We start from the raw sequence: 115,343 nt of genomic DNA, 5'->3' as shown, positions 1-115,343 counted from the left end.
GCATCGGTCACCCTCGCCCGCAGCGTGTTCGCCGTCGAACCGTCCGCCTCTGAACCATCCTTAATGACCACCAGATCCGCGATCTGCGCCGTCCTGACATCGGCGATAAATGTCACATCCCGGCTCTGACTGCTGCTGTTGATGGTTGCGGTGACTGTACTGATCCCCGCCGTCTGGCTGGTGACAGAGATCTCCACCGTACCGTCCGGCCCTGTGATGACCGTCGGAGACACCGTTGCGCCGTTGTCCGCCAACACGCTCACCGTCTGCCCGGCAAGCGCATTACCGAATGCATCGGTTACCCTCGCACGCAGCGTGTTCGCCGTCGAACCGTCCGCCTCTGAACCATCCTTAATAACCACCAGGTCCGCGATCTGCACCGTGCTGGCATCGGCGATAAATGTCACATCCCGGCTCTGACTGCTGCTGTTGATGGTTGCGGTGACTGTACTGATCCCCGCCGTCTGACTGGTGACACTGATCTCCACCGTGCCATCCGGCTGCGTGGTCACCGTCGGAGTGACCGTTGCACCGTTGCCCGCCGATACGCTGACCGTCTGTCCGGCAAGCGCATTACCGAACGCATCGGTGACCTTCACCCGCAGCGTGTTCGCCATTGCGCCGTCAGCCACTGAGTTATCCTGCGTCATCTCCAGACTCGCGATCTGCGCCGTTCTGACATCGGCGATAAACGTCACATCCCGGCTCAGGGTACTGCTGTTGATGGTTGCGGTGACTGTACTGATCCCCGCCGTCTGACTGGTGACACTGATTTCCACCGTGCCGTCCGGCTGCGTGGTGACCGTCGGAGCAGTCGTGGCACCGTTGCCTGCCGTCACGCTGACCGTCTGTCCGGCAAGCGCATTACCGAACGCATCGGTGACCTTCACCCGCAGCGTGTTCGCCATTGCGCCGTCAGCCACTGAGTTATCCTGCGTCACCTCCAGACTCGCGATCTGCGCCGTTCTGACATCGGCGATAAACGTCACATCCCGGCTCAGGGTACTGCTGTTGATGGTTGCGGTGACTGTACTGATCCCCGCCGTCTGACTGGTGACACTGATTTCCACCGTGCCGTCCGGCTGCGTGGTGACCGTCGGAGCAGTCGTGGCACCGTTGCCTGCCGTCACGCTGACCGTCTGTCCGGCAAGCGCATTGCCGAACGCATCGGTGACCCTCGCCCGCAGCATATTCGCCATTGCACCGTCTGCCACTGAGTCGTCCTTAATGACCACCAGGTCCGCGATCTGCGCCGTCCTGACATCGGCGATAAACGTCACATCCCGGCTCAGGGTACTGCTGTTGATGCTGGCGGTGACTGCACTGATTCCGGCGGTCTGACTGGTGACAAAGATCTCCGCCGTGCCGTCCGGCCCTGTGATGACCGTCGGAGCGACCGTTGCGCCGTTATCCGCCAACACGCTGACCGTCTGCCCGGCAAGCGTATTCCCGAACGTAATCGGTGACCCTCACCCGCAGCGTGTTCGCCGTCGAACCGTCTGCCACTGAGTTATCCCGGGTGACTACCAGATCAGCGATCTTCGCCGTCCTGACATCGGCGATAAACGTGACGTTCCGGCTCTGGCTGCTGCTGTTGATGCTGGCAGTGACTGTACTGGCTCCCGCCGTCTGGCTGGTGACACTGATCTCCACCGTGCCGTCCGGCCCTGTGATGACCGTCGGAGACAACGTTGCGCTGTTGTCTGCCGTCACGCTGACCGTCTGTCCGGCAAGCGCATTGCCGAACGCATCGGTCACCCTCGCCCGCAGCGTGTTCGCCGTCGCACCGTCCGCCTCTGAACCATCCTTAATGACCACCAGGTCCGCGATCTGCGCCGTGCTGGCATCGGCGATAAATGTCACATCCCGGCTCAGGCTGCTGCTGTTGATGCTGGCAGTGACCGCACTGATTCCGGCGGTCTGACTGGTGACAGAGATCTCCACCGTGCCATCCGGCCCTGTGGTGACCGTCGGAGCGACCGTTGCGCTGTTTCCTGCCGTCACGCTGACCGTCTGTCCATTCAGCGCATTCCCGAACGCATCGGTCACCCTCACCCGCAGCGTGTTCGCCGTCGCACCGTCTGCCACCGCGTTATCCTGGCTAACGACCAGCTCCGCTATCTTCGCCGTCCTGACATCAGCGATAAATGTCACGTTCTGGCTCAGGGTGCTGTTGTTGATGCTGACGGTGACCGCACTGATTCCCGCCGTCTGGCTGGTGACAGAGATCTCCACCGTACCGTCCGGCCCTGTGATGACCGTCGGAGACACCGTTGCGCCGTTGTCCGCCAACACGCTCACCGTCTGCCCGGCAAGCGCATTACCAAATGCATCGGTTACCCTCGCACGCAGCGTGTTCGCCGTCGAACCGTCCGCCACTGAGCCGTCCTTAATAACCGCCAGGTCCGCGATCTGCGCCGTCCTGACATCGGCGATAAACGTGACGTTCCGGCTCTGGCTGCTGCTGTTAATGCTGGCAGTGACCGCACTGATTCCGGCGGTCTGGCTGGTGACAGAGATCTCCACCGTGCCGTCCGGCTCTGTAATCACCGTCGGGGCAACCGTTGCACCGTTGCCTGCCGTCACGCTGACCGTCTGCCCGGCAAGCGTATTACCGAACGCATCGGTCACCCTCACCAGCAGCGTGTTCGCCGTCGAACCGTCTGCCACTGAGTTATCCTGCGTCACTTCCAGCACCGCAATCTGCGCCGTGCTGACATCGGCAATAAACTTCACGCTCTGGCTCTGGCTGCTGCTGTTGATGCTGGCGGTGACTGTACTGGTACCCGCCGTCTGACTGGTGACAGAGATCTCCACCGTGCCGTCCGGATGCGTGGTGACCGTCGAAGCAACCGTTGCGCTGTTGCCTGCCGTCACGCTGACCATCTGCCCGGCCAGCACATTACCGAACGCATCGGTGACCTTCACCCGCAGTGTGTTCGCCATTGCGCCGTCAGCCACGGCGTTATCCTGCGTCACCTCCAGACTCGCGATCTGCGCCGTCCTGACATCGGCGATAAATGTCACGTTCCTGCTCAGGCTGCTGTTGTTGATGGTTGCAGTGACTGTACTGATCCCCGCCGTCTGGCTGGTGACACTGCTCTCCACCGTCCCGTCTGGCCCTGTGATGACCGTCGGGGCAGTCGTTGCGCCGTTGCCTCCCAACACGCTCACCGTCTGCCCGGCAAGCGTATTACCGAACGCATCGGTGACCTTCACCCGCAGCGTGTTCGCCGTCGAACCGTCCGCCTCTGAACCATCCTTAATAACCACCAGATCCGCTATCTTCGCCGTCCTGACATCGGCGATAAATGTCACGTTCTGACTCAGGGTGCTGTTGTTGATGGTTGCAGTGACTGTACTGATCCCCGCCGTCTGGCTGGTGACAGAGATCTCCACCGTGCCGTCCGGCTGCGTGGTGACCGTCGGAGCAGTCGTGGCACCGTTGCCTGCCATCACGCTGACCGTCTGTCCGGCAAGCGCATTACCGAACGCATCGGTCACCCTCGCCCGCAGCGTGTTCGCCATTGCGCCGTCAGCCACGGCGTTATCCTGCGTCACCTCCAGACTCGCGATCTGCGCCGTCCTGACATCGGCGATAAACGTCACATCCCGGCTCTGGCTGCTGTTGTTGATGCTGGCGGTGACTGTACTGGTTCCTGCCGTCTGGCTGGTGACAGAGATCTCCACCGTGCCGTCCGGCTCTGTAATCACCGTCGGGGCAACCGTTGCGCCGTTGCCTGCCATCACGCTGACCGTCTGTCCGGCAAGTGCATTCCCGAACGCATCGGTCACCTTCACCTGCAGCGTGTTCGCCGTCGAACCGTCTGCCTCTGAACCATCCTTAATGACCACCAGATCAGCGATCTTCGCCGTGCTGACATCGGCGACAAACGTCACGTTCTGGCTCAGGCTGCTGTTGTTGATGCTGGCAGTGACTGTACTGGTTCCGGCGGTCTGACTGGTGACACTGATTTCCACCGTGCCGTCCGGCTGCGTAGTGACTGTCGGGGCAACCGTTGCGCCGTTATCCGCCAACACGCTGACCGTCTGCCCGCCCAACGTATTACCGAATGCATCGGTCACCCTCGCCCGCAGCGTGTTCGCCGTCGAACCGTCCGCCTCTGAACCATCCTTAATGACCACCAGATCAGCGATCTTCGCCGTGCTGACATCGGCGATAAATGTCACGTTCTGACTCTGACTACTGCTGTTGATGGTTGCAGTGACTGCACTGACTCCCGCCGTCTGGCTGGTGACACTGATTTCCACCGTGCCGTCCGGCTCGGTGATCACCGTCGGGGCAACCGTTGCGCCGTTGTCCGCCATCACGCTGACCGTCTGTCCATTCAGCGCATTCCCGAACGCATCGGTGACCTTCACCCGCAGCGTGTTCGCCATTGCGCCGTCAGCCACTGAGTTATCCCGGGTAACCTCCAGACTCGCGATCTTCGCCGTCCTGACATCGGCAACAAACGTCACGTTCTGGCTCAGGCTGCTGTTGTTGATGCTGGCAGTGACTGTACTGGTTCCGGCGGTCTGACTGGTGACACTGATTTCCACCGTGCCGTCCGGCTGCGTAGTGACTGTCGGGGCAACCGTTGCGCCGTTATCCGCCAACACGCTGACCGTCTGCCCGCCCAACGTATTACCGAATGCATCGGTCACCCTCGCCCGCAGCGTGTTCGCCATTGCACCGTCTGCCACTGAGTCGTCCTTAATGACCACCAGATCCGCGATCTTCGCCGTCCTGACATCGGCGATAAATGTCACGTTCTGACTCTGAGTACTGCTGTTGATGGTTGCAGTGACTGCACTGACTCCCGCCGTCTGGCTGGTGATACTGATCTCCACCGTGCCGTCCGGCTCTGTAGTGACCGTCGGAGTGACCGTTGCACCGTTATCCGCCAACACGCTGACCGTCTGCCCATTCAGCGCATTCCCGAACGCATCGGTCACCCTCACCTGCAGCGTATTCGCCGTCGAACCGTCAGCCACCGAGTTATCCCGGGTGACCACCAGATCCGCGATCTGCGCCGTCCTGATATCCGCAATAAATGTCACGTTCTGGCTCTGGCTGCTGTTGTTGACGCTGACGGTGACCACACTGGTTCCGGCGGTCTGGCTGGTGACACTGATCTCCACCGTGCCGTCCGGCTCTGTAATCACCGTCGGAGCGACAGTTGCACCGTTGCCTGCCAACACGCTGACCGTCTGCCCGGCAAGTGCATTCCCGAACGCATCGGTGACCTTCACCCGCAGCGTGTTCGCCGTCGAACCGTCCGCCTCTGAACCATCCTTAATGACCACCAGCTCAGCGACCTGCGCCGTGCTAACATCAGCAACAAAGTTCACCGTTTTACTATCGCTGCTTTGATTGATCTTAGCCTCAACAGTGCTGGCATCCGCTACGGTACTGCTCAGATCAACCTCTGCCATGCCATGCGCATCCGTCCTGATATCTGCGCTCTGCCCTGCATTGGCAAATACAGCCGCCCCCTTCGTCACCGTAAAGGTGACGGTCTGCTCCGGCAGCACATTGCCAAACTGATCTTCCACCCGGACATTCACCGTATGTCGATCGCTGCCATTCGCCAGCACATCCGGGTTACCCGTTGTCACTTGCATCGCGACAATTTGTGCGCTGGCGGCATCGCCACTAATACTGTAATCATTTGAAGACAAAGCGCTCGCCCAGCCGGACATCTGTAGCTGTGCTTTTAAACCGGTGCCAGGGAGTAAGGCGGTATACGTTGCGGTATAAATTCCTTTTTGATCTTCATTCCAGGCGATGCTTTCCGCTTTTGTATTTGGCAGCTGGATAGCCTGGTTGATAGCGTCTCGTTGCCCCCCGACCAGGTTTTCATAGCTATCCTTGAGTGTTACCGTAACTTTTATCGCGCCGCCCGCGGTGTAGGCCGTTTTGTCGGTAACGATGGAGGAATAAGCCAACACAGCTCCGCTTTCGCGTATGGCATACGCATAAGATTGCTGCGCGCTACTCCATGTCGATAGTTTCAGCGTGGCGTAATGGCGATCGCCAGCAATCTTCGCGGTTCGGGTGGTGGTGTAAACGCCATCAGACTCTTCGCTCCAGTTACCCGTTTCATTTTTATCTGTACCGCTCACCTCAACCACACCGCTACCCGCCAGCAGCGAAGCCATCCCTTTCACCAGGTTTTTCTGCTCATCCATAAGGGTAACTGACACTTTTATCTTGCCACCCGCGGTGTATGACACATCGTCTGTCTTGATGGTGGAAGTCAGCTGAGAGATATCGCCAGTAATAAAGCTCACTTCCACAGACTGACTACTGCCATTGGTCTCGGCCTTGATAAGACTATTTACCGCCTGGTCACTGGCAAGGTTAACGCTGGCAATCCCGTCTTTATCTGTCGTCACAATACCGCCATTTGGATCGGCAAAAACCGCCGCACCATTCACGACCGTGAAGGTAACATTTTGTCCCTGCAGTAAATTTTGATGCACATCCCTGACCGTCACAGCGACGGTATTGTGATCGCGTCTGGCAACTGCGTTATTCGCGGTGATCTGCATCGCAGCGATTTTGGCGGTATCTTTATCACCCACAATACTGAACGCATCCGAATGTTTGGTTTGCCAGCCGGGCATCGTCAGCTGGGCCGTTAATTTGTCGCCAATGAGATGGGCCGTATAGCTTGCTTTGTAAATTCCCTCACTTTCTTCCGTCCAGGCACTAACGGCATCTGCCTTCGTGTTGTCTACTTTAACGGCTTGTTTAAGAAGTTCTTTTCTTCCGGTAACCCCGTTGCCGTTATCATCTCTCAGGGTCACTTTAACGACTATCGGCTTACCCGCGACGTAATTATCCTGGTCTGTCTCAATCGTGGAGTCAGCGCGGGATGCTGTATTCGCCACGATAGCAATCAGCGCTGGCGTCTTAGCGATATCATCGCCGTTAAATTGCGGCATCAGCGATAACGCGCCAGACGTCTTCCCGGCGGTAACTATTTGGGTATAGGTTCCGTTACCGTTGTCTTTCCATTCGCTTAAGGCGAAATCCTGCAAACCTTTTGCCTGTGTTTTTAACGTCATACCGGGGATCGGCTTGCCGCTGGAATCTCGCGCGGTATAGGTCAGCGTTGAGGTTGATTTTCCATCAGCAAGCAGGATTTGCAGATCGACAGAAAGCGTTGAATCGGCGAGGCTTAGTGTGGGTTTTTCCACGACCACCATACTTTCTTCACGCCGGGAGAAATTTCCTTTCGAATCTTCCGCTGTAACCGCTATCGGGTAAGTGTTGTCGGTTTCAGGCATTGCCGTGAATCGGTAGGGAGGAATAGTGACCTGAATATCCTTGCCGGAAACTGCTACTTTTCCGCCCGCTGATTGCAGGGAGGCGGCTTCAATGTCATAACCTTTCAGCGCATATTTGGTTTGTAAGGAAGAAACCAGCGATTTAACCTCACCCGGCTTGCCTTTCAACGGATCGGTCAGCGTCAGCCGCACCAGCTCTTTCTTGCGATATTCAAGGACAATATTGTTATTACGATCGACCAGGTCATAGCGACTGCCCACAAGGCTGCGTCGTGCTGCAACTTCAGCCGGATCGAGCTGTTTTTGCAGTGAATGACCGGGTTGCAACGTCAACTCCATACCAATTCGGGTGTCGTTTTCTCCCTGTTTGCCCTGCCGTTGCTCGGCACTAAAGGAGATCAGGGGAACGGGGGTGTAACTCAAACCTGCGGTAATCGCGTGAGGATCATTTTGTCGCTCGTCTTTACCAAACAGCGCCACTTCATCGCCATAATATTGTTCATAGACCAGCTTGCCGCCCAGCTGTGGCCAGGCTGGCAACCAGCCTTCGGCGCGAAGATCCCAACCGTTCGCCGGACGTGCTTCATAGTCATTGTCGAGTTCCGGTGCACTACGCCAGTTACTGAGGCGCAGATAACCGTTGCCGCTCAGTTTCAGGTAATCGCGCCAGTATTCAACGCCCATCCCGGTTCGGGTGTGATAGCGGGTCAGGTCATGATCGATAAACATATTGACGCCAGACATCCAGCTCGGTGTGAAATAACGCCAGCCGATACCGTGGTTGGTTTGAGTGCGATCATCCGTACGATGAAGTGTGTGCTGGCTGAAGACCAGGTTATCCGGCGTTTCGTACCAGGGATGGAGAAATTCAAATGACGAGCTTTTAAGGCTGAAATCTTCATCCACACCAAGAGATACCCGGGCAGTTCCCCAACGGCTGAGCCAGTCCGTTGCCTGCGCAGAGGCAGAAGAAGCCACCCAGCCACGCGCCATACTCGCCGCCTGTTCGCTGTCCATATCGCGCGCTAAAAGTGTTCCGCTTTGCTGCGCCACTTCCGCGACCTGCATTTGCGGATCTTTGCCGTCGCGCTCCATCTGCATTGCTTTCAGGTTGCGCGCTTCAGGGCTGTTACTGTTAATGAGGGGCACATCTATTTCATCGCCCTGACGCACATTGTCAAAGCCCCGCGCAAAGGTACGGAACTGATTCAGGCGACGTAATTCATCAACGGTGATACCAAAGCGTGCCGCGACCGTTGGTGGCGATTCCAACGCACCCAGGGTATATGGAATAGTTTTAACGTTCGGCAGGATCAGTGACGCGGCAGTATCCGAATGCGCAGGGTTAATATGCGTAGGGGCAGCAGCCATAACAGGGAAAATAGTTTGTGTTATTAGGCAAATACCGGCGGTCAGACGACGTAAACGATCCCCCAATCCACATATGGTGTTATCGCCCCGACGATCGCCGTTCCCATGCGCTTTCCCTGCCATTTGTCATCCCTGTCGCTATGCGTTCAGATTAAATGACCTTTCTTTAACATGAGAGAAAATGATGATTCATGATTAGCAAATGATGAATACAGGCGGAATAATGGAAATAACAACAAGATAAGAACAATACCTGATCAAGGGGTATCAGGGGGAAGAACAAGAGAGCTTTCCCGCCAGAGCAATAACCCCTCCTGTAAATACGTTACTTCATTTTCACCTTTGCGGTGACCAATAACGCCGTCAGCAGCATCAATGTGCCGGACAACATCAACGGCGAAGTCAGACCAATATTATCCAGCGCATAACCACCGATTGCCGCGCCACAGGTATTAGCAAGCTGAATAACCGCCACCTGAATAGACCCGGCTTTTTCTGCCTGATCGGCCAGTGAGCGAGTGATCCACGTTGACCAGCCGACAGGAACCAATGCAAAAGTTAGCCCCCAGATAATCGCCACGCCGGTAGCAACGATTTTATCGCTTCCCCACAACGTCAGCACCAACGCACTCACAGCCAGTATTAACGGCGCGCCTGCTAAGGCCAGTTTTACCGAACGTTTAAGAATGAACGACGAAAGCGACGTACCAATAAAGCTGGCGATACCAAAACTCAACAGCACCAGCGTTAAGCCATCCACGCCGAATCCCGCCAGGTTCATATACACCGGGCGAATATACGTGAAGAAAGCAAACTGCCCGGCGAAAGACATGAAGATGGCGATCATCCCTGCCATCACACCCGGACGTTGTAATAAACGGAAAGTATTTTGTTTCTGATGCGAGGGTTCGCCTGGCAGCGAAGGCAATGATTTGATAATCCAGAAAATACACAGCACGCCCATCACCGCCGCCGCATTAAAGACATTGCGCCAACCGATAAGCTCGCCTAAAAAACTGCCCAACGGTGCGGCAATCACCAGCGCAATAGAAACTGCGCCGAAGATCACCGACAGCGCCTTCGGCACCGTACGCGGCGGCACCAGACGCATGGTCAGCGACGCCGACATCGCCCAGAACCCGCCCAGCGCCAGCCCCAGACAGGCACGACCAATTAAAAGCAAACTGAATGAGTTAGCAAAGGAAACCAGCAAGCAGGAGAGCGTCAGCAAAACGGCAAACAAAATAACAATGTAGCGGCGGTCAGTGGCCTGAATTGTCTGGGTAATAAACAAACTGGCAAACATTGCCACAAAGGCGGTCACGGTCACCGATTGCCCGGCAACCCCCTCCGAAATGCCTAAATCCTGGGCCATTGGCGTCAACAAACTGACGGGCAAAAACTCAACGATAATCAGACAGGCGACGCAAAACGCCACCGAGAAAACGGCTGACCAGTTCGGTCGGGTGATGACATCCGCGCCGCGGTTTTCGGCAATAAATTCACTCATGGTGTTACCCGTGGCATGTTTCAGGGGAAAAGCCGACCACTTTAACATTGAAATGTGTGACGCATTTAACGTTTTTGCAACTTTTACGGTGTTGTGGGAAAAGTTCGAGGCTGCTCGAAGAAATAAAAATCATAGGGCAAGGTGATATGTATTTTCGCGATTGTGTTGGGAACAAGGGATAAAGTATTGCACTTGGTGATATACTTTAATAACAGGACCTCAACGATATGCGCGTGTTTAAAACCAAATGGTTTGCAAGGGAAGCCAGGTCTCATGCAATAACAGATGAAGAGTTGTGCCGGGCCATTTTAGAAACGGAACAAGGTAAAGCTGATGCACTTGGCGGTGGCGTTTTTAAAAAGCGCCTTCACCAAAATCGTGAGCGTGCAATTATTCTGGCGAAAGGGGGAAGCAATTGGTTTTACACGTTTTTATATGCAAAACAGGATATGTCGAACATCAGTAGTCAGGAACTGGCTGGGTTTCGTGAAATTGCAAAGCATTATGCCTTCCTGACGAAAGCCCAACTAACAGCAATGATTAACACTAAAGAACTGACAGAGATCTGCTATGACTGCAAAAACTAAATTTAAAAGTCCTGCATTTGAGGCTATTCACAGCGCAGCGGCTGGATTGTCCAGCGTCAATGCTATTTCTGCTGAAACGATGCGTACTTTTGACAAAGCCTGCCTGACCAGCGTGCAAGACTTACAACCTGTTGAGATAAAAGCACTGCGGGAAAAATTAAAAGTGAGTCAGCCCGTCTTCGCTCACTATCTCAATACCAGCGTTTCAACTGTACAAAAATGGGAAAGTGGCGCTAAACGCCCCAATGGCATTTCATTAAAACTGCTCAGCATTGTGCAAAAACACGGGCTGGAGGTGCTGCTGTAAATAGAACGTAGATAATGCGTTCACCTACTGTCAGTTCCGATACCGGATGCGACGTACACGCCTTATCCACCCACCAGGTCAGGCGCGGTCTGTAGGCTGATAAGACGAAGCGATTTTAATGCAGCCAGTGAACGCCCTCGGCAGGCTGAAAGAACGCGTTATAGCGCATCTGAAAAGCATTAATATCCTGCATTTCAGGTTCGGTTTCGCGCAGAAAACCCAGCGCCAGCCTGACCTGAGCATCAGTAATCGGCGCGGCAAGGCGGGCTTTTTGTAAAATCCGATGCCATTGCAGCAGATTCTGTTCGCTACCATCGACAATGACAATTTGCCAGATGAGCAACACCTGCGCGGCGTTTTGCAGGTGCGACTCATCCGGACGATGCAAATAACGTAAAAATTCGTCACCGGCTGACTTTCCCATTTGATCGACCATCGACTCCACGGGTACGACATCGATATTCAGCCGATCGCTGAGACGGCGAATCGCTTTTCTGGCCCCGGATGTCAGCACCCGAAAACCAACCACAAACACTACCGCCAGCGTGGCGAGCATTATCCAGATCATGAGTTCTCCTGCGTAATCAGAACTCATGATATCTGGAAACCCTCGCCAGTTACTAATCCACCAGAATAATCTTCAGTGCAAACAGAGCTGCGACCACCACCACACACAGGTTCAGATCGCGCCAGCGCCCGGTGCACACTTTCATGATGCAGTACGACATAAAGCCGAGTGCAATCCCTTCGGTGATCGAGAAAGTAAAGGGCATCATCACCGTGGTAATAAATGCGGGCACCGATTCGGTAAAATCATCCCAGTTAACGCGCGCCAGGCTCGAAGTCATCAGCACGCCAACAAAGATTAACGCTCCGGCGGTTGCGTAAGGAGGAACCATCGCCACCAGCGGTGAGAAGAACATAACTAACAGGAACATAACGCCGACCACGACAGCCGTCAGCCCCGTGCGACCACCGACCGCCACACCAGAAGTACTTTCAATATAGGCGGTAACAGACGAGGTGCCGATAAACGCACCCGCCACCGAACTGACGCTATCAACATACAGCGCCTTATTCATATTGGGGAATTTACCGTTACTATCTATTAAGCCAGCTTTATCAGTTACACCAATTAATGTTCCTGATGAATCAAATAGGTTGATCAGCATAAAGGAGAAAATGATACCGGCGAGTTCAAGTGTTAACGCGCCGCTCAAATCTACTTCACCAATGACGCCGCTAATATCAGGCGGAATGGAATAGATGCCGCTAAAATGAACATCACCGAAAAATAAGCCACAGCAAGACGTCACCACAATAGAAACAAGCACCGCGGCATGAAAATGACGTGATGACAACACGGTTATAATAAAAAACCCTAAAATACCTAACAACACGCCGTGAGAACTTAAATCGCCAATCATCACCAGGGTGTCTTTATTGGCGACAATAACGCCAGTATTTTTTAATCCCATTAAGGCGATAAATAATCCGATTCCGCTGGTGATACCAATACGTAAACTTAATGGAATGTTGGAGATCATCCAGTACCGGATACGAAATAGCGTGAGCAAAAATAGCCCAATTGCGCCCCAGAATATCGCGCCCATCCCGGTCTGCCAGGAGATACCCATCGCCCCCACGACCACGAACGCAAAGAAGGCGTTCAGCCCCATTGCCGGAGCCAGCGCCACGGGTAAGTTAGCAAATATCCCCATCGCAATACTGCCGATACCGGCAATCAAACAGGTGGTAACAAACACCACTTTCGGGTCCATTTGTGCCGCGCCGAGGATTTGCGGATTCACAAAAACGATGTACACCATGGTTAAAAAAGTGGTCATCCCCGCAATCAATTCTGTGCGGACGGTGGTCCCATGCTGAGGTAGTTTAAATAATCGCGAAAGCGTCCCTGATTCATTACTCACGTAATCGGTATTGTCATTATTCATTTTTTTGCCCATTGGAGGAGATTTAATCCCTTGCTTTTGTAAAACAAATGACAACAACGGTTCAGTGATAATTATCACATTTCAATTGCACATTAATGGATATTCTTTAATAATCTCGCGACGTTTCTTTATGATAAATAATAATCAAATTGATAAAATCAAAATGAGAAAAATATGAATAATTCTATTAACCATAAATTTCATCACATTAGCCGGGCGGAATACCAGGAATTGTTAGCCGTTTCCCGTGGCGACGCTGTTGCCGATTATATTATTGATAATGTCTCTATTCTCGACCTGATCAATGGCGGAGAAATTTCCGGCCCAATTGTGATTAAAGGGCGTTACATTGCCGGTGTTGGCGCAGAATACACTGATGCTCCGGCTTTGCAGCGGATTGATGCCCACGGCGCAACGGCGGTGCCAGGGTTTATTGATGCTCACCTGCATATTGAATCCAGCATGATGACGCCGGTCACCTTTGAAACCGCCACCCTGCCGCGCGGCCTGACAACTGTTATTTGCGATCCTCATGAAATCGTCAACGTGATGGGCGAAGCCGGTTTCGCCTGGTTTGCCCGCTGTGCCGAACAGGCAAGGCAAAACCAGTACTTACAGGTCAGCTCTTGCGTACCCGCCCTGGAAGGCTGCGATGTTAACGGTGCCAGTTTTACCCTTGAACAGATGCTCGCCTGGCGGGACCATCCGCAGGTTACCGGCCTTGCAGAAATGATGGACTACCCTGGCGTAATTAGCGGGCAGAATGCGCTGCTCGATAAACTGGATGCATTTCGCCACCTGACGCTGGACGGTCACTGCCCGGGTTTGGGTGGTAAAGAACTTAACGCCTATATTGCTGCGGGTATTGAAAACTGCCACGAAAGTTATCAGCTGGAAGAAGGACGCCGGAAATTACAACTCGGCATGTCGTTGATGATCCGCGAAGGGTCCGCTGCCCGCAATCTCAACGCACTGGCACCGTTGATCAACGAATTTAACAGCCCGCAATGCATGCTCTGTACTGATGACCGTAACCCGTGGGAGATCGCCCATGAAGGACACATCGATGCCTTAATTCGCCGCCTGATCGAACAACACAATGTGCCGCTGCATGTGGCATATCGCGTCGCCAGCTGGTCGACGGCGCGCCACTTTGGTCTGAATCACCTGGGCTTACTGGCACCCGGCAAGCAGGCCGATATCGTCCTGTTGAGCGATGCGCGTAAGGTCACGGTGCAGCAGGTACTGGTGAAAGGCGAACCGATTGATGCGCAAACCTTACAAGCGGAAGAGTCGGCGAGACTGGCACAATCTGCTCCTCCGTATGGCAATACCATTGCCCGCCAGCCAGTTTCCGCCAGCGACTTTGCCCTGCAATTCACGCCCGGAAAACGCTATCGGGTAATTGACGTCATCCATAACGAATTGATTACCCACTCCCGCTCCAGCGTCTACAGCGAAAATGGTTTTGATCGCGATGATGTGTGCTTTATTGCCGTACTTGAGCGTTACGGGCAACGGCTGGCTCCGGCCTGTGGTTTGCTCGGCGGCTTTGGCCTGAATGAAGGTGCGCTGGCTGCGACGGTCAGCCATGACAGCCATAATATTGTGGTGATCGGTCGCAGTGCCGAAGAGATGGCGCTGGCGGTCAATCAGGTGATTCAGGATGGCGGCGGGTTGTGCGTGGTACGTAACTGCCAGGTCCAAAGCCATCTGCCGTTACCCATTGCCGGGCTGATGAGCACCGACACGGCGCAGTCGCTGGCGGAACAAATTGACGCCTTGAAAGCTGCCGCCCGTGAATGCGGTCCGTTACCCGATGAGCCGTTTATTCAGATGGCGTTTCTTTCTCTGCCAGTGATCCCCGCGCTGAAACTAACCAGTCAGGGGCTATTTGATGGCGAGAAGTTTGCCTTCACCACGCTGGAAGTCACTGAATAATAAAAAAAAGCCCGGCGTCATGCCGGGCAAAAGTCACCAGTTACGTTTATGCCACTGTCAACTGCTGAATTTTTTTCTCGCGGCGGATTTTGCGTTCTTCCATCACCGCCACTATCGCCATCAGGCAGATACAACCAATCGCGGCGATATCAAGTGCGGCGAAGGTGCCTGCCCAGCCGGTAAGGCCGAATACCGGCGTCCCATCGGCAATCATTCCCAGACCTAACTTGGCAAAGCTGTCACCAATCAGGTAAGCGAAGGTGCCTTTAATACCATCGGCAGCGCCAATCGCTTTTTTAGGTACAAAGCCAACAGCAGCCACACCAATCAACAATTGCGGGCCAAAGACCAGGAAACCCAACGCAAAGAGAGAAGCCAGGTAGATATATTCGTTGCTGGCGTGTTGATACACACCGAGCGTGGCGATAATCAGCGCCAGCGCGATACAGGCCACCAGGCCACGGCGACCGTTCGCCAGGTCAGAGAGCCAGCCCCACAGCAGCGTACCGACCAGCGCACCAGCTTCAAACAGCGTAAAGCCCTGAATCGCCACCGCTTTAGAGAGTTTCAGTTCCTGGAACGCATACACGGTTGACCACTGGTCGATACCAATACGCACCACATAGAGGAAAATGTTGGCGAAGCACAGCAGCCAGATCACTTTGTTTTTCAGCACATACTCAACAAAGATCTGCCACTTGGTCATATCGGTAGATTCTGTCTCTTTATCCTCTTCACTGATCTCCTCGCCAAACAGCTCTTCAGCTTTACCGAGGCCATAAGATTCCGGGGAGTCGCTGCCGTAACGCAGGCCGATAAAACCAACAATCAGCGCGATAATCGACGGGAAGATAAACATGCCGATAACATGACCATCGAACAGGTAATTTGCGCCGAACAGTGCCACACCAGCTGCGCCCGCGCCACCAAGGTTGTGAGAAATGTTCCAGAAACCGAGGAATGTCCCGCGTTTACGACGCGGCGTCCATTTGGTGATGGTGGAGTAACTGCACGAACCGCCGGTACTCTGGAAAAAGCCGCTTAAGGCGTAGAAGGCAATCATCAGGAACAGGCTAACCGAGCCGCTGCCCATACTGGCGCTGAAGCCCAGCATACAAATGGCAGACAGGATCAGCATGAACGGCAGGAATTGTTTGGTGTTTTTGCCGTCGGCGTAGTAGGAAACCAACGTTTTACCCACGCCATAAGTGATGGAGAAACCCAGGCCGATCATCCCCAGCTGCGTCATGCTCAACCCGTAGGTCGAAATCATATCGTTCTGCGCGATGTTAAAGTTCTTGCGAATCAGGTACATCGTCAGGTAGCCGATAAAGACCACCAGGTAGGATTGCATGAACGGTTTGAACCACATTTTGCGCCGCACTTCGAGCGGAAGGTCCAGGGTCGGCTTGCGAACCTGGTTTAAGAAAGCCAGCATGGGTTACTCCTGATTTCCCTTCATACTTCAAGCCGCAGGTGCCTTAGCTGCACGCATTCCTCCCGGTCACATAGTTCACTATGCTCCCGGGACTCACGCGTTTGCTGCGTTCCTGCAACTTGAATTATTTTGGGAAAGAATTAATGAATGATGGCATTGTAAAAATCAGCAGCAAATCAGGCCTGAGATAGCGTCCAGGCAAAACCTGGAAAATTTCTTAGTTTTGCCGGATATGAAGTGAAAAGGTGAGATGCATCACGCTTCGCGCGGTGTCTGGGCGTTCAAAAAGGGCAGTAACAGCAGTGCGGAAATCCCGGCGGCAATGGCGATAACCACAAAAAATCCGCTCCAGTGCCAGGTATCGAGCACTTTCGCCAGCGGCCAACCAGCAAGCGACGCCCCCAGATAAGCAAACAAGCCGACAAATCCCGTCGCCGCCCCTGCCGCCTCTTTGTGGGAACATTCTGCCGCCGCCATGCCGATTAACATCTGCGGGCCAAAGACAAAAAAACCAATGGTGAAGAAGCAAGTTGCCTGCATCACGTAGCTGGCAAATGGCATCAGCCACAGCGAGCCGACTGAAAGCAAAATTCCGGCAGCGAAAATCAAATTCATCGGCCCGCGGTTGCCGTTAAACAGTTTGTCCGAGCCCCAACCCGCTACCAGCGCACCGATAAATCCGCCCAGTTCAAACATCGTCACTGCCGTATTCGCCGTGACCAGATCGACGCCCAGCGTCTCGGACATATACAAATTGCCCCAGTCGTTGATCGCCGCCCGAACCACATAGACCAGCACATAGCAAAACGAAAGCAGCCAGATATACGGATTCAACAACACATACTTGGTGAGGATCTCTTTACGCGTCAGCCCTGCCCCTTCTTGTTGTTGAGCAATCTCCAGCGCATCGTGCCGCCATTCACCAACCGCAGGTAAACCTAACGCCTGCGGGCGATCGCGCAGCCGCCAGCAGAGAAAAATCCCCACGACGATCGCCATACAACCCGCAATCATCATCCCGGCACGCCAGCCGTAATGCAGCGCAGCTGCTGCCATCACAATGGGAATGAGCGCACCACCAACGTTATGCGCCGTGTTCCATAATGCCCACCAACCACCGCGCTCGGTACGAGAATACCAGGCCGTTAACAGACGTGCACACACCGGTGAACCCCAGCCCTGGAAAAAGGCGTTCAGCACCCAGAGTACGGCAAACGCCCATAGCGACGTCGAGAAGCCAAACAGAATGTTGATGATGCCCGTCGCGATAAGCCCTATCCCCATAAAATAACGGGCATTTGAGCGATCGCTGACAATGCCGGAGACAAACTTCGACACGCCGTAGGTAATGTAAAACAGGGTCGCTAACAGGCCGATATCGCTACGGCTGAGCACGCCGTTAGCAAGGATTTCTGGTACGGCGGCGTTAAAACTTTTCCGCGTGAAGTAAAACAGCGCGTAACCCAGCCAGATGGTCAGCAGAATATGCCGACGCCAGTAGCGATAGCGTGCATCAATTTCATGTTTATCAGTCATTAATGGCGCATCGGCAGGCGCTTTCAGAAACGGCAACATCATCGAACCTTAAACATAACGTTGAGGTAGAGAAACGCTGACACGCGTGCCGTGCAGACAGGAAATGTGTAATGTGCCACCCAGCGCCGTTACGCGCTCGCGCATTCCGGTGAGGCCAAAACCTTGTTGCCCGGAACCCGGCGGCAAACCGCTGCCATCGTCTTCAATCACCAGCATCAACCGTTCATCCTGCTGCCAGCCTTGCAGGGTGACCGCGCTGGCATCGGCATGTTTCACAATGTTGTTCAGCCCTTCCTGGCAGACGCGAAACAGCGTCACTCGCTGGTTTTCACTTAACGCTGATTCATCGATTCGCCATTCGAGATGGCTGACAATGCCGCGCCCTTCCAGCTCCATTTCCCGCATCAGTGAGCGGATGGCCTGCTCCAGGGTGAGATCATCCAACTGGCGCGGACGTAACCGACCTAACAAACGGCGCACCGCATCGTAAACGCCCAGCGACAGTTGTTCGATGAGCTGCCCGCTCTGCTTCACACTGGCGTTATCTGCCGCAAGTCGCTGGACAATGCCCGCTTGAGTACGAATAGCAGTGATGGTCTGACCGATATCATCGTGCAGCTCACGCGCCACGTCGCGGCGCACGCTCTCTTCAGTTTCCAGCAACCGTTCAGCCAGATGCTGATTGCGCGCCAGTTCTTTTTGCAGCGACTGGTTAAGTTCACGCAACCGCTGGATACCTGCGCCCAGTAACAACCCTGTCAGACTTTGCACCAGCAGTGAGAGCAATAAATCCACCGGATGATCGCGCCAGGTTTGACTGGCGATCAGCGCGATGGCGTTCATCAACGTCGCAATCAGCGCCCCTTGCCAGCCATAGTGCCAGGCCAGCGCGATAATCGGCAGCGCCAGGCAGAATGGCGTAAAGCGCGACAGTTCGTCCGGCAATCCCAACTGGAGCCAGAGACTGATAACAAACAGCAGCAAGTACCAGACCAGATGCCGCCCGCGCCAGTTGATCGGTTGAGAAACTAACGACGGCCCGAGCGGCAGCCAGGTGTTATTGGCGAGATAGTGCCAGAACACCAGACATATCGGGGCCAGCGTCAAGCCGCCAGTTAAAGTCAGCAACAGCGCATTCCACGACTCTTTGCCGTGCCAAAGCCAGGGCAGCGACTGCAACAACGCCGCCGCCGTCAGGGCCGCACCCTGTAACAGCAAGGTGCGCCAGTCACGTTGATGGCGATAGCGCGAGATCAGCGCCACGGGCAGTAACGTCAGTAAACTACCGATCATCAATAAGGAAAAATGGGTTAAACCGACCGCCTGCGTTAGCCAGTAAATCAGCAGCCATTCCGCGCCCAGCAGCACCGGCCAGTATCCGCGCGGGCATTGCAGCATTAGCCCCAGACGCAGGCCAAACGGAAATAACAGCACCGCCATATCAGGGCGCTCAACCAAGTGCAGGCTGATGCTCCACAGGCAAAACCATGCGGCAGAGAAGATAAAAAAGCAGGCAATAACGGTAATTAAGCGGGAGAACAACGTCTTCATCACCAGCCATCAAACATGCGGCGCGCCAGTTCAACGTCGTTACTGACGCCCAGTTTTTCCATCAGGTTGGCGCGATGGACGTGTACCGTTTTCGGTGACAAGCCCAGTTCGGCAGCAATCTCTTTCACCGCCATTCCTTGCGCCAGTTTTTCCGCCACCTGGCGTTCACGTTTGGTTAGCGGGTCCTGGCGACCGGATGCCAGTTTAATGGCAATATCCGGCGTCAGATAACAGCCGCCCGTGGCAACCGTATGCACCGCAGCAATGAGTTCATCCGGGCTACAGCGTTTGGAGAGAAAGCTGCGCGCCCCCGCGTTAAGCGCCTGCTCAACCAGTGCCGGACTGTCATGAACGGAGAGCATAATTGTCGCCATGCCTTTCGGCAGCTGGCTTAGCAGCTCCAGACCGGAGATATCAGGCATGGAGATATCGCAAATACACACCTGCACACCGCGCCCCGGCAACCCCGCCAGCGCCTCGCGCCCCGAACCAAACTCGGCAACTACTTGCAAATCAGGTTCCAGCCCCAGCAACTGCGCAAAGCCGGAGCGGACGATGAGGTGATCGTCTATAAGGGCAACGGTGATCATAATTGGGTCCTGGCGGATAAAAAACGCGCATACCTTAACGATAAGCGCGATGTTGTTCAAGTTGGATATGGGGTATGTATTGGCTTAATGATGTTGGGCTTATCGTCAAAACGCTTACCTGAAAGGTAAGCGTTTGGTACGTATTATTGAGAAAAAGCGAATTATTTGTAGGTTGCGATTGCAATATTGCCTGAAAAATTTCTCCTCCTGTTGCGGAAATCGTTTTCAGGTAACAAAGAGTCATCCAGAAACCTATAATCTTCAGCGGAACGCTCATTAAGAGAGTCATCCACTGAGTCGTTATGAATATAATCCTCACCGTATGTTCGATAAATGAAATTAGCAATATTAAAATCGTTACCAGCTTCATTTATTTCGGCTTTTACAATATAATGAGTTTGTGTAAATGTATGCAGAGAAAAGTCAGCAAAAAGCAAATTTGTTCTTCCCAGCAAAACACAAAGCCCTGGGTTACTATCAAGCCCGGAAGAAATAGAATTACTTGCCTGTATTGCATTAATATCCCCCCTATCAAGCGCGACAGGAAATGCCTGTGAACAAGCATAATACAGGTTACCTATTCCTGAAATACTGGAGAGGCAAGAAATAATATTTTCTCTGGTTTTTTTCTCAACACCATCTTTCTGTAGAGAGTTTCTCACAACACTACATTCATCTGGCGTAAATACAATTTTACTAAAAAGATTTTCGAAATCTTTATATTTCCTAACACCTCCATGACCAGACAAAGCCATGGTTTTACTCCTCAGAAATTCATGGATTGTGCTATTTATTTTAACTCCACAACATGAAATAATTGAGCTACCCTCTCCAACGTGTCTTGATGCATCAGCAAGAAGTGCACTAAACTCTCCCTCCTGAACATCTAGTTTTTTTATGTCTGATTTATAACTACAATCATCTGGAATTAATTTATCTGGTGTTAATTGAGTTTGTTCATTTAACGCTTTTTTTAATTGGCGCTCAGCATCAGTAACTCCAAAGCTGCGTTTATTTTCAGAATTATTATTAACAACTTCTAGCTTGAGAGCATTTGCAGCAACTGTTACATTTGAGAGTTGATACTTTTCCAATACATCGTGCTCTGATAATAACCCTATAAACTCTTTCACATTTCGACCACTAAAATCCCTGTCTCTACTCTCTTTTTTCAAACTGTTGCCTTTTAACTCACGATACACATCAGTGACTTTAAATTTATCACTGCCGGTCTGCTCAATTTTTATATAGCTATCCATGCCTGTGGTAGCGATCCATGTTTTATAATTCGCATTCGCTGATTCAGGCGTAACATGAAAATAAGAAACCAATTTATCACTAATATCATGTCGATAGATATGTAAGGAATCTAAGATGTATAACAATAAACTTCGGAAAATTTCACGAAAAGAGGCATTTTTAGATAATGTTCTACAATTATCGAGCAGGCCACTTTGTGCCATCGCATCAAATGCTTTAATATTACCCTCGATACTATCTCTTAGACTCTGGCTCAGGCCCTGACTCTGAAACTGGCTATTATCATTCTCTGTTTCCGTTGGATATGTATAACTCGTCACACTAACCATAGTAACCTCGCAATATGACACTTTGCATATTTTGACATTTTAGAAGCATCAATGGTTAGCATGATAAATATGTCAATGCTAACCGCTATATTTTAGTGTCGTTAATTTTTAACGATTTTCCCAATGCAATTGCATCACCAAAACAATTTACTCACTATCAAAAATCGCTCATTTTTTCAAAAAGACTGTTTACGCACAGACGGTTAAGAATACGCGCTCACCTTAATGACAAACGCGCTTTATGAAGAAAAAATCATAAATCAGCTGTTGTTGCGGTAGCGTAAAATGTAAAAGCGACTTTATCGATTTTAGAGTTTTGTTCGTCGACCATACCGGTAGTAAAATAACGAGCACACTGAAGCTTAACTTCATTTTCAATTTTATTAACCGCCATCAAATATATCTTCTGACTAAACCCATTCATAGTGAAATCCATTTCATTAAGATACTTTCCAGACCCAAAAAATTCATTTCCTGATTTTTTTAAATGAAATGTTGATGAAGTGGCACCACCCAAACTCTTTGAGAGTAACTCGCGAACATCTTGAGATGTGTGTTGTAAGCGACTCTGATAGCCTTGTGCGGAAGAATAATAAAAACATGTAATCCCCTGAGGACTGGCTAAGCAAGCTATTATTTCATCAATCTTATCATTCGTAATATTACCGTTTGATTGCCGTAACAATTCTCTTACCTCAGCACAATCATTAACATCAAAGCAAAGCTGTTTAACCATTTCTTCAAGTGTGTTTTGAATATATTTTGGATCTTGTTCAATTTTTTCAATTTTGCTTGCAAACTTTTTAAGAATATCTTTACTTAACTCAACACCACAGCAAGTTATTTTTGCAGCACCACTTGGTTTAGTTTGTTCTTTTATACATCTATGAGCATCCATAGTCATAGAGTGTAAATAATCCTCAGTAATATCAATTTTTTCCTGAACAGGTAAATGGCCCTCATCTTTTTGAATTCGCAGGTTTAATAAATCATATGTATTACTCACAATGTCTGCAGGCATTTCGTAACTACAATCCGTATTCATCATAACAATACTATTAACTAATTTTTTCCTCAAAACCGTGTCAGCAGAATGTGTTTCTAACGCAGCAGTTTTTTCAGACAGCGATTTGATAATAGTCGCCACAGCCACTCCAGAATATGATGTTTCTTTTACTATTTTTTTTGTATTTTTTTCACCTGCATCAAACTGTATAACTTTAAAGGATTTGCCACCTGTTTGTTCGATTACGGTATATTCGTTCTCTCCAGTTGCCGCCATCCAGGTACGATTGCCATTATTTTCAGTGCCTGGCATAGGATGAAAATAGTTAAGGATTTCGGTATTAACACTTCGAGAACCGGACATAATATTTGCTATTAAGCGTTTTATTTCCTGTAACATCCATTTTGCGAAATTACTGCCAGGTGAATATTTTTTCTCGTTATTTGTGATATTAAGCTCAGCAGCAATAATTCTATTTTTATCCAAAAAGGTGGAAGGGCAGGGATTTGACATCATTGTTCCGCTGTTTATAGGGCTTGCCATAATATACCTCACGATGAACCATTAATTAATAGAATGCTGGTCATGCCCACTGGTATAGACAGCAATCAGAATTTAACACCATCGCTGGAAATTTTTAGCCCTAACTGTCAACCCCCTGGTTATCGGTGCAGCGACTTAAATTAACGTCCTGGGCTAATAAATTGTGCCTGAGATGGTCTCTGGCACAATTTCACCCTATATATCTGAACGGATCTATCAAAAATCGCTCATCAGTAAACCCCCCGAGCGGTTTAATGTCGCTCCTTACTGAAAAAACACCGCGATCTTGTTAAACATCGTCGGATCGGACTGATTACGCTGCACTTTCACCACATCTTCCAGCTTGTCTATCTGGCTTATCATCTGCTCCAGACGCTGGTCGTCATTGACCAGTAGCCAGATATGGCTTTTGTCGCTGTCCTGAATCGGCAGACAGAGAATGCCTTCAACGTTAAAAGCGCGACGGGCAAAAAGGCCACAAACGTGGGTCATTACGCCCGGATGGTTGCGAACGGTGAGTTCCAGAATCACGTTGTCATGAGTTGTGTTTTGCATGGCTTATTCCCCCACCATTTCAGTATTCGCCGCACCTGGCGGCACCATCGGGTACACTTTTTCTTCGGCATCAATACGCACATGGATCAGCGCCGGACCTGGTCGATTGATGATTTCCTGCAATGCAGCCTGCGGATCGGCTTCGTTATTCAAATCACAGGTTTCGAGGCCGAATCCGGCGGCAATCTGCATAAAGTTGATTTTTCCCGGATAGGTAGCGGCAAAAACGCCCTGCTTGTAGAACAGACTCTGTTGCTGATGTACCAGCCCCAGCGCTTCGTTGTTCATCAGAATGATTTTGACATCCAGCTGATTTTCACTGGCGGTCGCCATCTCCTGAATATTCATCATCAGGCTGCCGTCGCCGGAGAAACACAACACTTTGCGATCCGGGTTCGCCAGCGCCGCCCCAATGGCCGCAGGCAGACCAAAGCCCATCGTGCCCAGCCCACCGGAGGTCAGCCACTGGCGTGGGCGATTGAGCGGATAAGCTTGCGCGGTCCACATCTGATGCTGACCCACATCGGTGGTGATAATCGCGCTGTCATCGACACAGGCGGCAACGGCGTTGATCAGGCCGTAATGGCTTAACGGATCGCACGCTTTCGGGATTGGACACGGGAATTCGCGCTGCAAATCCGCTACCAACTTGTGCCACTCTGCACGCGGTTGCGCTTCCACCTGCGGGATCAGCTGCGCCAGCACGTCATCAACATCCGCCTGAATCGCTACGTGCGGCTGCTTGATTTTACCCAGCTCTGCGCGGTCGATATCGACATGAATAATTTTGGCATTCGGGCAGAACTGCTCGGTTTTGCCAATCGCCCGGTCATCAAAACGCGCACCGAGCACAATCAACAAATCCGCCTCCTGCAAAATATAGTTGGTGCTGCGCACACCGTGCATCCCCAACATACCCAGCGACAACGGATGCGCTTTTGGCAACATGCCCAGCGCCATTAAAGTCATGGTGGTAGGCAGTTGCGCTTTCTCCGCCAGTTCACGCACTCGCGCAGGCGCATTGATCACACCACCGCCCAGATAAAGCACCGGGCGTTTGGCAGCATTAATCATTGCCGCTGCGTCACGAATGCTTTCTTCGCTAAAGGCGGGCGCGACGGCTTTTTCTGCCACCGCGGGCTGTGCTTCAATCTCAAAAACGGCCGTTTGCACATCCTTAGGAATGTCTATCCACACCGGGCCAGGGCGGCCTGATTGCGCAATGCGGAAGGCATCGCTCATGACCTGCGGGAGTTCTTCGATATGTCTGACCAGATAGTTGTGTTTGGTGATGGGGATAGAGATGCCGTAGGTGTCCACTTCCTGGAAGGCGTCGGTGCCGATCATCGAGGCGGGTACCTGACCAGTGATGCAAATCAACGGGATGGAGTCCAGCCGCGCATCGGCAATGGCGGTCACCAGATTAGTCGCACCCGGTCCGCTACAGGCCATACAGACCGCCGGTTTACCGTCGGTGCGCGCCATTCCCTGAGCGATAAACCCCGCGCCCTGTTCATGGCGAGCCAGAATATGGCGGATTTGCGTGCTTTGGCTTAAGGCATCGTAAACAGGCAGGATAGAACCGCCCGGAATGCCCGTCACAATCTTAATGCCCTGCTGTTCCAGGAAATGAACGATAAATTCTGCGCCGGTAAAGCGCTTACGCGTTGATGTTGTGCCCGAACTTGCCATGCTCCAGTCCTTTTCTTCTGGGCCGACTTTCCGGGAGGTGCTTAAACGAAAAACCCCGCCCGGTTTGCGCCGGCGGGGTTTTGGAATCGTGTGTTGTTCCAGTCCCTACGGCGCATTGCCGACGACCACCACCACACGCACGACGACCACTGCGGCGGATGGCGCAGTTGGTAGTAGTTTTGCGTTGAACATGGAAGTAGTCATTGGGGACCTTGTTGGTTTTGTGTTTAACAATATTTATACAAGCACAGCTTTACAGGGGAGACAATGGAAAATTTTTCAGCAAGGGAAAATTGAGGGGTTGATCACGTTTTGTACTGAATTGCAGGTAACAAAAAACCCCGCCGGAGCGAGGTTTCGTCAGCCGCCCGCGGCTGGTAACCGCAAAGCACACTGTATTATGTCAACACAGAAAGTATACGTGTTCCGCGCAAAACGCGCAATTTCGGCACGAATTTTGACGTATTTAGTGCATAGTTGAGTATCGATCACAGTTTGCGTTTTGTCCAAATATTACTGTTTATTTATACAGTAAACTTCTATAATATCACTGTACGCAATGTGTTATGCGGGGGCCGCATCGTTACCCGGCGCACTAAGTCCTGGCTGAAACGGGTGGTGCCGTCAGCGCCTTAACCCCGCGTGAGCACACTGTGTTATGTCAACAAGCACAACGTTTCTCCTTGAGATACCGCGTGCACAACAGCTGGCAACAGGCAGCGGAAAGGTACGTCAGCTGGCAGTGCTCCTGAACCACAGGAGACGCGTATGAGCCTGGTGGATATCGCCATTCTTATCCTCAAACTCATTGTTGCAGCACTGCAACTGCTTGATGCTGTTCTGAAATACCTGAAGTAATTCAGATTCAAGTCGCACTAAAGGGGAGCGGGTAACCGCTCCCCTTTTATATTTAGCGTGCGGGTTGGTGTCGGATGCGATGCTGATGCATCTTATCCGCCCTACCATCCCTCCCGGCAACATTTATTGCCGCTTTTGTTTACATATTCTGCCGCTAAACAATTCCCCATTCCTGGCGTATATCTGGCTAACATTTATCAATGTGATAGATTCCTCTCCCGCATTTATGGGAATGCGTAGTGACTTATTCTAATTATTTTTATAAAAGCATCCGTGATAATGAAAAGGCATAGAAACGTCAATTTGTTATTGATGTTGGTATTACTCGTGGCCGTCGGTCAGATGGCGCAAACCATTTATATTCCAGCTATTGCCGATATGGCGCGCGATCTCAACGTCCGTGAAGGGGCGGTGCAGAGCGTAATGGGCGCTTATCTGCTGACTTACGGTGTCTCGCAGCTGTTTTATGGCCCGATTTCCGACCGTGTAGGTCGCCGACCGGTGATCCTCGTCGGAATGTCCATTTTTATGCTGGCAACGCTGGTCGCGGTCACGACCTCCAGTTTGACAGTATTGATTGCCGCCAGCGCGATGCAGGGGATGGGCACCGGCGTTGGCGGCGTAATGGCGCGTACTTTGCCGCGTGATTTATATGAACGGACACAGTTGCGCCATGCTAATAGCCTGTTAAACATGGGAATTCTTGTCAGTCCGTTGCTCGCACCGCTAATCGGCGGTCTGCTGGATACGATGTGGAACTGGCGCGCCTGTTATCTCTTTTTGTTGGTACTTTGTGCCGGTGTGACCTTCAGTATGGCCCGCTGGATGCCGGAAACGCGTCCGGTCGACGCACCGCGCACGCGCCTGCTTACCAGTTATAAAACGCTTTTCGGTAACAGCGGTTTTAACTGTTATTTGCTGATGCTGATTGGCGGTCTGGCCGGGATTGCCGCCTTTGAAGCCTGCTCCGGCGTGCTGATGGGCGCGGTGTTAGGGCTGAGCAGTATGACGGTCAGTATTTTGTTTATTCTGCCGATTCCGGCGGCATTTTTTGGGGCATGGTTTGCCGGACGTCCTAATAAACGCTTCTCAACGTTGATGTGGCAGTCGGTTATCTGCTGCCTGCTGGCTGGCTTACTGATGTGGATCCCCGACTGGTTTGGCGTGATGAATGTCTGGACGCTGCTCGTTCCCGCCGCGCTATTCTTTTTCGGTGCCGGGATGCTGTTTCCGCTGGCGACCAGCGGCGCGATGGAGCCGTTCCCTTTCCTGGCGGGCACGGCTGGCGCGCTGGTCGGCGGTCTGCAAAACATTGGTTCCGGCGTGCTGGCGTCGCTCTCTGCGATGTTGCCGCAAACCGGTCAGGGCAGCCTGGGGTTGTTGATGACCTTAATGGGGTTGTTGATCGTGCTGTGCTGGCTACCGCTGGCGACGCGGATGTCGCATCAGGGGCAGCCCGTTTAAGCTCACGTCACCGCAGCATCGTCATCAGCTCCATGGGAGAACGATGCTGCTTTATCAGATCACGCATCACCCGCATATGCGGCGCGGAGTAAGAATAAAACGCCTGATAGCCCGCACAAAGCACGTTGTCTGGCGTCTCCTCCCGAGCGTGCGGGCACAGCCGATGCCAGTCGCACGCCTGGCAGCCACGGCGCGGTTGCGGGTTTTCGCTGCCACACCATTTTTGTAGGGTGGCGTCAAAAAGCTCAATCGAAATACGACTGATATCTGCCCGTACCCAACACTCGAACAGGGCAATTAAAAATTTCCCCCACAGCTCTGCTGTCACCGAAGCGGCCGTCAGATCGCCCCGGTCATCAAATTCAAGATGGGGAATAAGCTGTACGGAGCGGATACCCCGTTGTTTGAAATTGTGATAAAAATCGGCAGGTTGCAGAGCATCCTTGTACTCTACAACCAGTTTATGCCTGTCCTCTTCAGCATCAATGACCTGACTTCCTGTCATGCGACTCTCTCAATAAATACGATAAGTTGATGTATATGCGTTACAGCAAACAGTATTGCGAGAGATAACACCGCGAGGGAGATCAAAAATTTGTCACGGACTACGTGAAATTGGGAAAAATCGCTATTCGTGACATCCATTAAATTGCGATTACGGGTGTAGTGCCAGAGGATCAGCGCCACAATGGCGAGAATGCCAATCGAAATCCAGAATAACATGCCCGCCTGGTGCCAGTTGTGTTTGATAGCCAACGCCATCAACGCGCCGTAGCCCAGCATGGTACGAAACCACGCCAGTGATGTACGCTCCGGCTGCAGCCCTGGGTCGGCAATGCGTCTGGCTTTGCGGCTATCCGGCATACAACACCAGTCCCATAACGATCACCGCTACGACCATCAATATTAAGCTGATGATTAATAAGCTGTTGGTGTAGGGCAGGTCCTCTTTCAGACGCATCGCTTTTTCATTGCGTAACCAGCGCAGGTAGCCATACATCGCTAACCCGCCGGAAAACAGACACAACAACAACGCCAGCAGTTCGCGAATGACGGGCGTGGCGAAATCTGGCGCAAGTTGATCAAGCCCAACCCCCGCCGCCAGAAAGCCTAGTGCGGTACGGATCCACGCCAGAAAAGTACGCTCATTAGCCAGCGAGAAGCGGTAATCGGGCGCTTCTCCGAGGCGGGAAATTTTCATTGTTGCTCCTTTGCAATTTCACTAACGCTCTACCTTTAGCGGTTTTTTTTAAGAATTTCGTCCGCCCGTTTCCTGATATGCTTTCGCCATCCGCTACAAGGAGGTCAGATGGGTATCATAGCGCAAAATAAAATCAGTTCATTGGGCATGCTGTTCGGTGCCATCGCTTTAATGATGGGGATTATCCACTTTTCATTCGGCCCTTTTTCCGCACCACCGCCAACGCTTGAAAGCATCGTGGCGGATAAAACGGCTGAAATTAAAAGAGGTCTTTTCGCCGGAATAAAAGGCGAAAAAATTACCACCGTGGAGAAAAAAGAGGACGTGGATGTCGATAAAATCCTCGATCAAAGCGGTATCGCACTGGCCATTGCTGCGCTACTTTGCGCATTTGTTGGCGGTATGCGTAAGGAAAATCGCTGGGGCATTCACGGCGCGCTGGTTTTTGGCGGCGGGACGCTGGCTTTCCATACCTTGCTTTTTGGTATCGGCATCGTGTGCAGCATTTTGCTGATATTCCTTATCTTTTCCTTCCTGACCGGCGGTTCACTGGTTTAAGCAGCCTGAATAATGCCCGCCGGGTGTTCATCAGCGGGCATTATCGTCAGAACTTCTGTTTTTTCTCTTCCACCTTCACCCCTTGTGTCGGTAGGCCGGTGTCATAGTCGCGTACCACTGGCGAATAGCCATCTTGTGGGCGTGGACGAAACGCCCCCATCCAGCGCGGTCGTGCATCTTTACGCCACGGACGCAGACTCCATTGGTAACTGCGGAACGGATCGCGAATTTTATCCATGTAATCCAATAAGGCGTCATGCATTTTGCTGCGCACGTCGGCAAAACGGATATCATCTATCAGGTTATGCATTTCATTTGAATCATTACGGCGATCGTAAAGTTCATCACTGGTGAAGAGGTTGAGCACCAGTTTAAAGTCATCCGTCACCCAGCAACGCACCGGAATAAAACCGCCAAAGCTGTCATGCTCAATCTCGTAGCGGTTAAATTCCACCATCACGCCGCGTGGCTCTGTCACGGCAAGGATATTTTCCCCCGGCAGAATCTCTGGTTTTTCAATATCTGCCAGCGCCATCATTGTCGGCAGTAAATCGATATGACTGACTGGCGTATCGACCTGTCGCCGCTCCCCTTGCGGCGAACGGATGATCAGCGGAATGCGGGTGATGTCGTCATACATCGCCGCCCCTTTACTGATCAGCTTATGTGCGCCCATCATTTCGCCGTGATCGGAGGTATAAATAACCCACGTATTTTCACGTTGCTCTGGCGTTAAGGCATTGATGACCCGTCCGATTTGGTCATCAACAAAGTCATTACAGGCAAAATAGAGCGGATGGTGATAAAGCCCGTCATCACCGACTGGCGATGGCATCGCCTGCGCCCATAAGCGGTGATGTTCCGGTTTGTTAGCCAGGTCATCCTGTGCTTTCTCGCCCAGCTCGTAGTAAAAATCAGCGTATTTCTCTAAATACTCCACCGGACAGGTGAACGGGTGATGCGGCTCATCATACGAAACCACCATCAGGAAGGGTTCCTCGGCGCGCGCGGGCTGTTGCAGAAAATCTACCGCCCGATTGCTGATGCGGTGCGCCCAGGTGAAGGTTTCGTCGATATGGTTCGCCTGTAAATCTTCGACGCTGTTTAGGCCATTGCGCCACAGGCTAATCTCTTTTTCCGTCAGTTCGCTAAGATAGTTCGCCCCATCGAACCAGTAATCAGCGTCCCACTCCGGCGGACACTCGCCAGTGCCGAAATAGTCATGACCGTCGAGATGCCATTTGCCGATGTAACAGGTGTGATAGCCGGCATCCTTAAAGTAGCGCCCCATAGTGGAGATGTTTTTGCCTGGCGCGACGTTGTTGGTCCACGGGCCGGACTGGTTAGCGTAGATACCGGTGAATAGTCCGGCGCGTGCAGGCGTACAAACCGGTGAACAAGTGTAGGCGGAATTAAAGCGAATACCTTCCGCCGCCAGACTATCAATATTTTGCGTATTCAGCGGTTTACCGCTATAGCAACCGACCATATTGGTGGCCTGGGTATCGGTCATGATGAACAGAAAATTGGGGCGTTTCATAGGCTATCCTTCGCGTCGGGAGTAAAGGTTACGGCTGGGTCGTGACGATGCCGCCAGCTGTCAAAAATCAGGTAGACAATCACTACGGCGGCAATGAAATAACTGATCATCGCTAACCAGCGCGTACCGTAGCCGCCGAATTCAGCCAGCCCGGCATAGACGCCAATCATCGCGAACAGGATACCAATTGACGCGATCTTGACGTTTTTCCACGGTTTCATGTCCACCGCAAACGCATCTTTGAAGGTGAACGGCGTGGCGCGCGGTTTGATAAAACCGATCACCAGCATCACGACCACGTTGATACAGAACGTACAGGCCAGCACATAGAGGAAATGGAAGTCGAACTTCACCAGATAGTTGATGGTGATGTAGCTGATTATGCCAATCCCCATCGCCACTTTTGCCGCCAGCGCCGGAATGCGCGGGAAGAAAAAGCCCATAATGATGATGGTAACCAGCGGCACGTTGTAAATACCGTTGAGCTGTTTCATCCAGCTATACAGCCCCTGCGGCGCGTTGGCGATCCACGGCGCGACCAGCACCGAAACGATGGCGATAAAGAAACCAAATTTGCGCCCAACGGTGACCAGCTGTTGCGGCTCGGCATTCTGGTTAATGATGCGACGGTAAATACCCATACTGAATAACGTACTGGCGCTATTCAGAAAGCCGTTGAAGGTACTGATCACCGCACCAAATAACACCGCGCCGAAGAAACCCACCAGTGGCACTGGCAGAACGTTATTGACCAGCGTCGGGTAGGCCATGTCGGCTTTCGGTAGATCCTGATACAGATGAAACGCAATCAACCCTGGCAGCACCAGTACCAGCGGGTCGAGCATTTTCAGCACCGCCGTTAACAGCGCCCCCTTTTGCCCTTCCGCCAGGCTTTTTGACGCCAGCGTGCGTTGCACGATGCCCTGATTTGTACACCAGTAAAAGGTGTTCACCAGAATTAAACCGGTAAATGCCGCGCCAATCGGCAAGGGATCGGTCGGGCCACCGACTGAGTTTAATTTCTCGGCGTGAACGGTGGTAATTTGCTCAATGCCCTGCATAAAGCTGCCCTTGCCCATCGCGATCAGGCCAAATATCGGCACCATCAACCCGCCAATAACCAGCCCAATACCGTTGATGGAGTCCGCCACTGCCATTGCGCGCAGTCCGCCGATTACCGCATACAAAATTCCCGCCAGACCAAGCAAAATAACCAGTAGCCAGATCGCTGCGCCGTGGGAAATTTGTAACGATTTCCCGACGTGAAACAGGCTGTTGAGCGCCAACGCGCCGGAGTAGAGAACAATCGGCAGAAAGCAGACGCCGGTGGCAATGAGGAAGCAGAAGTCGATGATAATACGCGTCGTTTTATCATAACGTTCCTCCAGAAAATCGGGGATGGTGGCAATGCCGCGCTTCAGATAGCGCGGTAAAAAGATTAGCGCGAGGAAGATCAGCGTCACCGCAGAAGTGACTTCCCAGCCCATCACCGACATGCCGCTTTTGTAGGCCTGCCCGGAAAGTCCAACCAGTTGTTCCGTGGAAAGGTTGGTTAGCATTAACGAAGCGGCAATAACCGGCGCTTTTAGTGAACGTCCGGCAAGAAAATAGCCTTGTTGCGATCCGGTATCTGTTTTGCGGACCTTCCACCAGGTGATGACCGCCACCAGCAGCGTAAAACCGACAAAACTCAAGATTTGTAACGAATTCATCTCATAGCCCTTATTTATGTTTATGTCCCGGACGCATGAATATAGGGAGAGGTAAAATGCGTCGGGTCAGGCAGTCAGATTCTTAAAATACAAACGTCGTATCCCTGAACGGATTGTTTTCTGTTAAGTTCAGGTTGTGAGCATAATTCGCCGGAGGGATATTAAAATGAATGGAAAATTGCAAAGTTCAGATGTAAAAAACGAAACTCCGTACAATATTCCCTTATTGATTAACGAAAATGTGATCTCCAGCGGAATTTCTCTGATCTCGCTCTGGCATACCTACGCCGACGAGCATTACCGGGTGATCTGGCCGCGGGACAAGAAGAAACCGCTTATCGCCAACTCATGGGTTGCGGTGTATACCGTACAAGGATGTGGGAAAATTCTTTTAAAGAATGGCGAACAAATAACTCTGCATGGCAACTGTATTATATTTTTAAAGCCAATGGATATTCACTCTTATCACTGTGAAGGTTTAGTCTGGGAACAGTACTGGATGGAATTTACCCCCACCAGTATGATGGATATTCCCGTCGGTCAGCAAAGCGTTATTTATAATGGCGAAGTTTATAATCAGGAACTCACCGAAGTTGCTGAATTAATTACTTCACCAGAAGCAATAAAAAATAATCTGGCAGTCGCTTTTCTGACGAAAATTATTTATCAGTGGATTTGTCTTATGTACGCAGACGGTAAAAAAGATCCACAACGGCGGCAAATTGAAAAACTAATTGCCACTTTACATGCCAGTCTGCAACAACGCTGGAGCGTAGCTGATATGGCTGCCACGATCCCCTGTAGCGAAGCCTGGTTGCGTCGTCTGTTTTTACGCTATACCGGCAAGACGCCGAAAGAATATTACCTCGATGCACGTCTGGATCTGGCGCTATCGCTATTAAAGCAACAAGGGAACTCGGTTGGCGAAGTCGCTGATACGCTCAACTTCTTCGACTCCTTTCATTTCAGCAAAGCCTTTAAACATAAATTTGGTTATGCGCCGTCAGCTGTGCTGAAGAATACGGACCAGCACCCAACGGATGCCAGTCCACACAATTAACGTAACTCTGGCCAGTACGCTTTGTTGGCCTCCAGCAACTCATCCAGAATAGCTTTGGCGACCGCGGCGCTCGGTACCGTTTTCGACAACGTAATCGCCTGCCACAGGTGCTGATATGAACGCTGCTCCCAGGCGTCCACGACCAGTTTTTCCACCGCCACTTGCTGACTCATTAACCCTTTCTGAAACTGCGGGATATCGCCGACCACCAGTGGTTCTGGTCCGTTGTGCCCGACCAGACACGGGATCTCGACCATCGCTTCATCATCAAAGTTATGGATTGCCCCGTTGTTAGGCACAATCAGCAACATCCGCTCCTGAGTGTTGAAGGCAATTGCCGCCGCCAGATCGACGATGTATGACGCATGTTCGTCAATTTCCAGCTTGCCCGCCGCTGAATTTCCTGCCGCCGTAATGGCGCGGCAAGCATCGAAAACCTGTTTCTCGCGATGTTCCATCACCTCATTCGCGCGGGTATGTTCAGGGTTGGAATGCTGAACGACATAATCCGGGAAGAGATAATATTTCAGATAGGTATTCGGTAATGTATCCGGGTCCAGAGCCTGGACATCCCGCGCTTTTGCATAGGTGTCGTTCCAGCTCGCTTCAGTATGTGTATCTTGCTGCGGTGGAACATAACCGTGCTTAGAGACATATTGCCGCAGCTGGGGCATCAGGTCGTTGCCCTGCAAATCTTCAATTGATGTCCACCAGCCAAAGTGGTTCAGGCCGTAGTAGCGCACGCGCATCTGTTTGCGATCTTGCAGCCCAACAATTTGCGCCATCCGGCTTTCAATACCGATTGGCATGTCACAGATGTTGAGGATTTTCGCATTCGGGCGCAGACGACGCGTGGCTTCTGCGACAATGGCTGCCGGGTTGGAGTAGTTGAGCATCCAGGCATTTGGTGAATATTTTTCCATATAATCCACCAGTTCCAGGACGCCGCCAATGGAACGCATGCCGTACGCTATTCCGCCGGGTCCGCAAGTTTCCTGACCAACAACGCCGTGGCGCAGCGGGATTTTTTCATCCAGTTCGCGCATCGGGTATTTGCCGACGCGGATGTGCGCCATGACAAAATCAACGTCGCTGAATGCCACTTCAGGATCGGTGGTGTAACTAAACGCAATGTCCGGCGCTTTTTCTTTAAGGATGACTTTACAGGCTTCGGCAATCACTTCCTGGCGCGCACCATCGTTATCATAAAATTTCAGTGCACGAAGCGGGAAACGGTCCTGATTCGCCAGGAGCATCAACACGATGCCTGGCGTAAAGGTGCTTCCACCGCCTGCGACAACCACTGAGAATTTGGTCATTATACTGCCTCCGTAATGGCAACATTTTCTGCTGATTGATGAGAATTAATTAAGCTATCGAGCTGTTCACGCAGCTGGGATACATGCAGACCAATGATCACCTGAATGGCATCGCCACTACGGAAGACGCCGTGCGCTCCCAGCTTTTTAAAGACTTCGTCATCCAGCGTTTGTGACATGTCATGCAGTGCAATACGTAAACGCGTCGCGCAATTGTTAATGCTGGAGATATTGCCGACCCCGCCCAGGGCTTGCAGGATACCGGCAGCCTGATCCAGCTCTTTTTTTGGCTCTGCCGCGGTGGTTTGGCCTCGCGAGGCTTTGTATTCGGCTTTTGAGTAGAGTTTCACTTCCGCATCTTCACGTCCCGGTGTGCACATGTTGAATTGCAGAATCAGGGTGCGGAAAACCACGAAGTACAGCAGGGTAAAGCACAACCCAATGGCGATTTGGGTCAGCATCATATCCGCGTGGTTGCTGAACATCGGGATCCAGTTTTGCGGTAAAACCTGGTCAATCAAACCACCGCCCATGTTGCCCACCACACCAAAGAGGTACATCACGGTCGACATTGAGGCCGCCAGCACGGCGTGTACCGCAAACAGCAACGGTGAAATGAACAGGAAGGTAAATTCCAGCGGTTCGGTAATTCCCACCAGCATGGCGGTTAAGGTTGCAGGGATCAGCAAGCCCGCCACTTTTACCCGATTTTCCGGTGCGGCAGTGATGTACATCGCTAAAGAAATGCCCACGGCACCAAAGATTTTTGAGTTACCGTGCAGGGCAAAACCGCCTTCCGGGAACAACGATTTCAGCGGCTCGGCGCTCAAACTGAACTCTTGCAGATGCTGCGCCCAGTACATCTGAATGCCGCCTTCAACAGCTGCCGGACCAAAGATAAACGGTCCGTAGATGAAGTGGTGTAAACCGGTTGGGATCAGAATACGTTCGAGGAAGGTGTAAACCCACACCCCAAGCGCACCCGCCGAACGCAGGAACGCTTGCAGAGATTCAATCCCCATTTGTACTTTTGGCCAGCCGAGCAACGTCAGCCAGGCGCAGGGGATCATCACCAGGAAGGCGATAATCACCACATAAGATGTCCCCTGGAAAATGCCGAGAAAAACCGGCAGTTTTTTATCGAACAGACGGTTATGCAGCGCCGTCACAATGCCGGAAATGATAATTGCGCCGATAATGCTGGTATCGAGGGTTTTAATCCCGGCCATCATTGTCAGACCGCTACCTGCCACCGCGTCCTGAGTGAAATCGACGCCGAAGTAGCTTCCCCAGGTCATTCCCATCGCGTTGATGAAATAGTTCCAGGTCAGGAAACTCACCATCACCGCCAGACAAGCTCGCCCCTGCGCTTGCTTAGCAAGGCCAATGGGTAAACCGACAGCAAAAATCAGCGGCATATTACGGAATACCGTCCAACCGCCCTCTTCAATAATGTGTACGATTTGCGCGAACAAACTGTTCGGATCGGTCAGTGATTCCCCGACAAACATCGGGTTTTGCAGCAAGATGGCAAGACCCACCACAATCCCGGCGAAGGGAAACAGCAGCACTGGCGTGAACATCGCGCCGCCAAAGCGTTGAATTTGACTGAGCATTTCCACATCCTCTTTTCTCAATTCTGTAAGTAGGAAGCCTGATTGGTTATGCGGCAGGCCTGGAGCGAGGATAGGAAGATGCGATCGGCAGAACATGACGACCCAGTGGGATTCGTGATCGCTTTCATGCTTTTCGTTGGGCGGTAGAGATCTACGTTTTCGCAAAAAAGTAGACATCTGTGAGCACAGGTACACAGCATCGAACACATCTTTAAAAAAAAGATTTTTTTCAATCGATTAAGCAGAACTTGTGGGCGCATTACCCGGGCTTGCAGGCAAAAAAGAGATCTAGAGATGATCTACAAAAGCATTGCGGAGCGGTTAAGAATTCGACTTAACTCCGCGGATTTCACGCTAAACAGCCTTCTTCCCGGTGAAAAAAAGCTGGCGGAAGAGTTTGCGGTATCGCGGATGACCATCCGTAAAGCCATTGACCTGCTGGTAGCGTGGGGGCTGGTGGTCCGCCGCCACGGTAGCGGCACTTACCTGGTGCGCAAAGATGTACTGCATCAAACCGCCAGTCTGACCGGGCTGGTGGAGGTGTTAAAACGGCAGGGAAAAACTGTCACCAGCCAGGTGCTGATTTTTGAAATCATGCCTGCGCCTCCGGCCATTGCCAGCCAGTTACGGATTCAAATCAACGAGCAGATCTACTTCTCCCGTCGCGTTCGTTTTGTGGAAGGGAAACCGCTGATGCTGGAAGACAGCTATATGCCGGTAAAACTGTTCCGTAACCTTTCGCTGCAACATCTGGAAGGGTCGAAGTTTGAATATATTGAACAAGAGTGCGGGATTCTGATTGGCGGTAATTATGAAAGCCTGACGCCGGTGCTCGCCGATAGACTGCTGGCGCGGCAAATGAAGGTAGCGGAACACACGCCACTGCTGCGGATCACCTCGTTGTCATATAGCGAGAGCGGGGAGTTTTTGAATTATTCAGTGATGTTCAGAAATGCCAGCGAATACCAGGTGGAGTACCATTTACGGCGACTCCACCCGGAGAAGAGTTAACCGATACTCCAGAAGAGCACCGCCAGTAATTGGGGGGTGATAATGCGCAGGAACATCACCAACGGATAGACAGTGGCGTAAGAAAGCGCCGCCGCACCGCTGGTTGGATGAAGATTATTAGCAAACGCCAGCGCCGGAGGATCGGTCATGGAGCCAGCCAGCATCCCGCACATGGTCAGGTAATTCATTTTGGCTAACATCCGCGCCAGAATGCCAACAGTAATCAGCGGAACGGCGGTGATCAGCGCACCATAACCAATCCAGCTTAGCCCTTCGCCATTGACCAGGGTATTCACAAAATCCCCACCAGATTTCAGACCAACGACCGAGAGGAACAGCACGATCCCCAGCTCCCGCAGTGCGAGGTTGGCACTTGGCGGCATAAACCAGTACAGCTTGCCGATACTGCCGATACGCCCGAGGATCAACGCCATAATCAGCGGACCGCCCGCCAGCCCCAGTTTCAATGCGGCCGGGAATCCCGGCACAAAGACGGGAATAGAACCTAACAATACGCCAAGCCCGATACCAATAAACACCGGCAACATCTGAACCTGTTGCAGTTTTTGCTGCGCATTCCCCAGCACATTGGCAACGGCATCAATTGCGGACGGACGCCCCACCAGGTTGAGAATATCGCCGAACTGCAGGCTGATATCGCCACTGGCAACCAGTTCGACCCCGGCACGGTTCAGGCGCGAGATAACAACGTCGTAGCGTTCTTTAAAGTGCAGGTCGCGAATACGCTTACCAAGCACGTTTTCATTGGTGACCACCACACGCTCGACGCGTAAATCAGTGCCTTTCGTGGACAGCGAGGTATCGACCTCCTGACCAATCACCAGTTGCGCATTATGTAAATCCGCTGGCTGCCCCACCAGATGCAGCAAATCGCCCAGTTGGATAATGGTATCTGGCGAAGGTACTTTTAGGGTTTCTTCTCGTTTCAGACGCGAGCAGATAATTTTGTCGCCGTTGAGAATCGGTACATCTTTAATGGCTAAATCATGCAGGTTAGGGTTCTCAACGCGAATATTGATAGTCCTGATCAGCGCGCCGCCATTGGTGCGTGAAGACTCGTGCTGCTGGGCTTCTGTCTCGACATTGACGCGGAAAATAACCCGCAACATCCACATGGTGAACAAAATCCCGCAAATGCCGAATGGATACGCCATCGCGTAACTCATCCCCATCTGATCGACCATTTCCATTGGTGTACCCAGGTCGCGCAAGATCTGCTGCCCTGCCCCCAGTGCTGGCGTATTGGTTACCGCACCGGAGAAAATCCCCAGTACTACCGGCAGTGGAATATCAAACAGTTTATGCAGGATGGCGGTAACCAGACCACCGATGATGACGATCAGAACAGCAAACAGGTTGAGGCGTAATCCGGAGACGCGCAATGAGGCAAAGAAGCCCGGACCCACCTGAATCCCGATGGTATAAACGAACAGGATCAGGCCAAATTCCTGAATAACATGCAGCATATCGCTACTTAATGTCATCCCCGCCTGAGAAACAAAATGGCCGACGATGATCCCACCAAACAGCACGCCGCCAATACCTAATCCTATGCCGCGAAATTTGACGTTGCCGATAAACAAACCGACGACTGCCACCAAAGCCAGAATACTGACCGTTAATGCTATATCACTCATCGTCCATTTCTCTTGAGATAACATTTTAATTGCTACGGATTATGGCTGAATCGGTGAAGCAGATTTGCCTTATAGCGCACATTATCACGGGAAAGAACGTGCCGAAATATCTTAAACAGGCGAAAATTAACGCATTGTTGAAGAAGAAAGACAAAAAAAGCCCCACCAGAATGGCGGGGCAAAGAGAATAGCTAGTTAGCTATTTAACGCGGGACGTTCGCTGATAGCGATACGCTGCGCTGCGATGGGTTCAGGCTCATTACGAATTAAATCAATATGCAGTAAACCGTTTACGAAGGTTGCACCAGAGACTTCCATATTTTCAGCCAGCGTAAAGCTCAGGCTAAATGGCTGATTCATAAGCCCTTGATGCAGCCATTTTTTCTCTTCTTTTGGCTGCTCCGGCGTGCCTTTTACGCTCAGGCGCGTACCTTCCAGTTGAATCTCTAAATCTTCCTGACGAAAACCTGCCAGCGCAAGGGTAATGCGGTAGTGGTTATCGTCGCTTTTCTCAATGTTGTACGGCGGGAAGCTCTGGCTTTCACCGGCGTTTTGCAGTGCGTTGGCCAGTTTGTCAAAACCGATCCATTGACGCATCAGTGGGGATAAATCGAAGTTACGCATAGTCATTTCTCCTTCTAAGAAGCGAGTAAGTACCTGCAAATCCGAAGATTCGCATATGCTCCCTGACGGCGAGCATGGAGATGTCAGGCCGCGCCAGGCGGCCTTAAGGAATTAGTTGATTTCGATACGGCGCGGTTTTTTCGCTTCCGGAATCACGCGTTCAAGATCGATATACAGCAGACCATTCACCAGGTTAGCGCCACGAACATGAATGTTCTCAGCTAACTGGAATTTGCGTTCAAAGTTGCGTTCAGCGATGCCCTGGTACAGATAGGTGCGCTCTTTTTGTTCGTCGGCGTGAGCACCTTTCACCACCAGCAGATTATCCTGGGCGGTAATTTCCAGTTCGCTCTCAGCAAAACCAGCCACAGCGATAGCAATGCGGTAATGGTTTTCGTCTACCAGTTCAACGTTATACGGAGGGTAGCCGCCATTACTCTGGCTCTGGTTGTTTTCTAAGTGGTTAAACAAACGGTCAAATCCAATAGCAGAACGGTAAAGCGGGGATAAATCAAAGTTACGCATAATCAATAGCTCCTGAAATCAGCGAGAATGTAAGACCTTCCACAATGGACAGGTCAGGTAGCCAGAACACCCATCAGGCGCGTCCTCATCGGCTACGATGTAAAAATGGGTCTGGAAATGAACTTTTCAAGCCTTATCAGCGGACTTTTTTTTGCAGTTTATGGTCTATTGCATAGACTGAGGGGGCAGCACGAAACGTTAAAGTGCGATAGCCGCCACAGTGCGACGTTATGATGATGTTATTTTCAGCAAGGGATCGCTATAACTCATCAGGCCAACACCCACGATCAACAGATGAATTTATTATGATAAGAAATGTGTTGTTAGCGTTCATGATATGCAGCGGAATGACATTACTTGGAGGATGCTCCAGCGTGATGTCCCATACCGGGGGGAAAGAAGGAACGTATCCCGGCACCCGCGCCAGCGCCACCATGATTGGCGACGATGAAACCAACTGGGGCACTAAGTCGCTGGCGATTCTCGATATGCCGTTTACCGCTGTGATGGACACGCTTTTACTGCCGTGGGATGTGTTCCGCAAAGACAGCTCGGTGCGCTCACGCGTTGAAAAAAGCGAAGCCAACGCGCAAGCCACCAATGCGGTTATTCCACCCGCCAAAATGCCTGATAACTGATTTAGCGATCAGTTTCGGTGATCCACAGCTGGCCACCTTCCATCCACGCCAGCCACTGACCATCCGGCGAGAAGACCACGGCGTCCGCAGAAGGTGGATTGGCGTGGTTTTCGGTTAAATACTCAACCTCCCCGCTTTGCGCATGGGCACAAGCAATTCGATTATCCAGCACAAAGCCCAACCATTCTCCTGATGGATGCCAGTTAAATGCAGACTGAATATCCGTTTTGTTATGGGTTAACTGGTGCGGCTCGCCGCCTTGTGGCGAGATAAGCCACAGTTGCACAATGCCGTTATCATCACGCATTAAAAACGCGATTTGCGTACCCTGCGGATTACAGCGCACCCAGTGGCGCGGGACGTTAACTAACCCCGGATAAGCCCGATGGTGGGTAAAGGTTAAACGTCGCTGCACGACGCCGCGCGGTGGCGCGGGCAGGGTTGTTTCCGTTCCACTTAACGGCGCATCACCTGCCGCTTTCCAGCCAGCTTCATCTTGCGGTAACTCAACGATAAATAGCTCCGGCACTTTCTCGCCCTTTGGCGAAAGTGTGTCGCCAATAAACGCCAGCGCGTGATTTCCTACCCATCCTTCTTCATAAGCACGATTGATTTCATCGCTGCCAGGCTGCGGCGTGGGCGTGGTTTTACTCACCAGCACGCACCAGTGGCTACCGCTGTATTCACGCGGATGCTGCTTTTGTACGTTGACCGGGCCAAACGGTGCCGCAACACCGACGTTTCGCAAATCCAGCGCCGAATCGAGTTGATGCATTACATGGTCGTTATAGGTAAAGCTCACCCTTTCACCGTTCGGGCTAAAGACATGTACATGACTGCCGCCGCGCAGCGCTCCTGGAGTGTACGGTGCGGTAATATCCATTGCATCGAGATTGCTCACCTTGCCGCCTTCAGCAATCACTCCGCGTCGATGATGGAAATCGTAATACCATGTTTCATCAGGATTTTCCGGGCCGTGGATGAAAACATATTTCTCTGACTTCGGATGAACGGTCACCACGCCGACGTACGCGCCCTGTGACGCGCGATAGATAACCTCGACCTCTGCAGTATGGATATTCACACGCTCAATGGTCTCGCCGGTAAACGACGCGCCAGAAGGACGCACGTCAAATACCAGCCACTGGCTGTCGGGCGTCCAGGTATTGGTATTGGTGAGCAGGTGATTACGGGGAGCAAAGGTTATCTGTTTCATGGCGCGGTCCTGATACAAAACGGGTCCCGCCATCATACTTCACAAGGACTTCACTTTCAGACAATAGTCTTTCGCCATCGTGATGAATGTGAGTGAAAAGATGGAACATTTCGACGTGGCGATTATTGGCCTCGGCCCGGCAGGGTCGGCGTTGGCACGAAAGTTAGCAGGCAAAATGCAGGTGATCGCGCTGGATAAAAAGCACCAGTGTGGTACTGAAGGTTTCAGCAAACCCTGCGGCGGTCTGCTGGCACCGGACGCGCAGCGATCTTTTATTCGCGATGGACTGACGCTTCCTGTCGATGTGATCGCCAACCCGCAGATTTTCAGCGTCAAAACCGTCGACGTCGCCGCATCGCTCACGCGTAACTACCAGCGAAGCTATATCAATATTAATCGCCATGCTTTCGACTTGTGGATGAAATCGCTGATCCCCGCCAGCGTTGAGGTTTACCACGATAGCCTGTGCCGGAAAATCTGGCGTGAGGATGATAAATGGCATGTCATTTTTCGTGCAGACGGTTGGGAGCAGCATATTACCGCCCGCTATCTGGTCGGTGCCGATGGCGCAAACTCGATGGTGCGGCGACATCTCTACCCGGACCATCAAATTCGTAAATATGTCGCTATCCAGCAGTGGTTTGCAGAGAAACATCCTGTGCCGTTCTACTCCTGCATCTTTGATAATGCGATAACTGACTGTTATTCATGGAGTATCAGCAAAGACGGTTATTTTATCTTTGGCGGTGCCTATCCCATGAAAGACGGTCAGACGCGTTTCACGACGCTGAAAGAGAAAATGAACGCCTTTCAGTTCCAGTTTGGCAAAGCGGTGAAAAGCGAGAAATGTACCGTGCTGTTTCCCTCACGCTGGCAGGATTTTGTCTGCGGTAAGGACAACGCCTTTCTGATTGGTGAAGCGGCGGGATTTATCAGCGCCAGTTCGCTGGAGGGGATTAGCTATGCGCTGGATAGCGCAGAGATTCTGCGTTCGGTGTTACTGAAGCAGCCGGAGAAGAGCAACGCCGCCTACTGGCGCGCCACCCGCAAACTGCGTTTAAAACTCTTCGGCAAAATAGTAAAAAGCCGATGCCTGACCGCACCGGCTTTAAGAAAGTGGATTATGCGCAGTGGTGTGGCGCATATTCCACAGTTGAAAGATTAGCCAACGCGCTTCACATCGCCCACCAGCAGGATGTAAGAGAGCGCGCCAATCAACGCGACGGCGGAGATATAAACCAGTGCAGGCGCGAAACCGTAACCCTGCGCCAGGTAACCCACCACCAACGGAACGGTGATGCCGCCCAGACCACCGGCAAAGTTAAACACGCCGCCGGTTAAACCAATCAGGCGCATCGGTGCCAGAGAAGAAACCAGCGACCAGGTAATCGAAGCAAAACCGTTACCGAAGAATGCCAGCGCCATCAGGCACATAATCATCATCGGATCGTTAGTGTAGTTAGCGCCCATAATGCAGGTGGAGATCAGCAAGCCGCAGATAATCGGCGTTTTACGCGCAAAGCCCAGTGAAAAGCCCTTACGTACCAGCAGATCCGCGACCCAGCCAGAGAGCAGGACGCCGACAAACGCCGCGAGGAATGGCACCGTGGTCATAAAGCCTGCTTTCAGCGCCGTGATTCCTTTTTCCTGGGTTAAATAGTTCGGGAACCAGGTTAAGAAAAACCACAGTGTAGAAGCCACCGCAAATTGCCCAAGATAGACACCGATCAGTTTACGATGGAACACCAGTTTCCAGTCTTTGGCTGTTAACGGCTGACGTGCCTCTTTTTTCACCGGCGCATCACCATCCACCAGACCGCCGCCATCACGAATGTAATCCAGTTCAGCTTTGCTGATACCTTTGGTCAGGCGCGGCGGCTGATAAACCTTAAACCAAATCAGCGACCAGATAATGCCGATACCACCAGTGACAATGAACACCCAGTGCCAGCTCAACATCTCCTGAATCCAGATCAGCAGCGGAGTCAAAAACGCCAGACCGACAAACTGACCAGACGTATAAAAACCAACGGCGGAAGCGCGTTCATGTTCCGGGAACCAGCTGGTCACCATCCGGTTATTGGTCGGGAAAGCGGGCGCTTCGAAAATACCGGTTATCGCGCGCAGACCAATTAATGACATTAATCCCGTGGCAAAGCCCTGGAATAAAGTCGCCACTGACCAGCCAAATATCGCAATAAAATAAGTCACGCGTGAACCTACGCGATCTAAAAACCAACCGCCGGGGATCTGACATAGCGTATAAAGCCAGGCGAAGGCCGAAAATACATAGCCCATTTCCGCTTTAGTAATACCAAACTCTTCCTGAATATGGGCAGAAGCCACGGCCAGGTTAGCGCGGTCAACATAACAAATGACCACCGTAATAAAGATCATCACCAGCGTCAGATAACGCCGACGCCCCGGCTTTGCTGCATTAACGGGAATATCCATAGCGAGCTTTCTCCAGATTTTGGGCATAGCGAAGCCGCTCACCATGCCCTGTAATTTACAGAGGGTTATATTTTTGTATTGCTGTTTTAGTGCCCGATGAGGGGCTTACGTGGCAGGAATTACCACTCTGCTACGCTGTTATCTTCATGACGCCAGAGCGGATTACGCCAGTCCGGGGCATTTTTACTGAACTCAATAACTTTAGCTTCGTCGATTTCCACGCCTAAGCCCGGTTTCGTTAATGGTTTAAAGAAACCGCCGACCATGCTGAAGTCTTCTTTGTTTTTCACAAAGTCGAGTAACTCCGCGCCTTTGTTGTAATGAATGCCCATACTTTGTTCCTGAAGTACGGCGTTATAGGAAACAAAGTCGATATGCAGGCAAGCCGCCAGTGCAATCGGTCCGAGCGGACAGTGCGGCGCAAGGGTCACGTCATAGGCTTCTGCCATTCCGGCAATTTTGTAGCATTCGGTAATACCGCCCGCGTGGGAGAGATCCGGTTGCAGAATCGAAATACCGCCAGCTTCCAGCACGCGTTTAAAATCGAAGCGTGAGAACATGCGCTCACCCGCCGCCAGTGGAATATGCGTTTGTGCCGCCAGTTTCGGGTAGTATTCGGCTTGTTCCGCCAGCACCGGTTCTTCAATAAACAGTGGGCGATACGGCTCCAGTTCTTTAATCAGCACTTTCGCCATCGGCGCGCTGACGCGACCGTGGAAATCAAGACCAAACTCAATCTGATTGCCAAAAGCTTCACGAATTTGTGCCACGGTGTTGACTGCCGCATCTACCGCGCGGGAGTTATCAATTAGCCCCAGTTCTTCACAACCGTTCAGTTTGAAGGTATCGAAGCCGATTTCGCGCAGGGTTTTAATGCCGTCGATAACATCCGCCGGACGATCGCCGCCGACCCAACTGTAGGCTTTAATTTTGTCGCGAACCAGGCCGCCCATCAGTTGCCAGACCGGCGCATTCAGCACTTTGCCTTTGATATCCCATAACGCCTGGTCGATCCCGGCGATGGCGCTCATCAGGATTGGACCGCCACGATAAAATCCGGCGCGATACATCACTTGCCATAAGTCATTGATGCGCGATGGATCCTGACCAATCAAATAGTCACCCAGCTCGTGAACTGCCGCTTCCACCGTACGGGCGCGGCCTTCAATCACGGGCTCGCCCCAGCCGACCACGCCTTCATCGGTTTCAATTTTCAGGAACATCCAGCGGGGAGGTAAACGATACGTGGTAATTTTGGTGATTTTCATTGCACTGCCTCTCGATACGCCTTAACAAATGCTGCTGCCTGCTGCGCGGTGCGTTCTACGGACTGCCCGGCGCGATAGAGATCGCTGCCTAAGCCTGCCCCTGCACAACCTGCGTCTATCCACTGCGCCAGGTTTTCTGGCGTCACGCCGCCAACGGCAAAGACTGCGATGTCCGGTGGTAATACCGCTTTTAACGCTTTGATGTATTGCGGACCAAAAGCCGATGACGGGAATATTTTCAGCGCCTGCGCACCCGCGTCGAGCGCGGTAAAGGCTTCGGTCGCCGTCGCGCAGCCGGGGCAAACGGTCATGCCGTAGCCCACCGCACGGCGGATCACTTCACTATGGATATTGGGCGTAACGATGAGCTGGCAGCCCATCCTGGCGAGCACATCGACCTGTTCAGGTTTCAGTACCGTACCTGCGCCAATCAACGCCTTGTCGCCATACGCATCAACGATGGCGGGAATGCTCTGCTCCCATTGTGGGGAATTCAGCGGGATTTCAACCGCGTCGAACCCGGCGTCAATCACCGCGCCAACATGCGCCAGCGCCTCGTCGGGCGTAATGCCGCGCAAAATGGCGATCAGCGGGAGTTTAGTTTGCCACTGCATGAGCGATGCTCCTTATACCAGCCTGAAATGCCGTGTCGCCCGCCACCGTCGCCACGTCGCAACCCATCGCCTGAAAGGCTTGCTGGTAGCGCGCGGTCAGCGATGTTCCGGCGACAAGGGTGATGGCGTGTTGATGGGTCACATAGTCGCGCATACTGGCAACCTCTGCGCCAATCAACAAACCAGAGAGAAATTCACTGACCTGTTCGCGGGGAAGTGTTCCCAGCACATGCGAGGCGCGAACTTCAAAAAGCTGCGGCAATATGGCGGGAGCATTAAGGCCACGCTCAAGGCCAGCCGCGAAGGCATCGGCAGAGTTTTCCTGCGGCGGCAAACCTGCGCCAATCAATGAGTGATTTAACAGTAAATGATGTAATTCACCGGTCATCACGGTGCGAAAATCGTTGATTTGCTGGCTATCGGCCTGCACCCATTTGCAATGGGTTCCGGGCATAACATAAAGAGAGGAAGGAGCCAAAGTGCGCGCGCCGATCAATTGTGTTTCCTCGCCGCGCATCACATTATGGTTATCGTCATGAGAGACGCATAATCCGGGAATAATCCAGATATTGTCGCCAACAGACGTTAATTGTTCGCCAATAGACGAAAAACGGGCAGGAACGGATAAATACGGTGCAACTTTCCAGCCGACATTGCTGCCGACCATTCCTGCCATCACCACTGGCGTATTCTCTTCATGCCAGTCGGTCGTCACTTCTGCTAACACCGCAGCCGGAGATTTTCCGTTCAGGCGCGTGACGCCTGCTTCTGATTGCCTGCTGTCCAGGCAGTGGTCGCCCTGATAAAGCCAGGCGCGCAGATTGGTCGATCCCCAGTCAATTGCGATGTAGCGAGCTGTCATGTGATTTCCTTTAACCTTCGTGTCGAGCTGGCGATCATGGTAAGCGCCGCCTGCTCTGCCGCATCGCCGTCCTGATGCCGTATTGCATCGAACAGCGCCTTATGTTCCTGGAGCGTTTGCGGCATGTTGGCCTCATCGCCCATCCAGGTTCGTTCAAAAACCGCCCGCTGCAGCGAACTGATCGCAATGCTAAGTTGCTGTAACACCGGGTTATGCACCGACTGCAGCACCGCCTCGTGGTAGCGAATATCCGCTTCGTTAAACGCTTCGCGGTCCTGATTGTTGGCAATCATCTCGTTCAGCGCCGATTCAATCTGCGCCAGATCGCTGGAAGTCGCGCGTTCTGCCGCCCAACGGGCAATCGCCGGTTCCACCAGATTTCGCACTTCGCTCATGGCACTGATAAGCCGTGGGTCGTAGTCGTTTTCCAGCACCCATTGCAGTACGTCAGTGTCGAGGTAATTCCACTGGTTACGCGGTGCCACAAACGCGCCGCGATAACGTTTCATTTCAATCATCCGCTTCGCCATCAGCGAGCGGAACACCTCACGGATGATGTTGCGCGAGGTTGCAAACTCCTCACAGAGTTCCGCCTCAGCCGGAAGCGGCGAGCCTGGCACGTATTTGCCGTGAACGATCTGTTTGCCCAGCGTAATGACGATGCGATCGGTTTTATTGAGAGTCATGGAGAGTCCTTGTGCTCTGTATGTTCTTCTCTACTTTACCCCGATCGATGCATAACGCGGCAACTTTGTAGTACCAGCGTGATGACGTTCGCGTTTGCTGTGTGTGTAATGTAGTACAAACTTATATTGTTGTACTACAATTTAGATCACAAAAAGAACAATGCATAAAAAAATGACATGCGTCGGGCAGAAATCTGAAAAGGGATGTCAGGCGCTAAACAGGAGGGAAAGAAGAGTATGCTTTCAACGGCTTAGCTACTCGTTTAAAGGATTAATCATGAAGTTGAATTTTAAGGGATTTTTTAAGGCTGCCGGTTTGTGTTCTTTGGCATTTGCGTTGACCGGATGTATCACCTGGGGATTGGTTTCCAATACTGCAAGCCGTCCACATGCCGAGCAATGGCGGTCAGACACGATTAAGGGTTTATCGCTGGCTGAAGACAGTAACGGTACGAAAGGCTATGTTTTTGTTGGTGAATCGTTGGACTATCTGTTGACCACCGGCGGCGGTGAGGTGGTTAAAATGCTGAACGATCCGGCAATTCATGGTGAAAGAATCACCGTTTCTGATAACGCGAAATTTATTTTAAGCAGCAGTAATAAGAAATTCTCTGGTGCTATTACGCTCTATTACGACTGGAACAACGAAGAAGATAAGGCACTGGCAACACAATATGGTTTTATTTGTGATACCCGGCGTTGTACATGGATGCTGGACGGTTTGAAAGGCTCAATCCACCAGAAAAATAAAAAAGCGGATTACTCAAACGTGATGGTTTTCCATCAACCCTTTACGGTGGGATTTTATGAATACAAAGCAACAGATGGCGTCCCGCGCGGCCTCGTTAATGCGCTGCTGCCAGTCACTCTTACGCTGGATATAGTAACGTCACCACTCCAGTTCCTGATTTTATGCACGACCAGAAATTGTTAATCGCTGCGGGCAAACGCATTCATGCCGTTTGCCCGTTCACTGATTAATTCAGCACATACTTCTCAATAGCAAATGCCACGCCATCTTCAAGGTTGGATTTGGTGACAAAGTTCGCCACTTCTTTCACCGAAGGAATAGCATTATCCATTGCCACACCGACGCCTGCATATTCAATCATTGCAATGTCGTTTTCCTGATCGCCAATCGCCATGATTTCTTCCGGTTTAATACCTAACACGTCGGCCAGTGATTTCACACCCGTACCTTTGTTAACGCGTTTATCGAGGATTTCGAGGAAGTACGGCGCACTTTTCAGCACGGTGTATTTTTCTTTCACTTCCTGCGGAATACGCGCGATGGCCTGGTCGAGGATGGCAGGTTCATCAATCATCATCACTTTCAGGAACTGGGTATTGGGGTCCATTTTCTCCGCTTCGCAGAACACCAGCGGAATGGTGGCAACGAAAGATTCATGCACCGTGTAGTAGCTGATATCACGATTTGCGGTGTACAGCGTGGTGCGGTCCAGCGCGTGGAAATGAGAACCGACTTCGCGGGAGAGTTTTTCCAGGAAACGGTAGTCGTCATAGCTCAAAGCGGTTTGCGCCACAGTGCTACCATCGGCGGCCTTCTGTACCAGCGCGCCGTTATAAGTAATGCAGTAGTCGCCCGGCTGTTCCATGTGCAGCTCTTTCAGGTAATTATGAACACCTGCATAAGGGCGGCCCGTCGTCAGCACGACATTTACGCCACGGGCGCGAGCTGCGGCAATCGCATTTTTAACGGCGGGTGAAATGGTGTGATCGGGCAGCAGAAGGGTGCCATCCATATCGATAGCAATGAGTTTGATAGCCATGAGTTCCCCAGGTAGATTGGTTCCTGACCCATGCTAACGCGATTCCGCTCAAAAATCAGTACAACACCCTGGGGAAAAGGGGGATGCAACGCGCGTTGCGTGCTCCCCATTTGCTTAGCGGAAGAGTTTCCCTTTCAGCAGTTCCATGCCTGCGGAAAGCAGATCGTTATTGGCTTGTGGTGACACTTCACCTTGCGGTGAGAGTGCATCAATAATCTTCGGCAATTGTTCTGCCAGTAAACTGGAAGCCGTACTGGTATCCACGCCCAGTTTTTACCCGAGATCGGACACCGCATTTGTGCCGAGCGCCGATTCCAGTTGCTCGCCGCTAACCGATTGATTGCCCTGTTGATTACTCAGCCAGGTTGAGAGAATGGCACCTAAACCGCCACTTTGCAGTTTTTCCAGCAGCACCTGAATGCCGCCCTGCTCCTCAACCCAGCTCAAAATGGCCTGATATTTCCCCGCATCGCCTTTCAGAAAGGCACCGACAACTTCATCAAAAAGCCCCATGATAATCACCTGTAAAGCGTTACGTGTTGACTCAAAAAGTATAGATCTGCGGGATGATAATTGCGGATTGCAGAAATAAAAAGGGCGAAGATGATCTCCGCCCTTTTCTTATAGCTTCTTGCCGGATGCGGCGTTAACGTCTGATCAGGCCTACAAAATCATGCAAATTCAATATATTGCAGGAGTCTCGTAGGCCTGATAAGCGTAGCGCATCAGGCACGCTCGCATTGTTAACGTCATTAAATATCGATATTCGCCGCTTTCAGAGCGTTCTCTTCAATAAACGCACGGCGCGGTTCAACGGCGTCGCCCATCAGCGTGGTGAACAACTGGTCGGCAGCAATCGCATCTTTAACGGTAACGCGCAGCATACGACGGCTTTCCGGGTCCATGGTGGTTTCCCACAACTGTTCCGGGTTCATCTCGCCCAGACCTTTATAACGCTGGATGGAGAGGCCGCGACGGGACTCTTTCACCAGCCAGTCCAGCGCCTGCTCGAAGCTGGCTACCGGCTGACGACGTTCGCCACGTTCGATAAACGCATCGTCTTCCAGCAGACCACGCAGTTTCTCACCCAGCGTGCAGATACGACGATATTCGCCACCGGTGATAAACTCGTGATCCAGCGGATAGTCAGTATCCACACCGTGGGTACGCACGCGAACAATCGGCTCGAACAGGTTTTGTTCGGCATTGGTGTGGACATCAAACTTCCACTGGCTGCCGTGCTGTTCTTTGTCGTTCAGTTCGCTGACCAGCGCGTTCACCCAGCGGGTAACGGTCTGCTCATCAGAGAGGTCAGCTTCCGTCAACGTCGGCTGATAGATAAGCTCTTTCAGCATTGCTTTCGGATAACGACGCTCCATACGATTGATCATTTTCTGCGTCGCGTTGTACTCAGATACCAGTTTCTCTAACGCTTCGCCAGCCAATGCCGGTGCACTGGCGTTGGTGTGCAGCGTTGCGCCGTCCAGCGCGATAGAGATCTGGTACTGATCCATCGCTTCGTCGTCTTTAATGTACTGTTCCTGCTTGCCTTTCTTCACTTTGTACAGCGGCGGCTGAGCGATGTAGACGTGACCGCGTTCAACGATTTCCGGCATCTGACGATAGAAGAAGGTCAACAGCAGCGTACGAATGTGCGAGCCGTCGACGTCCGCATCGGTCATGATGATGATGCTGTGATAACGCAGTTTGTCCGGGTTGTACTCGTCACGACCGATACCACAACCAAGCGCGGTGATAAGCGTCGCCACTTCCTGGGAAGAGAGCATCTTATCGAAGCGCGCTTTCTCGACGTTGAGGATTTTACCCTTCAGCGGCAGAATCGCCTGGTTCTTGCGGTTACGCCCCTGCTTCGCAGAGCCGCCCGCGGAGTCCCCTTCCACCAGGTACAGTTCAGAGAGCGCCGGATCGCGTTCCTGGCAGTCTGCCAGTTTGCCCGGCAGGCCCGCTAAGTCGAGCGCACCTTTACGGCGGGTCATTTCACGCGCGCGACGCGCCGCTTCACGGGCACGGGCAGCATCGATAATTTTGCCAACCACGATTTTCGCGTCAGTTGGGTTTTCCAGCAGGTATTCCGCCAGCAGTTCGTTCATCTGCTGTTCAACCGCCGATTTCACCTCAGAAGAAACCAGTTTGTCTTTGGTCTGGGAGGAGAATTTCGGGTCCGGCACTTTCACGGAAACGACCGCAATCAGGCCTTCACGCGCATCGTCACCGGTGGCGCTGACTTTGGCTTTTTTGCTGTAGCCTTCTTTGTCCATGTAGGCGTTCAGGGTACGGGTCATCGCCGCACGGAAGCCTGCCAGGTGAGTACCGCCGTCACGCTGCGGAATGTTGTTGGTAAAGCAGTAGATGTTTTCCTGGAAGCCATCGTTCCACTGCAACGCCACTTCAACGCCAATACCATCTTTTTCGGTGGAGAAGTAGAAGATATTTGGGTGGATCGGCGTTTTGTTCTTGTTCAGATATTCAACGAACGCTTTGATGCCGCCTTCATAGTGGAAGTGGTCTTCTTTGCCGTCACGCTTGTCGCGCAGACGAATGGAAACGCCGGAGTTGAGGAACGACAACTCACGCAGACGTTTCGCCAGAATTTCATATTCGAACTCGGTCACATTGGTGAAGGTTTCGAGGCTAGGCCAGAAACGCACCATGGTGCCGGTTTTTTCAGTCTCGCCGGTAACCGCCAGCGGGGCCTGCGGTACACCGTGTTCGTAGATCTGACGGTGAATTTTACCCTCGCGCTGGATAACCAGCTCCAGTTTTTGCGACAGGGCGTTTACTACCGAAACACCAACGCCGTGCAGACCGCCGGACACTTTATAGGAGTTATCGTCAAATTTACCGCCTGCGTGCAGAACGGTCATGATCACTTCCGCCGCCGATACGCCCTCTTCCGGGTGAATACCGGTCGGAATGCCGCGCCCGTCGTCCTGTACAGAGACAGAGTTATCGGCGTGAATGGTGACGATAATTTCTTTACAGTGACCCGCGAGCGCTTCGTCGATAGCGTTATCTACCACCTCGAATACCATGTGGTGCAGACCGGTGCCGTCATCCGTGTCGCCGATATACATACCCGGGCGCTTACGCACCGCATCCAGCCCTTTCAGGACTTTGATACTGGAGGAGTCATAAGAATTCGACATCAACGTTTCTCGCTCATTTATACTTGGGTTAATCCGTTATTTTACCCTTTTCCACGGTAAACATCTTCGAATTTTCGTCCGACATGTCTATAACGTGTTCAGCACTGATCGCGCTGACAAAGACCTGTGATTGCGTCGCTTTTAAGCGACTGGCAAGCAGCCCGCGACGTTCATCATCAAGCTCAGAGGCAAAATCATCTATCAGGTAGAGACACCGCCGCCCGCTTTCCCGGGTGAGGAACTCTCCTTGCGCCAGACGTAAGGCGCACATCAACAGCTTAAGCTGCCCACGCGATAAGGTATCTTCCACCGGCGCACCGTCGGCGCGAATGCGTAAGTCCGCTTTGTGCGGGCCATGCGCGGTGTAGGTTAGCTGGCGATCGCGTTCAAAATTACGTTCCAGCACCTCAGCATATTCTGTCTCTTTCTCCCAGCCGCGCTGGAAAGAGAAAGTCAGAGAAAACTCAGGGAGAAATTGCTTACAGGTATCAGCCATATCGGCCGCGATACCGGCGCTATACTCCGCGCGCCAGGTACTGATTTGCTCCGCCAGCGGGATCAGTTCTTTATCCCACGGGCGTAGCTGTTCGTAACGTGTCACCTGGCGCAGCGCCGCATTGCGCTGCTTGAGCAATCGCTTGAGATTGCTCCAGGCGGTGAAAAATCCAGGTTCGTTGTGAAAGCATCCCCAGTCGAGGAATGCTCTTCTGTATTTGGGGCCGCCGTTGAGTAAAGTAAACCCTTCTGGCGTTATCAACTGCATTGGCATCAGGTGCGCCAGTTCCGCGACCTTATGCCCGTCTGTACCGTCGATGCGGACTTTGCTGTCGCCCTGTTTGTCTTTGGTTAAGCCAATCGCCGTCTCGCGCTCTTCGCCCTGTAATCGCCCGTGGAGAACAAACGCCTCCTGCTCGTGGCGAATGACGCGACCAATCTGCAAACTGCGAAACGCCCGACCATGGCCGAGCGTATAGATGGCTTCCAGCACGCTGGTTTTGCCACTGCCGTTGGCACCTACCAGAAAGTTAAAGCCGGGAGATAAAGCGAGATCCGCGGTTTCGATATTGCGGAAATCGCGGATCAACAAGCGGGTGAGGGACATTACAGTCTCATTGGCATGACAACATAGGCAGCCGACTGTGATGCGGCATCTTCAATCTGCACGCTGGAAACCGAATCGGTCAGCATCATGCGGACGTTTTCACATTTCAGCGCGTTCAGAACATCCAGCACATAGCTGACGTTGAAGCCGATTTCCATCTCCGCACCGCTATAGGTAACGTCGAGGATCTCTTCCGCTTCTTCCTGTTCCGGGTTGTTGGCGGTGATTTTCAGCTGGTTTTCGCTGACATACAGACGTACGCCGCGGAATTTCTCGTTAGAGAGAATTGCCGCGCGAGCAAACGCCTGCTTGAGTAAATCGCAGCCTGCTTCCAGATGCTTGTCTGGGTTTTTCGGCAGAACGCGACGGTAATCCGGGAAGCGACCATCCACCAGTTTCGAGGTGAAGATAAAGTCGCCAACGTGGGCGCGAATGTTGTTGCTGCCAATCTGCACGCGCAGCGGATTGTCGCCGCCGTCGAGCATACGCATCAGTTCAATCACGCCTTTACGCGGCACGATCACCGAATGGCTTGGCAAAGATTGACCAATTGGCATTGAACAGACTGCCAGACGGTGGCCGTCGGTCGCCACGGTGCGCAGTTCTTCACCTTCGGTTTCAAACAGCATACCGTTTAAGTAATAGCGAACGTCCTGATGCGCCATAGAAAACTGGGTCGCTTCAATCAGACGCTTCATCGTCGCCTGCGGCAGGGTAAATTCGACTTCGCTCTGCCAGTCATCGAGATTCGGGAAATCCGCCGCTGGCAGGGTAGACAGCGAAAAACGGCTACGCCCGGAGCGCACCAGCATCCGCTCACCTTCCAGCTGCACGGCAATTTCCGCGCCTTCAGGCAGACCACGGCAGATATCAAAGAATTTGCGCGCTGGAACGGTCGTCGCCCCTGGCTCGTGTGGCTGAACCAGCGCAACGCGTGCCACCATTTCCATCTCGAGATCAGTACCGGTCAGCGACAACGTACCGTCAGCAACCTGTAACAGCAGATTACCGAGAATCGGTAGCGTAGGACGACCACCTAACGGACCGCTCACCTGTTGTAGCGGTTTTAATAAATGCTCACGTTCTACGGTAAATTTCATAGGTTTACGATGACAATGTTCTGATTAAATTTGAAAAATCTTCTTTGATATCGTGGCTCTCTTCACGCAACTGCTCGATCTTCCGGCAGGCATGAAGCACCGTCGTGTGGTCACGACCACCAAACGCATCGCCAATCTCCGGCAGACTGTGGTTAGTCAGCTCTTTCGCCAGCGCCATCGCCATCTGGCGCGGACGCGCCACCGAGCGGGATCGACGCTTGGAAAGGAGATCCGCGACTTTGATCTTGTAGTACTCCGCCACCGTCTTCTGAATATTGTCGATGGTGACCAGTTTTTCCTGCAATGCCAGCAAGTCGCGCAGCGCCTCACGCACGAAGTCGATGGTGATCGCCCGTCCGGTAAAGTTAGCGTTAGCAATAACGCGGTTCAGCGCGCCTTCCAGCTCACGTACGTTAGATCGTAGACGCTTGGCGATAAAGAACGCCACTTCGCCCGGCAAACGAATGTCGTTTTCGTCGGCCTTTTTCATCAGGATCGCCACGCGGGTTTCCAGCTCTGGCGGTTCGATCGCCACAGTCAGCCCCCAGCCGAAGCGGGATTTCAAACGATCCTCAACGCCGTTGATCTCTTTCGGATAGCGATCCGAGGTGAGAATGATCTGTTGATTACCTTCCAGCAGGGCGTTGAAGGTGTGGAAAAACTCTTCCTGAGATCGTTCTTTATTAGCAAAAAACTGAATATCGTCGATCAGCAGTGCATCTACGGAACGGTAGTAGCGTTTAAACTCTTCGATCGCGTTGTTTTGCAGGGCTTTAACCATGTCCTGAACAAAGCGCTCGGAGTGCATATAAACCACTTTGGCATTCGGCTTGCGCGCCATAATGCCGTTACCCACCGCATGCAGCAGGTGAGTTTTACCCAGACCCGTGCCGCCATAAAGGAACAACGGGTTATAAGCACCGCCAGGGTTATCTGCCACCTGGCGAGCCGCCGCGCGCGCCAGTTGGTTAGATTTACCTTCAACGAAGTTATCAAACGTGTGTTTGACGTTTACGTTAGAACGATAGGTCGGTTCTGCCGGGGCCGGGACGTTATCCCAACCTGAGCGCGTAGAAGGCGCAGCACGTTGCGGCTGCGTTTGCGCCACCTGTGCAGGGGCCGCGACGTTGCTCGTCACTGCCGCTTGTGGCGTTTGCGTCACCGGTTTGGTGCCGACTTCAAAACGCAGCTGTGGGGCATCCGCTCCGCAGAAACTGGTTAGCAGTCCATTGATATTATTAAGGTACTTGTCCCGTACCCAATCGAGGACAAAACGATTTGGCGCGTACAGGGCCAGCGTGTTATCGCTCAGTTCCGCCTGCAATGGGCGTATCCACATACTGAATTCTGTGGCTGGTAACTCATCCTGCAATCGGGCAAGACACTGCTGCCAAAGCGAAAGTGACACGGCGGACTCCACTCGAACAAAAGTCGATAATGACTAAGGCTGAAACATTCATGATTGTTGACGTACGTCGAAAAGACCCTGCATGAGGGTGACGCACGAACCGCTGTCTGCGGTTATATGCCCGATCAAGATCCTGCAAAACGATCGGGACCGCGGATCATAGCCTAAACTGCGCAAGAGATCTTCTGTTTCTCACAGATTTTCCCGATTTATCCACAGGACTTTCCAGAACTCGCTAAGTGTAAACGATCCTGCCGCGAGGCGGGCACGATTTACGCCGCATATTGGAAAATTTAATGACCATAGACAAAAATTGGCTTAATCGATCTAATAAAGATCCAGGACGATCCTTGCGCTTTACCCGTCAGCCCGTATAATCCTCCACCCGGCGCGCCATGCTGGTTTTCACTGGTGTGAGGTCGTACATTTTCCCTGCGAAAAGGTGCGGAAAAGCGCGGTAAATAAGGAAAGAGAATTGACTCCGGAGTGTACAATTATTACAATCCGGCCTCTTTAATCACCCATGGCTTCGGTGTCCATCGTTTCATTTTTCGGCGGATATCCAATAAAGCCATTGAATTTATTCAAGTTTAGGTAGAAATCGCCATGAAACGCACTTTTCAACCGTCTGTACTGAAGCGCAACCGTTCTCACGGCTTCCGTGCTCGTATGGCTACTAAAAATGGTCGTCAGGTTCTGGCACGTCGTCGTGCTAAAGGCCGCGCTCGTCTGACCGTTTCTAAGTAATAAAGCTAACCCCTGAGTGGTTAAGCTCGCATTTCCCAGGGAGTTACGCTTGTTAACTCCCAGTCAATTCACATTCGTCTTCCAGCAGCCACAACGGGCTGGCACGCCGCAAATTACCATTCTCGGCCGCCTGAATTCGCTGGGGCATCCCCGTATCGGTCTTACAGTCGCCAAGAAAAACGTTCGACGCGCCCATGAACGCAATCGGATTAAACGTCTGACGCGTGAAAGCTTCCGTCTGCGCCAACATGAACTCCCGGCTATGGATTTCGTGGTGGTGGCGAAAAAAGGGGTTGCCGACCTCGATAACCGTGCTCTCTCGGAAGCGTTGGAAAAATTATGGCGCCGCCACTGTCGCCTGGCTCGCGGGTCCTGATAGCCCTCATTCGGGTCTATCAACGCCTGATTAGTCCGCTACTCGGGCCGCATTGTCGTTTCACTCCAACCTGTTCAAGCTACGGAATTGAGGCATTGCGCAGGTTTGGAGTGATAAAAGGCAGTTGGTTGACGGTGAAACGCGTATTAAAATGCCACCCTTTACACCCTGGTGGTGACGATCCCGTCCCGCCCGGACCATTTGATACCAGAGAACACTAACGATGGATTCGCAACGCAATCTTTTAGTCATCGCTTTGCTGTTCGTGTCTTTCATGATCTGGCAAGCCTGGGAGCAGGATAAAAACCCGCAACCTCAGGCCCAACAGACCACGCAGACAACGACCACCGCAGCGGGTAGCGCCGCCGACCAGGGCGTACCGGCCAGTGGCCAGGGGAAACTGATCTCGGTTAAGACCGACGTGCTTGATCTGACCATCAACACCCGTGGTGGTGATGTTGAGCAAGCTCTGCTGCCTGCTTACCCGAAAGAGCTGAACTCTACCCAGCCGTTCCAGCTGCTGGAAACTTCACCGCTGTTTATTTATCAGGCACAGAGCGGTCTGACCGGTCGTGATGGCCCGGATAATCCGGCTAACGGCCCGCGTCCGCTGTATAACGTTGAAAAAGACGCTTATGTGCTGGCTGAAGGTCAAAACGAACTGCAGGTGCCGATGACGTATACCGACGCGGCAGGCAACACGTTTACCAAAACGTTTGTCCTGAAACGTGGTGATTACGCTGTCAACGTCAACTACAACGTGCAGAACGCTGGCGAGAAACCGCTGGAGATCTCCACCTTTGGTCAGTTGAAGCAATCCATCACTCTGCCACCGCATCTCGATACCGGAAGCAGCAACTTCGCACTGCACACCTTCCGCGGCGCGGCGTACTCCACGCCTGACGAGAAGTACGAGAAATACAAGTTCGATACCATTGCCGATAACGAAAACCTGAACATCTCTTCGAAAGGTGGTTGGGTGGCGATGCTGCAACAGTATTTCGCGACGGCGTGGATCCCGCATAACGACGGTACCAATAACTTCTATACCGCTAATCTGGGTAACGGCATCGCCGCTATCGGCTATAAATCTCAGCCGGTACTGGTTCAGCCTGGTCAGACTGGCGCGATGAACAGCACCCTGTGGGTTGGCCCGGAAATCCAGGACAAAATGGCAGCTGTTGCTCCGCACCTGGATCTGACCGTTGATTACGGTTGGTTGTGGTTCATCTCTCAGCCGCTGTTCAAACTGCTGAAATGGATCCATAGCTTTGTGGGTAACTGGGGCTTCTCCATTATCATCATCACCTTTATCGTTCGTGGCATCATGTACCCGCTGACCAAAGCGCAGTACACCTCCATGGCGAAGATGCGCATGCTGCAGCCGAAGATTCAGGCAATGCGTGAGCGTCTGGGCGATGACAAACAGCGTATCAGTCAGGAAATGATGGCGCTGTACAAAGCTGAGAAGGTTAACCCGCTGGGCGGCTGCTTCCCGCTGCTGATCCAGATGCCAATCTTCCTGGCGTTGTACTACATGCTGATGGGTTCCGTTGAACTGCGTCAGGCACCGTTTGCACTGTGGATCCACGACCTGTCTGCACAGGACCCGTACTACATCCTGCCGATCCTGATGGGCGTAACGATGTTCTTCATTCAGAAGATGTCGCCGACCACCGTGACCGACCCGATGCAGCAGAAGATCATGACCTTTATGCCGGTCATCTTCACCGTGTTCTTCCTGTGGTTCCCGTCAGGTCTGGTGCTGTACTATATCGTCAGCAACCTGGTAACCATTATTCAGCAGCAGCTGATTTACCGTGGTCTGGAAAAACGTGGCCTGCATAGCCGCGAGAAGAAAAAATCCTGATTCGGTGAGTTTTCGCTAAAATAAGGGCGGTCAGTTGACCGCCTTTTTTCTTTTCGTAGGGCGGATAAGCACCGCGTATCCGCCACACAAAGCAACAGGAACATCATGAGCGATAATGACACTATCGTAGCCCAGGCCACGCCTCCGGGACGTGGCGGCGTTGGCATCCTGCGCATCTCCGGCCTCAAAGCCCGTGAAGTTGCCGAAACCGTGCTGGGTAAACTGCCTAAGCCGCGCTACGCCGATTATCTTCCGTTTAAAGACGCCGACGGCAGCGTGCTCGATCAGGGGATTGCGCTATGGTTCCCTGGCCCGAACTCGTTCACCGGCGAAGATGTGCTTGAACTGCAGGGTCATGGCGGTCCGGTGATCCTCGACCTGCTGTTAAAACGCATTCTGACCATTCCCGGCCTGCGGATTGCCCGCCCTGGTGAGTTTTCCGAACGCGCGTTTCTTAACGATAAACTCGACTTAGCCCAGGCCGAGGCGATTGCGGATCTTATCGACGCCAGTTCGGAACAGGCGGCCCGTTCGGCACTTAACTCGCTGCAAGGCGCATTCTCCGCACGGGTCAACCATCTGGTGGAAGCCCTCACCCACTTGCGCATTTACGTCGAAGCGGCAATTGATTTCCCTGATGAAGAGATCGATTTCCTCTCCGACGGCAAAATTGAAGCCCAGCTCAATGACGTGATTGCCGATCTTGATGCAGTGCGTGCTGAAGCACGTCAGGGTAGTTTGTTGCGCGAAGGGATGAAGGTGGTGATTGCCGGACGTCCTAACGCCGGTAAATCGAGCCTGTTAAACGCGCTGGCGGGCCGTGAAGCGGCAATCGTAACCGATATCGCCGGAACCACGCGTGACGTGCTGCGTGAGCATATCCACATTGACGGAATGCCGCTGCATATCATCGATACCGCCGGGCTACGTGAAGCCAGTGACGAAGTGGAACGTATTGGTATCGAGCGCGCGTGGCAGGAAATTGAACAGGCCGACCGCGTGCTGTTTATGGTCGATGGCACCACGACAGACGCCGTTGATCCGGCAGAGATCTGGCCGGAATTTATCGCCCGTCTGCCCGCCAAACTGCCGATCACCGTGGTACGCAATAAAGCCGATATAACCGGCGAAACGCTGGGAATGAGTGAAGTGAACGGCCATGCGTTGATTCGTCTCTCGGCAAGGACTGGCGAAGGCGTGGACGTGCTGCGTAACCATCTCAAACAGAGCATGGGCTTTGACACCAACATGGAAGGCGGCTTCCTGGCGCGCCGTCGCCACTTACAGGCGCTGGAACAGGCAGCGGAGCATTTGCAGCAAGGTAAAGCGCAACTGTTGGGTGCCTGGGCAGGCGAACTGCTGGCGGAAGAGTTGCGCCTGGCACAGCAGAACTTAAGCGAAATCACCGGGGAGTTTACTTCTGATGACCTGCTGGGGCGGATTTTCTCCAGCTTCTGTATTGGTAAGTAACTCGTCTAAATTGATATAAAGGGCACTGTTCCGTTCTGGGGAAACTAACTATCAGAACGGAACAGCGCTTGTTTTTTATGAGCATCCTGCACCAAAACTGCATTTGCTACTGGCTGGAGCGACTTTAAACACCTTGCAGTCCTGTCTTTACAGAGAACGATATTGCTTTAACCTATTAAGCTCCTCTTGCGGAAAGTTAAATTCGTCTACTGCTTTCCAGAATAGTTCTTTAAGTACAGGATTGCCATTTGCCTGACTTATTACAGATTTACCTTCATTATTCTTTTCTTCCAGTTGCATCATCACATCTTTAAGGTAATTTTCATTTTCACCAACCACAATTTTTAATATTTTCAGCCAGAGCCCCATATGTATATCATCCCCGTTATTTACCACATGAGAGAATGACTTGCCATCAAAGTCACGGGTAAACTGCTCCACAATTTCATCGAAAGAGAACCCGTGTTTCAACGCCAGGCGAATCGCTGCACTCAGATATACATCAATGACCTGTTTACTCATTTTCTTAAAGCTTGCAATATGCAAAGAGCAGACAGCATTATTTCTGCTCAGCGACAGTAGTTCTCTCACCACATCTTTATCATTTTCATAATGGCTGGCTATCACATCAGCTGTCTCCATCCAGGCAGCAACAATCTCCGTATACCCTTTCACTATCGCAGAATATAAGCCTGATGCCTTCGTCCATTTGTCTGACTCCCCCGTCCATTTTTCTCTTGCAGCCATCAGTTTCAATATATCTTCTTTATTTATTTCATTTTTAAACATTTTGGCTTTTATATTGGCTAGCAATATATTAACAACATTATAATCATTGGTTCTAATAGCGCTATTTAAATCATAAATTGAGTCTATTTCTTTTCCTACACTACGAAGTATTTCATTTTTATTTACTCCAAACTCTTTCTCAAAGTCATCTATCGCCAAGAACAATACCTTGACACTTTCTTTTTTATTTTTTGATAAAGCTACAGAAATCGCGCTCACACCACGGTTATCTTTCGCAAGGAGTAGAGTTTCCAGGTCTTCCCGGCTAAAGTTAAATTTTCTGGCCAACTCTTTTAAATTTGTTATATATTCATTAATCTTATTAAGATTATCGTGTTGCAGTGACATACATAACCCATATGTTCCCCCTGGTCCTTTAGCAGCAAGAATCTCAAGAACCTTTGATACTGTCATTTCTTGGGAATTTCTTAACTTATCGAAAAAAAGAACAATATTTTCATACGTCCCCATTTGCATTAATAGATATAATGCTGATGGTGATAATGGTGGTTGCAATTCATTGTCTATACCACTTAATAAATGGGCCTGCTCTCGAGGGAGATAAGGAATTATGCCTACACACTCGGAGCAAATCTCTGTTTTTACCCATTTTATATTCGCCAACTCAATATTTATAAATGATTGTAATGACCCAAAAGAATCACAGTTTTTTGCTTTATAGCGTACTGCAGTATTGGTTGCATTAGGATCATAAAAGGATACAACATATTCAGTTTCGCCGGCAGGCGTTTGTTTTATCCTCAAGCGGACGGCCATAGCGTGTTTTTGAGATTTAACGATTGCCGCCATATGCGTTAACTTCTCTTTTTCCATTCTGTGAAAGAAGACAGATAATATCTCCCCGAACTTGTCACTGGCAACGACGCATGTACCTGGTGGTGGATTGTTTATTAGATTATCAAATTGCTGATCAAGCTCGTATGGAAAATGTTGCTGTATCCCTTCTGGAGTTGAATAGCATTCCTTCAATGGAACTTTACCTGTATTTTCATTCATTGAATCTATACAATACTGCAGCGAAATATGCCTGCACACGACTAAATCTTCTGGTTTTTCATTAAAATAAACCTTACAGTTATAATCTACAATATCATATTTACTATTAGCTTTTTTCTGCTCTTTAGTAAAACTCTCATCATCTGCGTTCGTATGAGGGCGAATAAAAATATCTTTGAGGGATGTTGTAAGCGCAGGTGGTACGGGAATCTGTGTAGCATACTTTCCTTCAATATCCCCCACAGTTACAATCAGACTTTCAGGGTCTTGCTCAGATGTGGAGACAATAATAATAAGTCCACCACCAATTAAAACCCATGGTTCAATCTCGCTACAATTATTAAAAAAATGATTTAACGGACCTTCTTTTTCAAACGAATAAACTGAAGGATTTTTAAGATACGCCACTATATCGTCAACGATTAATTGAGTTTTATTTTTTCCTCCATCCAACTCAGGCATGAAAGAAGGAGATTGTGCACATACACTGCCAACAGTTACGTTATCAACCATTTTCTTTCCCCTCATTCATATGAAAGTTGTAGTAATAATAAGGTTACTATTTAAAAACCAACTATCAAATTTCGCTCATTTATAGAGTTATTTGTCTTTTTACGTCATTACCCCATCAGGTCATCAACCTGGTAATGAAGTGAGTAAACCGCGACGTCAACGAGGGAAACTGCTCCTTGTAATGGAACCCCTATAATCAATGCCATCACCTTCAACAATAATGATAAAAATTAAAAAATTTATCCATTCATGTGTTTTTGCTAATATTTTGCATGGGGCAGCTATCACAAACACATCCAATATCTAATTGTGATTCGATTCACATTTAAACAATTTCAGAATAGACAAATTTCTTGAGTATTATACTGTAGCCTCGTGTCTTTCGAGGATAAGTGCATTATGAATATCTTACATATATGTGTGACCTCAAAATGGTTCAATATTGACAACAAGATTGTCGATCATCGCCCTTGATTTGCCCTTCTGTAGCCATCACCAGAGCCAAACCGATTAGATTCAATGTGATCTATTTGTTTGCTATATCTTAATTTTGCCTTTTGCAAAGGCCATCTCTCGTTTATTTACTTGTTTTAGTAAATGATGGTGCTTGCATATATATCTGGCGAATTAATGGATATTGCAGATGTAATATTCACAGGGATCACTGTAATTAAAATAAATGAAGGATTATGTAATGGAAAACTTTAAACATCTCCCTGAACCGTTCCGCATTCGTGTTATTGAGCCAGTAAAACGTACCACTCGTGCTTATCGTGAAGAAGCAATTATTAAATCCGGTATGAACCCGTTCCTGCTGGATAGCGAAGATGTGTTTATCGATTTACTGACCGACAGCGGCACCGGGGCGGTGACGCAGAGCATGCAGGCCGCGATGATGCGCGGCGACGAAGCCTACAGCGGCAGCCGCAGCTACTATGCGTTAGCCGAGTCAGTGAAAAATATCTTTGGTTATCAATACACCATTCCGACTCACCAGGGCCGTGGCGCAGAGCAAATTTATATTCCGGTACTGATTAAAAAACGCGAGCAGGAAAAAGGCCTGGATCGCAGCAAAATGGTGGCATTCTCTAACTATTTCTTTGATACCACGCAGGGCCATAGCCAGATTAACGGCTGTACCGTGCGTAACGTCTATATCAAAGAAGCCTTCGATACGGGCGTGCGTTACGACTTTAAAGGCAACTTTGACCTCGAAGGATTAGAGCGCGGCATTGAAGAAGTTGGCCCGAATAACGTGCCGTATATCGTTGCAACCATCACCAGTAACTCCGCAGGCGGTCAGCCGGTTTCACTGGCAAACTTAAAAGCGATGTACAGCATCGCGAAGAAATACGATATTCCGGTGGTAATGGACTCCGCACGCTTTGCTGAAAACGCCTATTTCATCAAGCAGCGTGAAGCAGAATATAAAGACTGGACCATCGAGCAGATCACCCGCGAAACCTACAAATATGCCGATATGCTGGCGATGTCCGCCAAGAAAGATGCGATGGTGCCGATGGGCGGCTTGCTGTGCATGAAAGACGACAGCTTCTTTGATGTGTACACCGAATGCAGAACCCTTTGTGTGGTGCAGGAAGGCTTCCCGACATATGGTGGTCTGGAAGGCGGCGCGATGGAGCGTCTGGCGGTAGGTCTGTATGACGGCATGAATCTGGACTGGCTGGCTTATCGTATCGCGCAGGTACAGTATCTGGTCGATGGTCTGGAAGAGATTGGCGTTGTCTGCCAGCAGGCGGGCGGTCACGCGGCATTCGTTGATGCCGGTAAACTGCTGCCGCATATCCCGGCAGACCAGTTCCCGGCACAGGCGCTGGCCTGTGAGCTGTATAAAGTCGCCGGTATCCGCGCGGTAGAAATTGGTTCTTTCCTGTTAGGCCGCGATCCGAAAACCGGTAAACAACTGCCATGCCCGGCTGAACTGCTGCGTTTAACCATTCCGCGCGCAACATATACTCAAACACATATGGACTTCATTATTGAAGCCTTTAAACATGTGAAAGAGAACGCGGCGAATATTAAAGGGTTAACCTTTACCTACGAACCAAAAGTATTGCGTCACTTCACCGCAAAACTGAAAGAAGTTTAATTAATACTACAGAGTGGCTATAAGGATGTTAGCCACTCTCTTACCCTACATCCTCAATAACAAAAATAGCCTTCCTCTAAAGGTGGCATCATGACTGATCAAGCTGAAAAAAAGCACTCTGCATTTTGGGGTGTTATGGTTATAGCAGGTACAGTAATTGGTGGAGGTATGTTTGCTTTACCTGTTGATCTTGCCGGTGCCTGGTTTTTCTGGGGTGCCTTTATCCTTATCATTGCCTGGTTTTCAATGCTTCATTCCGGGTTATTGTTATTAGAAGCAAATTTAAATTATCCCGTCGGCTCCAGTTTTAACACCATCACCAAAGATTTAATCGGTAACACCTGGAACATTATCAGCGGTATTACCGTTGCCTTCGTTCTCTATATCCTCACTTATGCCTATATCTCTGCTAATGGTGCGATCATTAGTGAAACGATATCAATGAATTTGGGTTATCACGCTAATCCACGTATTGTCGGGATCTGCACAGCCATTTTCGTTGCCAGCGTATTGTGGATAAGCTCGTTAGCCGCCAGTCGTATTACCTCATTGTTCCTCGGGCTGAAGATTATCTCCTTTGTGATCGTGTTTGGTTCTTTCTTCTTCCAGGTCGATTACTCCATTCTGCGCGATGCCACCAGCTCCACTGCGGGAACGTCTTATTTCCCGTATATCTTTATGGCTTTGCCGGTGTGTCTGGCGTCATTTGGTTTCCACGGCAATATTCCCAGCCTGATTATTTGCTATGGCAAACGCAAAGATAAGCTAATCAAAAGCGTGGTCTTCGGTTCGCTGCTGGCGCTGGTGATTTATCTCTTCTGGCTCTATTGCACCATGGGGAATATTCCGCGAGAAAGCTTTAAGGCGATTATTTCCTCAGGCGGCAACGTTGATTCACTGGTGAAATCGTTCCTCGGCACCAAACAGCACGGCATTATCGAGTTTTGCCTGCTGGTGTTCTCCAACTTAGCTGTCGCCAGCTCGTTTTTTGGTGTCACGCTGGGATTGTTCGATTATCTGGCGGATCTGTTTAAGATTGATAACTCCCACGCCGGGCGTTTCAAAACCGTGCTGTTAACCTTCCTGCCACCTGCGTTGTTGTATCTGATCTTCCCGAACGGCTTCATTTACGGGATCGGCGGTGCCGGACTGTGTGCCACCATCTGGGCGGTCATTATCCCCGCGGTGCTGGCAATCAAAGCTCGCAAGAAGTTTCCCAATCAGATGTTCACGGTCTGGGGCGGCAATCTTATTCCGGCGATTGTCATTCTCTTTGGTATAACCGTAATTTTATGCTGGTTCGGTAACGTCTTTAACGTGTTACCTAAATTTGGCTAAATCCTTCAAGAAGCCAGCCATTCGCTGGCTTCTTGCCTCTCAGGAAATCACTTATGTCCAAATGGCAACTCGCCTGATCCTCCTTCACCACGTATGCTTTGCGTCACCTTACTATCAGGACGCTTTAGCCCATGTCCCGCTTTTTGATTTGTAGTTTTGCCCTGGTTTTACTTTATCCCGCCGGGATTGATATGTACCTCGTTGGTTTACCGCGCATCGCCGCCGATCTCAATGCCAGCGAAGCGCAGTTGCATATTGCGTTCTCCGTTTATCTGGCGGGCATGGCAGCTGCGATGTTATTTGCCGGTAAAGTGGCCGATCGTTCAGGGAGAAAGCCTGTCGCCATACCCGGCGCGGCGCTATTTATTATCGCCTCGGTGTTCTGTTCACTGGCTGAAACCAGTGCGTTATTTCTTGCAGGGCGATTTCTACAGGGGCTGGGCGCGGGCTGTTGTTACGTGGTTGCGTTCGCCATTTTACGCGACACACTGGATGATCGACGTCGGGCTAAAGTGCTGTCGTTACTCAACGGCATTACCTGCATCATTCCGGTGTTAGCGCCGGTGCTCGGACACCTGATTATGCTTAAATTCCCGTGGCAGAGTCTGTTCTGGACGATGGCAACGATGGGCATCGCGGTACTGATGTTGTCTTTGTTTATTTTAAAAGAAACGCGCCCTGCGGCCCTCGCAGCTTCTGACAAACCACGAGAAAATTGCGAGTCGCTGCTTAACCGGTTTTTCCTCAGCCGTGTTGTTATCACCACCCTCAGCGTTTCGGTGATCCTCACCTTCGTCAACACGTCGCCGGTATTGCTGATGGAAATCATGGGTTTTGAGCGCGGGGAATACGCCACCATTATGGCGCTGACCGCTGGCGTCAGCATGACCGTTTCATTCTCCACACCATTTGCGCTGGGAATTTTTAAGCCACGTACGTTGATGATCACCTCACAGGTGTTATTCCTGGCGGCGGGGATCACTCTTGCCGTTTCACCTTCCCATGCGGTTTCTCTGTTTGGTATCACGCTGATTTGCGCCGGTTTCTCGGTAGGTTTTGGCGTAGCGATGAGTCAGGCGTTAGGGCCGTTTTCATTACGCGCGGGCGTAGCCAGCTCGACCTTAGGTATTGCGCAGGTTTGCGGTTCGTCACTGTGGATTTGGCTGGCAGCGGTGGTTGGTATTGGCGCATGGAATATGCTGATCGGGATTCTGATTGCCTGTAGCATAGTGAGCCTGTTGCTGATTATGTTCGTCGCGCCTGGACGCCCCGTTGCCGCTCATGAAGAAATCCATCACCACGCTTGATCTCAATTTGCTGCTCTGTCTGCAACTGCTGATGCAGGAGCGCAGCGTGACCAAAGCGGCGAAGCGGATGAACGTGACACCTTCGGCGGTGAGTAAGTCGCTGGCAAAGTTAAGAGCGTGGTTTGACGACCCACTCTTTGTGAACTCACCGCTGGGCCTGTCGCCCACACCGCTAATGGTCAGCATGGAGCAAAATCTGGCGGAATGGATGCAAATCAGCAACCTGCTGCTGGATAAACCGCACCACGAAACGCCGCGCGGTCTTAAGTTTGAACTGGCGGCGGAATCGCCGCTGATGATGATCATGCTTAATGCGCTGTCGAAACGGATCTACCAACGATACCCGCAGGCGACCATCAAATTACGTAACTGGGATTATGATTCCTTAGATGCTATTACTCGTGGTGAAGTGGATATTGGTTTTTCCGGTCGCGAAAGTCATCCCCGTTCGCGGGAGCTGTTAAGCTCGCTACCGTTAGCCATTGATTATGAAGTGCTGTTTAGTGATGTGCCCTGCGTCTGGTTACGCAAAGATCATCCGGCACTGCATGAAGCATGGAATCTGGACACCTTTTTACTTTATCCGCATATCAGCATTTGCTGGGAACAGAGCGATACCTGGGCGCTGGACAATGTGTTACAGGAGCTGGGGCGCGAACGCACGATTGCTATGAGCCTGCCGGAATTCGAGCAGTCACTGTTTATGGCAGCACAGCCCGACAATCTGCTACTGGCGACCGCGCCGCGCTACTGTCAGTACTACAATCAACTCCACCAACTGCCGTTGGTTGCTCTTCCTCTCCCGTTTGACGAAAGCCAGCAAAAAAAGCTGGAAGTCCCTTTTACCCTGCTGTGGCATAAACGGAACAGCCATAATCCGAAGATCGTCTGGTTACGGGAAACCATTAAAAATCTTTACGCGTCGATGGCATAACCGAATCGTATGAAACGCAACCCTATTTCACAATAAAATGTAAAAAAGTTGTAATAAACTTATCTGAATCGAACTTTTAGCCGCTTTAGTCTGTCCATCATTCCAGTAAATGATTACTCTTGTATTCATAATGGACCATTAAGCATGGAGCGAAAAATGGCGACTCACTTTGCCCGAGGGATTTTAACGGAAGGACATCTGATTTCTGTTCGTCTCCCCTCCCAGTGTCATCAAGAAGCCCGAAACATTCCCCCTCATCGTCAAAGCCGTTTTCTGGCGTCCAGAGGTTTACTCGCAGAACTGATGTTCATGCTGTATGGCATTGGCGAATTGCCGGAAATCGTCACCCTGCCGAAAGGAAAACCGGTTTTCAGCGATAAAAATTTGCCTTCGTTTTCTATTTCCTATGCCGGGAATATGGTCGGCGTGGCGTTAACAACCGAAGGTGAATGTGGCCTCGATATGGAACTGCAGCGTGCGACGCGCGGGTTTCATAGCCCACACGCGCCCGATAACCACACCTTTTCCAGCAATGAATCGCTATGGATCAGTAAACAAAACGATCCTAACGAAGCGCGGACGCAGCTCATCACGCTGCGCCGAAGCGTGCTAAAACTAACCGGTGATGTTTTGAATGACGATCCGCGCGATCTGCAGCTGCTGCCCATTGCCGGACGCCTGAAATGTGCTCATGTAAATCATGTAGAAGCGTTATGCGACGCGGAGGACGTGCTGGTGTGGTCCGTGGCGGTCACGCCCACGATTGAAAAGCTCAGTGTCTGGGAGTTAGATGGCAAACACGGCTGGAAAAGCCTGCCCGATATTCACAGCCGCGCCAACAATCCTACCAGCCGGATGATGCGTTTTGCCCAGCTCTCTACCGTGAAGGCTTTTTCGCCAAATTGATAGACAACCACAGGAGTCATCATGTCTGAAAAATTGCAGGTGGTTACGTTACTGGGGAGCCTGCGCAAAGGCTCATTTAATGGCATGGTTGCACGTACCCTGCCGAAAATTGCTCCGGCGAGCATGGAAGTCAATGCGTTACCTTCCATTGCCGACATTCCCTTGTATGACGCTGACGTACAGCAGGAAGAAGGTTTTCCAGCAACGGTTGAAGCTCTGGCGGAACAGATCCGTCAGGCTGACGGTGTGGTGATCGTCACGCCGGAATATAACTACTCGGTACCGGGTGGGCTGAAAAATGCCATCGACTGGCTTTCCCGCCTGCCGGATCAACCTCTGGCCGGTAAACCGGTGTTGATTCAGACCAGCTCAATGGGCGTGATTGGCGGCGCGCGCTGTCAGTATCACCTGCGCCAGATTCTGGTTTTCCTCGATGCAATGGTGATGAACAAGCCGGAATTTATGGGCGGCGTGATTCAGAACAAAGTTGATCCGCAAACCGGAGAAGTGATTGATCAGGGTACGCTGGACCACCTGACCGGGCAATTAACCGCATTTGGTGAGTTTATTCAGCGAGTTAAGATCTAAATAAAAAACCCGCCAGCAATCATGCATGGCGGGTTTTTAACGCGCTATCGATTTTAGTGAGCGTCGATAAACACAATCTTCAGGATAAACAGCAGCGCAACGATGATTACGCACGGGCTAAGGTCACGCAGACGCCCGGTACCGATTTTCATCACGCAATAGGAGATAAAGCCTAACGCAATACCTTCGGTAATCGAGAAGCTGAACGGCATCATCACAGCGGTAATAAACGCCGGAACACATTCAGTAAGATCCTGCCAGTTCACGCGAGCAAGACTTGAGGTCATCAACACGCCAACGTAAATCAGCGCGCCAGCTGCGGCATATCCCGGCACCATTCCCGCCAGCGGCGACAGGAAGATAACCAGCAGGAACAGCAGACCGACAACCACTGCCGTCAGACCGGTACGACCGCCAACGGAAACGCCGGAAGAGGACTCAATATACGCCGTAACAGAAGAAGTCCCGATAAACGAACCGGTCACCGAAGAGATACTGTCGACATACAGCGCCTGCTTCATGCGCGGGAATTTACCTTTCTCATCCGCCAGACCTGCTTTATCGGTCACGCCAATCAGCGTACCGGAGGAGTCAAACAGGTTGACCAGCATGAAAGAGAAAATCACCCCTGCCAGCCCGAGGTTAAACGACCCGGCTAGATCTACATGACCCACGACTGTCATTACGCTCGGCGGCGCAGAAACGATGCCATTGTAGTGGACATCACCCAGCATCCAGCCCAGCAGCGTCGTCACCACGATGGAAACCAGCACCGCCGCGTGAATGTTGCGTGAGGCCAGAATAGCAATGATGAAGAAGCCGAGGATCCCCAGCAGTACGCTGTGAGAAGTCAGATTACCGATGCTCACCAGCGTTTCCGGGTTAGCGACAATCACACCTGCATTCTTCAGTCCCATCATGCCAATAAACAGGCCGATACCGCTGGTAATGCCCACACGCAGACTCACCGGAATGTTGGCTATCATCCAGTAGCGAACGCGGAAAATCGTCAGTAACAGCAGACCTATCGCGCCCCAGAAGATTGCGCCCATCCCGACTTGCCACGGCAAGCCCATCGCCTGTACAACGACAAAAGCGAAGAACGCATTCAGGCCCATTGCCGGTGCCAGTGCAACTGGCAGGTTAGCAAACAGCCCCATCATAATACTGCCGAATGCAGCAATCAGACAGGTCGTGACGAAGACGGCGCTGGTATCCATGCCAGCAACGCCAAGAATTTGCGGGTTAACAAAAACGATGTAAACCATCGTCAGGAAGGTGGTAAAACCGGCGATCACTTCGGTCCGTGCCGTCGTGCCATGTTCGCGCAGTTTAAACACGCGTTCCAGCATCCCCTGGCCAGAAGCCTGGGTTGTGTGTTGTTGACTCATTATCTATTTCCGAACAAGGAGGGAAAATCCGTCGCTATCGTATACCAAAATGAGACAATATGGACGGCTGAAGATAACTTTTTTTCATTGTATTTGCTTATACGGCAACGATTGCGTCATGCAAATTGGCATGACGAAAACGTTAAACTAACGATAAAGGAAAGACATGTCCCAGATAGAAGCGGTATTTTTCGACTGCGACGGTACGCTGGTCGATAGCGAGGTCATTTGCTCTCGCGCCTATGTCACGATGTTCAGGGAATTTGGCATTCACGTTGAGCTGGAAGAGATTTTTACCCGTTTTAAAGGCGTAAAACTCTACGAAATCATCGACATCATCAGTAAAGAACAGGGCGTGACGATGATCCAGGCCGATGCCGAGCACGTTTACCGCGCAGAAGTAGCTCGTCTGTTTGATACCGAACTTGAGGTCATCGCAGGAGCGAACGAATTGCTGGCGAGCGTTAACGTGCCGATGTGCGTTGTCTCTAATGGCCCGGTGAAAAAAATGCAGCATTCGCTCGGCAAAATCAACATGCTGCACTACTTCCCGGAAAAACTGTTCAGCGGTTACGACATTCAGCGTTGGAAGCCCGATCCGGCATTAATGTTCCATGCGGCAAAAGCGATGAATGTGAACGTTGAAAACTGCATTCTGGTCGATGACTCCAGCGCCGGCGCGCAATCAGGGATAGATGCCGGAATGGAAGTGTTTTACTTCTGCGCTGACCCGCACAATAAACCGATCGTTCACCCGAAAGTCACCACCTTTACCGAGCTGTCGCAGCTGCCTGCGCTCTGGAAGGCACGCGGCTGGAAGATAACGCGATAATCGCCTCCTTACTTCAACGCTTACACATCAGTCACGCTGGTTTGAGATAAAAAATACCAGGTGTCTGATGAGTAAGCGTCTATTCCCTATAAATAATTTATGTCGTTAATCGTCCAGTCGCTCACCCTCTGTATAGTTAAGCCTGGTTTATATTTTTCACAATATCGGGATACCGTTCGAACCAATCCAGAATATTAAGCATCGCGTTACTGATATTTTTATTCGCTTTATATTGATTCTCGCGTCTATGATTTTTAACAATATTAAGGTTAGAACGTATCTTATTGTCATCGTCAGCAATCTTCTGATTTAATGCCGCTACTTCATCCTGTACTTCTTGACTATTCCACTTGTCCCTTTTGTTATCAAATAAAGTCCTTTTATCATCTACTGATTTATCACGCTTTATGGTTAACTCTTTAATTTCTCGCAATAAGTCATCGTAATCTTTAATGGAAGATCTTATTTCCTCATAGTTTTTTAGTAAATCCTCCCTGTTAATTGCGAATGCACTGGAAAAATAGTGAAAATCGCGAGCATATTTATTGAGCCTTGAGTCGTAATCTGTCTTAAAAGATTTTATATGTTCCAGTTGGTTTGATAGTGCTTTAATTTGTTTTTCTTCAACACCTTCAAAAATGGGTGCAAGTTCCTTATATTCAAATGTTACATTTCTAACAGATTCTTTATGAGACTCCTTAATTTTTTTTTGGATAAATTCGGTTGGATTGTCAGTAAGTATTGTTCCATCTGGCGGCGGAATCATTTTATTTATTATAGATTCAACAAACTTAATTCGATCATTTTCTATCATATTGCTAATGATATTTTGTGCATTTTCCTGCATATCTTTAAAAATAAAAAACTCAATCCTACTATTATCAAAATGATATTTTCCCTCGTACGATTTATTTTCAACATAAAGTGTTGATAAAAACGACTCTAACTCTAAAAATGCGTTTTTATATTTTTCCTTAGTCTTTGACTCGGAATTATAAAAATTTATTACATCGATATTGATAGCACTTACCTTTTTTAAGAAATCAGATATTTGTTCTTTACTTATAGCTCCATCCAGATCCATATACATGTATTTTTGCGCTGTAAGACCATCTTTTGAATAATTTGTATTTGGATCAATAGCACAGTCTTTGCACCTATCTCCACTGTAATAATAGCCTAAATTTGCCCCAATCAAATTACTATTTTTAAAGAAGACATTATTGTTCTCTGTATTTTTCTTGCTAAATGAAGAATCGGTCCATTTCTTTATACTCTCTACGCATTTCGAAAAATTATCATCTAACTTAAGATTTCTCGATCTTCTTTCAATGTAATCAGAAAAATACTCTTTGGGGTTAAACATAGATCTATCTGAACCATCTTCACGAAGACCATCGTTTATTTTAATATGCTTCAAATTACAATTATAAAACACAGTCCCCGTATCCGGCCCCCTGATTTCATCATAATTAGACTTGTTGAACGAATTTGCCAAAAAATCCATTCCATGAGCATCAAGCCCTATTATATTACAGTTATAAAAATGACTCAGAAGTATACTCGAGCCAGGACAACATCCTCCCTGGATTATACAATCCTGAACGAAAGACTGCATAAAGAGATAAGAACCTAATTTTTCTTGAATACTATCAGGTTGTGTAACGGTGTAGATTTTAGACGTCTCACATCTATAATTTTCAATTTTGCATTTAGAAATAAAACAACCTTTAAACATACCTTTTATTGGTTTTTTATTTCCTGACCCCACAGTATCATCATTAGTCTCATAAAGCTGTATGTTGTTGAATTTACAATCCTCGAAATAACAATTTTCAAAAACCGGACCTTCAAGGTTAGGGCTGTTTATCACTCCTGAAAAAACTACATTTTTAAAACTACAATATTTTAATGAATTTAAAACATCCTTAGACAACGATGATAAATTGATTGTTGTATTAATAATAGGAATTTTATTTTTAATCAGTGTCGTAAGTTTTACAGCATAATCATCAAACATAAATCTCTTCAAGGGAGAATTATCAAAATGTAAATCATCAATATAATTATCAAGCGTTAACCTCTCTGAAGAAACCTGTTTTTTTTCGTTATCATTCGAAGTAGCCCCCGTGTAGAGATTAAAGGATCTACTCACAATAACTTCATTATTTTCATTTGTGGTAAAGTCTGTCTTAGTACTAAATCGCCATTGTTGTTCTTTTTTTGCCAGAGATTTAATCTTATCGAACACCTCGGCTTTGTTATCAACTTTCGTGACAAATTCGTAAATTAAGCCTTTGACTTCTTTAATATGAGAGCCGGGAAAAAGATCGCAAACAAACTCCCACAGTGTACGTTTTTTAAATAAATCCCCTTTGCCATCAAGAATATTTTCAATATCCTTAGAGTTTACATTATATTTCTTATCATTAATACTTAAAGCAATTTTATCACAATATCCTTTATGATTAAGTCTCTCCTTATTCATTGCTTCTAAAAAAGGATTAGTATTAAAAAGAACATCTGGTTTTAATTTAGCGACCATAAATCCTCCGGCGTGCAATATTGAGTTGTTGAGTTGTTTGAAAAACAATAACTTCTATGTTGTTAATTAACTGTACTGCTAGTTAGGTTAGCAACAAGTATTACTTATATTACCGGTGAATACTGTAAAAAATAGCTCATTATTTCCATTTTAACCCAGGGTGTTTACCCTGGATTTGCAATTTTTAGTGGGTTAACGGCACATTCGACGGATTAACCGCAGCATCAGAAAATGAGCGATTTTTTATAGCCGCTTTTATTGTCGAGGTTAAAATAAAGAGATTTTATTAACTTTTATCAAGGTGATTTATGGATAATCTTATTGGCACACCACCAAACTACGTAGTTCCCCATAAGTATATAGACACGGAGCAAATGGAATATTTATGTCATCTCAATCGTTTTTCTAAATCACCTGACGATTTTTTGATAACTGGTCAGAGAGAGGACCTTTTTACATATAAATATATTTTAGATGGCTCATTTTCAAATTTACAGCATTTATTTCCCAAAGGACAACTACAGAAGATACAACAGCGATTAAGTTCTCTTATGTATAAAAACATGTTTCATTGTTTTCATGTTTTTTTATTAAAACTATGCTCAATTGAGAGTATTCCTCTCCCAAATGCCGATTACGCTTTCTTTGATGACGAAATGCCATTTACATTAACTGATGAACAGATCGAAAATATTTCTTTTTTAAACGCATATCACAAAGAAAAGAAAGGAAACAACGACATTGTTACATTTGATTTCATGAGCGCTGATCACCACCATAATTTTAGCACAACCATAGCTTTAACAAATGATAGCTTCCATATATCTTCAATAAACAACCATAACGCACAGGTTATATTCGATGAAAACATCCATTTACATCCCTATGAATTACCAGAATCATCACAATGGTGTTATCAGTTAATAAAAAACATGATTTCTTTACATTGCAGATATAATAACAATTTCAAAATAAAAAAAACCTGTTGTTTTGATTTTAAAAATAAATCTTTTTGTAATGCCAGGTTGCAATATATAACGTTTATTGCATGTTTATTTTCACATGCAAACATGAAATATTCGACATTTCATGATGTTAACCTTGATATGTGTGATATAAAGAATTGCAATTTTGACAATTCAGAGATGAATTTCATTTCATGCGTCGGGACAAATTTTAGCGGTTCCACATTTAATAATGTAAAAACAACAACAGCGCAACTAATTAAGACACCAACAAAGTGGACGAATAACATTCTAAAATATTGGTTCTCCAGTTATAATAAACGTAATATCATCTTCACACTTAATACAATATCTGATAAAGATATAAAATTAAAAGTCGTTAAGGATATATTATTATCGTTGGTAGACCATAAGGCTAATATTTATAGTGTAAGGCAAGAGTTTCTGGATTTTCTTAATAATGATTTATATAAAAATGATGGCGAGATTCTTTCTTATAAAGAATCAATAATGTTGTTCTGTGCTGAATAGCCGAAAAATAGATGATTCAGATTAACTACCACACTCTATGTTGTGTTTATGTCAGGAAACAGGTCATTGTGAATCCTGACACCAGACTATGACTATCGCCCAGGAATAATCCACAACCGCTGGAAGTAGTCTCATTTCAGCAGGATAAAACCGTAGAGTGCGATTGCGATGAATAATAAATACAGGCTTATTATTCCAGTCTTTTTTATTGCGTTGGTTGATTCAAATGGCTCGGTTAGTAAAATGCACCATTCACTCGGAAAACTCAACATGTTGCACTCTTATACGCCGTCTGGAAAGGGCGTAGTAGTGATATAACCATTTAATCGTCTCCCAACATCAACGCTTACACATCAACTACACTGGTTTAATTAAAGTACACCAGATTACTGATGAGTAAGCGTCTTTTCGCATGACCTCATTATCACAGGAACGACTTGATCCGTTTATTTATTCGCCATGTTATTCAGTATCAATTTTCTTAATAGCTTTCACCATATTTTCATTTTCTTTTAGCCAACTCCTGATATTTTGAACTACATCATTAAGTGTATTTTCTTGTTGATACTCTTTCTCCAATCTCTCTGTTTCATCCTTAAGATGTAGAATCTCTTTACTTATGTTTGGTATTTTTCCATCTATCACCTTTATTATCCCCTTAATCTCATTAATTCTTTCCGCATCTTTTTTATCTTTATTGTCTTTATTATTTAAGTAAAAACCCTCTTTAATCAACTGATCCTTAGTATCGACTAAATCATTTCTTTCGACAATAAGTTTGGCATATTTGTCTTTTATATCGCCATAATTTTCCTTATTATAGTCATTATTTTTCTCAATTACCCACCGTAAATATTGCTCAATGCTAGAGAATAAATCGACTTTATCATCTACATATTTTGATACTTTCCTATAATCCCTGTAATTTATTTCCGTTCTTTCCTTAAATTCATTCAATGCTAAAAAAATCTTTTGCATTTTATCAAAATTATCATCTTCATGATTATTATTATAGTCTTTGTAAATATCCCGCAAATCATTAAAATTAAAGTGGAAGTGAAATCTTGCGCTGTTTGAAATAGCAGAACGATTTATTTTTAAATAGTTACGTTCATCGTAATGTCTTTGCCAAAAGAATCCAGTATAGAGGTTATGCATGAAATTCACTTTATCAATATCTATTTCATTGGCTATATCTTTTTCTATATTGTACAAAACATTTAATATAATATACTGGATAGCTTCACCATTAAGTTGATATTTTTTGCCTTCATCATCAAGATTGAAGCTACCCAGCTTGACCAACAAAGATTGTAAATATAATAGTTCCTTTTCGTAATGACTTATCGCATCCTTGCCATAATTATTGAATTCTTCTACCCATGAATTAACTTCCATTAAATTTTCCATGAAATCTGAAATGCCATTTTCAGCTATAGCTCCTTTCATGTCCATATAAACAGGAATTCTAATCTGGCTATTCGCAGCAAGATTACCACTTAACCAAGTGGTTGAAGGATCAATAGCACAATCATCCAATTTAATTCCATTGATTGACTCGCCCAAACAAGTTTTAAGTAAATTGCAATTACTAAGTTTTAAATATTTATCTATATCATCAGCAACGTATTTATCATTTATATAACGACCGCCACTCATATTAGGGAAAAGATTAACGTAGATAAGGTTTGAAATGTGTTTATCCAGATTAAGTTTACCTCCATCCTTTTTGAAATATTCTCTGGGATCAAAATCCAGTAAATCTTTGCGAATTCCATTTCGTTTGCATGTCATATCAGAGGAGCTAAAATCACACATATAAAAATGATTATCATATTTTAATTCACATCTATATTTGTGATAAAACGAAGTCCCTATGAAATCCATTTCAGCACCATTAAGCTTTGCTATTTTACAACATAACAAACTGCTTGCAATAATACTTGCATTTTTACACACTCCATTCAGAAGAGTACATTCATATACAAATGATTGCATAAACAGATATGCACCAACTGGCTTACCCACATTGGGATCTTGATTTACAGAGTATATTTTTGATGTATCTATGTTAAAATTTTTTATTTCACATCGATACAGAAAACACTCTTTAAACACGCCGTAAATAGGTATTTCATTATTTAGTTTTACTCGACACCTGGAGCTTATAAGTGACACATTCTCAAATTTACAGCCCTCAAAAAAACAATTTTCAAATACTGAACCATTAAGATTTTCGTAAGATATATTACCAGTGAATGTCACATTTTTAAAGTTACAATATTTTAAAGATGCCAGGGCTTCTTTTTCCAGTGCAGATAAATCAATTGTGATATTTTCAAAGGGGATTTTATTTTTTAAATATACGCTAAGCTTTTCATTATCATTTGGGAACTGTATTTTCAACATCCCTGATTGAAAAGCTTTTCTCATCAAAATGAATATCATGCTTATAAATATCAAAACTGATTTTTTCTGAAAATAAAGAATGCATTATCTTTTTTTCAGCATCAATATGATGATCTTGCGCATTAATATTTATTTTAAATACTCTACTAACAATAATATCTTTATTTTCATCTACAATAAATTCTGTCGTCGCATTAAAGCGCCATTGTTGATCTTGATCGGCGAGAGATTTAATTTTATTAAATATATCAGCTTTATCACCAGTTTCCGACACGAAATCTATAATGGCTTGTTTAGCCTCCTTAATATGAGACATGGGAAAAAGATCGAGTATAAACTCCCAAAGACTTCGTTTAAGAAAAGATTGACTATCACCAGCTAAAATGTTTGTTATATCTTTATGAGTTACTGAATACTTACCCACATCATCAAGAGACAAACCAATTTTTCCTGAATATTTTTGCGTTCTATTTTTTTCATTCAGATTTTCATCTGACATTTTAGTCAGAGTAGCAAATTTATCTGTAACTGTACTATATGATGATATAGCCATAATCATTTCTCCTGAACACAATATTTATTCGCCAGCTCACAATACATAACCGTTTTGTATAAAAAAGAACACTTTGGTGTTGTTTTGATACGATTATGACTAAACCACCTATGAATACTGTAAAAAATCGCTCATTTTTCATGTTCCGATATAGGGCTTTTACCCTGGTTTTTTGTTTTCTTTTCCATTTTCTGTGCGGGTATCGATATAAATGAATGGAATAACAAAAATGTTTTTATAGCGGGGCACTACATTAAAAGTAAAATAATTCAAATGAAATAATATATTTGCATTGCACTGGGGAGAGTTTCGAGGTGAGTTTGAGTGGCAATATTTCAGGGAGAAAGTTTATCAGCCCGGTAACTATGTATGACCGGGCTGATTGCCAGATTCGGCGTAAAAGCCTTATCTGACCTACAGTTAGCGTTACTCTTTCGGGTCTTTTCCGGCCAGCAGTTTATCCAGCTCATCACCGCCTACATGACGGAAATCCTGACCTTTCACGTAGTAGAAGATAAACTCACAGATATTCTGGCAGCGGTCGCCGATACGTTCGATTGAACGCGCACAAAACAGTGCGGTAAGTACGCTTGGAATGGTGCGCGAATCTTCCATCATGTAGGTCATCAGCTGACGAACAATACCTTCGTACTCCTGATCGACTTTTTTATCTTCACGATAAATACGTACCGCTTCGTCAATGTCCATCCGCGCGAACGCGTCGAGCACGTCGTGCAGCATCTGGATGGTATGACGGCCCAGCGACTCCAGACTTACCAGCAACGGCTGATGCTGCTGGGAGAATTTCTCCAGCGCAGTACGGCAGATTTTGTCCGCCACATCGCCAATACGCTCCAGTTCGGCAATGGTTTTACTGATCACCATAACCAGACGCAGGTCGCTCGCCGTCGGCTGGCGTTTGGCAATAATGCGCACGCAGGCTTCATCGATCGCCACTTCCATCATGTTGACGTTCTTGTCGCCTTCGATGACGCGCTTCGCCAGATCGCTGTCCTGGTTATGCATCGCGGTGATTGCATCAGAAAGCTGCTGCTCCACCATGCCGCCCATGGTCATCACCTGCGTGCGGATGCTTTCCAGTTCGGCGTTGAACTGGCCGGAAATATGTTTATTAAGATTGAGACTGTCCATAACGCACTCCTGAATCAACCGTAACGACCGGTGATGTAGTCTTCTGTTTGTTTCTTCGCTGGCTTGGTGAACAGATCGTCCGTGTTGCTGAACTCAATCAATTCGCCCAGGTACATAAACGCCGTGTGGTCGGAACAACGCGCAGCCTGCTGCATGTTGTGGGTGACGATCACTACGGTGTAATCCTGCTTCAGTTCGGTGATCAGCTCTTCAATACGCCCGGTAGAGATAGGGTCGAGCGCCGAACACGGTTCGTCGAGCAGCAGCACTTCCGGGCGAATGGCGATACCACGCGCAATACACAGACGCTGTTGCTGACCACCAGAGAGAGAGTAACCGCTCTGGTGCAATTTATCTTTGGTTTCGTTCCACAATGCGGCTTTGGTCAATGCCCACTGCACGCGCTCGTCCATGTCGGCACGGGAGAGCTTCTCAAACAGACGCACACCAAAGGCGATGTTGTCGTAGATGGACATCGGGAACGGCGTCGGTTTCTGGAACACCATGCCCACTTTCGCACGCAGCAGGGCGATATCCTGAGAGTTGGTCAGGATGTTGTCGCCATCGAGCAGAATTTCACCTTCCGCACGCTGTTCCGGGTACAGTTCAAACATTTTATTGAAGGTACGCAGCAGCGTCGATTTACCGCAGCCGGACGGCCCGATAAACGCCGTTACCTGGTTTTTAGCGATATCCAGGTTGATGTTTTTCAGGGCATGGAATTTGCCGTAGTAGAAGTTCAAATTACGAACCTGAATTTTACTCGGGGCAGTTTCAACCATACTCATTGCAATCTTTTCCTCATCGTGCCTGATGCACTTCGCTAATCAGGCTTACCGTAGGCCGGATCAGGCGTTCACGCCGCATCCGGCAAAGTGTTAACCGTGTTTATTCTTCGCAAAAACAACGCGCGCCAGAATGTTCAGCAGCAGTACGCACAGGGTGATGATCAATACCCCGGCCCAGGCCAGTTGCTGCCATTCCGCAAACGGACTCATCGCAAACTTAAAGATCGTCACCGGCAGGTTGGCGATCGGCTGCATCATGTCCGTGCTCCAGAACTGGTTGGAAAGCGCGGTAAACAGCAGCGGCGCGGTTTCACCAGCAATACGGGCAATCGCCAGCAGGATACCGGTCATAATCCCGGACACCGACGCTTTCAGCGTGATCGCGGAGATCATCTTCCACTTCGGTGTACCCAGCGCATAAGCCGCTTCACGCAGGCTGTCCGGCACCAGTTTCAGCATGTTCTCGGTGGTGCGGATAACAATCGGCACCTGCAACAGCGCCAGCGCAATCACGCCCGCCCAGCCGGAGAAGTGCTCCATCTGCGCCACCACAATGGTGTAAACAAACAGACCAACCACAATCGACGGTGCGGAGAGCAGAATGTCGTTAATGAAGCGAATCACTTCTGCCAGCCAGGATTTACGACCATATTCAGCCAGATAAATCCCCGCCATAATGCCCAGCGGCGTACCGAATACCGTGGCCCACAAAATTAACAGCCCGCTACCCGCCAGGGCGTTCGCCAGACCACCGCCTTCCGTATTGGGCGGCGGCGTCATTTCAGTGAACAGCGCCAGCGACATACCGTCGATACCGCGGGTGATGGTGGACATTAAAATCCAGATCAGCCAGAACAGACCGAAGGCCATCGTCGCCATCGAGAGCGTCAGCGCAATACGGTTTTTGAGGCGGCGACGCGCCTGCATTTTGCGGCGGGATTCCGCCAGCGCCGCAGTGGTTTGCATTTCAACCATAGCCATTAGCGTGCCCCCTCATTCTTAGCCAGGCGCATAATCATAAACTTCGATGCGGCGAGGACGATGAAGGTAATCACAAACAGGATCAGGCCCAGTTCCATCAGTGCAGCAACGTGCAGACCGGATTCCGCTTCAGCAAATTCGTTCGCCAGCGCAGAGGTGATACTGTTGCCCGGCATGTACAGCGAGGCGCTGTCGAGCTGGTAGGTGTTACCGATGATAAAGGTCACCGCCATGGTTTCACCGAGCGCGCGCCCCAGCCCCAGCATGATGCCGCCGATAACCCCATTTTTGGTGAACGGAAGAACGATACGCCAGATAACTTCCCAGGTGGTGCAGCCAATACCGTAGGCCGACTCTTTCATCATCACCGGGGTTTGTTCGAATACATCGCGCATTACCGCCGCAATGTACGGAATGATCATGATGGCGAGGATCACGCCTGCCGCGAGGATACCGATACCAAAGGCCGGGCCAGAGAACAGCGCGCCAACAATCGGAATATTCGACATGATATTGCCGACCGGCTCCTGGAAGTAAACGGCGAACAGCGGCGCAAAGATAAACAGGCCCCACATGCCGTAAACGATACTTGGAATGGCAGCCAGCAGCTCAATGGCGATACCCAGCGGGCGTTTCAGCCAGCCAGGCGCAAGCTCGGTCAGGAACAGGGCGATACCGAAACTCACCGGGACGGCGATCAGCAGCGCGATAAACGAGGTCACCAGCGTACCGTAGATCGGCACCAGCGCCCCGTAGATATCGTTCGGCGCATCCCACTCTTTGGTCCACAGGAAAGCCAGACCAAATTTCTGAATGCTCGGCCAGGAGGAGATGATCAGAGAGACAATAATGCCACCCAACATCAATAGCACAATCAGCGCCGCCAGTTTTACCAGCACGCTGAAAATTATGTCGCCCTTTTTACCCGGTGGGTTAAAAGCAGGCTTGGTTGCAGCCATAAGTTACTCTTCAGTTAAACGCGTTTACAAAGTCATTTTGTAATGCCGGATGCGGCGTAAAACACCGTACCCGGCCTGGAGTTTTATTAGTACAGCGGCTTGCCGCTACTGTCTTTAATATTGGTCTTCCACGCAGCGCGAACCTGTTCAACTACGCTATCCGGCAGGCTGGCATAATCCAGGTCGTTCGCCTGTTTAGCCCCGGTTTTGTATGCCCAGTCGAAGAACTTCAGCACTTCGGTGCCTTGTTCTGGTTTCTTCTGATCTTTATGGATCAGAATGAACGTGGTAGAGGTAATAGGCCATGCATCTTCGCCTTTCTGGTTGGTCAGATCCTGAGCGAATGTTTTGCTCCAGTCTGCGCCTTTTGCAGCGTTAGCGAAGTTTTCTTCGGTCGGCAAAACAGGTTTACCATCAGCGGAGATCAGTTTGGTGTACGCCAGGTTGTTCTGCTTCGCGTAAGCATATTCAACGTAACCAATTGCACCTGGCAGACGCTGAACGAACGCGGCGATACCGTCGTTACCTTTACCGCCCAGACCAATCGGCCATTTTACGGTAGAGCCCGTACCAACGTTGTTTTTCCACTCTTCGTTCACTTTCGCCAGGTAGCTGGTGAAGACGAAGGACGTCCCGGAGCCATCTGCGCGGCGTACTACAGCAATGTTCTGTGACGGCAGTTTTAAGCCTGGATTCAGTTTGGTGATGGCTTCATCATCCCACTTCTTGATTTTGCCGAGGTAGATGTCACCAAGGGTTTTACCATCCAGCACCAGCTCGCCAGACTTCAACCCTGGAATGTTAACCGCCAGTACCACGCCGCCAATCACGGTCGGGAACTGGAACAAACCTTCCTGAGCCAGTTTTTCGTCAGACAGCGGCGCGTCAGAGGCACCGAAATCAACGGTATTTGCGATAATCTGTTTTACGCCACCGGAAGAACCGATACCCTGGTAGTTAACTTTATTACCGGTTTCTTTCTGGTAAGTGTCAGCCCATTTGGCATACACCGGCGCAGGGAAGGTTGCACCTGCACCTGTCAGGCTTGCTTCTGCAAACACAGAGAAAGCACTCATCGATAAGGTCGCGGCGACAACAGTTGCGACGGTGGTACGCATAACTTTCATAATGTCTCCTGGGAGGATTCATAAAGCATTGTTTGTTGGCTACGAGAAGCAAAATAGGACAAACAGGTGACAGTTATATGTAAGGTTTATGACAGTTTTATGACAGAGAGAGAAAGTCTTTAGTCTGGTTTAAATAAGCGTTGATATTCAGTTAATTACAAATATTAATAACGAAGAGATGACAGAAAAATTTTCATTCTGTGACAGAGAAAAAGTAGCCGAAGATGACGGATTGTCACATGGAGTTGGCAGGATTTTTGATTAAAAACATAACAGGAAGAAAAATGCCCCGCTTACGCAGGGCATCCATTTATTACTCAACCGTAACCGATTTCGCCAGGTTACGCGGCTGGTCAACGTCGGTGCCTTTGATCAGCGCAACGTGGTAAGCCAGTAGTTGCAGCGGAACAGTGTAGAAGATCGGTGCAATCACCTCTTCCACATGCGGCATCTCGATGATGTGCATGTTATCGCTACTTACAAAACCCGCATCCTGATCGGCGAAGACATACAACTGACCGCCACGCGCGCGAACTTCTTCAATGTTGGATTTCAGTTTTTCCAGCAATTCGTTGTTCGGTGCAACGACGATAACCGGCATATCGGCATCAATCAGCGCCAGCGGACCGTGTTTCAGTTCGCCTGCAGCGTAGGCTTCAGCGTGAATGTAAGAGATCTCTTTCAGCTTCAATGCACCTTCCAGCGCGATTGGGTACTGATCGCCACGTCCCAGGAACAGCGCGTGATGTTTGTCAGAGAAATCTTCTGCCAGCGCTTCAATGCGTTTGTCCTGAGACAGCATCTGCTCAATACGGCTCGGCAGCGCCTGCAGACCATGCACGATGTCATGTTCAATGGAGGCATCCAGACCTTTCAGGCGAGACAGTTTCGCCACCAGCATCAACAGCACAGTTAACTGGGTGGTGAATGCTTTGGTGGAGGCCACGCCAATTTCCGTACCGGCGTTGGTCATCAGCGCCAGATCGGATTCGCGCACCAGAGAAGAACCCGGAACGTTACAGATTGCCAGCGAACCAAGGTAACCCAGCTCTTTCGACAGACGCAGGCCCGCCAGGGTATCCGCGGTTTCGCCAGACTGTGACAAGGTGATCATCAGGCTGTTACGGCGCACGGCAGATTTGCGATAGCGGAATTCAGAGGCGATTTCGACGTCGCACGGAATACCTGCCAGCGATTCAAACCAGTAGCGGGAAACCATACCGGAGTTATAAGAAGTACCACAGGCGAGGATCTGAATATGCTCAACCTTCGACAGCAGTTCGTCGGCGTTCGGTCCCAGCTCGCTTAAATCAACCTGACCGTGGCTGATGCGCCCGGTAAGGGTGTTTTTGATCGCGTTTGGCTGTTCATAGATCTCTTTCTGCATGTAGTGACGGTAAATACCTTTATCGCCCGCGTCATATTGCAGATTGGATTCGATATCCTGACGTTTTACTTCCGCGCCAGTTTTATCGAAGATGTTTACCGAACGGCGAGTGATTTCCGCAATGTCCCCCTCTTCAAGGAAGATAAAGCGACGGGTCACCGGCAGCAGCGCCAGCTGGTCAGAAGCGATAAAGTTTTCGCCCATGCCCAGACCAATCACCAGCGGGCTACCAGAACGTGCCGCCAGCAGGGTATCCGGGTGACGGGAGTCCATGATCACTGTACCGTACGCACCACGCAGTTGCGGGATAGCACGCAGAACAGCCTCACGCAGAGTACCGCCTTGTTTCAGCTCCCAGTTCACCAGATGGGCAATCACTTCGGTGTCGGTTTCAGAAACGAAGGTATAGCCACGCGCTTTTAACTCTTCACGCAGCGGTTCATGGTTTTCGATGATGCCGTTATGCACCACCACAATGTGTTCAGAAACATGCGGATGCGCGTTAGCTTCTGAAGGTTCACCGTGGGTCGCCCAGCGAGTATGAGCAATACCGGTGCCGCCATGCAGAGGATGTTCTTCCGCTGCCTGAGCCAGCATCTGGACTTTACCGAGGCGACGCAGGCGGGTCATATGACCTTCTGCATCAACAACGGCCAGACCGGCAGAGTCATATCCGCGGTATTCAAGACGACGTAAACCTTCAAGAAGGATTTCTGCTACATCACGTTGCGCGATCGCGCCAACAATTCCACACATAGTTTTTGATTCCGATTTATATCGTTGTCGGTCAACCTGTATGCCCGTTTTTTCGGGCGCCCCGAGCCTTGTAGAGAGTGGGGTTATTTTTATAGTTACTGCTTGTGGGCGGGAGATTATGTTATCTCCTCATCCCATATGACCGGATTTCCCAGCCAGAATTACTTTTTCTTTACCGGACGACGCCAGCCTTCTTTTTGAGTCTGCGGCACACGGCTGATCGCCAGGGCGTTTTCGCCGACATTACGCGTCACAGTTGTACCCGCAGCAATGGTCGCGCCTTTGCCTACTGTTACCGGGGCCACCAGCTGAGTGTCGGAACCGACAAACACATCGTCACCGATAATGGTCTTAAATTTATTCGCACCATCGTAGTTGCAGGTAATGGTTCCCGCGCCGATGTTAACGTTATCGCCAATTTCCGCATCGCCCAGGTAAGTCAGATGACCAGCTTTCGAGCCTTTACCCAGACGCGCTTTTTTCATCTCAACGAAGTTACCGACGTGTGCACCTTCCAGCAACTCAGCACCAGGACGCAGACGGGCAAACGGGCCAATGGTACAGGCCGCTGCCAGATTCGCATCTTCCACAACGGTATACGGGCTAATTTCGCAATCATCGCCAATCACGCTGTTTTTAATCACGCAACCGGTGCCGATTTTCACGCGATGACCGAGAGTCACGTTGCCCTCGATGATAACGTTAGTATCAATTTCAACATCGCGCCCGTGAGTAAGCGTACCGCGCAGATCAAAACGCGCCGGATCGCGCAGCATAACGCCTGCTAACAGCAGTTTTTCAGCCTGTTCGGACTGGTAAACGCGCTCCAGTCGGGAGAGTTGCAGGCGGTTATTCACGCCTTCTACTTCGCTTAAACGTTGCGGATGAACGGCGACGATTTCACGCCCTTCCTGATACGCCAGCGCAATAATGTCGGTGATGTAGTATTCACCCTGAGCGTTATTGTTGGTCAGCTTCGCCAGCCAGCGTTTCATATCTGCGCCGTTGGCAATCAGAATGCCGGTGTTGATCTCCTGAATCTGACGCTGCTCGTCGGTGGCATCTTTGTGCTCAACAATGCCGGTAACTTTGCCGTTTTCACGGGTGATACGTCCATAACCGGTCGGATCATCCAGTTTTACCGTCAGCAGACCAATGCCACCCTGCGGTTTAGCATCACGCAGGCGCTGGAGTGTTTCGACAGAGATCAGCGGCACGTCGCCGTAGAGCATTAAAATGTCTTCATCATCGGCAAAGAAAGGTGCGGCCTGCTGCATCGCATGACCTGTACCCAGCTGTTCTGCCTGAAGAACCCAGTTCAGGTTGTCATCTTTCAGCGCCTGTTTAAGCAGATCGCCGCCGTGACCGTAAACCAGGTGAACGTGCGCTGCGCCTAATTCATTCGCAGCATCAATGACATGCTGAACCATCGCTTTCCCGGCAAGGGTATGCAGCACTTTCGGAAGATCGGAATACATGCGCGTGCCTTTGCCTGCGGCAAGGATCACTACGCTCATAGCATTATTCAACATACGCGTCCTGACTGTAATTTGAGAACGAATTTAAACCGCTTCACCTTGAAAAAACTACATTTTTTTCATCGTGAAATGGACAGAGGATAAATTGTTCAATAACGGATTATCCCCGCTGACGAAAGCGCCATTTTCGACCATCGTCACGCCTTTTGTCTGCAGAAAATTAAGGCAATACCTTCATTTAAGCGTCAGGTGGATGTTTTTGCTCTTATTTCGATCAATGAATAAACGGGAAAACAGGGGGTTTTATATCAGCAGGATCTATGTGAACGCTCTTCAGGACGGGGCAACGCGTAAAAAAAAGCCAGCCTGTTTCCAGACTGGCTTTTGTGCTTTTCAAGCCGGTGTTACATCGCTTTTTTGGTCAACTCGATAACGCGCAGCTGCGCGATCGCTTTGGCCAGTTCCGCAGACGCCTGAGCGTAATCTACGTCGCCGTGAGAGCTGCTAATGTGCTCTTCAGCCTTACGTTTCGCTTCCATGGCTCGCGCTTCGTCGAGATCCTGGCCGCGAATTGCGGTGTCGGCCAGAACGGTCACGTTGCCAGGCTGCACTTCAAGAATGCCGCCAGACAGATAGATAAACTCTTCGTGACCGTGCTGTTTCACGATGCGAATCATACCAGGCTTAATGGCGGTGAGCAGCGGTGCGTGGCCAGGGTAGATCCCCAGTTCACCTTCGCTACCCGTTACCTGGATTTTCTCGACCAGACCAGAGAACATTTGTTGCTCTGCGCTGACGACGTCCAGGTGGTAAGTCATTGCCATATCACCCTCCGATTAAGGCGTTAAAGTTTTTTGGCTTTTTCCACAGCTTCTTCGATGGAACCGACCATGTAGAACGCCTGCTCCGGCAGGTGATCGTATTCGCCTTCCATGATGCCTTTAAAGCCACGGATGGTGTCTTTCAGGGAGACGTATTTACCCGGAGAACCGGTGAATACTTCTGCCACGAAGAACGGCTGGGACAGGAAGCGCTGGATCTTACGAGCACGCGCTACCACCAGTTTGTCTTCTTCAGACAGTTCATCCATACCCAGGATGGCGATGATGTCTTTCAGTTCCTGATAACGTTGCAGGATGGACTGAACGCCACGCGCGGTGTCGTAGTGTTCCTGACCAACCACCAGCGGGTCCAGCTGACGGCTGGTGGAGTCCAGCGGGTCAACGGCCGGGTAGATACCCAGAGACGCGATCTGACGGCTCAGTACCACGGTTGCGTCAAGGTGCGCAAAGGTGGTTGCCGGAGACGGGTCAGTCAAGTCATCCGCAGGTACGTATACCGCCTGTACGGAGGTGATAGAACCAGTTTTGGTGGAGGTGATACGTTCCTGCAGAACGCCCATCTCTTCCGCCAGGGTCGGCTGATAACCTACCGCTGAAGGCATACGGCCCAGCAGTGCGGATACTTCCGTACCGGCCAGGGTGTAACGATAGATGTTGTCAACGAACAGCAGAACGTCACGACCTTCGTCACGGAATTTCTCAGCCATGGTCAGACCGGTCAGAGCAACGCGCAGACGGTTTCCCGGCGGCTCGTTCATCTGGCCATACACCAGGGATACTTTGTCGATAACGTTGGAGTCGGTCATTTCGTGGTAGAAGTCGTTACCCTCACGAGTACGTTCACCTACGCCCGCAAACACAGAGTAACCGGAGTGCTCGATCGCGATGTTACGAATAAGCTCCATCATGTTTACGGTTTTACCTACACCCGCACCACCGAACAGACCAACTTTACCGCCCTTAGCAAACGGACACATCAGGTCGATAACTTTGATACCGGTTTCCAGCAGTTCCTGAGAGTTTGACAGCTCTTCGTAGGAAGGTGCTGCGCGGTGAATCGCCCAACGCTCTTCTTCACCGATCTCGCCTTTCATGTCGACCGGTTCACCCAGTACGTTCATGATACGGCCCAGAGTCGCTTTACCTACCGGGACTTCGATCGGGTGTTCGAGGTCTTTTACATCCAGACCGCGACGCAGACCGTCGGAGGAACCCATTGCGATGGTACGTACGATACCGCCGCCGAGCTGCTGCTGAACTTCCAGCACCAGACGCTCATTACCATTTTGCACCTCAAGAGCATCGTACACGCGCGGTACGGCATCCTGAGGGAATTCGACGTCAACTACGGCGCCGATTACCTGGACAATCTTTCCAGTAGCCATCTTAAATCCTCTACGAAATAACCTGTTTAAACCGCGGCGGCCCCCGAGACGATCTCGGTGAGTTCCTGAGTAATGCTGGCCTGACGAGCTTTGTTGTATACCAACTGCAGCTCTTTAATCAGGCTGCCGCCATTGTCGGTCGCGGCTTTCATCGCCACCATACGGGCGGCCTGCTCGCTGGCCAGGTTTTCAACCACGCCCTGATAAACCTGAGATTCGACATAACGACGCAGCAGGGTATCCAGCAACGCCTTCGGATCGGGTTCGTACAGGTAATCCCAGGATTTATGTTTCAGATCATCATCATCTGATGCCGGTAACGGCAGCAGCTGGCTGATGGTCGGAACCTGAGACATGGTGTTAATAAATTTGTTGCTGACAATGTAAAGCTTGTCCAGACGGCCTTCGTCGTAGGCCTGCAACATCACTTTTACCGGACCGATCAGTTCGGACAGGGAAGGGTTATCCCCCATGCCGGTGACCTGGGCAACAACATTGCCGCCCACGGAGTTGAAGAACGACACGCCTTTCGAGCCGATCATTGCGAGGTCGCATTGAACGCCTTTGTCGGTCCAGGTCTTCATTTCCGCCAGCAGTTTTTTGAACAGGTTAATGTTCAAACCACCGCACAAACCACGGTCGGTCGACACCACCAGGTAGCCCACGCGTTTAACGTCGCGGTCTTCCAGGTAAGGGTGCTTATATTCCAGATTACCGTGTGCAAGGTGACCAATCACTTTGCGCATGGTTTCTGCATAAGGACGGCTGGCCGCCATGCGATCCTGCGATTTACGCATTTTGGAAGCGGCGACCATCTCCATCGCTTTAGTGATCTTTTGCGTGTTCTGGACGCTTGCGATCTTACTACGTATCTCTTTTGCGCCGGCCATGAGCTTCTCCTCAATGCCTTGCGGCCTGCCCTAAGGCAAGCCGCCAGACGTTACCAGGATTGGGTTGCTTTGAAGGAATCGAGGATGCCTTTCAGCTTGCCTTCGATTTCGTCGTTGTAGCCACCGGTCTGGTTGATCTCTTGCATCAACGGAGCGTGATCACGGTCGACGTAAGCCAGCAGAGCGGCTTCGAAGCTGCCGATTTTCGACAGTTCAACATCCGCCAGGTAACCACGTTCTGCTGCGAACAGAACCAGAGACTGTTGCGCTACGGACATCGGCGCATACTGTTTCTGTTTCAGCAGTTCGGTCACTTTCTGACCGTGGTCAAGCTGCTTACGTGTTGCATCGTCAAGGTCGGATGCAAACTGAGAGAACGCTGCCAGTTCACGATACTGTGCCAGAGCGGTACGGATACCACCGGACAGTTTTTTCATGATCTTGGTCTGTGCTGCACCACCAACACGGGATACGGAAATACCCGGGTTAACCGCAGGACGAATACCGGCGTTGAACAGGTTGGTTTCCAGGAAGATCTGACCATCGGTAATGGAGATTACGTTGGTTGGAACGAACGCAGAAACGTCACCCGCCTGAGTTTCGATAATCGGCAGCGCAGTCAGAGAACCGGTTTTCCCTTTCACTTCACCTTTGGTGAAGGCTTCAACGTATTCGGCGTTAACACGCGCAGCACGCTCCAGCAGACGAGAGTGGAGGTAGAATACGTCGCCCGGGAATGCTTCACGTCCTGGCGGACGACGGAGCAGCAGGGAGATCTGACGGTAAGCAACAGCCTGTTTAGACAGGTCATCGTAAATGATCAGCGCATCTTCACCGCGGTCACGGAAGTATTCGCCCATTGCGCAACCAGCGTACGGTGCCAGGTATTGCAGTGCAGCGGATTCAGACGCGGTTGCTACCACAACGATGGTGTTAGCCAGTGCGCCGTGCTCTTCCAGTTTACGTACCACGTTAGAAATGGTGGACGCTTTCTGGCCGATAGCGACATAGATACATTTGATACCGGAATCGCGCTGATTGATGATGGCATCGATAGCCAGTGCGGTTTTACCGGTCTGACGGTCACCGATGATCAATTCACGCTGACCACGACCGATTGGGATCATGGAGTCAACGGCTTTATAACCGGTCTGTACCGGCTGATCTACGGACTGACGTTCGATAACGCCCGGAGCGATTGCTTCTACAGCAGAGAAGCCGTCGTGATCCAGCGGACCTTTACCGTCGATTGGTGCACCCAGAGTGTTAACCACACGGCCCAGCAGGCCACGGCCAACCGGAACTTCCAGGATACGGCCAGTACACTTAACTTTCATGCCTTCGGCAAGGTCAGCGTACGGACCCATAACAACCGCACCTACAGAGTCGCGCTCGAGGTTCAGTGCGATAGCGTAACGGTTACCCGGCAGGGAGATCATTTCACCCTGCATACAATCGGCCAGGCCGTGAATGCGGATAACACCGTCACTTACAGAAACAATAGTACCTTCGTTGTGAGCTTCACTCACAACATTGAACTGAGCAATGCGCTGCTTGATCAGTTCGCTGATTTCGGTGGAATTCAGTTGCATGCTCCAGTCCCCTTAAGACTGCAAGACGTCTGCAAGGCGCTCAAGACGACCGCGTACGCTGCCATCAATGACCATATCACCCGCTCGGATGATAACGCCTGCCATTACAGACTTATCGATTTTGCAATTCAGCTTAACTTTGCGTGACAGACGTTTTTCCATCGCAGCAGAAATTTTCGCGAGCTGTTGTTCACTCAGTGCGGCAGCGGAAATGACGTCTACCTCAGCGGTAGCCTCACTCACGGCACGCAGGTGAATAAACTGCTCCAGAACATCCGGGAGCGCGTTAAGACGACCATTTTCAGCCATTACCCGAATCAGGTTCTGACCGTTTTCGTCCAGTTGCTCACCACAAACTGCGATAAACGACTCGGCGAGCGTTTCTGGCGCAAGCGCGCCAGAGAGAAGCTCTGCCATTTGTTCGTTTTTGGTTACCTCGGCGGCAAACGCCAGCATGTCCTGCCAGCGTTCTACACTTTGGTGTTCGACGGCAAAGTCAAAAGCTGCTTTGGCGTAGGGGCGAGCTACCGTAATAAATTCAGACATCAGCCCCTCCCTCCTTACAGTTCAGCGACAAGTTTATCCACGATGTCGCTGTTAGCAGCTTCATCCACGGAACGTTCGATGATCTTCTCGGCGCCAGCAACAGCCAGGATAGCAACTTGCTTACGCAGCTCTTCACGGGCACGTTTACGCTCGGCTTCAATTTCCGCCTGCGCCTGGGCCACGATTTTAGTACGTTCCTGTTCTGCCTCAGCTTTCGCTTCGTCCAGAATCTGCGAGCGGCGTTTGTTAGCCTGCTCGATGATTACCTGGGCTTCCGCTTTCGCTTTTTTCAGCTGGTCGGTCGCGCTGGCCTTTGCAAGGTCAAGGTCCTTATGTGCTCGTTCTGCGGAAGCAAGACCGTCAGCAATTTCTTTTTGACGTTTTTCGATGGCTGCCATTAATGGCGGCCATACGTACTTCATGCAGAACAGAACGAACAGGACAAACGCGATGGCCTGGCCGAGGATTGTTGCGTTAAGATTCACAGCACAATGCCTCTATTTAGTTAACGTTCTGATATTGCTCTTTAAATAAAAGCAACGCTTACTACGCGACAGCGAACATCACGTACAGACCCAGACCTACAGCGATCATCGGGATAGCATCCACCAGACCCATAACGATAAAGAACTGAGTACGCAGCAGAGGAATCAGATCAGGTTGACGCGCTGCGCCTTCCAGGAATTTACCCCCGAGGATGCCGATACCGATCGCAGCACCGATTGCCGCCAGACCCATCATCACAGCGGCAGCCATGTACAGCAGATCCATATTCAGGTTTTCCATGACAGTCTCCAGTTTGTTTCAGTTAAAACGTAGTAGTGTTGGTAAATTAATGTTCTTCAGACGCCATCGACAGATAGACGATCGTCAGAACCATGAAGATGAAGGCTTGCAGCGTAATGATCAGGATGTGGAAAATGGCCCACGGCACATTCAGAATCCACTGTGACCACCACGGCAACAGACCAGCAATCAGAATGAAAATCAGCTCACCGGCATACATGTTACCGAACAGTCGCAAACCGAGTGAAACTGGTTTGGACAGCAGGCTTACCCCTTCAAGGATTAAGTTGACAGGAATGAACGCCCAGTGATTGAACGGCTGCAGCGTCAACTCTTTCGTGAAGCCGCCGATGCCTTTCATTTTGATGCTGTAGAACAGAATCAGGATAAATACACCCAGTGCCATAGACAGCGTTACGTTCACGTCCGCAGACGGAACCACACGCAGTGCAGGCAGACCCAGTACATGTTCAGCAATGTACGGCAGCAGGTCGATAGGCAGTAAATCCATCAGGTTCATCAGGAATACCCAGACGAAGATCGTCAGGGCCAGCGGAGCAATCAGCTTGCTTTTGCCATGGTACATGTCTTTCACGCTACCATTAACAAAGCCGATCACCAGCTCAATCGCGGTCTGAAACTTACCTGGCACACCGCTGGTCGCCTTTTTGGCTACGCTACGGAATAAAACCAGGAACAACAGACCCAGCACCACCGAGAAGAACATGGAGTCAATATTGATTGTCCAGAAGGTGGCTGGGGGGTTATGTGGATCCACCAGCGAGAATGTACGCAGGTCCAGCTGAAGGTTGTTCAGGTGGTGTCCTATGTAATCCTGCGGCGTCATATTTTCTGAAGCCATGATGCCTTTTACCCTTTGTTGTTAATTACAGCCGGTGCCAGTATCTGAACCACCAGCACCAAAACCCACGTAACGATCAGCGGCAAGAATACCGCCTTTAAAACCGCCAACGCCACCACCAGTAACACCAACATCGCCAGAACTTTGAAAGCTTCGCCAAATGCGAATGTCCAGGCCACCCGGCCTTTCGCTGGTGTATGCGCCTGGTGACGCCAGGCAAATATCATAAACAAAACGTTAGGCAGAAAGACTGCCAGGCCCCCGCTTATTGCAGAGACGCCCCAGAAGGGGTCTTTGAGGCTGAACAGCAATCCACTTGCTATCACCACCAGTAACTGAACGAGCAGAAGCTTCCGAGCAACGTTTCGACTCACGAGCGACACAGACATCACGTTTTTCACTCCTGCTCCCTTCGAGGTATGCCGCGTGTCGTATAAAACTTTCTTTAAGGCTTAGAGTCAAGCATCAAAAAGCGGTCAAATTATACGGTGCGCCCCCGTGATTTCAAACAATAAGTAGCCAAAAGGTGAATAAATGTTTAAATATTTTTCCAGTGCATACAATTGCGACTTTTCTGCAAACCCTGTTCGATCATGAAAAACTGTAAATAACGCGTAAACACTGGTGATAAAGCGTGCTTCAGATCACATATTGAGCATGTTCGCGCACAGCATATTTATTTACTTGGCAAATGATGCCTTTGCAAGTTTATGATATTTCAGTCTAAAAACAGATACTGTTTTAATAAATGACATTTACACAACGAAAACCACCCATTGACATTTTTAATAATGTTTTAACAGCCAATGATGATTCTTAGCGCCGATTTTTAGCAGACTGATATTTTCACTTATGACTTATTTTCTGCTTACCAAAAAAAGCCACGTTACTTTGTTGATGCAAAAGAGTGAACGTGGCGTTAAATGTAACCAGTTATATCAGTAGAAAACCTGGTTGTTGTTAACAGTCTAACCGGTCAATTTTTTATGATTTTTTTGATAAAAATTTAATTTTATTTGCTTTAATCACCACCAGATGACGTTCGCCATCCAGGGCCGGAACGTGAAGTTTAACCACTGATTCGACCTGATATTCTTCGGGCAACAAAGCGATTTCATCTTCCGGCATTTGGCCTTTCAGCGCGTAGAAACGACCTTGCTCACCAGGAAGATGGTGGCACCAGCTCACCATATCGTTCAGAGAGGCAAAAGCGCGGCTAATTACGCCATCAAATGGCGGCTCAGAAGGAAACTCTTCTACCCTGCTCTGTACTGGCTCAATATTCTCCAGTTTAAGCTCATGTTGCACCTGACGAAGGAAACGCACGCGTTTACCAAGGCTATCCAACAACGTGAAGTGGGCTTCAGGACGCACGATAGAGAGTGGAATGCCAGGCAGTCCTGGTCCGGTGCCGACATCGATAAACCGTTCACCTTGCAGATACGGTGCCACCACAATGCTATCGAGAATATGGCGTACCAGCATCTCATTAGGATCGCGGACCGAAGTCAGGTTGTACGCTTTATTCCATTTATGCAGCATATTCACGTAGGCAATTAGCTGGTTTTTCTGGTGATCGGTAAGCGAAATTCCTGCGTCTTTCAGCAGAGAGGTGAGTTTGTTGAGCACGGTGATTACCTGTTCTTGATGCGTTGCCCGGTAAGCGGGTGCTTACCAGGCATTTTTAATGCGTTATGCGCTACGACGCAGCATACCCTGTTTTTTCAGCCACACCAGCAGAATGGAGATGGCCGCAGGCGTGACGCCAGAAATACGCGAAGCCTGGCCGATAGAGGCCGGTTTGTGATCGTTAAGTTTGGCGATCACTTCGTTAGAAAGACCGGATACCTGGCGGTAATCCAGCGTCGCTGGTAGCAGGGTGTTCTCGTTACGCAGCTGCTTTTCGATCTCATCTTGCTGGCGCGCGATATAACCTTCGTATTTAACCTGAATCTCAACCTGTTCCGCCGCCTGTTCGTCTGTCAACGCAGGGGCAAACGGCGTCAGCGTGGTTAATTTTTCATAAGTCATTTCCGGACGACGCAGCAGATCTTCACCACTGGCTTCACGGGAAAGTGGCGCAGTCAGGTGAGCATTCACTTCGGCTGCAGCTTCCGCCGACGGGGTTACCCAGGTCGATTTCAGACGCTGACGCTCACGCTCGATATTCTCAAGTTTCTCGTTAAAGCGCGCCCAACGTTCGTCATCCACCAGGCCCAGTTCACGACCGATTTCAGTCAAACGCAGATCCGCATTATCTTCGCGCAGCATCAGACGATATTCTGCGCGCGAAGTAAACATACGATACGGTTCTTTGGTTCCTAAAGTGCACAGGTCATCAACCAGTACGCCGAGATACGCCTGAGAACGCGCCGGAGCCCAACCTTCTTTGTCAGCAGACAGACGGGCAGCGTTAAGACCAGCCAGCAAACCTTGCGCAGCGGCTTCTTCGTAACCGGTAGTGCCGTTAATCTGACCAGCAAAGAACAGCCCCTGGATAAACTTGCTCTCCAGCGTCGGTTTCAGGTCGCGTGGATCGAAGAAGTCATACTCAATGGCATAACCCGGACGTACGATCTTCGCGTTTTCCATCCCCTGCATGGAGCGGACGATTTGCATCTGCACATCGAACGGCAGGCTGGTGGAGATACCGTTCGGATAAATTTCGTTTGAGGTCAGCCCTTCCGGTTCAAGGAAGATCTGATGCTGATTTCTGTCGGCGAAGCGCATGACTTTGTCTTCGATCGACGGGCAGTAGCGTGGGCCGACACCTTCGATCACCCCTGCATACATTGGACTACGATCGAGGTTACTGCGGATCACATCATGGGTTTTCTCGTTGGTATGGGTGATATAACACGGCACCTGCTGTGGATGCTGGGACGCATTGCCCATAAACGAGAATACCGGCATTGGGTTATCGCCATGCTGTTGCGCCAGCACGCTGAAGTCGATAGTACGCGCATCAATACGCGGCGGTGTCCCGGTTTTCAGACGACCAACGCGCAGCGGCAGTTCACGCAAACGGCGAGAGAGCGGAATGGACGGCGGATCACCAGCACGGCCACCGCTGTAGTTATCCAGACCGATATGAATTTTACCGTCGAGGAACGTCCCAACGGTGAGCACGACGGCTTTGGCACGGAACTTCAGTCCCATTTGGGTAACAGCACCGACCACGCGATCGTTTTCGACAATAAGATCTTCAACCGCCTGCTGGAAGATCATCAGGTTCGGTTGGTTCTCCAGCGCCGTACGTACCGCCTGCCGGTAGAGCACACGATCCGCCTGAGCACGGGTAGCGCGAACCGCTGGCCCCTTGCTTGCGTTTAGTATCCTAAACTGGATACCCGCCTGATCGATCGCTTTCGCCATCAGACCGCCGAGTGCATCCACTTCTTTTACCAGATGTCCCTTCCCAATACCGCCGATCGCCGGGTTGCAGCTCATCTGCCCCAGAGTGTCGATATTGTGTGTCAAAAGCAGAGTCTGTTGACCCATACGCGCCGCGGCCATCGCGGCCTCGGTGCCTGCATGACCCCCGCCAATGATGATGACGTCAAAAGGATCCGGATAAAACATGGTGATTGCCTCGCATAACGCGGTATGAAAATGGATTGAAGCCCGGGCCGTGGATTCTACTCAACTTTGTCGGCTTGAGAAAGACCTGGGATCCTGGGTATTAAAAAGAAGATCTATTTATTTAGAGATCTGTTCTATTGTGATCTCTTATTAGGATCGCACTACCCTGTGGATAACAAGGATCCGGCTTTTAAGATCAACAACCTGGAAAGGATCATTAACTGTGAATGATCGGTGATCCTGGACCGTATAAGCTGGGATCAGAATGAGGGGTTATACACAACTCAAAAACTGAACAACGGTTGTTCTTTGGATAACTACCGGTTGATCCAAGCTTCCTGACAGAGTTATCCACAGTAGATCGCACGATCTGTATACTTATTTGAGTAAATTAATCCACGATCCTAGCCATTCTTCCGCCGGATCTTCCGGAATGTCGTGATCAAGAATGTTGATCTTCAGTGTTTCGCCTGTCTGTTTTGCACCGGAATTTTTGAGTTCTGCCTCGAGTTTATCGATAGCCCCACAAAAGGTGTCATATTCACGACTACCAATACCGATTGCGCCAAAGCAGACCGCAGAAAGATCGGGCTTCTGTTCCTGCAATGCTTCATAGAAAGGAGAAAGGTTGTCCGGAATATCTCCGGCACCGTGGGTTGAGCTGATAACCAGCCAGATCCCGGAGGCAGATAAATCTTCCAACAGCGGACCGTGCAGCGTTTCGGTGGTAAAACCCGCCTCTTCCAGCTTTTCTGCCAGGTGTTCTGCTACATATTCGGCACCGCCGAGGGTGCTGCCGCTGATAAGAGTGATATCTGCCATAAACCGCCACCTTTATTAAGAGTGGCGTATTGTACGCTGTGAACGCGTTGGGATCTACCTGTGGAAAAGTATGGGATTAAAAAAGCCGATCAGGGCTTGATGGTACGCATGATCGGGTTCTGCAGGACGATCAGTGTCTCGGTGGACTGAATTTCATCAATTGTTTGGATCTTGTTGATAAGTACATGCTGGAGAGCATCGATCGAACGGCACATCACTTTGATAAAGATGCTGTAGTGGCCAGTTGTGTAATAGGCTTCAGTGACTTCATCGAGGCTTTCCAGCTTTGCCAGCGCGGAAGGATAGTCTTTGGCGCTCTTTAATATAATGCCGATAAAGCAGCCTACGTCATAACCGAGCTGCTTCGGGCTGACATCAATACGCGCCCCGGTAATGATCCCCGCCTGCTTCATTTTCTCTACTCGAACGTGAATTGTCCCCGGACTGACGCCAAATTGTTTCGCCAGTTCGGCGTAAGCGGTGCGCGCATTGCCCATTAATGCTTCCAGGATGCCACGGTCCAGATTGTCGATCAGATAATTTTCCATAGGATTTTCTTATGAGGATTGATGATTCATTCTATTTTAGCCCTATTTTTTAATGAATTAAAAGTGCATGAGGCTTTTTATTGAATGATTATTGCATGTGTGTCGGTTTTTGTTGCTTAATCATAAGCAACAGGACGCAGGAGTATAAAAAATGAAAACCGCTTACATTGCCAAACAACGTCAAATTAGCTTCGTGAAATCTCACTTTTCTCGTCAACTGGAAGAACGTCTGGGGCTGATCGAAGTCCAGGCACCGATTCTTAGCCGTGTGGGGGATGGCACGCAGGATAACTTGTCGGGCTGTGAAAAAGCGGTGCAGGTAAAAGTAAAAGCTCTGCCTGATGCCCAGTTCGAAGTGGTTCATTCACTGGCGAAGTGGAAACGTCAGACCTTAGGGCAACACGACTTCAGCGCGGGCGAAGGGCTGTACACGCACATGAAAGCCCTTCGCCCCGATGAAGACCGTCTTTCTCCGTTGCACTCGGTCTATGTAGACCAGTGGGACTGGGAACGCGTAATGGGCGACGGCGAGCGTCAATTCTCGACTCTGAAAAGCACGGTAGAGGCGATCTGGGCGGGAATTAAAGCAACCGAAGCTGCGGTTAGCGAAGAGTTTGGCCTGGCACCGTTCCTGCCGGATCAGATCCACTTCGTACACAGCCAGGAGTTACTGTCTCGTTATCCGGATCTTGATGCCAAAGGGCGTGAGCGGGCGATAGCGAAAGATCTTGGTGCGGTATTCCTTGTCGGGATTGGCGGCAAGCTGAGCGATGGTCATCGCCACGACGTGCGCGCACCGGATTATGATGACTGGAGCACCCCGTCAGAGCTGGGCCATGCGGGTCTGAACGGCGATATTCTGGTATGGAACCCGGTACTGGAAGATGCGTTTGAGCTTTCTTCCATGGGGATCCGCGTGGATGCCGATACGTTGAAGCATCAGCTGGCGCTGACCGGTGATGAAGATCGTCTGCAGCTGGAGTGGCATCAGGCGCTACTGCGCGGTGAAATGCCGCAGACCATCGGCGGCGGTATCGGGCAGTCTCGTTTGACCATGCTGCTGCTGCAACTGCCACATATCGGCCAGGTTCAGTGTGGTGTATGGCCGGCAGCTGTTCGCGAGAGCGTCCCTTCTCTGCTGTAATTGTTTATCGCCGCCAGCGTCTGAGCAGGCGGCTTCGCATCCCGGTATCAAAGCGCCAGATATGATCGAAAATGCGCATGATGCCGGGTTTGCCATGTGCCGACATCGCCACGGCATGAAAGCGATGCTGATGTACCCGCTGCAACTCTTTCACTTTGCTCGTCACGTCGTCAGGCAACCGCTGGGCGATAAAATCAGAAATCACCACCGCATCGGCGTCAAACCACTCCCGACTTTGCAAGCGTTCCATAATGGCGCGAAAACAACTGGCAAGATCGGTGCCGCCACGAAACTGCTGACTTAAAAAGCGGATCGCTTGCTCGATGCCTTGTGGGCCTGAAAGCTCATAACGGACGATCTCGGTGGAAAATAACATAATATAGCAGCGCCGGTTTTCAGCGAGAGCAATGCGCATCAAGGCCAGGCAGAACGCTTTCGCACACTGTTCATTAAAGCCGCCCATTGAGCCGGAAGTATCCACACAGACAATAAACGGTCCGCGCGGCTGTTCGTCGTAATCTTTATGTACCACCGGACGTTCGATCACTTTTTCTCGCCACGACTCACCGTGCAGGCGATAGGTGAGCAACTGTTTTTCCACCAGCCGACGGTAAAACTCATACTCCAGTTCTGTTATCCCTAGTGTCGCCAGTTCTGGCGGCAGGAGACGTAAAATATCATCGCTTTGTTGCAGACCATCAACCTGCTCAGGAACTGTCGCCGGTTCGCGCACCATGGTGCGGAAGGTTTCCATCTGCGCATCGTTGCGCGGTATTGATTTGGCTTCCCGGGAACGCCCCAGCTGTTCTGCCAGGCGTTTCAGTTCCGGCTGTTCGTTAAGAAATTCACCGTATTTCACAATCAACTGATAGTCGCCACGTTTAAGCTGACCGGCGCTCATATCCCACAGACGACCAGCTGCGGTATTGTTATCTGCGAGAATCGGTTCAAGTTGTCCGCTCAGCGTCATGCGTTCCTGAACTTCACTCAACAGTTGTTCGCGTTCTTCTTCTAATAGCTGTTGATTTAACGTCGTTGCTTGCACGATCAGACTTAAACGCCAACGCTGGAGAAAAAGCGTGTGTAACGCTGAAGTGATCGTGCTGTTAGCATCAACCAACTGTCGGGCTTGTTCTGCCCATGGGGAATTCAGACGATGCAGTAAGTCCAGGATCTGTGGTAGTTGCACAATAAACTGCGGCGTGGAGAGGAGCTGGCTTTGCTGATAGCACATCACCTCTTCGGTGAGTTCCGGCGGGACTCGGGCATCTTTCAGCCGACTGCGCAGCGCCTCACGCCAGCGGGGAACATCATCAGTGATTGCCGCCTTCAGTCGTGGGAATTTTTCAAAGAAGACTGCCAGCTGCGGTGAGGCCAGCAGCGCGATGATCATCTCTTCGATCAATCCCTCTTCGCTGACGGCCAGCATCACATTAAGCGTATCCAGCGTTAGCATTGTTGTGCCTGGCGAATCTGTGCGCCGACATCCTGTAGGCTGGCTTCAATGCGACCTAACCAGTCGCCAGGGATAAACAGACATTTTTGCTGTTCGCTGAATAAAGCGTGTTGCTTACGCCAGTCGCTTTCAAGCTCTTCCAGTTGTTGTTTTATTTCACCTGGCAGACCTTCAGCCGATGAACCGGGAAGTGCCAGCGTACTGCCTTGTAAACTTACATCGCGTACAACAAGATGTTGGGCGCTATCCACTTCCAGATTCAATTTCTGGGCAAAGCCGATACCGTTCAGTTTGCCGCGAATTTCACCACCTTTACTCAGCCACTGTTCCAGCGCGTTACGCTCAAAGGAGATATGAACCACTTCCATATCATGCAATTTTAACGGTTTTTGCAGCAGCAGAGTCAGAGTGGAAGCAGTAACGTTAACAGGAAGTTGATACTGCTGACGACGGCTGAAAATGCCGCCCAGACGAATTACCGTTAAGGCTGTTTTATCGCTTTGTTGCTGCTGGAGTTGCAGGTGACGTTGCACAATCGCGCCCAGGCGGGTCAACATCCCTTGCTGTTGCCAGGCATGACCGGTCATCAATACATCAATTTGTTGTTGTATCAAATTCAGGCTTTGCGCGTCATACCACAGGCAATCTTTCAGCAAAATGAGATCTACCGGGGCAACGGCACTGCGACCGCTAAAAAAGGCGCTGGCCTGCAATAAGCGGATCGCTTTTTTCCAGCGACGATCCGAGACATAAGGCGCATCCGGTAATTTATCCAGTTGCTGGCGCAGCATAAAAATCAGCTCAAATACATGATCGGGCAGCGTAATTTCACCAATCTCTTTCTGCCAGCGTTCATATTCTTCATCTGTGACCTGCAAGGAGGCAGGAACCGGATTGTCGTTTTCATCCTGTTGACTGGTCAGCATGGAGCGGAAATTCGCTTTATCCTGCACTTTATCTAACCACAGACGAATCAGCATGCGGTCATATAACGCTTCCAGACTGCTGTCTGCTTCCGGCAGCTCGTTGGAGGCCGCCACCAGCAGGCGCATCGGGATTTTTTCTACGTGTGCACCGTTACGGAACTGGCGCTCGTTAATGGCGGTGAGCAGGGTATTAAGAATTGCCGGACCCGCTTTCCAGATCTCATCCAGAAAGACGATTTCTGCTTCCGGCAGGTAACCGCTGGTTAAACGTTCATAGCGCCCTTCATCTTTTAGCGCCTGAATAGAAAGGGGACCAAAAACCTCTTCCGGCGTGGAGAAGCGAGTCATCAGATATTCAAACGCGCGGGCATTCTGAAAGGCGAATTTTAAGCGCCGGGCGATCAAACTTTTGGCAATACCTGGCGGGCCAAGGAGGAACACACTTTCACCACTTAATGCCGCTAATAAACACAAGCGGATGGCGTGGCTACGTTCATAAAGCCCCTTTTCCAACGAACTGCTCAGGCGGGAAATTCTTTCCGCTAATAAATGAGGGTGAGCCATAATGAAGTGGCGTCCTTTCGTCAAAAGTTCTGCGTAAATTGCGAGTATAGACGTTTCTTGCTGGTGGCTAAAATAGTCTCAAAGGGGGGGTATTTTTCTTTGAGCCAGGTTAATGTGGCCGCATTTAGGAGTACGATTTTGCCGTTAATCGTGCATACTGTGCGCTTTTTTGTGGGCCAAGGGACTAAGCACACATTTCATATTTCAACGAAAGACTAGTCTATGAGCACTGATAATAAGCAATCATTGCCCGCGATTACCCTCGCGGCGATTGGAGTTGTCTACGGCGATATTGGTACCAGCCCGTTATATACACTTCGTGAATGTTTGTCCGGCCAGTTTGGTTTTGGCGTTGAACGCGATGCCGTGTTTGGCTTTTTATCGCTGATCTTCTGGCTGCTAATCTTTGTGGTTTCCATTAAATATCTCACCTTCGTGATGCGGGCAGATAACGCCGGTGAAGGGGGGATCCTGACGTTGATGTCGCTTGCCGGGCGTAATACGTCGGCGCGAACCACATCAATGCTGGTGATTATGGGGCTAATCGGCGGCAGCTTTTTCTATGGTGAAGTCGTCATAACACCCGCTATTTCGGTGATGTCAGCCATTGAAGGTCTGGAAATCGTCGCCCCGCAGCTGGATACCTGGATAGTTCCCCTCTCAATTATCGTTCTCACTTTATTATTTATGATTCAAAAACATGGCACGGCTATGGTCGGTAAGCTGTTTGCGCCGATCATGCTGACCTGGTTTTTGATTCTGGCAGGACTGGGGTTACGTAGCATTATTGCTAACCCGGAAGTGCTGCATGCGCTGAATCCGATGTGGGCGGTGCATTTCTTCCTTGAATACAAAACGGTTTCTTTTATTGCATTAGGGGCAGTGGTGCTGTCGATTACGGGGGTCGAGGCTCTGTATGCTGATATGGGGCACTTTGGTAAGTTCCCTATTCGCCTGGCGTGGTTCACCGTCGTATTACCTTCCTTAACTCTTAATTACTTCGGTCAGGGCGCTCTGTTGTTAAAGAACCCGGAAGCAATTAAGAACCCGTTCTTCCTGTTGGCACCGGACTGGGCGCTGATCCCGCTGCTGATCATCGCCGCACTGGCGACGGTAATTGCCTCGCAGGCGGTTATCTCTGGCGTCTTCTCATTGACGCGTCAGGCGGTACGTCTGGGATATTTGTCGCCGATGCGCATTATTCACACCTCCGAAATGGAGTCAGGGCAAATCTATATTCCGTTTGTGAACTGGATGCTCTATGTCGCGGTCGTGATTGTGATTGTCAGCTTTGAGCACTCCAGCAACCTGGCGGCGGCGTACGGGATTGCGGTGACCGGAACCATGGTGCTGACGTCTATTCTCTCGACTACCGTGGCACGTCAGAACTGGCACTGGAATAAGTATTTTGTTGCGCTGATCCTGATTGCTTTCCTTTGTGTCGATATTCCATTGTTCACCGCTAACCTCGATAAACTGCTCTCCGGCGGCTGGTTGCCATTGAGCCTCGGTACGGTGATGTTTATCGTGATGACCACCTGGAAGAGCGAGCGTTTCCGCTTGCTGCGGCGGATGCATGAACATGGCAACTCTCTGGAGGCGATGATTGCTTCGCTGGAGAAATCACCGCCCGTTCGCGTGCCTGGGACCGCGGTGTATATGTCACGTGCAATCAACGTCATTCCCTTTGCGCTGATGCATAACCTTAAACATAACAAGGTATTGCATGAGCGGGTGATTCTATTAACTCTGCGCACCGAAGATGCGCCATATGTCCATAACGTCCGTCGGGTACAGATTGAACAACTGTCGCCCACGTTCTGGCGCGTGGTGGCAAGTTATGGTTGGCGAGAAACGCCAAACGTGGAAGAAGTATTCCACCGCTGCGGTCTGGAAGGATTAAGTTGCCGGATGATGGAAACCTCCTTCTTTATGTCGCATGAGTCGTTGATCCTCGGCAAACGCCCGTGGTATTTGCGTCTGCGCGGTAAGCTGTACTTGCTGTTGCAACGTAATGCGCTGCGTGCGCCGGATCAATTTGAAATCCCGCCAAACAGGGTTATCGAACTGGGTACTCAGGTCGAAATCTAACGCCAGACGCCTCCTTTCTCCATAAGGGGGCGTTTTTGTTTTCATGGTTAATCACCATGTAAAACGTTTCGAGGTTGATCACATTTCCGTAACGTCACGATGGTTTTCCCAACTCAGTCAGGATTAAACTGCGGGTCAGCGAAACGTTTCGCTGATGGAGAAAAAAATGAAAAAAGGCACCGTTCTTAATTCTGATATTTCATCGGTGATCTCCCGACTGGGACATACCGATACGCTGGTGGTGTGTGATGCAGGTTTACCCATCCCCAAAAGTACAACGCGTATCGATATGGCATTAACCCAGGGTGTACCTTCTTTTATGCAGGTGCTGGGCGTCGTCACAAATGAAATGCAGGTCGAGGCAGCCATTATCGCGGAAGAGATCAAACAACATAATCCGCATCTCCACGAAACGTTGCTCACTCACCTTGAGCAGCTGCAACAACACCAGGGAAATACCATTGAAATTCGTTACACCACGCATGAACAATTCAAACAACAAACCGCAGAAAGTCAGGCGGTAATTCGCAGCGGAGAATGTTCTCCGTATGCGAATATCATTCTCTGTGCTGGCGTGACGTTCTGAGGCCGTCATGGAAGCATTACTTCAGCTTAAAGGCATCGATAAAGCCTTCCCGGGCGTAAAAGCCCTCTCGGGCGCAGCGTTAAATGTCTATCCGGGCCGCGTGATGGCGCTGGTGGGCGAAAACGGCGCGGGTAAATCCACCATGATGAAAGTGCTTACGGGTATCTATACTCGCGATGCCGGTACGCTTTTATGGCTGGGGAAAGAAACGACGTTTACCGGGCCGAAATCTTCCCAGGAAGCCGGGATTGGGATTATCCATCAGGAACTGAACCTGATCCCGCAGTTGACCATTGCCGAAAACATTTTCCTCGGTCGTGAGTTTGTTAATCGCTTTGGCAAAATTGACTGGAAAACCATGTATGCCGAAGCGGATAAATTGCTGGCTAAACTTAACCTGCGCTTTAAAAGCGACAAGTTAGTGGGCGATCTTTCCATCGGTGACCAGCAAATGGTTGAAATAGCCAAAGTGCTGAGCTTTGAGTCGAAAGTCATCATTATGGATGAACCGACCGATGCGCTGACCGATACCGAAACCGAATCCTTGTTCCGCGTCATCCGCGAGCTGAAATCGCAAGGCCGCGGTATTGTCTATATTTCCCACCGCATGAAAGAAATCTTCGAGATTTGCGATGACGTTACCGTTTTTCGTGATGGGCAATTTATTGCTGAGCGTGAAGTAGCATCACTGACCGAAGATTCGCTGATTGAGATGATGGTGGGCCGCAAGCTGGAAGATCAATATCCGCACCTGGACAAAGCGCCAGGAGATATTCGCCTGAAAGTCGATAATCTCTGCGGACCTGGCGTTAACGATGTCTCTTTTACTTTACGCAAAGGCGAAATTCTTGGCGTCTCTGGTTTGATGGGCGCAGGTCGTACCGAACTGATGAAAGTGCTCTACGGCGCACTGCCGCGCACCAGCGGTTACGTCACCCTGGATGGGCATGAAGTTGTTACCCGTTCACCGCAGGATGGCCTGGCAAACGGCATTGTGTATATCTCCGAAGACCGTAAACGTGACGGTTTAGTGCTGGGCATGTCAGTAAAAGAGAATATGTCGCTGACCGCGCTGCGCTACTTCAGCCGCGCTGGCGGCAGTTTGAAGCATGCCGATGAACAGCAGGCAGTAAGTGATTTCATTCGTCTGTTTAATGTGAAAACGCCGTCGATGGAACAGGCAATTGGTCTGCTTTCCGGTGGCAATCAGCAAAAAGTGGCGATTGCCCGTGGTCTGATGACACGCCCCAAAGTGTTGATCCTCGATGAGCCTACCCGTGGCGTAGATGTCGGCGCGAAAAAAGAGATCTATCAACTGATTAACCAGTTCAAAGCCGATGGCTTGAGCATCATTCTGGTGTCATCGGAGATGCCAGAAGTATTAGGCATGAGCGATCGCATCATCGTCATGCATGAAGGGCATCTCAGCGGGGAATTTACTCGTGAGCAGGCCACCCAGGAAGTGTTAATGGCTGCCGCTGTGGGCAAGCTTAATCGCGTGAATCAGGAGTAAAAAAATGACAACCCAGACTGTCTCTGGTCGCCGTTATTTCACGAAAGCGTGGCTGATGGAGCAGAAATCGCTTATCGCTCTGCTGGTGCTGATCGCGATTGTCTCGACGTTAAGTCCGAACTTTTTCACCATCAATAACTTATTCAATATTCTCCAGCAAACCTCGGTGAACGCCATTATGGCAGTCGGGATGACGCTGGTGATCCTGACGTCGGGCATCGACTTGTCGGTAGGTTCTCTGTTGGCGCTGACCGGCGCAGTTGCTGCATCTATCGTTGGCATTGAAGTCAATGCGCTGGTGGCTGTTGCTGCTGCTCTCGCGTTAGGTGCCGCAATTGGTGCGGTAACCGGGGTGATTGTAGCGAAAGGTCGCGTCCAGGCGTTTATCGCTACGCTGGTTATGATGCTTTTACTGCGCGGCGTGACCATGGTTTATACCAACGGTAGCCCAGTGAATACCGGCTTTACTGAGAACGCCGATCTGTTTGGCTGGTTTGGTATTGGTCGTCCGCTGGGCGTACCGACGCCAGTCTGGATCATGGGGATTGTGTTCCTCGCGGCCTGGTACATGCTGCATCACACGCGTCTGGGGCGTTACATCTACGCGCTGGGCGGCAACGAAGCGGCAACGCGCCTTTCTGGTATCAACGTCAATAAAATCAAAATCATCGTCTATTCTCTTTGTGGTCTGCTGGCATCGCTGGCCGGGATCATTGAAGTGGCGCGTCTCTCCTCCGCACAACCTACGGCGGGGACTGGCTATGAGCTGGATGCTATTGCTGCGGTGGTTCTGGGCGGTACGAGTCTGGCGGGCGGAAAAGGTCGCATTGTTGGGACGTTGATCGGCGCATTAATTCTTGGCTTCCTTAATAATGGATTGAATTTGTTAGGTGTTTCCTCCTATTACCAGATGATCGTCAAAGCGGTGGTGATTTTGCTGGCGGTGCTGGTAGACAACAAAAAGCAGTAATAACGACTACAGGACATCTTGAATATGAACATGAAAAAACTGGCTACCCTGGTTTCCGCTGTTGCGCTAAGCGCCACCGTCAGTGCGAATGCGATGGCAAAAGACACCATCGCGCTGGTGGTCTCCACGCTTAACAACCCGTTCTTTGTATCGCTGAAAGATGGCGCGCAGAAAGAGGCGGATAAACTTGGCTATAACCTGGTGGTGCTGGACTCCCAGAACAACCCGGCGAAAGAGCTGGCGAACGTGCAGGACTTAACCGTTCGCGGTACAAAAATTCTGCTGATTAACCCGACCGACTCCGACGCAGTGGGTAATGCTGTGAAGATGGCTAACCAGGCGAACATCCCGGTTATCACTCTTGACCGCCAGGCAACGAAAGGTGAAGTGGTGAGCCACATTGCTTCTGATAACGTACTGGGCGGCAAAATCGCCGGTGATTACATCGCGAAGAAAGCGGGTGAAGGTGCCAAAGTTATCGAGCTGCAAGGCATTGCCGGTACATCCGCAGCCCGTGAACGTGGCGAAGGCTTCCAGCAGGCTGTTGCTGCCCACAAGTTTAATGTTCTTGCCAGCCAGCCAGCAGATTTTGATCGCACTAAAGGTTTGAACGTAATGCAGAACCTGTTGACCGCACATCCGGATGTTCAGGCTGTATTCGCGCAGAATGATGAAATGGCGCTGGGCGCGCTGCGCGCACTGCAAACTGCCGGTAAATCGGATGTGATGGTCGTCGGATTTGACGGTACACCGGATGGCGAAAAAGCGGTGAATGATGGCAAACTAGCAGCGACTATCGCTCAGCTACCCGATCAGATTGGCGCGAAAGGCGTCGAAACCGCAGATAAAGTGCTGAAAGGCGAGAAAGTTCAGGCTAAGTATCCGGTTGATCTGAAACTGGTTGTTAAGCAGTAGTTTTAATCAGGTTGTATGACCTGATGGTGACATAAATACGTCATCGACAGATGAACGTGTAATATAAAGAAAAGCAGGGCACGCGCCACCCTAACACGGTGGCGCATTTTATGGACATCCCGAATATGCAAAACGCAGGCAGCCTCGTTGTTCTTGGCAGCATTAATGCTGACCACATTCTTAATCTTCAATCTTTTCCTACTCCAGGCGAAACCGTAACCGGTAACCACTATCAGGTTGCATTTGGCGGCAAAGGCGCGAATCAGGCTGTGGCTGCTGGGCGTAGCGGTGCGAATATCGCGTTTATTGCCTGTACGGGTGATGACAGTATTGGCGAGAGCGTTCGCCAGCAGCTCGCCACTGATAACATCGATATTACTCCGGTCAGCGTGATCAAAGGCGAATCAACAGGTGTGGCGCTGATTTTTGTTAATGGCGAAGGTGAGAATGTCATTGGTATTCATGCCGGCGCTAATGCTGCCCTTTCCCCTGCGCTGGTGGAAGCGCAACGTGAGCGTATTGCCAACACGTCAGCATTATTAATGCAGCTGGAATCACCACTCGAAAGTGTGATGGCAGCGGCGAAAATCGCCCATCAAAATAAGACTATCGTTGCGCTTAACCCGGCTCCGGCTCGCGAACTTCCTGACGAACTGCTGGCACTGGTGGACATTATTACGCCAAACGAAACGGAAGCAGAAAAGCTCACCGGTATTCGTGTTGAAAATGATGAAGATGCAGCGAAGGCAGCGCAGGTACTGCATGAAAAAGGTATCCGTACTGTACTGATTACTTTAGGAAGTCGTGGTGTATGGGCTAGCGTGAATGGTGAAGGTCAGCGCGTTCCTGGATTCCGGGTGCAGGCTGTCGATACCATTGCTGCCGGAGATACCTTTAACGGCGCGTTAATCACGGCGTTGCTGGAAGAAAAACCATTGCCAGAGGCGATTCGGTTTGCTCATGCTGCCGCTGCGATTGCCGTAACACGTAAAGGCGCACAACCTTCCGTACCGTGGCGTGAAGAGATCGACGCATTTTTAGACAGGCAGAGGTGACGCTTGGCTACAATGAAAGATGTTGCCCGCCTGGCGGGCGTTTCTACCTCAACAGTTTCTCACGTTATCAATAAAGATCGCTTCGTCAGTGAAGCGATTACCGCCAAAGTTGAAGCGGCGATTAAAGAACTCAATTACGCGCCATCAGCTCTGGCGCGTAGCCTCAAACTCAATCAAACACATACCATTGGCATGTTGATCACTGCCAGTACCAATCCTTTCTATTCTGAACTGGTGCGTGGCGTTGAACGCAGCTGCTTCGAACGCGGTTATAGTCTTGTCCTTTGCAATACCGAAGGCGATGAACAGCGGATGAATCGCAATCTGGAAACGCTGATGCAAAAACGCGTTGATGGCTTGCTGTTACTGTGCACCGAAACGCATCAGCCTTCGCGTGAAATCATGCAACGTTATCCGACAGTGCCTACCGTGATGATGGACTGGGCACCGTTCGATGGCGACAGCGATCTTATTCAGGATAACTCGTTGCTGGGCGGAGACTTAGCAACGCAATATCTGATCGATAAAGGTCATACCCGTATCGCCTGTATTACCGGCCCGCTGGATAAAACTCCGGCGCGCCTGCGGTTGGAAGGTTATCGGGCGGCGATGAAACGTGCGGGTCTCAACATTCCTGATGGCTATGAAGTCACTGGTGATTTTGAATTTAACGGCGGGTTTGACGCTATGCGCCAACTGTTATCACATCCGCTGCGTCCTCAGGCCGTCTTTACCGGAAATGACGCTATGGCTGTTGGCGTTTACCAGGCGCTATATCAGGCAGAGTTACAGGTTCCGCAGGATATCGCGGTGATTGGCTATGACGATATCGAACTGGCAAGCTTTATGACGCCACCATTAACCACTATCCATCAACCGAAAGATGAACTGGGGGAGCTGGCGATTGATGTACTCATCCATCGGATAACCCAACCGACCCTTCAGCAACAACGATTACAACTTACTCCGATTCTGATGGAACGCGGTTCGGCTTAGATTTACGCTGTCTTTTGATCAAATTATTACCATCGGTTGTTTTCAGAAGCATGAACATTGCTGCTGAAGCAATAGTAATAATGCCCATTGTGATAAACGTATAGTGGAATTGTTCGACAGTCGTTGTGCCTTCCATCCCTTCATAAACGCGAAGGACGGCCGCACTTACAGCAACGCCTAAACTGATAGACAGTTGCTGCGTGACCGCCAGAACACTGTTACCGCTGCTGGCGTTGTCATCGGTCAGATCGGCAAGTGTGATGGTATTCATCGCGGTAAATTGCGTCGACATAGCCATCCCTAATATAAACAACGGCAAGATCAGCATCCATATCGCCATTGCTGGTGATTGCAAAGAGAACTGAGCGATCATTAGCCCAATAATCACCGTGATCCCCACTAACGTATGGCGATAGCCCAGACGACGTAAGACTTGGGTAACCATCGATTTTGCAATAATGGAACCTAACGCTGTCGGTGCCATCATACAGCCGGCAATAAACGCCTGATAACCAAATCCCACCTGTAACATCAGTGGCATAAGGAACGGTACACAGCCGGTCCCCAGACGGGTTGCAATATTGCCTACGATACCGATCGAGAAAGTGCGGGTTTTAAATAAATCTAATGAAATTAATGGGTTTGGCGTGCGTCGTGCATGGAGAATATAGAGAAGCAGTAACCCGATGCTGGTGACTATCACCGTCAAGGCAATCCAGCTGGCGACAATCTTTTCCCCGAATAGCTCTATTCCGCTTGAGAAGAGAACAAGGCTAAGACCAAACAGCAAGAATCCAGTGATATCGAATCTGCGTCGTGCGGTGGTGAAATTGGGCATATGTTTGCGCGCGTAAAGAAGGCCCGCAATACCTATGGGGATATTGATTAAAAATATCCAGTGCCAGGTTGCCCAGGTGACCAGCACACCGCCAAGAACGGGGCCTAAAATTGGCCCCACCAGACCCGGCATGGCGACAAAATTCAATACAGGAAGAAGCTCATTACGAGGATAAGCGCGCAGTAAGGCCAGCCGAGCAACAGGCATCATCATTGCGCCGCCTATCCCCTGAATAACCCGGAAGACAACCAGCTGTGGTAGCGAGTTAGAAAGTGCGCAGGCCAGAGAACCCAACGTGAACAGACTCACGGCAAGGGTAAATATGCGACGCGTACCGAAGCGATCGGCTAGCCATCCGCTTACCGGAATAAGCATCGCCACCGTCAGCGTATAACTGATGATGGCTGATTGCATCGCGAGAGGAGAACGATTAAGGCTATGAGCGATTGCGGGTAAGGCGGTATTCAGAATAGTGGCATCAAGTGCCTGCATGAAGAAGGCCATCGCCGCGATCCACGGCAAACCCGCCATACTGCGCTTCTTTTTATCGCTCATTCAATGTCCTGTTATCGGGGTGTCACTTATCAGGTGAGCGTAGCAGCGCCTGACAAGCTTTAAATGCCGCGTCGCCATCGCTTTGGATAATCGCGTCAACAATCGCCTGGTGTAGATCCAGCTTTATCACTGTGTCGCTGGTAATTGACGTGAAGTAAGTGTGATAAACCGAATGGAAGAGCGAGGCGAATGAGGTCAAAAACGGATTGGCGCTCATTTCATAGATATGCTCATGCCAGGCCATATCGACTTCGATCCAGCGTTCACGGCGAAAGTTCTCTTTTAATGCCACCATTTCGGCCATTAACGTATTGAGATGCGCCTTCTGTTCCGCGGTGCCAACCATTGCTGCCAGTAGGCAAGCTTGCGGCTCCAGACAGATACGCATAACCAGAAAGTGATCGATGACCTGATGAAAGTTCTCTTCTGTCATCCACCAGGTAAGCAATTCCTGATCAAGAAAATTCCAGTTTGATTGTGGCATGACCCGGGTACCAATTCGCGGTCGCGGTAAAACCATCCCTTTTGCCGTTAACGTTTTGACCGCTTCGCGTACCGCTGTACGACTCACTCCAAATTGCTCGCCCAGCTCAATCTCACCAGGCAAAATGGTGCCGGGTTCATATTCACCTTTTAAGATGCGTTGCGCCAGCTTCTCAGCCAGAACATACGAAAGGTTTTTCTGTGCAGCTAACTGTTGTGCGCTTAAAGGCATTACTAATCTTCCTTTTTCTTTTTATTCCTCCTTAGTATGCCACTAGGAAGTGTGATTACGGTTGCAAAAACGGCAAATTGCTTGTTTTATGGCACATTAACGGGGCTTTTGCTGAAAAAATGCGCGGTCAGAAAATTATTTTAAATTTCCTCTTGTCAGGCCGGAATAACTCCCTATAATGCGCCACCACTGACACGGAACAACGGCAAACACGCCGCCGGGTCAGCGGGGTTCTCCTGAGAATTCCGGCAGAGAAAGCAAAAATAAATGCTTGACTCTGTAGCGGGAAAGCGTATTATGCACACCCCGCGCTGCTGAGAAAAAGCGAAGCGGCACTGCTCTTTAACAATTTATCAGACAATCTGTGTGGGCACTCGAAGATACGGATTCTTAACGTCGCAAGACGAAAAATGAATACCAAGTC

97 protein-coding genes, 2 pseudogenes and 1 other annotated feature (1 of these 100 running past the window's edge) are annotated in these 115,343 nt (G+C 50.2%); of the genes and pseudogenes, 34 read left to right on the top strand and 65 right to left on the bottom strand.

Annotated elements, in window-relative coordinates; genetic code table 11:
• The 3 genes from ACJHYR_RS16525 to nepI all read right to left on the bottom strand — a co-directional run.
• Positions 1–1,421: the start of an Ig-like domain-containing protein gene (locus ACJHYR_RS16525; protein ID WP_410233118.1), read on the bottom strand. 2,629 nt of this gene lie to the left of the window's left edge; only the first 1,421 of its 4,050 coding nucleotides appear in the window; its start codon is at positions 1,419–1,421; its stop codon lies beyond the left edge, outside the window.
• Positions 1,408–8,793, bottom strand: a complete 7,386-nt coding sequence (iatC, locus tag ACJHYR_RS16520) for an inverse autotransporter adhesin IatC (protein ID WP_410233117.1) — start codon at positions 8,791–8,793, stop codon at positions 1,408–1,410. Before iatC ends, ACJHYR_RS16525 begins: the two co-directional genes overlap by 14 nt.
• Before the next feature lie 202 nt (positions 8,794–8,995).
• Entirely contained in the window at positions 8,996–10,180 is a 1,185-nt protein-coding gene (gene nepI / locus ACJHYR_RS16515) for a purine ribonucleoside efflux pump NepI (RefSeq protein WP_024190083.1), read from the bottom strand.
• Between the two features lie 233 nt (positions 10,181–10,413).
• Here nepI and ACJHYR_RS16510 point away from each other — a divergent pair, with 233 nt between their 5' ends.
• Positions 10,414–10,767, top strand: coding sequence for a type II toxin-antitoxin system RelE/ParE family toxin (locus tag ACJHYR_RS16510; protein ID WP_137497747.1), 354 nt, complete (start codon positions 10,414–10,416; stop codon positions 10,765–10,767).
• Positions 10,751–11,074 carry a helix-turn-helix domain-containing protein gene (locus ACJHYR_RS16505; RefSeq protein ID WP_000125646.1) on the top strand — a complete coding sequence of 108 codons (324 nt, stop codon included), beginning with the start codon at positions 10,751–10,753 and terminating at the stop codon, positions 11,072–11,074. The genes ACJHYR_RS16510 and ACJHYR_RS16505 overlap by 17 nt, the downstream gene beginning before the upstream one ends.
• 115 nt (positions 11,075–11,189) lie before the next feature.
• Here ACJHYR_RS16505 and ACJHYR_RS16500 read toward each other — a convergent pair whose 3' ends face one another.
• Together ACJHYR_RS16500 and adeQ are read right to left on the bottom strand one after the other, a co-directional pair.
• Complete coding sequence (locus tag ACJHYR_RS16500) at positions 11,190–11,642, bottom strand: DUF1198 domain-containing protein (RefSeq protein WP_001295241.1); 453 nt, start codon at positions 11,640–11,642, stop codon at positions 11,190–11,192.
• 52 nt (positions 11,643–11,694) lie between these two features.
• Entirely contained in the window at positions 11,695–13,029 is a 1,335-nt protein-coding gene (gene adeQ / locus ACJHYR_RS16495) for an adenine permease AdeQ (protein ID WP_001513042.1), read from the bottom strand.
• A gap of 174 nt (positions 13,030–13,203) precedes the next feature.
• Here adeQ and adeD point away from each other — a divergent pair, with 174 nt between their 5' ends.
• Positions 13,204–14,970 (top strand): adenine deaminase, encoded by a 1,767-nt coding sequence (adeD, locus tag ACJHYR_RS16490; protein ID WP_059327794.1) that lies wholly within the window; start codon positions 13,204–13,206, stop codon positions 14,968–14,970.
• Positions 14,971–15,016: 46 nt separating this feature from the next.
• On the opposite strand, the gene uhpT is transcribed toward adeD, so the two are convergent.
• The 9 genes from uhpT to ivbL form a co-directional block, all read right to left on the bottom strand.
• Positions 15,017–16,408: a hexose-6-phosphate:phosphate antiporter gene (gene uhpT, locus ACJHYR_RS16485; protein ID WP_000879194.1), complete on the bottom strand. Its 1,392-nt coding sequence runs from the start codon at positions 16,406–16,408 to the stop codon at positions 15,017–15,019.
• A 255-nt stretch (positions 16,409–16,663) separates the two neighbouring features.
• Positions 16,664–17,983: an MFS transporter family glucose-6-phosphate receptor UhpC gene (gene uhpC, locus ACJHYR_RS16480; RefSeq protein WP_001301991.1), complete on the bottom strand. Its 1,320-nt coding sequence runs from the start codon at positions 17,981–17,983 to the stop codon at positions 16,664–16,666.
• Positions 17,984–17,992: 9 nt separating this feature from the next.
• Positions 17,993–19,495 carry a signal transduction histidine-protein kinase/phosphatase UhpB gene (gene uhpB, locus ACJHYR_RS16475; RefSeq protein WP_001308147.1) on the bottom strand — a complete coding sequence of 501 codons (1,503 nt, stop codon included), beginning with the start codon at positions 19,493–19,495 and terminating at the stop codon, positions 17,993–17,995.
• A complete protein-coding gene (gene uhpA / locus ACJHYR_RS16470) occupies positions 19,495–20,085 on the bottom strand; it encodes a transcriptional regulator UhpA (protein ID WP_059327795.1) in 591 nt (196 codons plus the stop codon). Before uhpA ends, uhpB begins: the two co-directional genes overlap by 1 nt.
• 161 nt (positions 20,086–20,246) lie before the next feature.
• Complete coding sequence (locus tag ACJHYR_RS16465) at positions 20,247–21,674, bottom strand: hypothetical protein (protein WP_059327796.1); 1,428 nt, start codon at positions 21,672–21,674, stop codon at positions 20,247–20,249.
• A gap of 253 nt (positions 21,675–21,927) precedes the next feature.
• Positions 21,928–23,223, bottom strand: a complete 1,296-nt coding sequence (locus ACJHYR_RS16460) for a hypothetical protein (protein WP_072837523.1) — start codon at positions 23,221–23,223, stop codon at positions 21,928–21,930.
• A gap of 264 nt (positions 23,224–23,487) precedes the next feature.
• Positions 23,488–23,778 carry an acetolactate synthase small subunit gene (gene ilvN / locus ACJHYR_RS16455; RefSeq protein ID WP_001181706.1) on the bottom strand — a complete coding sequence of 97 codons (291 nt, stop codon included), beginning with the start codon at positions 23,776–23,778 and terminating at the stop codon, positions 23,488–23,490.
• A 3-nt stretch (positions 23,779–23,781) separates the two neighbouring features.
• Positions 23,782–25,470 carry an acetolactate synthase large subunit gene (gene ilvB, locus ACJHYR_RS16450; protein ID WP_059327798.1) on the bottom strand — a complete coding sequence of 563 codons (1,689 nt, stop codon included), beginning with the start codon at positions 25,468–25,470 and terminating at the stop codon, positions 23,782–23,784.
• Between the two features lie 105 nt (positions 25,471–25,575).
• Entirely contained in the window at positions 25,576–25,674 is a 99-nt protein-coding gene (gene ivbL / locus ACJHYR_RS16445; protein ID WP_001312198.1) for an ilvB operon leader peptide IvbL, read from the bottom strand.
• A 564-nt stretch (positions 25,675–26,238) separates the two neighbouring features.
• Between ivbL and tisB the strand changes: the two genes are divergently transcribed.
• Positions 26,239–26,328 carry a type I toxin-antitoxin system toxin TisB gene (gene tisB / locus ACJHYR_RS16440; RefSeq protein ID WP_000060506.1) on the top strand — a complete coding sequence of 30 codons (90 nt, stop codon included), beginning with the start codon at positions 26,239–26,241 and terminating at the stop codon, positions 26,326–26,328.
• A gap of 123 nt (positions 26,329–26,451) precedes the next feature.
• On the opposite strand, the gene ysdE is transcribed toward tisB, so the two are convergent.
• Positions 26,452–26,526 (bottom strand): protein YsdE, encoded by a 75-nt coding sequence (gene ysdE, locus ACJHYR_RS16435; protein ID WP_211180519.1) that lies wholly within the window; start codon positions 26,524–26,526, stop codon positions 26,452–26,454.
• Positions 26,527–26,607: 81 nt separating this feature from the next.
• Between ysdE and emrD the strand changes: the two genes are divergently transcribed.
• Positions 26,608–27,792, top strand: coding sequence for a multidrug efflux MFS transporter EmrD (emrD, locus tag ACJHYR_RS16430; protein ID WP_001306726.1), 1,185 nt, complete (start codon positions 26,608–26,610; stop codon positions 27,790–27,792).
• A gap of 7 nt (positions 27,793–27,799) precedes the next feature.
• On the opposite strand, the gene ACJHYR_RS16425 is transcribed toward emrD, so the two are convergent.
• From ACJHYR_RS16425 to ACJHYR_RS16415, 3 genes are read right to left on the bottom strand one after another with little or no spacing between them, the layout of a single operon-like run.
• The gene (locus ACJHYR_RS16425) at positions 27,800–28,297 is read right to left on the bottom strand and encodes a radical SAM protein (protein ID WP_000148045.1); all 498 of its coding nucleotides are present in this window, start codon (positions 28,295–28,297) and stop codon (positions 27,800–27,802) included.
• Positions 28,294–28,656, bottom strand: coding sequence for a DUF202 domain-containing protein (locus ACJHYR_RS16420; protein WP_001113432.1), 363 nt, complete (start codon positions 28,654–28,656; stop codon positions 28,294–28,296). The genes ACJHYR_RS16425 and ACJHYR_RS16420 overlap by 4 nt, the downstream gene beginning before the upstream one ends.
• Positions 28,646–28,993, bottom strand: a complete 348-nt coding sequence (locus ACJHYR_RS16415; RefSeq protein ID WP_000703959.1) for a YidH family protein — start codon at positions 28,991–28,993, stop codon at positions 28,646–28,648. The genes ACJHYR_RS16420 and ACJHYR_RS16415 overlap by 11 nt, the downstream gene beginning before the upstream one ends.
• Before the next feature lie 108 nt (positions 28,994–29,101).
• On the opposite strand from ACJHYR_RS16415, the gene yidI reads away from it, so the two are divergent.
• Positions 29,102–29,551 (top strand): protein YidI, encoded by a 450-nt coding sequence (gene yidI, locus ACJHYR_RS16410; protein WP_059327799.1) that lies wholly within the window; start codon positions 29,102–29,104, stop codon positions 29,549–29,551.
• 46 nt (positions 29,552–29,597) lie between these two features.
• Here the strand turns inward: yidI and ACJHYR_RS16405 are convergent, their stop codons facing one another.
• The gene (locus ACJHYR_RS16405) at positions 29,598–31,091 is read right to left on the bottom strand and encodes a sulfatase-like hydrolase/transferase (protein ID WP_059327800.1); all 1,494 of its coding nucleotides are present in this window, start codon (positions 31,089–31,091) and stop codon (positions 29,598–29,600) included.
• On the bottom strand, positions 31,088–32,803 hold the full coding sequence (locus ACJHYR_RS16400; RefSeq protein WP_059327801.1) for a solute:sodium symporter family transporter: 1,716 nt from the start codon (positions 32,801–32,803) through the stop codon (positions 31,088–31,090). The genes ACJHYR_RS16405 and ACJHYR_RS16400 overlap by 4 nt, the downstream gene beginning before the upstream one ends.
• Positions 32,804–32,969: 166 nt before the next feature.
• Between ACJHYR_RS16400 and ACJHYR_RS16395 the strand changes: the two genes are divergently transcribed.
• Positions 32,970–33,863 carry a helix-turn-helix transcriptional regulator gene (locus tag ACJHYR_RS16395; protein WP_001590914.1) on the top strand — a complete coding sequence of 298 codons (894 nt, stop codon included), beginning with the start codon at positions 32,970–32,972 and terminating at the stop codon, positions 33,861–33,863.
• Here the strand turns inward: ACJHYR_RS16395 and ACJHYR_RS16390 are convergent.
• Together ACJHYR_RS16390 and ACJHYR_RS16385 are read right to left on the bottom strand one after the other, a co-directional pair.
• Positions 33,860–35,182 (bottom strand): 6-phospho-alpha-glucosidase, encoded by a 1,323-nt coding sequence (locus ACJHYR_RS16390; protein ID WP_000160110.1) that lies wholly within the window; start codon positions 35,180–35,182, stop codon positions 33,860–33,862. The two genes, ACJHYR_RS16395 and ACJHYR_RS16390, sit on opposite strands and share 4 nt — an antisense overlap.
• Positions 35,182–36,798 (bottom strand): PTS sugar transporter subunit IIB, encoded by a 1,617-nt coding sequence (locus tag ACJHYR_RS16385; protein ID WP_000952134.1) that lies wholly within the window; start codon positions 36,796–36,798, stop codon positions 35,182–35,184. Before ACJHYR_RS16385 ends, ACJHYR_RS16390 begins: the two co-directional genes overlap by 1 nt.
• Before the next feature lie 294 nt (positions 36,799–37,092).
• Here ACJHYR_RS16385 and ACJHYR_RS16380 point away from each other — a divergent pair, with 294 nt between their 5' ends.
• The gene (locus ACJHYR_RS16380) at positions 37,093–37,809 is read left to right on the top strand and encodes a GntR family transcriptional regulator (protein ID WP_001300779.1); all 717 of its coding nucleotides are present in this window, start codon (positions 37,093–37,095) and stop codon (positions 37,807–37,809) included.
• Here ACJHYR_RS16380 and ACJHYR_RS16375 read toward each other — a convergent pair.
• From ACJHYR_RS16375 to ibpA, 3 genes are all read right to left on the bottom strand, one after another.
• Positions 37,806–39,467, bottom strand: a complete 1,662-nt coding sequence (locus tag ACJHYR_RS16375) for a putative transporter (RefSeq protein WP_001279763.1) — start codon at positions 39,465–39,467, stop codon at positions 37,806–37,808. The two genes, ACJHYR_RS16380 and ACJHYR_RS16375, sit on opposite strands and share 4 nt — an antisense overlap.
• 195 nt (positions 39,468–39,662) lie before the next feature.
• The gene (gene ibpB / locus ACJHYR_RS16370; RefSeq protein ID WP_001243431.1) at positions 39,663–40,091 is read right to left on the bottom strand and encodes a small heat shock chaperone IbpB; all 429 of its coding nucleotides are present in this window, start codon (positions 40,089–40,091) and stop codon (positions 39,663–39,665) included.
• A 111-nt stretch (positions 40,092–40,202) separates the two neighbouring features.
• Entirely contained in the window at positions 40,203–40,616 is a 414-nt protein-coding gene (ibpA, locus tag ACJHYR_RS16365) for a small heat shock chaperone IbpA (protein WP_001243437.1), read from the bottom strand.
• Positions 40,610–40,682 (bottom strand) — a sequence feature (ROSE (Repression Of Heat Shock gene Expression) occurs in the 5'-region of heat shock genes and acts as an RNA thermometer to modulate expression.). Its footprint overlaps the gene before it by 7 nt.
• A 239-nt stretch (positions 40,683–40,921) precedes the next feature.
• Between ibpA and ACJHYR_RS16360 the strand changes: the two genes are divergently transcribed.
• Complete coding sequence (locus ACJHYR_RS16360) at positions 40,922–41,254, top strand: YceK/YidQ family lipoprotein (protein ID WP_059327802.1); 333 nt, start codon at positions 40,922–40,924, stop codon at positions 41,252–41,254.
• Between the two features lies 1 nt (position 41,255).
• On the opposite strand, the gene ACJHYR_RS16355 is transcribed toward ACJHYR_RS16360, so the two are convergent.
• Positions 41,256–42,470, bottom strand: coding sequence for a DUF3748 domain-containing protein (locus ACJHYR_RS16355; protein ID WP_059327803.1), 1,215 nt, complete (start codon positions 42,468–42,470; stop codon positions 41,256–41,258).
• A gap of 100 nt (positions 42,471–42,570) precedes the next feature.
• Between ACJHYR_RS16355 and cbrA the strand changes: the two genes are divergently transcribed.
• A complete protein-coding gene (gene cbrA / locus ACJHYR_RS16350; protein WP_042027648.1) occupies positions 42,571–43,635 on the top strand; it encodes a colicin M resistance lipid reductase CbrA in 1,065 nt (354 codons plus the stop codon).
• Here cbrA and ACJHYR_RS16345 read toward each other — a convergent pair.
• The 5 genes from ACJHYR_RS16345 to dgoR form a co-directional block, all read right to left on the bottom strand.
• A complete protein-coding gene (locus ACJHYR_RS16345; protein ID WP_000253455.1) occupies positions 43,632–44,969 on the bottom strand; it encodes an MFS transporter in 1,338 nt (445 codons plus the stop codon). The two genes, cbrA and ACJHYR_RS16345, sit on opposite strands and share 4 nt — an antisense overlap.
• Positions 44,970–45,043: 74 nt before the next feature.
• The gene (gene dgoD, locus ACJHYR_RS16340) at positions 45,044–46,192 is read right to left on the bottom strand and encodes a galactonate dehydratase (protein ID WP_000705001.1); all 1,149 of its coding nucleotides are present in this window, start codon (positions 46,190–46,192) and stop codon (positions 45,044–45,046) included.
• Positions 46,189–46,806, bottom strand: coding sequence for a 2-dehydro-3-deoxy-6-phosphogalactonate aldolase (gene dgoA / locus ACJHYR_RS16335; protein WP_001198727.1), 618 nt, complete (start codon positions 46,804–46,806; stop codon positions 46,189–46,191). Before dgoA ends, dgoD begins: the two co-directional genes overlap by 4 nt.
• Entirely contained in the window at positions 46,790–47,668 is an 879-nt protein-coding gene (dgoK, locus tag ACJHYR_RS16330) for a 2-dehydro-3-deoxygalactonokinase (RefSeq protein ID WP_000127048.1), read from the bottom strand. Before dgoK ends, dgoA begins: the two co-directional genes overlap by 17 nt.
• Positions 47,665–48,354 (bottom strand): D-galactonate utilization transcriptional regulator DgoR, encoded by a 690-nt coding sequence (gene dgoR, locus ACJHYR_RS16325; protein WP_072837524.1) that lies wholly within the window; start codon positions 48,352–48,354, stop codon positions 47,665–47,667. Before dgoR ends, dgoK begins: the two co-directional genes overlap by 4 nt.
• A 277-nt stretch (positions 48,355–48,631) precedes the next feature.
• Here dgoR and ACJHYR_RS16320 point away from each other — a divergent pair, with 277 nt between their 5' ends.
• A complete protein-coding gene (locus tag ACJHYR_RS16320) occupies positions 48,632–49,288 on the top strand; it encodes a hypothetical protein (protein ID WP_000772928.1) in 657 nt (218 codons plus the stop codon).
• 43 nt (positions 49,289–49,331) lie between these two features.
• Here the strand turns inward: ACJHYR_RS16320 and yidA are convergent, their stop codons facing one another.
• From yidA to dnaA, 6 genes and pseudogenes are all read right to left on the bottom strand, one after another.
• Positions 49,332–50,144 (bottom strand): sugar-phosphatase, encoded by an 813-nt coding sequence (yidA, locus tag ACJHYR_RS16315; protein ID WP_000985549.1) that lies wholly within the window; start codon positions 50,142–50,144, stop codon positions 49,332–49,334.
• Between the two features lie 114 nt (positions 50,145–50,258).
• Positions 50,259–50,657: pseudogene (locus ACJHYR_RS16310) on the bottom strand (YidB family protein).
• 239 nt (positions 50,658–50,896) lie between these two features.
• Complete coding sequence (gyrB, locus tag ACJHYR_RS16305) at positions 50,897–53,311, bottom strand: DNA topoisomerase (ATP-hydrolyzing) subunit B (protein WP_000072065.1); 2,415 nt, start codon at positions 53,309–53,311, stop codon at positions 50,897–50,899.
• Between the two features lie 28 nt (positions 53,312–53,339).
• The gene (gene recF, locus ACJHYR_RS16300) at positions 53,340–54,413 is read right to left on the bottom strand and encodes a DNA replication/repair protein RecF (RefSeq protein ID WP_000060112.1); all 1,074 of its coding nucleotides are present in this window, start codon (positions 54,411–54,413) and stop codon (positions 53,340–53,342) included.
• Entirely contained in the window at positions 54,413–55,513 is a 1,101-nt protein-coding gene (gene dnaN / locus ACJHYR_RS16295; RefSeq protein ID WP_000673464.1) for a DNA polymerase III subunit beta, read from the bottom strand. The genes recF and dnaN overlap by 1 nt, the downstream gene beginning before the upstream one ends.
• 4 nt (positions 55,514–55,517) lie before the next feature.
• On the bottom strand, positions 55,518–56,921 hold the full coding sequence (gene dnaA / locus ACJHYR_RS16290) for a chromosomal replication initiator protein DnaA (RefSeq protein ID WP_000059111.1): 1,404 nt from the start codon (positions 56,919–56,921) through the stop codon (positions 55,518–55,520).
• Positions 56,922–57,217: 296 nt separating this feature from the next.
• Here dnaA and ACJHYR_RS16285 point away from each other — a divergent pair, with 296 nt between their 5' ends.
• The 6 genes from ACJHYR_RS16285 (at position 57,218) to mnmE (ending at position 61,384) form a co-directional block, all read left to right on the top strand.
• Positions 57,218–57,298 (top strand): hypothetical protein, encoded by an 81-nt coding sequence (locus ACJHYR_RS16285; RefSeq protein ID WP_122134670.1) that lies wholly within the window; start codon positions 57,218–57,220, stop codon positions 57,296–57,298.
• A 229-nt stretch (positions 57,299–57,527) separates the two neighbouring features.
• On the top strand, positions 57,528–57,668 hold the full coding sequence (gene rpmH / locus ACJHYR_RS16280; protein ID WP_000831330.1) for a 50S ribosomal protein L34: 141 nt from the start codon (positions 57,528–57,530) through the stop codon (positions 57,666–57,668).
• A 16-nt stretch (positions 57,669–57,684) separates the two neighbouring features.
• Complete coding sequence (rnpA, locus tag ACJHYR_RS16275) at positions 57,685–58,044, top strand: ribonuclease P protein component (RefSeq protein ID WP_000239730.1); 360 nt, start codon at positions 57,685–57,687, stop codon at positions 58,042–58,044.
• On the top strand, positions 58,008–58,265 hold the full coding sequence (gene yidD / locus ACJHYR_RS16270) for a membrane protein insertion efficiency factor YidD (protein WP_001307474.1): 258 nt from the start codon (positions 58,008–58,010) through the stop codon (positions 58,263–58,265). The genes rnpA and yidD overlap by 37 nt, the downstream gene beginning before the upstream one ends.
• A 2-nt stretch (positions 58,266–58,267) precedes the next feature.
• On the top strand, positions 58,268–59,914 hold the full coding sequence (gene yidC, locus ACJHYR_RS16265; RefSeq protein WP_059327805.1) for a membrane protein insertase YidC: 1,647 nt from the start codon (positions 58,268–58,270) through the stop codon (positions 59,912–59,914).
• 105 nt (positions 59,915–60,019) lie between these two features.
• Complete coding sequence (gene mnmE / locus ACJHYR_RS16260) at positions 60,020–61,384, top strand: tRNA uridine-5-carboxymethylaminomethyl(34) synthesis GTPase MnmE (RefSeq protein ID WP_001282361.1); 1,365 nt, start codon at positions 60,020–60,022, stop codon at positions 61,382–61,384.
• A 147-nt stretch (positions 61,385–61,531) separates the two neighbouring features.
• Here mnmE and ACJHYR_RS16255 read toward each other — a convergent pair whose 3' ends face one another.
• Positions 61,532–63,703: a ShET2/EspL2 family type III secretion system effector toxin gene (locus tag ACJHYR_RS16255; protein WP_059327806.1), complete on the bottom strand. Its 2,172-nt coding sequence runs from the start codon at positions 63,701–63,703 to the stop codon at positions 61,532–61,534.
• Positions 63,704–64,102: 399 nt separating this feature from the next.
• Here ACJHYR_RS16255 and tnaC point away from each other — a divergent pair, with 399 nt between their 5' ends.
• The 7 genes from tnaC to yieF all read left to right on the top strand — a co-directional run bounded on the left by tnaC (position 64,103) and on the right by yieF (position 70,886).
• The gene (tnaC, locus tag ACJHYR_RS16250; RefSeq protein WP_001364348.1) at positions 64,103–64,177 is read left to right on the top strand and encodes a tryptophanase leader peptide; all 75 of its coding nucleotides are present in this window, start codon (positions 64,103–64,105) and stop codon (positions 64,175–64,177) included.
• 220 nt (positions 64,178–64,397) lie between these two features.
• The gene (tnaA, locus tag ACJHYR_RS16245) at positions 64,398–65,813 is read left to right on the top strand and encodes a tryptophanase (RefSeq protein WP_001295247.1); all 1,416 of its coding nucleotides are present in this window, start codon (positions 64,398–64,400) and stop codon (positions 65,811–65,813) included.
• A gap of 90 nt (positions 65,814–65,903) precedes the next feature.
• Positions 65,904–67,151, top strand: a complete 1,248-nt coding sequence (gene tnaB / locus ACJHYR_RS16240; protein WP_000131903.1) for a low affinity tryptophan permease TnaB — start codon at positions 65,904–65,906, stop codon at positions 67,149–67,151.
• Between the two features lie 131 nt (positions 67,152–67,282).
• On the top strand, positions 67,283–68,458 hold the full coding sequence (mdtL, locus tag ACJHYR_RS16235) for a multidrug efflux MFS transporter MdtL (RefSeq protein WP_059327807.1): 1,176 nt from the start codon (positions 67,283–67,285) through the stop codon (positions 68,456–68,458).
• The gene (yidZ, locus tag ACJHYR_RS16230; protein WP_059327808.1) at positions 68,433–69,392 is read left to right on the top strand and encodes an HTH-type transcriptional regulator YidZ; all 960 of its coding nucleotides are present in this window, start codon (positions 68,433–68,435) and stop codon (positions 69,390–69,392) included. The genes mdtL and yidZ overlap by 26 nt, the downstream gene beginning before the upstream one ends.
• A gap of 156 nt (positions 69,393–69,548) precedes the next feature.
• Positions 69,549–70,298, top strand: coding sequence for a 4'-phosphopantetheinyl transferase family protein (locus tag ACJHYR_RS16225; RefSeq protein WP_059327809.1), 750 nt, complete (start codon positions 69,549–69,551; stop codon positions 70,296–70,298).
• 21 nt (positions 70,299–70,319) lie between these two features.
• A complete protein-coding gene (gene yieF / locus ACJHYR_RS16220; RefSeq protein WP_001291268.1) occupies positions 70,320–70,886 on the top strand; it encodes a class I chromate reductase YieF in 567 nt (188 codons plus the stop codon).
• A gap of 53 nt (positions 70,887–70,939) precedes the next feature.
• Here yieF and adeP read toward each other — a convergent pair whose 3' ends face one another.
• Positions 70,940–72,277 (bottom strand): adenine permease AdeP, encoded by a 1,338-nt coding sequence (gene adeP, locus ACJHYR_RS16215; protein ID WP_001316740.1) that lies wholly within the window; start codon positions 72,275–72,277, stop codon positions 70,940–70,942.
• Positions 72,278–72,443: 166 nt separating this feature from the next.
• On the opposite strand from adeP, the gene yieH reads away from it, so the two are divergent.
• Entirely contained in the window at positions 72,444–73,109 is a 666-nt protein-coding gene (gene yieH / locus ACJHYR_RS16210; RefSeq protein WP_059327810.1) for a 6-phosphogluconate phosphatase, read from the top strand.
• Positions 73,110–73,245: 136 nt separating this feature from the next.
• On the opposite strand, the gene espY4 is transcribed toward yieH, so the two are convergent.
• Positions 73,246–75,654 carry a T3SS effector EspY4 gene (gene espY4, locus ACJHYR_RS16205; RefSeq protein WP_059327811.1) on the bottom strand — a complete coding sequence of 803 codons (2,409 nt, stop codon included), beginning with the start codon at positions 75,652–75,654 and terminating at the stop codon, positions 73,246–73,248.
• Positions 75,655–75,962: 308 nt separating this feature from the next.
• Here espY4 and ACJHYR_RS16200 point away from each other — a divergent pair, with 308 nt between their 5' ends.
• Positions 75,963–77,150, top strand: a complete 1,188-nt coding sequence (locus tag ACJHYR_RS16200) for a pentapeptide repeat-containing protein (RefSeq protein WP_059327812.1) — start codon at positions 75,963–75,965, stop codon at positions 77,148–77,150.
• A gap of 462 nt (positions 77,151–77,612) precedes the next feature.
• Here the strand turns inward: ACJHYR_RS16200 and ACJHYR_RS16195 are convergent.
• The 21 genes and pseudogenes from ACJHYR_RS16195 to asnC all read right to left on the bottom strand — a co-directional run bounded on the left by ACJHYR_RS16195 (position 77,613) and on the right by asnC (position 100,595).
• A pseudogene (locus ACJHYR_RS16195) lies at positions 77,613–80,112 on the bottom strand (type III effector protein).
• Positions 80,113–80,538: 426 nt separating this feature from the next.
• Positions 80,539–81,264, bottom strand: coding sequence for a phosphate signaling complex protein PhoU (phoU, locus tag ACJHYR_RS16190; RefSeq protein ID WP_000377785.1), 726 nt, complete (start codon positions 81,262–81,264; stop codon positions 80,539–80,541).
• Positions 81,265–81,278: 14 nt separating this feature from the next.
• The gene (gene pstB, locus ACJHYR_RS16185) at positions 81,279–82,052 is read right to left on the bottom strand and encodes a phosphate ABC transporter ATP-binding protein PstB (RefSeq protein WP_000063125.1); all 774 of its coding nucleotides are present in this window, start codon (positions 82,050–82,052) and stop codon (positions 81,279–81,281) included.
• A gap of 90 nt (positions 82,053–82,142) precedes the next feature.
• Positions 82,143–83,033: a phosphate ABC transporter permease PstA gene (gene pstA / locus ACJHYR_RS16180; protein ID WP_001251991.1), complete on the bottom strand. Its 891-nt coding sequence runs from the start codon at positions 83,031–83,033 to the stop codon at positions 82,143–82,145.
• Positions 83,033–83,992 carry a phosphate ABC transporter permease PstC gene (gene pstC / locus ACJHYR_RS16175; protein ID WP_000741620.1) on the bottom strand — a complete coding sequence of 320 codons (960 nt, stop codon included), beginning with the start codon at positions 83,990–83,992 and terminating at the stop codon, positions 83,033–83,035. Before pstC ends, pstA begins: the two co-directional genes overlap by 1 nt.
• Positions 83,993–84,078: 86 nt before the next feature.
• Positions 84,079–85,119 (bottom strand): phosphate ABC transporter substrate-binding protein PstS, encoded by a 1,041-nt coding sequence (pstS, locus tag ACJHYR_RS16170; protein WP_000867161.1) that lies wholly within the window; start codon positions 85,117–85,119, stop codon positions 84,079–84,081.
• A gap of 313 nt (positions 85,120–85,432) precedes the next feature.
• On the bottom strand, positions 85,433–87,262 hold the full coding sequence (gene glmS / locus ACJHYR_RS16165) for a glutamine--fructose-6-phosphate transaminase (isomerizing) (RefSeq protein WP_000334086.1): 1,830 nt from the start codon (positions 87,260–87,262) through the stop codon (positions 85,433–85,435).
• Between the two features lie 161 nt (positions 87,263–87,423).
• Complete coding sequence (glmU, locus tag ACJHYR_RS16160; protein ID WP_000933736.1) at positions 87,424–88,794, bottom strand: bifunctional UDP-N-acetylglucosamine diphosphorylase/glucosamine-1-phosphate N-acetyltransferase GlmU; 1,371 nt, start codon at positions 88,792–88,794, stop codon at positions 87,424–87,426.
• A 350-nt stretch (positions 88,795–89,144) separates the two neighbouring features.
• Complete coding sequence (locus tag ACJHYR_RS16155) at positions 89,145–89,564, bottom strand: F0F1 ATP synthase subunit epsilon (RefSeq protein ID WP_001251965.1); 420 nt, start codon at positions 89,562–89,564, stop codon at positions 89,145–89,147.
• 20 nt (positions 89,565–89,584) lie between these two features.
• Entirely contained in the window at positions 89,585–90,967 is a 1,383-nt protein-coding gene (atpD, locus tag ACJHYR_RS16150) for a F0F1 ATP synthase subunit beta (protein ID WP_000190506.1), read from the bottom strand.
• Between the two features lie 26 nt (positions 90,968–90,993).
• Positions 90,994–91,857: a F0F1 ATP synthase subunit gamma gene (atpG, locus tag ACJHYR_RS16145; protein WP_000896498.1), complete on the bottom strand. Its 864-nt coding sequence runs from the start codon at positions 91,855–91,857 to the stop codon at positions 90,994–90,996.
• A 50-nt stretch (positions 91,858–91,907) separates the two neighbouring features.
• Positions 91,908–93,449, bottom strand: coding sequence for a F0F1 ATP synthase subunit alpha (atpA, locus tag ACJHYR_RS16140; RefSeq protein ID WP_001176745.1), 1,542 nt, complete (start codon positions 93,447–93,449; stop codon positions 91,908–91,910).
• A 12-nt stretch (positions 93,450–93,461) separates the two neighbouring features.
• A complete protein-coding gene (gene atpH, locus ACJHYR_RS16135) occupies positions 93,462–93,995 on the bottom strand; it encodes a F0F1 ATP synthase subunit delta (RefSeq protein WP_001288587.1) in 534 nt (177 codons plus the stop codon).
• A 14-nt stretch (positions 93,996–94,009) separates the two neighbouring features.
• Positions 94,010–94,480, bottom strand: a complete 471-nt coding sequence (atpF, locus tag ACJHYR_RS16130; RefSeq protein WP_001052219.1) for a F0F1 ATP synthase subunit B — start codon at positions 94,478–94,480, stop codon at positions 94,010–94,012.
• Positions 94,481–94,541: 61 nt separating this feature from the next.
• Positions 94,542–94,781 (bottom strand): F0F1 ATP synthase subunit C, encoded by a 240-nt coding sequence (gene atpE / locus ACJHYR_RS16125; RefSeq protein ID WP_000429386.1) that lies wholly within the window; start codon positions 94,779–94,781, stop codon positions 94,542–94,544.
• 46 nt (positions 94,782–94,827) lie between these two features.
• Positions 94,828–95,643 (bottom strand): F0F1 ATP synthase subunit A, encoded by an 816-nt coding sequence (atpB, locus tag ACJHYR_RS16120; protein ID WP_000135618.1) that lies wholly within the window; start codon positions 95,641–95,643, stop codon positions 94,828–94,830.
• A gap of 8 nt (positions 95,644–95,651) precedes the next feature.
• Positions 95,652–96,032: a F0F1 ATP synthase subunit I gene (atpI, locus tag ACJHYR_RS16115; protein ID WP_000116695.1), complete on the bottom strand. Its 381-nt coding sequence runs from the start codon at positions 96,030–96,032 to the stop codon at positions 95,652–95,654.
• Between the two features lie 595 nt (positions 96,033–96,627).
• Complete coding sequence (rsmG, locus tag ACJHYR_RS16110; protein ID WP_072837525.1) at positions 96,628–97,272, bottom strand: 16S rRNA (guanine(527)-N(7))-methyltransferase RsmG; 645 nt, start codon at positions 97,270–97,272, stop codon at positions 96,628–96,630.
• Positions 97,273–97,335: 63 nt separating this feature from the next.
• Complete coding sequence (gene mnmG / locus ACJHYR_RS16105; RefSeq protein WP_000499788.1) at positions 97,336–99,225, bottom strand: tRNA uridine-5-carboxymethylaminomethyl(34) synthesis enzyme MnmG; 1,890 nt, start codon at positions 99,223–99,225, stop codon at positions 97,336–97,338.
• Positions 99,226–99,603: 378 nt separating this feature from the next.
• A complete protein-coding gene (mioC, locus tag ACJHYR_RS16100; protein WP_000763737.1) occupies positions 99,604–100,047 on the bottom strand; it encodes an FMN-binding protein MioC in 444 nt (147 codons plus the stop codon).
• 89 nt (positions 100,048–100,136) lie between these two features.
• Positions 100,137–100,595, bottom strand: a complete 459-nt coding sequence (gene asnC / locus ACJHYR_RS16095; protein ID WP_000432970.1) for a transcriptional regulator AsnC — start codon at positions 100,593–100,595, stop codon at positions 100,137–100,139.
• Positions 100,596–100,746: 151 nt separating this feature from the next.
• Here asnC and asnA point away from each other — a divergent pair, with 151 nt between their 5' ends.
• The gene (gene asnA / locus ACJHYR_RS16090; RefSeq protein WP_000845107.1) at positions 100,747–101,739 is read left to right on the top strand and encodes an aspartate--ammonia ligase; all 993 of its coding nucleotides are present in this window, start codon (positions 100,747–100,749) and stop codon (positions 101,737–101,739) included.
• A 4-nt stretch (positions 101,740–101,743) separates the two neighbouring features.
• On the opposite strand, the gene viaA is transcribed toward asnA, so the two are convergent.
• Positions 101,744–103,195, bottom strand: a complete 1,452-nt coding sequence (gene viaA, locus ACJHYR_RS16085) for an ATPase RavA stimulator ViaA (protein ID WP_000956642.1) — start codon at positions 103,193–103,195, stop codon at positions 101,744–101,746.
• Positions 103,189–104,685 carry an ATPase RavA gene (gene ravA / locus ACJHYR_RS16080; protein ID WP_001316743.1) on the bottom strand — a complete coding sequence of 499 codons (1,497 nt, stop codon included), beginning with the start codon at positions 104,683–104,685 and terminating at the stop codon, positions 103,189–103,191. The genes viaA and ravA overlap by 7 nt, the downstream gene beginning before the upstream one ends.
• A gap of 222 nt (positions 104,686–104,907) precedes the next feature.
• On the opposite strand from ravA, the gene kup reads away from it, so the two are divergent.
• From kup to rbsR, 7 genes are all read left to right on the top strand, one after another.
• Positions 104,908–106,776, top strand: a complete 1,869-nt coding sequence (gene kup / locus ACJHYR_RS16075; protein ID WP_000102319.1) for a low affinity potassium transporter Kup — start codon at positions 104,908–104,910, stop codon at positions 106,774–106,776.
• Positions 106,777–106,942: 166 nt separating this feature from the next.
• The gene (rbsD, locus tag ACJHYR_RS16070) at positions 106,943–107,362 is read left to right on the top strand and encodes a D-ribose pyranase (protein WP_001318146.1); all 420 of its coding nucleotides are present in this window, start codon (positions 106,943–106,945) and stop codon (positions 107,360–107,362) included.
• Positions 107,363–107,369: 7 nt separating this feature from the next.
• Positions 107,370–108,875 carry a ribose ABC transporter ATP-binding protein RbsA gene (gene rbsA / locus ACJHYR_RS16065; RefSeq protein ID WP_000387770.1) on the top strand — a complete coding sequence of 502 codons (1,506 nt, stop codon included), beginning with the start codon at positions 107,370–107,372 and terminating at the stop codon, positions 108,873–108,875.
• A 4-nt stretch (positions 108,876–108,879) separates the two neighbouring features.
• Complete coding sequence (gene rbsC / locus ACJHYR_RS16060; protein WP_000211858.1) at positions 108,880–109,845, top strand: ribose ABC transporter permease; 966 nt, start codon at positions 108,880–108,882, stop codon at positions 109,843–109,845.
• Between the two features lie 24 nt (positions 109,846–109,869).
• The gene (gene rbsB, locus ACJHYR_RS16055; RefSeq protein WP_001056273.1) at positions 109,870–110,760 is read left to right on the top strand and encodes a ribose ABC transporter substrate-binding protein RbsB; all 891 of its coding nucleotides are present in this window, start codon (positions 109,870–109,872) and stop codon (positions 110,758–110,760) included.
• A 125-nt stretch (positions 110,761–110,885) separates the two neighbouring features.
• On the top strand, positions 110,886–111,815 hold the full coding sequence (gene rbsK, locus ACJHYR_RS16050) for a ribokinase (RefSeq protein WP_001309865.1): 930 nt from the start codon (positions 110,886–110,888) through the stop codon (positions 111,813–111,815).
• A 3-nt stretch (positions 111,816–111,818) separates the two neighbouring features.
• A complete protein-coding gene (gene rbsR / locus ACJHYR_RS16045; protein WP_000224470.1) occupies positions 111,819–112,811 on the top strand; it encodes a ribose operon transcriptional repressor RbsR in 993 nt (330 codons plus the stop codon).
• Here rbsR and mdtD read toward each other — a convergent pair.
• Together mdtD and ACJHYR_RS16035 are read right to left on the bottom strand one after the other, a co-directional pair.
• The gene (gene mdtD, locus ACJHYR_RS16040) at positions 112,777–114,204 is read right to left on the bottom strand and encodes a multidrug transporter subunit MdtD (RefSeq protein WP_001280849.1); all 1,428 of its coding nucleotides are present in this window, start codon (positions 114,202–114,204) and stop codon (positions 112,777–112,779) included. The genes rbsR and mdtD overlap by 35 nt on opposite strands.
• Positions 114,205–114,226: 22 nt before the next feature.
• A complete protein-coding gene (locus tag ACJHYR_RS16035; RefSeq protein ID WP_001131162.1) occupies positions 114,227–114,919 on the bottom strand; it encodes a FadR/GntR family transcriptional regulator in 693 nt (230 codons plus the stop codon).
• Positions 114,920–115,343 lie beyond the last annotated feature (424 nt).

Origin of the sequence: Escherichia sp. WS1450 (assembly GCF_046487395.1) — a bacterium.
Lineage (GTDB): Bacteria > Pseudomonadota > Gammaproteobacteria > Enterobacterales > Enterobacteriaceae > Escherichia > Escherichia coli.
The sequence above is the reverse complement of the archived record's forward strand: the minus strand, read 5'-3'. Positions and strand labels throughout refer to the sequence as shown.

What these genes read in the sequence shown, in the direction of transcription:
- iatC (WP_410233117.1), bottom strand. Translation starts at nt 8,793, where the DNA reads ATGGCAGGGAAAGCGCATGGGAACGGCGATCGTCGGGGCGATAACACC.
- nepI (WP_024190083.1), bottom strand. Translation starts at nt 10,180, where the DNA reads ATGAGTGAATTTATTGCCGAAAACCGCGGCGCGGATGTCATCACCCGA.
- ACJHYR_RS16505 (WP_000125646.1), top strand. Translation starts at nt 10,751, where the DNA reads ATGACTGCAAAAACTAAATTTAAAAGTCCTGCATTTGAGGCTATTCAC.
- ACJHYR_RS16500 (WP_001295241.1), bottom strand. Translation starts at nt 11,642, where the DNA reads ATGATCTGGATAATGCTCGCCACGCTGGCGGTAGTGTTTGTGGTTGGT.
- adeQ (WP_001513042.1), bottom strand. Translation starts at nt 13,029, where the DNA reads ATGAATAATGACAATACCGATTACGTGAGTAATGAATCAGGGACGCTT.
- adeD (WP_059327794.1), top strand. Translation starts at nt 13,204, where the DNA reads ATGAATAATTCTATTAACCATAAATTTCATCACATTAGCCGGGCGGAA.
- uhpT (WP_000879194.1), bottom strand. Translation starts at nt 16,408, where the DNA reads ATGCTGGCTTTCTTAAACCAGGTTCGCAAGCCGACCCTGGACCTTCCG.
- uhpC (WP_001301991.1), bottom strand. Translation starts at nt 17,983, where the DNA reads ATGTTGCCGTTTCTGAAAGCGCCTGCCGATGCGCCATTAATGACTGAT.
- uhpB (WP_001308147.1), bottom strand. Translation starts at nt 19,495, where the DNA reads ATGAAGACGTTGTTCTCCCGCTTAATTACCGTTATTGCCTGCTTTTTT.
- uhpA (WP_059327795.1), bottom strand. Translation starts at nt 20,085, where the DNA reads ATGATCACCGTTGCCCTTATAGACGATCACCTCATCGTCCGCTCCGGC.
- ACJHYR_RS16465 (WP_059327796.1), bottom strand. Translation starts at nt 21,674, where the DNA reads ATGGTTAGTGTGACGAGTTATACATATCCAACGGAAACAGAGAATGAT.
- ACJHYR_RS16460 (WP_072837523.1), bottom strand. Translation starts at nt 23,223, where the DNA reads ATGGCAAGCCCTATAAACAGCGGAACAATGATGTCAAATCCCTGCCCT.
- ilvN (WP_001181706.1), bottom strand. Translation starts at nt 23,778, where the DNA reads ATGCAAAACACAACTCATGACAACGTGATTCTGGAACTCACCGTTCGC.
- ilvB (WP_059327798.1), bottom strand. Translation starts at nt 25,470, where the DNA reads ATGGCAAGTTCGGGCACAACATCAACGCGTAAGCGCTTTACCGGCGCA.
- ivbL (WP_001312198.1), bottom strand. Translation starts at nt 25,674, where the DNA reads ATGACTACTTCCATGTTCAACGCAAAACTACTACCAACTGCGCCATCC.
- tisB (WP_000060506.1), top strand. Translation starts at nt 26,239, where the DNA reads ATGAGCCTGGTGGATATCGCCATTCTTATCCTCAAACTCATTGTTGCA.
- emrD (WP_001306726.1), top strand. Translation starts at nt 26,608, where the DNA reads ATGAAAAGGCATAGAAACGTCAATTTGTTATTGATGTTGGTATTACTC.
- ACJHYR_RS16425 (WP_000148045.1), bottom strand. Translation starts at nt 28,297, where the DNA reads ATGACAGGAAGTCAGGTCATTGATGCTGAAGAGGACAGGCATAAACTG.
- ACJHYR_RS16420 (WP_001113432.1), bottom strand. Translation starts at nt 28,656, where the DNA reads ATGCCGGATAGCCGCAAAGCCAGACGCATTGCCGACCCAGGGCTGCAG.
- ACJHYR_RS16415 (WP_000703959.1), bottom strand. Translation starts at nt 28,993, where the DNA reads ATGAAAATTTCCCGCCTCGGAGAAGCGCCCGATTACCGCTTCTCGCTG.
- yidI (WP_059327799.1), top strand. Translation starts at nt 29,102, where the DNA reads ATGGGTATCATAGCGCAAAATAAAATCAGTTCATTGGGCATGCTGTTC.
- ACJHYR_RS16405 (WP_059327800.1), bottom strand. Translation starts at nt 31,091, where the DNA reads ATGAAACGCCCCAATTTTCTGTTCATCATGACCGATACCCAGGCCACC.
- ACJHYR_RS16400 (WP_059327801.1), bottom strand. Translation starts at nt 32,803, where the DNA reads ATGAATTCGTTACAAATCTTGAGTTTTGTCGGTTTTACGCTGCTGGTG.
- ACJHYR_RS16395 (WP_001590914.1), top strand. Translation starts at nt 32,970, where the DNA reads ATGAATGGAAAATTGCAAAGTTCAGATGTAAAAAACGAAACTCCGTAC.
- ACJHYR_RS16390 (WP_000160110.1), bottom strand. Translation starts at nt 35,182, where the DNA reads ATGACCAAATTCTCAGTGGTTGTCGCAGGCGGTGGAAGCACCTTTACG.
- ACJHYR_RS16385 (WP_000952134.1), bottom strand. Translation starts at nt 36,798, where the DNA reads ATGCTCAGTCAAATTCAACGCTTTGGCGGCGCGATGTTCACGCCAGTG.
- ACJHYR_RS16380 (WP_001300779.1), top strand. Translation starts at nt 37,093, where the DNA reads ATGATCTACAAAAGCATTGCGGAGCGGTTAAGAATTCGACTTAACTCC.
- ACJHYR_RS16375 (WP_001279763.1), bottom strand. Translation starts at nt 39,467, where the DNA reads ATGAGTGATATAGCATTAACGGTCAGTATTCTGGCTTTGGTGGCAGTC.
- ibpB (WP_001243431.1), bottom strand. Translation starts at nt 40,091, where the DNA reads ATGCGTAACTTCGATTTATCCCCACTGATGCGTCAATGGATCGGTTTT.
- ibpA (WP_001243437.1), bottom strand. Translation starts at nt 40,616, where the DNA reads ATGCGTAACTTTGATTTATCCCCGCTTTACCGTTCTGCTATTGGATTT.
- ACJHYR_RS16360 (WP_059327802.1), top strand. Translation starts at nt 40,922, where the DNA reads ATGATAAGAAATGTGTTGTTAGCGTTCATGATATGCAGCGGAATGACA.
- ACJHYR_RS16355 (WP_059327803.1), bottom strand. Translation starts at nt 42,470, where the DNA reads ATGAAACAGATAACCTTTGCTCCCCGTAATCACCTGCTCACCAATACC.
- cbrA (WP_042027648.1), top strand. Translation starts at nt 42,571, where the DNA reads ATGGAACATTTCGACGTGGCGATTATTGGCCTCGGCCCGGCAGGGTCG.
- ACJHYR_RS16345 (WP_000253455.1), bottom strand. Translation starts at nt 44,969, where the DNA reads ATGGTGAGCGGCTTCGCTATGCCCAAAATCTGGAGAAAGCTCGCTATG.
- dgoD (WP_000705001.1), bottom strand. Translation starts at nt 46,192, where the DNA reads ATGAAAATCACCAAAATTACCACGTATCGTTTACCTCCCCGCTGGATG.
- dgoA (WP_001198727.1), bottom strand. Translation starts at nt 46,806, where the DNA reads ATGCAGTGGCAAACTAAACTCCCGCTGATCGCCATTTTGCGCGGCATT.
- dgoK (WP_000127048.1), bottom strand. Translation starts at nt 47,668, where the DNA reads ATGACAGCTCGCTACATCGCAATTGACTGGGGATCGACCAATCTGCGC.
- dgoR (WP_072837524.1), bottom strand. Translation starts at nt 48,354, where the DNA reads ATGACTCTCAATAAAACCGATCGCATCGTCATTACGCTGGGCAAACAG.
- ACJHYR_RS16320 (WP_000772928.1), top strand. Translation starts at nt 48,632, where the DNA reads ATGAAGTTGAATTTTAAGGGATTTTTTAAGGCTGCCGGTTTGTGTTCT.
- yidA (WP_000985549.1), bottom strand. Translation starts at nt 50,144, where the DNA reads ATGGCTATCAAACTCATTGCTATCGATATGGATGGCACCCTTCTGCTG.
- gyrB (WP_000072065.1), bottom strand. Translation starts at nt 53,311, where the DNA reads ATGTCGAATTCTTATGACTCCTCCAGTATCAAAGTCCTGAAAGGGCTG.
- recF (WP_000060112.1), bottom strand. Translation starts at nt 54,413, where the DNA reads ATGTCCCTCACCCGCTTGTTGATCCGCGATTTCCGCAATATCGAAACC.
- dnaN (WP_000673464.1), bottom strand. Translation starts at nt 55,513, where the DNA reads ATGAAATTTACCGTAGAACGTGAGCATTTATTAAAACCGCTACAACAG.
- ACJHYR_RS16285 (WP_122134670.1), top strand. Translation starts at nt 57,218, where the DNA reads ATGACCATAGACAAAAATTGGCTTAATCGATCTAATAAAGATCCAGGA.
- rpmH (WP_000831330.1), top strand. Translation starts at nt 57,528, where the DNA reads ATGAAACGCACTTTTCAACCGTCTGTACTGAAGCGCAACCGTTCTCAC.
- yidD (WP_001307474.1), top strand. Translation starts at nt 58,008, where the DNA reads ATGGCGCCGCCACTGTCGCCTGGCTCGCGGGTCCTGATAGCCCTCATT.
- yidC (WP_059327805.1), top strand. Translation starts at nt 58,268, where the DNA reads ATGGATTCGCAACGCAATCTTTTAGTCATCGCTTTGCTGTTCGTGTCT.
- mnmE (WP_001282361.1), top strand. Translation starts at nt 60,020, where the DNA reads ATGAGCGATAATGACACTATCGTAGCCCAGGCCACGCCTCCGGGACGT.
- ACJHYR_RS16255 (WP_059327806.1), bottom strand. Translation starts at nt 63,703, where the DNA reads ATGGTTGATAACGTAACTGTTGGCAGTGTATGTGCACAATCTCCTTCT.
- tnaA (WP_001295247.1), top strand. Translation starts at nt 64,398, where the DNA reads ATGGAAAACTTTAAACATCTCCCTGAACCGTTCCGCATTCGTGTTATT.
- tnaB (WP_000131903.1), top strand. Translation starts at nt 65,904, where the DNA reads ATGACTGATCAAGCTGAAAAAAAGCACTCTGCATTTTGGGGTGTTATG.
- mdtL (WP_059327807.1), top strand. Translation starts at nt 67,283, where the DNA reads ATGTCCCGCTTTTTGATTTGTAGTTTTGCCCTGGTTTTACTTTATCCC.
- yidZ (WP_059327808.1), top strand. Translation starts at nt 68,433, where the DNA reads ATGAAGAAATCCATCACCACGCTTGATCTCAATTTGCTGCTCTGTCTG.
- ACJHYR_RS16225 (WP_059327809.1), top strand. Translation starts at nt 69,549, where the DNA reads ATGGCGACTCACTTTGCCCGAGGGATTTTAACGGAAGGACATCTGATT.
- yieF (WP_001291268.1), top strand. Translation starts at nt 70,320, where the DNA reads ATGTCTGAAAAATTGCAGGTGGTTACGTTACTGGGGAGCCTGCGCAAA.
- adeP (WP_001316740.1), bottom strand. Translation starts at nt 72,277, where the DNA reads ATGAGTCAACAACACACAACCCAGGCTTCTGGCCAGGGGATGCTGGAA.
- yieH (WP_059327810.1), top strand. Translation starts at nt 72,444, where the DNA reads ATGTCCCAGATAGAAGCGGTATTTTTCGACTGCGACGGTACGCTGGTC.
- espY4 (WP_059327811.1), bottom strand. Translation starts at nt 75,654, where the DNA reads ATGGTCGCTAAATTAAAACCAGATGTTCTTTTTAATACTAATCCTTTT.
- ACJHYR_RS16200 (WP_059327812.1), top strand. Translation starts at nt 75,963, where the DNA reads ATGGATAATCTTATTGGCACACCACCAAACTACGTAGTTCCCCATAAG.
- phoU (WP_000377785.1), bottom strand. Translation starts at nt 81,264, where the DNA reads ATGGACAGTCTCAATCTTAATAAACATATTTCCGGCCAGTTCAACGCC.
- pstB (WP_000063125.1), bottom strand. Translation starts at nt 82,052, where the DNA reads ATGAGTATGGTTGAAACTGCCCCGAGTAAAATTCAGGTTCGTAATTTG.
- pstA (WP_001251991.1), bottom strand. Translation starts at nt 83,033, where the DNA reads ATGGCTATGGTTGAAATGCAAACCACTGCGGCGCTGGCGGAATCCCGC.
- pstC (WP_000741620.1), bottom strand. Translation starts at nt 83,992, where the DNA reads ATGGCTGCAACCAAGCCTGCTTTTAACCCACCGGGTAAAAAGGGCGAC.
- pstS (WP_000867161.1), bottom strand. Translation starts at nt 85,119, where the DNA reads ATGAAAGTTATGCGTACCACCGTCGCAACTGTTGTCGCCGCGACCTTA.
- glmS (WP_000334086.1), bottom strand. Translation starts at nt 87,262, where the DNA reads ATGTGTGGAATTGTTGGCGCGATCGCGCAACGTGATGTAGCAGAAATC.
- glmU (WP_000933736.1), bottom strand. Translation starts at nt 88,794, where the DNA reads ATGTTGAATAATGCTATGAGCGTAGTGATCCTTGCCGCAGGCAAAGGC.
- ACJHYR_RS16155 (WP_001251965.1), bottom strand. Translation starts at nt 89,564, where the DNA reads ATGGCAATGACTTACCACCTGGACGTCGTCAGCGCAGAGCAACAAATG.
- atpD (WP_000190506.1), bottom strand. Translation starts at nt 90,967, where the DNA reads ATGGCTACTGGAAAGATTGTCCAGGTAATCGGCGCCGTAGTTGACGTC.
- atpG (WP_000896498.1), bottom strand. Translation starts at nt 91,857, where the DNA reads ATGGCCGGCGCAAAAGAGATACGTAGTAAGATCGCAAGCGTCCAGAAC.
- atpA (WP_001176745.1), bottom strand. Translation starts at nt 93,449, where the DNA reads ATGCAACTGAATTCCACCGAAATCAGCGAACTGATCAAGCAGCGCATT.
- atpH (WP_001288587.1), bottom strand. Translation starts at nt 93,995, where the DNA reads ATGTCTGAATTTATTACGGTAGCTCGCCCCTACGCCAAAGCAGCTTTT.
- atpE (WP_000429386.1), bottom strand. Translation starts at nt 94,781, where the DNA reads ATGGAAAACCTGAATATGGATCTGCTGTACATGGCTGCCGCTGTGATG.
- atpB (WP_000135618.1), bottom strand. Translation starts at nt 95,643, where the DNA reads ATGGCTTCAGAAAATATGACGCCGCAGGATTACATAGGACACCACCTG.
- atpI (WP_000116695.1), bottom strand. Translation starts at nt 96,032, where the DNA reads ATGTCTGTGTCGCTCGTGAGTCGAAACGTTGCTCGGAAGCTTCTGCTC.
- mnmG (WP_000499788.1), bottom strand. Translation starts at nt 99,225, where the DNA reads ATGTTTTATCCGGATCCTTTTGACGTCATCATCATTGGCGGGGGTCAT.
- mioC (WP_000763737.1), bottom strand. Translation starts at nt 100,047, where the DNA reads ATGGCAGATATCACTCTTATCAGCGGCAGCACCCTCGGCGGTGCCGAA.
- asnC (WP_000432970.1), bottom strand. Translation starts at nt 100,595, where the DNA reads ATGGAAAATTATCTGATCGACAATCTGGACCGTGGCATCCTGGAAGCA.
- asnA (WP_000845107.1), top strand. Translation starts at nt 100,747, where the DNA reads ATGAAAACCGCTTACATTGCCAAACAACGTCAAATTAGCTTCGTGAAA.
- viaA (WP_000956642.1), bottom strand. Translation starts at nt 103,195, where the DNA reads ATGCTAACGCTGGATACGCTTAATGTGATGCTGGCCGTCAGCGAAGAG.
- ravA (WP_001316743.1), bottom strand. Translation starts at nt 104,685, where the DNA reads ATGGCTCACCCTCATTTATTAGCGGAAAGAATTTCCCGCCTGAGCAGT.
- kup (WP_000102319.1), top strand. Translation starts at nt 104,908, where the DNA reads ATGAGCACTGATAATAAGCAATCATTGCCCGCGATTACCCTCGCGGCG.
- rbsD (WP_001318146.1), top strand. Translation starts at nt 106,943, where the DNA reads ATGAAAAAAGGCACCGTTCTTAATTCTGATATTTCATCGGTGATCTCC.
- rbsA (WP_000387770.1), top strand. Translation starts at nt 107,370, where the DNA reads ATGGAAGCATTACTTCAGCTTAAAGGCATCGATAAAGCCTTCCCGGGC.
- rbsC (WP_000211858.1), top strand. Translation starts at nt 108,880, where the DNA reads ATGACAACCCAGACTGTCTCTGGTCGCCGTTATTTCACGAAAGCGTGG.
- rbsB (WP_001056273.1), top strand. Translation starts at nt 109,870, where the DNA reads ATGAACATGAAAAAACTGGCTACCCTGGTTTCCGCTGTTGCGCTAAGC.
- rbsK (WP_001309865.1), top strand. Translation starts at nt 110,886, where the DNA reads ATGCAAAACGCAGGCAGCCTCGTTGTTCTTGGCAGCATTAATGCTGAC.
- mdtD (WP_001280849.1), bottom strand. Translation starts at nt 114,204, where the DNA reads ATGAGCGATAAAAAGAAGCGCAGTATGGCGGGTTTGCCGTGGATCGCG.
- ACJHYR_RS16035 (WP_001131162.1), bottom strand. Translation starts at nt 114,919, where the DNA reads ATGCCTTTAAGCGCACAACAGTTAGCTGCACAGAAAAACCTTTCGTAT.